Raw genomic sequence first — 89,156 nt, 5'->3', positions numbered from 1 at the left:
CTTCATTGAGAAGAAAGCAAGAGAGATAGAATTGTGTACCAGGCAATGGGCAATTCTGACCAATTAGTTAATGGAATTGGTATTAAGTCTTTTTGCTTAGTAACGGGTTTCCCGTTAGCATATTGGGCGTCCATCATTTTATTAAAGACATTTGGCTACCCATGCTTCGTAAACTCTCGCTCGCAGTATTGATACCAGTCTGCATGCTGGCACTTTATTTAGTGTTGGTTGCGGCTGAGTATTTTTATGAGAGTAAACAGGTTCGCAAGGAGTTGGCTGAACGTCAAGTGGATCAAATAACGCAGCAGCTTTTACGTATGCGGGCCGTCGTGCAATCAGCACAAGCATTACAGGATATAGAACGCATTGAGCAGGAGGTCTCACTTGCGACATTAGATATGAATGTCATGGTTTATATCTTGCTGGATGCAAATAGCCGCATTCGATTTGCGAATCATACAGTTTGGCGTGATAGCAATGCCATTGAAGTGATTGATGGTTACGATGTGGTTCGTCATCATGCCGTTGTGCAATCTGGGCAGGCGAGTATTTCAATTAATCCAGACCGATTATCAATTCAAGCCTATTATCCCGTTGATGCTCAATATCCTGAAGCGACAGAGCTTATCTATTTTGAGTCTGATCTTGCACCGCTAGTAGCTAAAGCTTCAACCGAATTACAACAACGATTTATGCGCGTATGGGGCCTCGGGGCTTTGCTATTAATCGGTTTTACTTTTGTTCTATATTACCTCTTGATTCGTCCTTTCAAGATGTTAAGTGAATCGGCGAAGCAGGTGGGCACTCCCGAGTTTTTGACTCAAGTGCCTTGGAGTGCATCCGAAGTCTTGTCTTTACAAACGACACTGCAACAGGTTCATGAACATTTAGGGCGTGCTGTTAAGCAGCTCAATGATAATGAACAGCGTTGGTTGTTTGCGGTTGAAGGTTCGCGTAACGGTATTTGGGATTGGGATTTGCGTACTGACGAAGTGTTCCTTTCCGATCGCTGGAAGGAAATGATTGGCTATCAGCCCGATGAGCTTGAAGGTGCATTCCAAACATGGGAAACACGTTTACATCCCGACGATAAGCAGACCGTATTGAATTGCCTGCACGACTATGTCAGTGGCAAGACAAAAGAATTTGAGAGTGTCCATCGCTTACAACATAGAGATGGGCATTATGTTTGGGTATTTGACCGTGGCATGTTAGTCGATTGGGACCAACTTGGTCGGCCGACTCGAATGATTGGCATTCATGTCGATGTCTCTGAGAGCGAGAGAAACCATGCTGCGATTGCCGAATTAGTGAAGCAATCAGTGGCAGGGCCGAAGATGCTCCCTGAAACCTTTATGGCGCAGTTATCCCAATACCTTAATCAGCGAGCTAGTGCGGGACATTGGGGAGCTTTGTTATTACTCAATGTCGAAACTCTTGGGGCGAATGATACTCTTACATCCCATGAGCTTGAGCGATTGTTGTCACAATTAAGTGCAAGACTCTCGAGTTATTTTGCTGAAAATATTGTGATTGCCCATATCGAATTGGGCCGATTCGCCTTGTTAGCTAAGGAGTTGGCTGCTGATGCGAATATGGCCGGACGTCGAGCCTTGGCGTTGGCAACAGAGCTTAAACAAATCGCCACTCGTCCCTTCCATTATGGTGAACATGATTTTCGTTTAAATGCGAATATCGGGATTTGCTTATTAGATTCTGTGGATTCGCTTGCGCCAGAACTCGCCGTGCGGCGTGCTGAGCTCGCGATGCAGCATGCTCAGTCTAGTGACCACGCAGGTTGTGCTTTCTATCACCCAGATTTAGAACGCTCGCAGGATTCTGAATCGTCTTTATTGAGCAGATTAGAACGTGCAATAGCCGAAAATCAGTTGTCGTTAATGTTCCAGCCTGTGGTGGATATGCAAGGCAAGATAGTGTCGGCCGAGGTTTTATCCCGCTGGCATTTAGCGGATGGGGAAATTGTCCCAGTCGCTAAATTTATTGATTTAGCCGAGCGTCATGGTTTGATTGCATCGCTCGATTTAAATGTTGCCGAACGAGTTTGCCTGTTAGTTAAACAGCTTAAACAACAGGGCATTCACCTACCGCGTTTAACCTTGAACATCAGTACACTGTCTTTCTGCCAAGCCGACTTTGTCGAACAATTGGTGGGTTTAGTGAATGCCCATCAGCTCGGTGAACAACAATTGGGTATTGAGCTCAGTGAGAGTGCATTACTAGCGGCTGAAGCCTTTGTTCAGCCGAGGATAAATAGATTAGCTGAAGCTAGGGTGGCAATAACCTTAGATAACTTTGGTGCTGGACTGGGCGCCTTGAGTTGCTTGCGTCACTATCCCTTAAGTGAGGTGAAGCTCGATTTACATTGTGCCGCCAATTTAACGAACGATACGAGCTGGAGCCAAGCGTTGATTCAGTCGCTACAAGCCTTTAACTTGTCTATCGTGGCCAAAGGCGTCGAATCACCACAGCAACAGCAGCTATTTAGCCACTTAGGTTGTACCCATTTCCAAGGTTACAATATCGCTCGCGCCTTAAGTGTTAATGACTTTAAACAGCTTGTGTGTCCACGTCCCTTGTTGCGTAGCGTTTAAAAAAGTCGAGTGCGTAATTTAGTGCTTGATTGCGATAGCTATCTTTCTCCATAAAAATTTCATGGGCTGCACCTGCAATCACTTTTAGTTGGCAATTAGAACTCACCGCGAGATTTTGCGCGGCATTGTCGACAATTTTATCCTCACCTGCTTGTAGGATCAGAATGGGTGTACGTATATGCGTTGTTGCCAAGACACAAGCATCGGCTGCATCTAAGGATTCAGTAAGCCAGCGGTTAGTCGGTGAACCTAGCTGCAACTTTGGCGCCGCCTCATACAATTCTCGGTAGGCTTGGTAACGACTCTGGCAATGGGTGAGATCATTTCCCTTAAAGGGGGCAGCTTTATAGTTTTGGCCACTTAGCACATAATTAGGCTCTCCACCGTTGAGACTGGTATCGAGTTTACTGGCTAACCAACGAACAAACCCTTTACGCATGGGTAACTTGATGCCATACATAGGTGCTGAAAATGCGGCAGCGGTAAAGACATCGGGATGTTGTTTGAGATACAAGGTACCGATGGCGCCGCCCATGGAATGCCCGAGCAAGAACAGTGGCGAAGTGGCATGTTTGAGTACAATGCTTTGCATAAACAGGGCAAAGTCGTCGATATAGTCGTTGAACCGACGCACATGGCCTTGATGGGGATTTGCCGTCATGCGGCTCGATAATCCTTGACCGCGGTGATCTATGGCAAACACCGAATAACCTTGCTGATATAAGTCAAATACCAATTCTTGATACTTTAAGTAGGACTCGACACGGCCGCTACTGATGACAATGCTGGCATGGGCTTTAGGATGCTTAACCATCATATAGGCCAAGGTTAATCCATCATGCGTGTTGAGTGTGTCTTGGACAACGGTTTGCCAAAAGGCTTGCTGTTCAGAAGTATTTAAATCGTGTTCCGTTGAAAACTCTTCCATAGGAAAGTTTTGGGGCGTTTGGCTCATACTCTGTCGCACATCTCTGGCAAAAAGGTTTGTTAGAGTGTACCAGAGAACGGGCCCGGGCAGGAAAGGGAGCCTGAAAATACTGGCTCCCTAGGATGACATTAAATCGCGGCTTTTTGTGCTTCGATAAAGTCGTTTATCTGCTGCTCCAGTACCGACATAGGCACAGAGCCATTTTCTAATACGGCGTCGTGGAAGGCGCGAATATCAAATTTATCGCCTAAGGCTTGTTCGGCTTTCGCGCGTAGGCGTTTGATGGTGAGCTCACCAATCTTGTAGGAGAGCGCTTGCCCTGGCCAAGTAATGTAGCGGTCAATTTCAGTGGTCACATTGTGGAGCGATAACGCCGTGTTGCTCGCCATAAACTCAATGGCTTGCTCACGACTCCACCCCTGAGCATGCATGCCAGTATCGACAACCAGACGGGCTGCGCGCCACATCTCATAGGTTAGGCGACCAAAATTGCTGTAAGGATCTTGATAAAATCCCGCTTCTAAGCCTAAGTACTCGCTATACAATCCCCAACCTTCACCAAAGGCCGAAATGTAGCTGTAGCGACGAAAATCTGGCAGTGAGCTTAGTTCAGAATTGAGTGAGATCTGCAGATGATGCCCAGGTACGGCTTCGTGCAGCGTGAGTGCTTCGAGTTCATAGAGCGGGCGCTTATCTAAGGCGTAGGTATTGACCCAGTAGTAACCCGGCTCGTCGTCACGATTAGAGCCTGAATAACGGCCTGAGGTGTATTTAGGGGCGATTTCGGCCGGCACTGGTGCGATACCATAGGGTTTTCGCGGCAATTTCCCAAAATATTTAGGCAACATGGCATCGGCCTTTTTGGCAATAAACGCAGCTTCTTTCAGGAGTTGATCCGCACTGGTGGTGTAAAACTGGGGATCGGTTCGTAAGAAATGCAAAAAGTCGGCAAAGCTGCCTTTAAAGCCAACAGACTTAATGACTTGCTCCATTTCCTGGCGGATACGCTTCACTTCTTTTAAACCGAGCTCGTGCACTTCGGCCGAGGTCATATTTAAGGTCGTGTAGTAGCGAACGCGGTTTTCATAGAAGGCATCACCATCGGGTAAACTGTTAGCAGCAATATTTTCCCGAGTGTTGGGCATATACTCCTGGGTCATAAAATCATAAAAAGCCTGATAGGTCGGGAGTACATTCTGTTCGACCGATGCTCGGCCTTCTTGGGTGAGCTGAGCTTTTTGCGCTTCGGTAAAGTGGCTGGGGTACTGAGTAAAAGGCTTGAAATAACTACTTTTCTCTACCGGTAAGATATAAGCGCTAATGCTATTTTCAAATCCCTTGAGCGTGGCTTTAGGTGGGGTAATGCCTTCCTTTAAGCCTTGTTTTAACCAATGGGTTTGCTGGGCAAAATAGGTCGGTAGTGCCTTAAGCTTACCTAGGTAGTTTTGGTAATCCTCTAGGGTGTTGAAGCGTCCTTGTGCAATGGAAGATATATAGGCGTGGAAGCCACTTTCTGCGGTGATTGGCAGGTAGTAATCCTTGTATTTATAAAGGTCTACATCGTTCTGGATCTGATCCTCAAGGATTTCGGCGTTGATTTTATCTTCTTTACTCAGCTTGCTGCGATCCAGTGCTTTCAATTGGCCCAAAATCGCTATCTGACCTTGATTGAGTTTGACCAAAGCCTCGGGTGACAGATCTTGCAATTTACCTGCTGCACTTTTATCGCCCATTCCATAGGCCATTTCTGGGCTGGCACTGAGTTGGAGTTGCCAGCTTTGATCCACTATCGCTTGCAGTGCGGGGGCCATCGTCTTGACTGAGGATTGCGTTATTGCCACCGCTGTTTGGCTGGCGGATTCTGCAGGGGGCTGAGCCGTACTACAGGCGCTCAGGGCACAAATAAGTAAGCTAGGGGTAAAGAGTTTATGCATGATTTATCTCTGATATTATCGTTGTTATTGAAGTCATTATGCCTGAGGTTTACCCCAGATTCTTGTACGCATATTAAGCAGAATTGTGACTGAATGTGAATTTAAATCCCGCCCTTAGCTAAGTGCCACCAAAGAATGCGTGTTAAACTTAGGGTCCGCCCTAGACCAAATAACAAAAGCATTGGCTGGGTAGTTCACATAGGGGTTAATTATGATCAATACATCCATTCCACTGGTGGATTTGCATCGTCACTTAGATGGTAACGTGCGAGTGAACACTATTTGGGAACTCGGACACCAACACGGCATTGCTTTACCTGCCGATTCTTTAGAGACTCTCGCGCCATTTGTACAAATTCAGGGGAAAGAAACCAGCTTAGTTGCCTTCTTGAAGAAGCTTGACTGGATGGTGGCGGTTCTGGCTGATTTAGATGCGGTAAAACGTGTCGCCTATGAAAACGTGGCTGATGCGGCGTTATCTGGCCTTGATTATGCGGAGCTGCGTTTTAGCCCATATTACATGGCGATGAACCATAAACTACCGATTGAAGGTGTGGTTGAAGCGGTTATCGATGGGGTGAAAGCGGGCCTGAAAGATTACCAAGTTAAAATCAATCTTATCGGGATTATGTCGCGCTCCTTCGGCCAAGCCGCTTGCACTCAGGAGCTTGAAGGTTTACTCGCCCATAAACAACATCTGGTGGCGATGGACTTAGCCGGCGATGAGCTTGGTTTCCCTGGGGAGTTGTTTAACGAGCACTTTAAGCGAGTGCGAGACGCGGGATTAGCTATCACTGCCCATGCGGGAGAAGCTGCAGGTTCACAAAGTATGTGGCAAGCGATTCAGGAGCTGGGGGCGACACGTATTGGCCATGGGGTGAATGCGATTCACGATCCTAAGCTGATGGAATATCTGGCTAAACACCGTATTGGTATCGAATCTTGCCCAACCAGCAACCTACATACTTCGACAGTATCCTCCTATGCTGAACATCCCTTTAGAACCTTTATGGATGCGGGGGTGTTGATAAGCCTGAACACCGATGACCCGGGTGTAAGTGCGATTGATATTAAGCATGAATACCACATTGCTAAGTCTGAACTGGGATTAAGCGATGCTGAGTTGGCTCAGGTGCAACGCAACGGGGTGGAAATGGCGTTTTTATCCGAGAGTGAGCGCAAGGCGCTGTATGCGGCTAAAGCTTAAGTAAGCGGCTCTATTCCCAATAAAAAATCCGACATTCGAGTCGGATTTTTTTATTGGAGATGCGTCAGTGTTAGATCACACGGGAGAACTGCTGTTGACGCGCCTTTTGACGGTAGTAAAGGTCGAAGCACATACAGATATTGCGGATCAACAGGCGGCCTGTGGGGCTGATGGTGATCTTTCTGTCGGCTACTTCAACTAACTTATCGTCGATAAAGGTTTGCAGTAGTTTTAAGTCTTCGGCGAAGTATTCCTCAAACTTAATACCCAGTTTTTCGTCCATTTTCGCCATATCTAAATCGAAGTGGCAGATCAATTGTTTGATCACTACGCGGCGGATTTCGTCGTCACGGTTGAGGCTACAACCTTTCCACAGCGCATGGCCATCTTTATCGATGGCTTCGTAGTAAGGGCGAATGTCCTTCTGGTTTTGCGCATAACAATCGCCAATTTGACTGATTGAAGACACGCCAAGACCAAGCAAGTCGCATTCTTCTTGGGTGGTATAACCCTGGAAGTTGCGGTGCAGTTTGCCTTCGCGTTGTAACTTAGCCAGCTCATCGTCAGGCTTCGCGAAGTGGTCCATACCAATGTATTGATAACCCGCGCCAGTTAAGGTCTCGATAGTTTGATGCAACATCTCAAGCTTTTGTTTTGGCGAAGGTAAATGCTCATCTTTAATTTTACGCTGCGCGGCAAAACGCGCGGGTAAGTGAGCATAGTTGAATACAGATAGACGATCGGGCGACAGATCTAACACGCGCTGCATGGTGGCGGCGAATGTCTCAGGAGTCTGGTGTGGTAAGCCGTAGATTAAATCGATATTGGTAGAGACGAATCCCATGGCCTTGGCTTTAGCCATCAAATCGAAAATGAATTGCTCGTCCTGCTCACGGTTAACCGCGATTTGTACTTCTTTGTTGAAGTCTTGAACACCAATTGAAATACGGTTAAAACCGGCTTCTTTTAGGGTGTCGAGCATGGAAAGTTCAATTTCACGCGGGTCAACTTCGATTGAGAACTCACCTTCATCAGCAAAGTTAAAGTTAGCCTTAATTAATGCGGTAAGCTTGAGAATTTGCTCAGGATTTAAGAAGGTTGGTGTGCCGCCGCCCCAGTGCATTTGGGTGACCGAGTAGTGTTTAAACAGCGGTGCACGCTTAATAATTTCGTGGCTTAAATACTCAATGTATTGGTCGGCCTTATGGGCGTGGCGAGTGATAACTTTATTACAGCCACAGTAATAGCAAAGTTTGGCGCAGAAGGGGATGTGAATATACAGCGACAGTTTGTCACTCTTGCTGTTTTCAATCGCAGTTAACAGGTTTTGTTCAGTGAATGAATCATCAAACTCTAGCGCCGTTGGATAAGAAGTATAACGGGGACCGCTGTAGTTATATTTTTCGATCATCGACTGATCCCAGCTTATCTGAGTGGGCTGCTTCAAGGCGTGTCCTCCGAGGGTAAATTAGCAACAAACGAAGTATGCAAGGTTCTTAGGCAAATAACCTTGATCTAGGTTGTAAAAATGATGTCTGTCATTTTAGAAGTTACGCAATATCCATGAAAAAACAGCGTGTGTCTGTCGTTTTTTGGAGGTTTTGTGCACAGGCTCACGGGAAGTTGCACTCAAAGCACAGAAAGGATTTAGATTGATAGCCTCGATACCGATGTAAGCTTGGTTTCGAGGCTGTGTAAGCACTTTTAGTGTAGTGCTTTTAGCTGATAAGTAGATAACTTCTTGGCATCCTCGTTGATACCATCAGCCAGTTCGGCTTCGGATTTCATTCGTGCAAAATCGAGCTTCATACGCTCCTGTTTTGGCAGGGCTTGTCGTGCTTCCATAATCGGATGATCTTTAATTAACTCAAAATGTTGGAAGAAAGCAGGAAACTCAGGAGCAACCCTTTCGCTTAAGGATAAAATCTCAAATAAACGGCCAATCCTAACCACACCTTCGGAGATTTCGCAGCGGTCTTCAATCATAGCTGTCGCAATATAGCGGATATCTTCGAGTACTTTGGCGCGTTTAGTATTAGCAACAGCTTCGCGTTCGGCTAAAAGCGCTTGTTGACGTTGTTTTTGTTGCTTGAGTTTGAGGAGTAAAAAAGTGGCGTAGCTACTGAGGGCAACAATGATGATAAAACCAAGAACGATAAGAGTGGTAGACACGAAAACTCCTTGTTCAGAAAACATAAAAACAAAGCTTAATCGCTTTGTTTTTATGCAAATTCTAAGATTTAAAACTTATCTTGATAATCTTTTAGCAATTCGGCACCTGATTCAAAGAGGTCGAACAGGTCGTCATCTGAGTCGGCTTTAGATTTAGCTGGCGCTTCGTCTTCTAGCTCGTCGCTAATACCCAGTTTTATCATCAGGGCTTCAATCTTGTTGAGCTGTTGATCCAACCATTTTTGATCGGCATCGCTTAAATTGCGACCTTCTTCTAACATATCAAGCAATTGATTCAGTTTTGGATCTTCTTCCAGCTTCAGCAGTTTTTGCTCGTCGGTTAACTTGGGTTGCTTAACCTTCGGAGTGGCTGGCTTTTCTGTTGCTGTCGGTAAGACCAGTGCCACAGGCTTTTTGCTGCCATGACGTGGGTCTTTCTTCTGCGCCGCCGTTTTTTGCGGTGCTTGAGCTTGGATCAGTGCCTCATTATGGCGGCTGCCGGATTTATTGCCCTTTTCTGCGCGCTTGCCTGTGACTTCAGCACGATCCTGCTTTTTCACTCTTGGCTGTTGTTTGGGGCTATTCTCGCCGCCCTTGCGTGTTTTCTTGCTACGAGACATGATTTTCTCAATTATTTACAACGTATGTCCTAGCCGATACTGGATCGACTAAGTGCTAAATTCGGTCGGCTGTTATACCAGATTATGATGTTTTTTGCATCAAAACGAGGTCCTTAGCGGCAAATAATAGTTCAAAATCACTATTGCTCGCTAGGTATTCAAAAGTTTGTCGTTGGTAAAAACTTACATGGGTGAGGTTGTTCTTATAGTGCCACTTAGTAAAGCCTTCTAAATCAATTAATAAAGGAGTACTAATTGCTAACCATCCGCCAGGTTTAAGTAAGCGGGTCAGTAAGCTCCATTCTTTTATGGGGTACTGAAAATGCTCAAACACTCGGTAGCAGCAAATAAAATCATACTCTTGCTTTAGTGTTTCGTGATCAGGTGCGAAGAAGGGGTCGTATTGCTTAAGTGTGTGCCCTGCAGATTCAATCGTTGCCATGCTGTTTTGGTCGAGAACTCGTCCAAAGTTTAATCCAGTCAGACTGCCTTTTTGCTGCAATTGTATTTGAGATAGTAGCGGTAAAATGAATTGCGATAATTGGCGCTGTTTTGACGCGATGCGTGAGCGCCCATAACGCTGTTTTTCTGCAGCTGGTGGAAGATGACTGTTGGCATCAGCAAAGGTTAGCCAACATGTCTGGCAAATATAAAAACACCGTTTTTTGTCCTGTAGGAGCAAGTGTGTTTGCGTGCTATGACAAAGAGGGCATCTGCGCATCGAATCAACTAAGAAAATATTAAGGCTTTGATTGTAACAATTATATTGGCGGAGCGCACTTTCTAGAAGTGAGTGTTTGTTGAACAAAAATCACAAAGAAAAAGGCGGCAGTTAAACTGCCGCCTTACAAACGGTGCATTTTGCACCCTATTCTGATTCCAAGTATCCTTACTTGCTATGCGACTTTCCCGGTCGGTATCCTTCTTTTTTTTACTGCTTTCCCTGCATTATTTTTGTTAGCGGTCATCCAGACACTTAATTAGTTTCTGTCGCCATCCTGACCACAGTTTCCGTAGATGGTCTCAAGACACATCTTTTATAGCAGCGTCATCTATGACGTAAAGTTAACCATCCTTGTTACTTTAAGTACCTTCCAGTGATAACAAGCTTCCAGCCAGTGCATCCAAAGCTATTCGCTTCCTTTGCAACAGTTTACATCATGTAAGCTGTGTCCTGATGGGGCAAGTTACCCTGAGTGTAAGGCATTTTGCTTATTGCAAACTGGCGTTATCGGCCATTCCTTACAAAAATGTACTGACCGGGATTTCAAGGTGAAATCACTACTCTTGTTATTATTAGAGAGTGGTCTTAGTTATATTGTTGTTATTGAGAGTCTTTATTCTTATATCTTTAATGTTAATTATACCGAAATCTGCAAGTTATTATTAATTATTTTGTACAAACAGATGGGTTTATCTCGGTACGGGGTTATTAAACCCAAATCTGTGATCTATGTCAAGCATGAATATTTGCCAGTTTACGTTAACGTAAACAAAAATAATTGTATGCATGTTTATGCATGTTTATGCATGTTTATGCATGTTTATGCATAATGCCACCATTCACTTAAACGAGTGGCACTATGCAGTTGCAGGTTCTTTTAGCGGGGTTGGCAGATACTACAAAATACGGTGGTACGTTGGCCTAAACGGGTTTCGCTAAGTAAATTGCCACACAGTGTACAGGTTTCGCCGCCGCGGCCGTAAACATGCAGCTTTTGGGCGAAATAGCCGGGTTTACCCTCGGCATTGGTGAAGTCCTTAAGCGTAGTGCCGCCCTGCTTGATAGCATGCGCGAGGATTTGTTTGACCTCAGCAACCAGTACCGTCAAGCGTTCAATATCTATCTTGCCTGCCTCGGCCTCGGGGTGTATTCCTGCGGCAAACAGTGCTTCATTGGCGTAAATATTCCCAACGCCCACCACAATATGGTTATCCATCAGGCAGAGTTTGATGGCCTTTTTCTTGCCCGCCAGCGCGGCGGCTAACTGATTAACGTTAAAGGCATCGGTCAGAGGTTCTGGCCCGAGTTTTTCCAGCAGCGGATGGGCTTCATCTGGTAATTGGCACCATAACCAAGCGCCGAAGCGTCTTGGATCGTTAAAGCGCAGAATGCGGCCATTGGCTAGAACGAGATCGATATGGTCATGTTTCTCCACTGGCGTGTCATGGGGCAGGATCCTTAGGCTGCCCGACATCCCCAAGTGCACTATGCTGGTGCCGGCATCGGTATCGATGAGCAGATACTTAGCACGGCGGCGCACTTGGCGTATGGTTTGGCCAATGATCTGTTTGGCAAGCTCAGGAACGGGCCAACGCAGTGAGGCGTTACGCACAACGAGGTCAACCACGGTTTGATCGACTAAGTAAGGGGTTATCCCCTGACGGGTAACTTCGACTTCTGGTAATTCCGGCATGATTGGCTTCTTTTATTCAATAGATTAACGTGCAGGCTTCGCATCGAGGATTGGCTGTAAATCCGTCCTTAGGCTCGGTGGCACTAAGTACCAGTTGCTCGCGGGAGATTTAAGCACGCCTTCATCGGGGAAATAAATCCAGCGCTGTGATTGGCGAATATCGGTAATTTGGATCACCAGTTCCTGAGGTTTACCAGTGGGTTGTGGCGTGTCACTCAAGGGCGAGACCCTTAAGCCTTGCCAAGCCTTTGCCCATTGCTCACAGTTGAGTACTTGTGGATCGCATTCCCAGCTTGAAGTTTGTTTGTGTAGCCAAATACCATCCAGCTGCAACTGAGCCAGCGGGGCATTATCATCAAATAACAGCTGGGCATCACTCGGCACATTATGGGTTTTCTTATCCATAAACGTGAGCACGGCAATGATAAACACGCATGCAAGAATAATGATGCTATTCCACTGTTTACGAGTGAGCGCCATAGGAAAAGGGACACAAAAAATAGGATAGATGCCATGAGTGTATCACGGCAAAATAGAGATGCTAGCCCTGAGGTGAGGAGGTTAACCGCCGGTGGCGTTCATAAAACGCAGAATTTGTACTTCGTTATTATCGAAAACATGCTGCTTAGGTTTGCGCTTAATGCCTTGAAGAATGGCGGTTTTTAGCTGTTCAATATCGCCGGGGAACTCTCTTATAATGCTCTTTAAATCAACAGAGTGTTCATTACCAAGGCAGAGTAGCAGTTGGCCTTCCACGGTAACGCGCACCCGATTGCACTCATGGCAAAAATTGTGGCTATGGGGTGAGATAAAGCCGATGTGAATTGGGCTATCTGCCATTGTGTAATAGCGCGCGGGGCCGCCAGTACGTTTGTTGGAGAGCTCCAGCGGGTAATGCTCGCTAATCATGGCCTTTACTTCATCGCTGCTGCAATGGCGCGCGCGTTTGCGTTCATCCATTTCGCCCAGCGGCATTTCTTCAATAAAGGCAATATCGAGGTGGCGGTCACGGCAAAAGTTAACCAGATCGATGACTTCATGATCGTTTTGCTGCTTAAGTATCACGGCATTGATTTTAATGCGCGTAAAGCCCGCGGCAATAGCTGCATCAATGCCTTCGATAACGCGTGCTAATTTGCCGTTGCGTGTCAGTTGGGTAAAGAGTTCGGGGTTAAGGGTATCTAGGCTGATGTTTAAACGCTTAAGACCCGCATCAAACATCGGTTTGGCAAACTTACTGAGTCTAGAGCCGTTGGTGGTCATCGATAAATCTTTGAGCCCTGGGAGCTTGCCAAGTAAGTGCACCAGTTGATCGCAATCGCTACGTACCAGCGGCTCGCCACCGGTGAGGCGAATTTTGGTCACCCCAAGTTCAGTAAAGGCTTGGGCGATCCAAGCCAACTCTTCGAGTTGGAGTACATGGTCCTTGGGCAAGAAGCAGGGATCTTCCGTCATGCAGTAGACACAACGGAAATCGCAGCGATCCGTTACCGAGAGCCGTAAATATTCTACCTGACGGCCAAAGGCATCAACGAGTTGGCTCATGGGAACTCACTGGATCTTATAAAAGATCGGCAAAAGGTTGAATAAACACAGTTTCACCCGCATTGACTGCTTCTGCATCATCTCCAATGATGATAAGGCAATTGCCTTTGACCATTGAGCTGAGCATGCCTGAACCTTGGTTGCCAGTGCTGGTCACGTGCAACCGGCCATCATTACCGAGGCGATAAATGCCGCGGATAAACTCTGTGCGGCCCGTGCGGCTACGCAGGGTTTCATCGGTAATGGCTGGGAATAATGGCGCCTGCCAGTGAGTTTCACCAGCGAGTTTACGCAGCGCAGGTTGCACAAATTGCAGGAACGACACCATGACCGCCACCGGATTGCCGGGCAAGCCAAAGAACAAGCTATCGCCGACCTTACCAAAGGCGAGTGGGCGACCGGGGCGCATATTGATCCGCCAGAAGTCGATATTGCCAAGGCGTGCCAGCACAGTCTTGATATAGTCGGCATCACCAACGGAAACCCCGCCTGAGCTGATCACCACATCGGCCTGCGCCGCGGCCTTGGTTAAGGTGGCTTCGAGTGCGCTTTCGGAATCTTCGATAATACCTAAATCGATGACATTACAACCTAAATGTTTTGCCATCGCTTTGATGGTGTAACGGTTTGAGTCATAAATACAGTTTGGATTTAGTGCTTCTCCAGGTTGGCTGACTTCATCCCCGGTTGAGAACACAGCTACCGTTGGACGGCGATAAACCGTCACACGGTCAAGGCCAAGGGAGGCTAATAAGCCCTGTTCGGCGGCGCTTAGGCGTGTGGCCTGTGTGAGTGCGACTTGGCCTTGGCCTATGTCTTCACCCGCAAGGCGAACGTGTTGGCCCTGTTGAATGCGGCCATCGAAACTGACCTTGGCATTGGCCTCGTTAGCCAATTCTCGAGGTTGTACTGTGTCGGCACCTGCTGGTACGGGCGCGCCGGTCATAATGCGCACGGTTTCACCCGCTTTGAGTGTGCCCGAATATTGATGTCCGGCGAGGACTTCACCGACTAAGCTGAAACTCTCAGGCATGGGTTCTTGATAGGCAAAGGCGTAGCCATCCATCGCGGAATTAGTTTGCTGCGGCACATCCACGGGTGAAATGCTGTCGCGGGCAAGCACGCGGTTATCTAAGTCGTCTAAGCCTATGTCTTCCACCTCAGTGACGGGCGTGACATGGGATAAAATCTGCGCTAACCCTTGGCTCACGCTCAGGTTTTTATCGCTGCCCAAGGTGCTGACATCGACAGTCGCGATCGGTAATGCGGGGTTAGGGGCTTGCCAGCTATTGGCATATTCCATAACAAAGTCAGCAATTTGGCCAACATTGTTGAGATCGAGTCTTCTGAGCTCGCTCGGTAGTTCGGTGTCATCACAGCAGGCGATGGCGAGAATATTGTCGTCGTGGGTATAGATAAACGGCTTACCATGGGCGGCGCGGTGTAGCTCGATTTTTGGCAATGTGAGTTTTTTAAAGCCTTCGACTAAGACAATATCAACCTTGTCGGCTTCAATTTGCTTTAGCAGGTGGACAAGTTCTGGGTCGCCATCGCGGGCATCTTCGGTCATCAGCGCCCAACGCACATGGGAGGCGACCAACATTTGCCGTGCGCCAGCTTTGCGCATCTCGTAGCTGTCTTTACCGGGAATATCGACATCAAAGTTATGGTGAGCATGTTTGATCACCGCCAGACGCAGGCCGCGCTGATTTAATTCGGGGATCAATTGTTTGAGTAGAGTGGTTTTCCCCGTGCCGCTATAGGCACAAAATCCGAGAACGGGAATAGAAAGCGGATTGACGAAGGGAGTACTCATTTGCACCTCTAATCTAGGTAATTTTTAGCCTTAGCTTTGGTTTATCTCTGCTGCCAGTCGTTGCTTTTGTTCTGGCGTGTTCACATTCACAAAGGCGTTGGGCTGATCAGCGAAAGACTCAACGACGCAGTGATGTTTGGCATACCAAAAGTCAATTTTACGCTCACCTGCTTCGAGGAAGGCAATCATCGAGTCGCGCAAGCTAGGTGTTAATAACATTACTACGGGTTGCTCATGCTCACCATCGCTGGCTACGGCAAGCTCGGCATCGTTTGCCTCAATCGCGGCCAATAAGCGGGTGACTAAATCCCTAGGCAACAGCGGACAATCGCAGGGGACGACTAGCAAATAGTCTGCTTGGGTGTGACCCATAGCGGTGATCATGCCCGCTAGAGGACCGAGAAACCCAGTATGCTCATCGCTCAACACCGTAAAACCGAACTCAGCATAGCGTGTTTGGTTACGATTTGCGTTGATCAGGATCTCCTTAACCTGAGGTTTTATCCGTTCGATAGTGTGTTCAATCATGGCCTTGCCGTTTAGCTCGACGAGGCCTTTGTCATCCCCGCCCATACGGCGTGCCATACCTCCAGCAAGAATAACCGCATCAATTTGCAACGACATATAAAGCTCCCTGTGTGGATGTGGTGGGCGTTTGCTGACAGGAGGTTATCACTTGTTGGTTTTCAATGTGCCACTGTTGCTCGCAAATGGCTGTGAGCGCACAGTTTTGATGACTGCTTAGCAGCATTCCTGCCCCTTGCTGTTTTAGCTGCTGGATCATCTGTAATACCAAAGCTTGGGAGTCTTTGTCCATATTGGATGTCGGCTCATCGAGCATCAGGAGTTTAGGTTGTAATATCCAAGCGCGGGCGATGGCGAGGCGTTGTCTTTCTCCGCCAGAAAGATTGCTGGCTCTGGACTGTAACAAGGAGCCAAGTTGAGCCATCTCAATTGCTTGATTTATTCTGCGCTTAGCTTCAGTTTTTGAGGCCGCAAAACGCAGGCCATAAGTCAAATTGTAGCTGACAGTACCATCAAATAAATACGGATGCTGGTGGAGATAAACTGCCTTTCCCAGCAAAGGGTTGCGTTTCCACCAAGGGTCTTTTTTAAAGCCGCTAATCTCAATCTTACCCTGAGATGGCGGCTGTAAACCTGCGAGGATTTTCATCAGGGTCGACTTACCCGTGCCGTTGTCACCTTGTAAATAAATCACATTCCCTTGGCATAACTCAAGGTTGTTGGCTTTGAATAACAAGCGAGAGCCAAAGGACATTTCCAAGTCGCGGGCAATCAGTTTGGCTTGGGTCATTGCTTAATGGCTCCTTGGCGTTTCTTTGCCGCGTAAACTACCTAAGGCAAAGTTGAGGATCAAGGCCAAGATTAGCAGCACTAATCCAAGTGCAATCGCTTGGGCGAAATCGCCTTTACTGGTCTCCAGTGCGATAGCCGTCGGGATATTACGGGTCACATTTAAAATATTACCGCCAACCATCATAGAACAACCAACTTCCGTCAGGATCCTGCTAAACGCAGCCACAATCGCCAGTAATAATGGCATACGTAGTTCGCGACAAACAGCCCAAACCGAGCCAGCCCATGAGGCGCCCAAGGTGCGCGAGGTTTCCCATGCCCTTCGATCGACACTGGTAAATGCTGCTTGGCTCATGGCGATCATCACGGGGGCACAAATCAGCATTTGGCCGAGGATCATCCCTTCTTGAGTAAACAACCACTTTAAATCACCAAGTGGGCCGTTACGGGTCAAAATGAGATATACCAGCAGGCCGATAACAACCGTGGGGATTGATTGCAGTGTCTGCACTAAGTTAGTCACAAACCACTTGCCGGGAAAATGGGCAAACGCCAACACAAAACCGAGCACCATCGAGGGGACTAAGGTGATAAGAAGCGCCGCAAACGAAACCGAAAACGAGACAGAAATGATGGACCAAACGTCGGGGTCCAATGAAAACAGCAGGCTTAACGCCTGCTGTAACAGTGCTAGCCAGCCTTCGCTCATTGGCTATAGGTTGCCTTGAACAGTTGCTCGCCTTCAACTTTGAAGTTGTTGATCATGGCTTGACCTTCTTTGCTGATCAGCCAGTCACTGAAGGCTTTAGCGCCTTTGTGGTTCAGATCTGGGTATTTAGCTGGGTTGATCAGAATCACTTGGTATGGGTTTGCTAGGGTTTTGCCGCCATCAAAATCGACACCTAAGTCCAACTTGGTTTTGTACGCCACGAAAGTACCACGGTCAGACAGAGTGTAACCTTGTAACTCGTTTGCCATCAGCAGGGTTTTACCCATGCCTTGACCTACTGAAGTGTAACCTTTGAAGTCTGGAGTTACGCCTGCTGCTTTCCATACTTCTAACTCTTTGATGTGGGTACCAGAGTTGTCACCACGAGAAAGGAAAGGTAAGCCAGATTTAGCGATTTTTGCGAAGGCTTCTTCAGCTGTTTTGCTTTCACGTAGTTTTGCAGGGTCGTTTTTAGGACCCAAAACCACGAAATCGTTTTCCATAATGCCACGTGGCTCAACACCAAAACCATCGGCAACAAACTTTGCTTCAGCACTTGGGGCATGGGTCATCACTAAATCCACATCGCCTTGCTCGCCTAGTTTCAATGCTTTACCTGTACCCGTTGCGATAACTTGTACTTTGTAGCCGGATTCACTTTCAAACTTAGGCAGTAATTCTTGTAACAGGCCTGAGTTTTCGGTGCTGGTGGTGGTGGCTAACTTAATGACTTCTGCCGATTGAGCGGGTAACACTGTGAGCATGCTGGCTGCAACAACCAAGCCCAGTAAAGACTTCATGTGGGATTTCACGTTAAGCATGGATTCTCCTTGGCGAAAAATAGGTTTCCAACTCAATTGCCTACTGAGTTGGAAGTTCCATAAATTGTAATGCGTTCGATTGAAGCAAATAGGATGCCAAACTGATATTCAGGCTTTTACCTTCACAGCATGATCTAAATTGTGAGCTCGATCTCATGCTCAGCAAATAGTTTGCAGACAAATTGTCTCAACGCATGCTTCTTGTGGTTCATAGTGACCTATTTGTCTAGTTTCAATGCTAGAATTGGTCGCAATTGAGTCAAAATGTCCAGAAGTGAGCACTATGAGCCAGATAGATAATAACCTCAAGCCCCTTCCTTCCGCTGTGTCGGTCCTGATCGTTGATGATGAACCAGGGATGCGCAGTTTTTTAAATAAGGCGCTCTCGAAAAAATTCGCCTTAGTTGAAACAGCTGGCAGTATTGAAGATGCTGAGCAGCTACGTAGTCGCTGTCACTTCGACTTGTTGATTGTCGATATTCGTTTACCCGGTCGCTCGGGTATTGAGTGGAGCGAAGCGTTAGACGAACAAGGTCGACGTTCCGATGTAATTTTTATGACCGGCTATGCGGATTTAGAAGTCGCGATTAAAGCACTGCGCGCTGGCGCGTCTGACTTTATTATGAAGCCGTTTCACCTTGAGCAGATGATGTCTGCGGTTGACCGCTGTATTGAGCGCCGCTTGCTTCGCCGTGAAAATTTAATGCTGCGCCGTGAAGTGTCTATTGGCTATTCCTCCACCATTATTGGTAGCAGCGACGCGATGAAGTCGGTTAAGCAAGTGATTGAACGTGTCGCACCTACTAATGCGGTTGTGTTAATCCAAGGGGAATCGGGCACGGGTAAAGAGTTAGTTGCGCGGCAATTGCATTTACTCAGCGGTCGCCAAGGGCCTTTTGTCCCAGTTAACTGTGGCTCGATAGCGCCTGAATTGCTTGAAAGTGAACTCTTTGGTCATACAGCTGGTGCCTTTACTGGCGCCAAGGGTAATCGCGAAGGCTTATTTAGTTTTGCCTCCGGCGGTACGATTTTCCTCGATGAAATCGGTGAGATGCCACTCAAAATGCAAACCGCGCTGCTCAGGGTGTTGGAGCAGAAGGCGATTCGCCCAGTGGGCAGTGAAAAGGAAGTCAATATTGATGTCCGAGTGATCGCGGCAACTAACCGTACATTGGTGGATGAAGTTGAGGCGGGTAACTTCCGGCGCGATCTCTATTATCGTCTGAATGTGCTTGATATTTTAATTCCACCGCTGCGTGATCGTCCGGAAGATGTGGTCGAATTGACCCACCATTTTACCCGCCAATTGGCTGCAGAGTTAGGTGTGCGCGAAGTGGTGTGGAGCCATGAGGATATGGTGAAACTGCAACAACATGAGTGGCCGGGTAATATTCGTGAACTGCGCAATATGATTGAGCGTTGTATTCTGCTCGGTAAACCACCGGCGGAATACTGGAAACAGCAGGTGAAAACTGAATCATCGGCTTTGCAGGGGTATCCTTTGGATTGGCCATTAAAAGAAGTGGAAAAACATCATGTGACTAGCGTAGTGGATTTGCATTCTGGTAATAAATCCGCAGCAGCTCGGGACTTAGGGGTTTCCCGTAAGACCTTAGATCGCAAGTATAAAGAATGGTTTGGCGTTAGCGACGAGCAGGAGTTTTAAGTGTCTTTTTTTACTCACTTTTTTGGGGTTAGTTGGCAGCAAATGCAGGCTAAAGTGCGTTATCGCATTCTGATCCTGACCTTATTGCCGATTTTGCTCACCTTAGTGAGTTTAGTGTTTATCACGATTTACTGGAATATCAGTTACACAGGTAAGCAGCTGTTTATGAAGGTAAAAGCTGATTTGGCTGTGGCTGAGAACACCTTGCAACAGGTGCAAGTACGGCAGGAAAAACAGCTCGAAAGGGTAATGACTTCATGGACATTCCAGAATGATTTTAGACCCATCCTCAGTGGCGCATTTACCCACAGGGTGAGCATCGATGCCTTTCTAAATGAGCAAAAAAAGCAGCTCGACTTGGATTTTTTGCGGTTGGTGAGTGTGGCTGAAGCGGCTGCAGATCCTGATTTACGACAGATTTTACCGAAAATCGGCGGAATGTTGCCCTATTCTGGACTGATGGTGCTATCCCGTGAGCGCTTAGCTCGGATTGACCCAGATTTAGCGCAAAGGGCAAGTATTCCGTTGCTAGAAACATTGCGGGCGCAAAGTCCGGATAAACAAGTTGAAGAGCGGGGGTTACTCAGTCGTAGCTTGCTGCCAATCCCTGATTCTGAGGGCAAAGTAGCATGGTATCTCGATGGTGGCGTGTTGTTTAATCGAGATACTCGTATCGTCGACCATATCCGTGACCTCGTTTATGACAAGGGCACCTTGCCCGAACGTTCAATTGGTACTGTGACGATTTTCCTTGATAACATTCGGGTATCGACCAACGTTCCATTGCACTTTTTCCCACAGGCAAATCAACCGCAAGGGCGTGCGCTGGGGAGTTTAGTCTCGGAAGAAGTGCGTGAAAAAGTATTAAATCATGGGGAGTTATGGGTTGACAGGGCGTTTGTGTATAACGATTGGTTTATTTCTGCCTATGCGCCGTTAGAAGATATTCGTGGGCAGCGAGTCGGGATGATCTATACCGGCTTCTCAGAGTCGCCTTTTATTCATAACTATCTGCTTAATATTATCGAGTTAGGCACTATTCTGATGTTAGTGCTGCTCATTTCAGGATTGCTGGTTTACCGCGGCGCCTATAGTTTATTGCAGCCGATTGAGCGCATTCATCATGTGGTGCAAGCCGTACAGTCTGGGCGCAATGTGCGTATTGGTGCCTTGGGGTTAGATAGGGATAACGAGCTGTCCAATCTTGCCGAGCAGTTCGACCGCATGCTGGATTTATTGCAGCGGCGTAATGCACAAATTCAAGCAGCCGCCGAACAGCTTGAAATGAAGGTCGAAGAGCGAACTCGTAGCCTGCAAGATAAGACCTTAGAGTTGCAGCGCAACGTCGCCTTACTCAATGAGACTCGCCAGCAGTTAGTTACCAATGAAAAATTGACGGCCCTTGGTGAGTTAACCGCAGGTATTGCCCATGAGATCAATAACCCCACGGCGGTCATCCTCGGCAATATGGAGCTGCTACGTTACGAGCTTGGCGATAATGCTGAGGTGGTAAAGGAAGAAATTGACATTGTTATTCAGCAGGTTGGTCGTATAAGCACTATTATCCGTAGCCTACTGCAATATAGCCGTCCGGGAGAGTTTAACGCTCCGTTAGAGATGCATCCTATTACGCCAATTATTGAAGAAATGCTGGTATTAGTGCGGCATTCAATTCAAAAGCAAGAAGTTGTGCTGATAACTGAATTGAATGCCAGTTGTCCTGTGCAGGTCAATCGCCCGCAACTATTGCAAGTGTTAATTAACCTTGTGGTCAACGCTGCTCATGCGATGGATGGCAATGGACGGATTTGGGTTCGTACCTATGATTGGGTGCAGCAGGATATGCCGATTGGCGTCAAAATCGAAGTTGAAGACGAAGGGTCTGGTATTGCACCTGAGCAATTAGGGCGGATTTTTGATCCCTTCTATACCACTCGTAAAGATGGTACTGGCCTTGGATTATCACTCAGTTATGGCATTATCAAGCGTATTGGTGGCACCATTGAAGTGAGTTCAGTATTGGGTAAAGGCTCAATCTTTACGATTGGTTTGTACCATGAGGCGAAGGAAGACCATCAAAACAATCCCTACGACGGCTTACATTTTTCGGGAAATCACCCTGAAAGTTAAATGTGGCGCAAACCTAGATATGGTTAGCCTAATGCGCCAATTCGCTGAATAACAAGCAAAAAAAAGCCGGATGATGAATCCGGCCACAAAAGAGTGTGTGAGCAATGTCGTGCTTGCAAACTCAGGAGCACTTTAACAACGTCAGATTACCAGTCATCAGAGTTAAAGATGAGTTTTGGAACGCAAGTTAACGATAATTATTCTCAATTAGGTTTGCAAGCTATTTCTTGCAAATAATGCACTTTTTTATTGATGGCGCTTTTATGCGGCCGTAATAGATTTGCTTAAATGCAGTTTATGATCGATCTGACTCAGGGGATCGGCTTTAAGCTCGGTAATTAAATATTGGTTTCTAATCAATAGATTGAGCATCGCGGGGAATCGATTCATGGTCTTCACCTGAATGTGGTTATAGCCTTGGTTGCTCGCCCATTTCTCTTGGTATTCCAGTAGGCTTTGCGCCAGTCCTAAACGTCTAAAGTCGCTTGCGACACCACCTAACCAACTATAAAAAACGCCCTTTTCCTGTTCATAACCCAGCTTGAAGCCTGCCAGTTCGCCTTCCACATAGGCTAAGAGAATCAAGCAAGTCTTGCCTGAGAGTCGCGCCGTTAAGCTATCGCTGCTCAATGGACGGTCTAGTTCAGGAATTTGCTTACTCAGTTCGAGGAGTTGTGTGGTCAACTCGGGAGTCAGAGCTGTCATTGCTTTGATTTCAATTGAATACATAATTTTCTCTCACAAAAAACAGCCCCAATTGCGCATCAATGCTGTGGGGCTGAACACAAAACTGCTCAAATTATAACAGGTCTGGCCAGTTGGGTTAATCAGGAAAATGATTTTTGTGGGCTGGTTTGCAATATCTTGTCTTGTAAGACTTTGAGCAGAACGCCGTACGCGGGTAAGAATAGACCTAGACTAACGAGTAGTTTAAAGCTGTAATCTACGGCCGCAATTTCAGGCCAGTTGGTGGCCATAAAGCTGTCTGTTGAGGCATAAAAAGCGACACTGAAAAATACTAAGGTGTCGACTAAGTTACCAACGATGGTTGATGCCGCTGGAGCGACCCACCAGGAACGGCTTTGGCGAAGACGGGCGAAGACGGTGATATCCATCAATTGACCAATCAAGTAAGCCGCAAAGCTGGCAAAGGCGATGCGAAATACAAAGATGTTCCATTGGCTTAATGAATCTATTCCTTGGAAGCTACCTTGATGGAATACCACCCCCATGACATAGGAAATCATCAGTGCAGGTACCATGGCCTTGAGAATGATGCTACGTGCTGGTGTTTGCCCAAAAATACGCACCGTCAGATCGGTTGCGAGGTAGACAAAGGGAAAACTAAACGCGCCCCAGGTGGTGTGATAACCAAACAATTGAAACGGTAGTTGTACCAAGTAGTTGCTTACGCAAATAATCAGTATATGAAATCCTACTAATAGCAGGAGGGCGCGACGAAGCTGCGCTGGGGTTAACATTAACATATGTGGCCTTTTTAGTTGTGTAGGGCGGGGTGAGGGAACCCGCTAAGTTGTCTATTGTTATTTTATCCGATACCAGCCTGCTGAAATCGGGGTCGCCATTATAGTGACCGTGCTTGAAGATGCAAGCTTACTGTCTATATTGCAAACGATTTAGCTGTTACTTCCGAGATAGTGGCGTAATAAGGTTCCAGCATAGGCATCGAAATTGTCCTACACTTTTAGGAAATGGTAGGAGAAACCGATGAGATCATTTCTTGCAGCCTTGTGTTTGAGTTTATTGAGTTTCTGTGCTGGCGCTACTCCAAACAAGCCTGTCGTGATCAACCTTGTCACTGCGTCATGGGAAGGCTTTGCTAATCCTGATGAGACTGGGTACTACTTTGATATTCTCAATCGAGTTTTTCCACTCCCTAAATGGCAGGTCAATGTGCAGTTTATGCCCTTTGCCCGCACCTTATATCTGATCGAAAGCGGCAGAGTCGATATGATTCTTAGCGTGTATAAGGGCGATGTGAAAAGTAGCCTGCTGAGTGAAAATGCCGTTGAGCTTGATTCTATTGATGCCGCTGTAACTCCTCAAATTGCTGCAACTTGGGTTGGTATAGAGAGCTTATCCCATAAAAAAGTCCAAGCCATGTTGGCTTATCGCTATAACTTGCTGGCACCCACTCCCATGTTTTATGAAGAAAGTAGCGACATGTTGAGTATGCTAAATAGCGTGAATGCGGGACGAATCGATGCTGTACTGGATTACAAAAAGAATATTGAGGCGCTCATTCCTGAACTGAGGGCGCCACAAACGTTTGTGATTATCCAAGGTGTGTTAAGTGCTGAAACTTTTTTTGCCTTCGCTAATACCGAAAAAGGGCAAATGTTAAAGCATCATTTTGATATTGAACATAAAAAGATTATTGATTCCGGCGAGCAGGATAGGCTTTACATGGAGACCAAAGCAAAAGGGTTTTAATGTTTTTACATTCGTACTTAGGCCTATAACTCAATCAGAATTGACATAATTGTAGCCAGTTTGTTCTCAAGTTCTTGCCACTCTGCTTCGGGATCTGAACCTGCAATAATGCCCGCCCCCGCAAACAGATTAATTTTGCCAGGCTCAATTAACGCACTGCGAATAGCGACCGAAAACTCACTTTCGTCTTTATTAAAATACCCACAGGCTCCTGCGTACCAGCCACGCATATAACCTTCACGTTGCCGAATAAACGTCATTGCCGACTCTCTAGGGAGGCCGCCCACTGCGGGGGTGGGATGTAGTGCTTGTAGCAGTTGAAAGTCGCTGACTCCGGGTTTTAACTCTGCTCGAATTGCGCGGTGCAAATGCTGAATATGATTCAACTTAAAGATAGTGGCTTCTTCTTCGGCACCCACATATTGGCTCAGCGGCGTGAGCATATTAACGATATGGCGACGGACCAACTGATTCTCGACGCTATTCTTGTTGTCTTCGAGCAGCGCATTGGCTAGCGCAATATCTTCCTCTTGGTTTAATCCCCGCACTGTCGTGCCTGCTAACGCCTCGGTAAAGAGTTCTTGCTGGCGACGACGGAATAAGCGCTCTGGCGAACAGGAAATATAAGTACGATCAGGGCTAAATTGGAACCCAAATTGGAAACTGTTTGGGTTGCGTCCTTGCCAGCAGGCTAAAACCATCCAAGGGTCAACCTGTTCATTAACCTCAAGCTCGGTTAAACGAGAGAGGACAACCTTGGGGGTATCTTGATTAAACTTAGGTTCAACCACTTGCTCGACTAAGGTTTTCCAACGCGGAAAGTCAGGAACATCCTGACGGCTTATTAGGGTAAGTTTGTTTGGTGGCGCCAAGGGGCGCGCAGGCATAACAGCTTCAATGGCGGCGATAGCGAGGTCGATTTCATCGATAGGATTATTATCGGCAAAATTGAGATTCACCCGCAAACTAAACTGATTTGCGCTGCGTCTAAACTCAATTCTGGGTAACACAAAGCGGGTATTACCAAACTCGGGCCAAGATTCGATACTGCGATCAAAGGCAACACCACCATAGTAACGAATGTCAGGATTGCTAGACAACATGCGTTGCTGCTCGTAAACATTGGCTAATGCCTTATCGTCGACGCCAGTTTCGAATTTGAAGTCTTTACATGCACCAATGGCCGCAACTTCTTCAACCTTGTCACGTCCATGCCAGTAGATGCGCGGATAGAGGGTTTGTGATGCCAGCCATGAAATCAAAGGGATAGAGACAGTTTTTAAGGATAACTGCACTATCAGCTCCGTCGCGGGAACCTGTTTCATTTGAATAAGTTTGTCGATGAGAGACTTGAGGTCTTCAGACAGGGCGTGAGCAGGCAAGTAAAACTCCAAAGGTAACGAAATGAAGGGGCTGGCTGAAGTTAGCGGTCTCAGCGGTGAATATGAACCAAGTTAATGTCGTCAATTTAAAGTTATTTACACCAAGTGGTTGAGTGCGTGTAAATAAGAATCTTTCGCTCAAATTAAAGGCCGAGCTCTTCAGTGTCAAGATGCAACCCGCGAGTGTGTGACTTTTACCATAGTCTCATTTTGAGACGTACAAAAATGTGACTAAGATGGGTCTTTTTGTCGATATAGTGGTATGTGCTAGACATTTTGTCTGCTTTACGGGGAATGCGTTTTCCATTTGTTTCTATTGGTTGATCTAGGTTGGTTTTTGGTTTTTTAAAGGTTGAGACGGAAATATTAGAGGCCACAATAGGGGTCACATCTTAAATTTCCTGTATGACAACAATAATATGATTACCAGAAATACCGCCGTTAGAGTGTCTTCCTTGGCATTTGCGATTGGACTCATTTTTACTAGCCATGCCGATGAAATCACTCGTGATCCCCTGCTAAATGTGAATGAAGTGATTGTCGTCCACGGCGAAGGCGCTGACGCGGAACAATTGGCGACCACCCATTGGAGCATAGATGAGGCCGAAATCCGCGCCTTGGGTGCACAGACCTTAGACCAAGTGCTGAAAAATGTGCCCGGAGTCTATATCCGTGTTGGCGGAGATGGCACCCCTAGAGTCGATATTCGTGGTTTTAAGACTCGCCATGTCACTTTATTGGTCAACGGCGTGCCCATGAGCAGTGCCGATGATGGTCAGTTCGACCCGAGCGTGATCCCCACCAGTCAAATTGCCTCGGTAGAAGTGTCAGTTGGACCAACATCGGTTCTCTATGGTCCAAGCGGTGCTGGTGGGGTGATCAATATCATTACCAAACAAGGCAGAAGTGCGCCGGCTTTGTCAGGCCGTTTAGAAGCGGGTAAAGACAATACCTTTAATGGTGATATCAGCGCCGCTGGCTCGGGTGAGGATTGGCAGGGATTGGTGAGTGTTAGTCGCCAGCAGACCGATGGTTTCCCGATGTCGAACGATTTCGAGCCGACCAAATATCAAGACGGTGAACTGCGTGCCAACTCAGATAAAGAAGTCACCAACGTTTATGCCCAAGGTAGTTACTGGTTATCGGATAAGACCCAACTGATTGCCAACGCGGCACTGCGTAATGGCGAATGGGGCAAACCTGCCCGTGATGGAACTGGCAGTGGCAAACTTAAGTATGAGCGCACCGACGATTACGATTCACATACCTTCCAGCTCGGCTTAGCCCATCAGTTCGACGATACTTTTACCCTGCGTGGTTTTGGCTATCACAATCAAAGCGATACCTTAGAAGCCGCTTATGCCGATGAAACTTATTTGGCATTAACGCAAACTCAAGACGGTCGCTCCGTGGTTCAAGGGGTCAATTTACAGCTGATCACTGATTTTCATAAGGCCGGGCTGTTAACCACCTCTGTGATTGCAGAGGAACAGAGTTGGAAGTCAGTCGTAGATACTTACTCAAGCAATACAGGCAGTGGTAGCGGGAATAACTCTGGCACTGGGTCTGGCAGCGGCTCAGGCAGCGGTAGTGGAACAGGTTCTGGCGGTGGCTCTGGTAGTGGTGGTGGAACTGGTAGTGGAACTGGTTCTGGCGGTGGCACTGGTAGTGGCGGCGGTTCCGGCGGCGCTGAAAATCTAAACGATTCTGCGTGGCTATATACCGCAGCGGCCGAATATCAGTATCAATCTGAGCATAACTATGGCTTTACCTTCGGCGGCGCCTTCCATTCTCTCGATACCTCAGATAGTACGGATGATAACTACTCGGCAATGGCTTCTAGCTACTGGCAGGTGGTACCTGATTCACGTTTGAGCCTGAGTGTTGCTCGTAAGGTGCGTTTCCCCTCTATGGTGAACTTGTACTCGCAATCATCGGGTAATAGTGAGTTAGAAGCGGAAGAATCTAAGCATGTCGAGCTAGGTCTTGAGCAAAACATACCGGCTAGCACCGACTTCTCGCTCTACGGTTATTACACGGATGCGAAGAACTATATCGCCAAAGATACGAATGGATTCTACCAAAATATGGGGCGCTATGAGTTCAAAGGGATTGATTTCCAAATTAATAACCATGCGATTGAGCATTTAGATCTGAGCTTCTCCTACAGTTTCTTAGATTCAAAAGAAATGGAAGGCGACGATACCTTAGATACGCTGCAATACCGTCCTCGTCATCAGTTACGTTGGCAAATGAGCTACCAGTTCCCCTTCGAGACGCAAATCCACCTGAATGTAGAGCGTATCCTCGATCAGGTGTATGCAACACAAGTGAAGGTAAACGGGCAGAGCCAGTACCAAAAACAATCGCTGGATAACTACACCTTAGTGGATATCAACTTAGTGCAGCCGCTGATCGCCGATAAGTTAGAAGTGTATCTGCGCGCCACTAACCTATTGGATGAGAACTACTACCAGAGTGAAGCCCTGCCTCAGGCTGGCCGTCAGTTCTTCGTGGGTGTGAACTGGCAGATTTAAGATGAAATTACTCGAGCTCGACGGTGTCAGCTTTAACTATGGCAGCCAGCTAGCCCCAGTTTTACAGGAGCTTAAGTTCTCGATTGGCGCAGGCCAATGCCATTGTGTGAGTGGGCCAACTGGCTCGGGTAAATCGAGCCTATTAAATCTACTGGCGGGCGTACAGAATCGCCCGCATGAGGGTGAAATTTGGCGCCACTCCGAGCTGATCACTGGCTTAGTGATGCAGGACCCGCAAACTCAGCTACTTAGGCAAACAGTGGGTGCCGAAGTCGCCTTCGCCTTAGAGAATCTCGGTATACCCGCCGAGAATATGTTGCCTAAAGTACAGCTAGCCCTGCGACGTGTAGGGCTGTTTTTACGGCTTGATACTCCGGTGAGTACCCTTTCCCTTGGTCAAAAATACCGTTTGATGATTGCCGCCCAACTCGTTTGTGAGCCGCACTTACTCTTGCTTGATGAGCCATGGGCGCAGCTCGATGACCATGGTGTAAGTGAACTATTGACCGTTCTGCGCGACCTTATTGCCGAAGGCATGGCCTTGGTGTTGGTTGAGCATAATGCAGCGGCCTTTACCGATATTATCAATCATTATTGGCAATTAGAGGCAGGCCGATTATCTGCGGGGATTTATACCGTGAGAGATACCCCAATGCATGATGAACCGACTCGATATAGGGGGAGTGCTAGCCATCAGGGCAAAGTGCTGGTCAGCGCTGAAGCATTTGATTTTTGTTTTGATGGTTGCCAGCCATTGTTTCGTTGTCCGCAGGGATTTCAGTTACATGCTGGCGAGATCGTGGCGCTAGTAGGGGCCAATGGTTCAGGTAAAACCAGCTTATTAAAATCTATCGCGGGGATACTTAGCTTAAAGCTGCGAATACCGCTCAAAGTATTAGGTCGTAAGCCTAAATTAGGTGTCTATGGTGGCGAGTTAGGGCTATTGTTGCAAAGGTCAAACCGACAACTCTTTGAAACCAGTGTACTGACTGAAATGCAGTTTAGCCTCCATCGTTTTGGTCTTCCGAAAGAGCGTGCCGAGCAAATGCTGGCAGAACTTGGGTTAATGATGCTTGCCGAGCAGTCACCCCATAAATTGTCGTACGGTCAACAGCATCTTATCGCCTTAGCTTCGTTAGCATGTTTGCAGCCTAAGGTGCTGCTACTTGATGATCCGCTCGCGGGTATGGATAAACATTACTATGGAAAAGTTTGGTATCTACTTAAGCGTCTCAGCGCTCAAGGCTGCGCGATTCTTATGAGCAGTCATAGAGTTGTGGAGCATAGCGCGGTGTCTAGGCAACTAAGTTTATATAACGGTCTACTGACGGAAACCATTTTTGCGATGGATGAGCGCGATGTGGGTTAGTTGTAGTCGATGGCGACTATTCGTGCGCAGATGTTGGAGTCGAGAATGCCAAGAAACCATGTTGTGTGCGTTGTCGCTGTTTTTCGTGTGCATACTTTCAGCCTGCGCTTTTGTATTGCCCGTCGATTTATTGTTGCCGCTAGCGGCGATTAACGGCTTTTTAGTGCTCCATGGCTTAGCGCGCCGCGGTAGTATCATGGGCGTGGTTAAACTCGGTGTGATTCAACTGACGATTACTTTGAGTCTTTATCTGTTGCTCTATGGTGTTGGCCATTTAGCTCAAGGCGCTGTGGTGGTCGGGCGGATTATGTTGGCGACTATTCCTGGCTGGTGGTTGTGTATCACAGCGGCACCCGAGCGCATTGGCGAAGTATTAAGTGCCTTTTTGCCGAGCAAATGGGCCTTTGTGGTGGCCGCATCTTTGAGTTTGCTGCCCTATATGGCGGAGGAAGTGCGCGAGATTTACCAGATCCAATGTCTACGCGGCGCGCGTATTACTCCTAAGGCGCTGCGAAATCCTAAAAATTGGCCTGAGCTAGTGTATTGCGTGCTATTTCCTGTATTAATCCAATTACTTAAATTATCTCGCCAGATGGCGGTTGCGGCCCAGAGTCGTCACTTTGGCAAGAGTACGCGTGTCACCCATTGGCACTCACCGAGAGACAAAAAATGAAGAAAAAACTTCCTCTGAGTTTGCAGGACTCGCTGTTTATTGGTTTTTGCGCCACTTTGTTGGTGGCATTGACGAGTATGTTAAGGCTTAAGCTCGGGATTTCTGGCCATAGCATGTTTTTGATGAGTTTCTTCTATTTGATTTGCTACGGCGTACTAGGGCGTTTTGGCAGCATGATTGCCTGTGGCGGAATTGCAGGTCTAGTCGCGATGGCGCTCGGTGTTGGCAAGGGCGGCCCGATGATTTTATTGAAGTTTATTTTACCTGCTATCGCGATGGATCTGGTGGCCTTGTTGCTACCTCTCACCTTAAGCCTGCACTGGCGCTGCATGATTTTAGGCATTGTTGGCTGTATGGCGTGGGCGGTTAAAGTGGCACTCTCTAATGTGCTGGCTGGTATGGCCTTCGATGTTGTGCTGATCCAATGGGGCGCAAGCGTACTTAAGGGCGGATTCTTTGCCACCTTAGGTGCATTACTGGTGCCGCCTGTGCTGCATAGGCTTAAGGCTCATGATCTCCTTCACCGTGATAAGTTTTAACTGCTAGGAATACCGATGAAAAATTGGCTTATTTGTATCGATGATACCGACGACATTGGCACTAAAGGCACAGGCGAGATAGCCGAGGAAATTGCACATTTGCTCGCGCAAAACTCGGGTGGCAAGGCTTCTTTTGTCACCCGGCACCAATTATTTGTGCATCCTGATATTCCTTACACCTCCCACAATAGCGCCATGTGTTTTGCGTTGCAGTCGCCGTTATCGCAGGCGGAGATCCATCGTCTGGCGGTAGCGCATTTAGTCGCGGAGTCTGCACCTAAGGCAGATCCTGGGATTGCAATTTTGGATGTCGATTCCGACTATGATGTGAACGCGCTAATAGACTTTGGGCTCAGAGCCAAGCGTGAAGTGATCACCAAAGCGGCCGCTTATCAGTTTGCCGAGCAGTTACAGATCCAACTCACTGAGCACGGTGGTACTGGCCTAGGCGTGATTGGTGCTTTGGCGGGATTAGGGCTGCGTTTAACTGGCAATGATGGACGTGTGAAGGGGCAAATCAAACTCGGTCAGCTTGAAGAAGTATCCCTTGAATTAACGGTTGCTGACATTCTCGAGCAGACAGGCCTCGATGCGGTAATGAGCACAGACAAAACCCCTTTAGCGGCGGATGAAAGGGTTCTACTCAAAGGCAAAGTGAAGGCCGTCTATCTTGAGCATCAATTTGTATTGCTAGTTAGCCGTGACGGTGGGCAGTGGCGTAATGCCGGCAAACAAGTCCTACAGAGCTATTGAGGTGAAGATGAATCAAGAACTTCTTCGGCAGTTTGAATACGAGAGCGAACGTTGGATTTTTCGAGCAGGTTTGCAGCAATATCCTGAGGCGAGGCGAACGGCACAACTGTGTTCTCGCTTTGTGCCTGACGATGAGGATGAGCAGATCGATGATGAAGTTCGCTCTTGTTATAACTGCCAATATCGTCGTTGGGTGGTGACAAGCTTTGAATGTGTAATGTTTAAAAGTGCTTTATTATTAGTCTATTAGATTTTTTTAGAATAATAATTGAGAAATTTGTTCAGTTTTTGCCTTGTTGTTTGATAGTTATCATCAAAGCAGATGGTGCTTTAACCTCCCTCAGCATAAAATGCGGGTTATACTGTCCTTATACTTTCAGGAAGTAAATAACAGCATCGCGCACCCAACAGTGCGGAATGTTTCGTAATTGATTGCGGCAATATTTTTACACCTTGGGGTTGCAGTTATGAGTGAGTCGGCAGAATCGGTTGACCTAATCAAATTGCCAGTGTCGAAATTGACTCTGGGAATGTTTGTCTCGGCAATTGATAAAAATGATCAAGGTCGGCTGGCTATTGCAAATGCTGGGCAAATCAAACACAAGGACGCGATTCTAAAATTAACTAAAAATGGCATCAAATATGTTTGGGTTGATACTGAACGCTCGGCTGAACATTGTGGTTTTAAACGCAAAGCCAGCAACGATAGCCAAGTTAAAAAACCCATCGTAACCCGTGAAAAACAACAGGAGCAGGCTCAGGTTATTTTGACTGAGGCTAAGGATTTGATTCGGAAAGTGCTCTCTGAAACATTCGAGGGTAAAGCGATAGAAGTCGCACCATTCGAAGCCTTGGCAGATAGCATGATCGAGTCCGTGCTTTTGGATGAAGATGCCCTAAAGTGCATGTCAGCACTGCGTACTAAAGATGCTTATCTACTTGAACACTCAGTAAATGTTGCTTTTCTTTTAGTCACTTTTGGCAAATATCTAAAACTTGACCGCAGCATGCTAAGAGAAATGGCCGTTGGTGGCATTTTGCACGATATCGGCAAGATTAAGGTCGATAATAAAGTCCTGCATAAACCGGGCAAGCTTACGCCTGAAGAATTCGAGCATATGAAGTTGCATCAAGTGTATGCGCTTGAAATTATGAGCGAAACAAAAGGCCTTTCCCAGATCAGTAAAGACGTGTGTCTAATGCACCATGAAAAGTTGGATGGACGAGGTTATCCAAGGAGATTAAAGGGTGATGAAATCCCGCTCCATGGACGCATGAGTTGTATTGTCGATATTTTTGATGCTTTAACCGCCACGCGCTGTTACAAAGAGGCTATGAGTCCTGCGGCTGCCTTTAAGATATTGCTGAGTTTGACGCCATTCCACTTAGATCAGCAGTTAGTCTACGATTTTATTCGTTGTATCGGGGTTTATCCTGTTGGTTCGTTGGTGGAATTATCCGATGGACGTGTGGGTATTGTTTGGGCTTCGAAGGATAGAGATGCATTACACCCAATCGTTAAATGTTTTTATTCTCTAAAAGCAAAGCGTTACACAGAGGTGGTCATGGTTGATCTGCTCAAGTCAGAACTACACATTGAACGTGGTGTGTCGCCAAGCTCCTTAGATATAGATCCAACCCCTTTTTATTGATAAGTCTTTGTAGTACCTGATATCGGCCATGATGTCAGGTGCATTCATTGTACTTGCGGCGTTTAAGGTCTTACACTGAGCTAACGTTTATATTGAGCTCAGTTATGAATAATATACGGAAATCAATTTTACCCATTCTCGTCATTCTGCTGTCTTTAGCACTGTTGATCCCAGGTGTGACACAACCTATTTTGAGCATTAACGGCAGCATAGATAAGGCCAAACTTACCGAGCAGGGCATCGAACAAGTAGCGCGCAGTTTTGATGAGGATTTAGGGCATAACAGTGCCCGTGGCATGTTAAATATGGTCAGTGGTCTACTGGGGCTGAACACTCTCAAAGGTGAGGTGCAAGTATTGCAACAGACCCGCAGTATTTGGAGCACAGTCACTGAATTATATAATACAGGCAATGGCTTAGTCGCAGGGCTAGTGATGCTATTTAGTATTATTATCCCCGCCATTAAACTTAGCTTAATGTTGGCACAGCAAAGCGTAAGTTCGATTGCGCTACAATGGCGTATTCATCATATTGTCGATTTGCTTGCTAAGTGGTCTATGGCCGATGTGTTTGTGGTGGCCTTGATCATTACCTTTTTGGCGGGCAATGCTTCGGGCGGTATGGGGGAAATACTCAAGACGCAGGCACAATTTGAGAGCGGATTCTATTTCTTTACCGCTTACTGCATCCTATCGATTGTAAGTGGTTACTTAGTGCGTCGGCCCACACCTATTCTGTAGCAAATTGAAGGGGATACTGAGCTACTCACTCCATATGTCTTCTGTGATTAGCGAGCGGTTTGCCTACAAGGGGGATTCCATTCATGCTGTCACCTAAACACGGGTTTACTGGCTTAGTTGTTATAGCTATTTGTTATTTTAAATCGATATTGGCCGGTTTTTTGGTTCTAAAGAATACTGAGCATCCCCTAACTATGCTGGAGGATGCAAATGAAAAACTCGCTGCTGATTGTGTTTTGTCTTATTGCCCTAGTTGCATCCACGCAAACCTCTGGACTACTTCGGTCGTTTATCGAATTTTCGGCCTTTTTAGGTGTGCTGGGTTTGGCTTGGCGGATAAAGCCTAATGCCGAATAAGCCTACAATTTATTGAAAATAAATAATATAAGCTAAAGATGTTGCCCCGATCGCCATCCACAAAATTACCCCTAACAGCAATGGTTTTGGGCCACTTGCGCGCATTTTTTGTACTGTAATCCCCGCGCCAATCAAGAACAAACACAGCACTAGCGTGTGCTTCGATACCATAAACAAGGTGTCGTAGAGCGGTTGGAATTGCGGCAACCAATGGGCGATAGCAATGGCTAAACAGTAAAAACCGATAAAATACGGTAGGTTAAGTTTGCGCTTATCACCACCAAAGATCAGTGCGCTGATAAGGGCAATAGGAATAATCCACAGTGCGCGTGCCAGTTTAATGGTCGTCGCAGTTTTTAGCGCTTCATCACCGTAGGCGGAGGCTGCGCCCACCACGGAGGAAGTGTCATGAATCGCAATAGCACTCCACACGCCAAAATCATATTGGCTCATATTGAGTAAATGCCCAAGGGCGGGGAATAAAAACAAAGCTACCGAATTAAGTACAAACACGCAGGCTAATGCCGTAGCGGTTTGATCGGCTTTGGCATTAACAGCAGGTGCCACGGCTGCAATAGCACTTCCTCCACAGATGGCTGTGCCGGAGGCAATCAAGTGCCCTGTAATAGGGTCAAACTTCAGTGCTCGAGTGACGATAAAGCCTAAAATCAGCGTGAAAATAATTGAGCCGATAATGAGCCCTAAGTTGTGGCTACTGGCCTCAATCGCAGCGGTTAAGTTAATGCCGAACCCTAGGCCAATAATCGAATAAGACAGTAATTTTTTGGTGAGTGCCGCGATATTCCAGTCTTTAGGTACCCATCCAAGGCTGGCTAAGGTAAAGCCGAGTACAAGCGCCATGGGAGATGACATAAATGGCGTGAGACATAGCAACGCAGCGCAGATAAAAATAAGGCGATGGGGATCTTTAAGTTGTGAGAATATTGATGAAAAATTCATAACGCCTTAGGGGGAGCGACACAATCCTATCGTTCTCACTACAGCAGGACTCGCAATATGGCGGTCATCTGAGCAGAACTTGGACGCTGATAAAAGCGGGTATTATAGCGGCTAAATTAATCATCAATAAAATCAATTAAATTTATCTTTAGAATCAATTAAGCTTATTCTTAGAGTCAATTTATCTGACTGACTAGCTGACGATGGTAATTAAAAGTTGAGGAGAACCACCGAGCGGTGTTTCTCCTCTGAGCATAGAGCGGTTTTAGAGGTTTACGATACTTTGTAGGCTGTAGTCTCCACCATCCTTAGCGGTAAACAGCTTGTCTTGAATATCGTTTGCGCTTGGCATTCCTGCATGTAACAGGCTTAACCAGTGTCGAGATGTGGTGTTACGTGTCGTCTTTGGCTCTGCAGTGAGTTCCATTGGTGTTTCGATTTGCACATCTTCTAAATTAGCCAAATCCCGTGCGCCAATCATACCTGTGCGGTCAAAACATAGCTCTACATGGCAACCTTGATCCTGTAACACTATGGCGCTAGGTGCGTCCTTTGTGCCATTAAAGGCCACAAACTGTTTGGCTTGACGTAATCCGCTGTGACTACCGTCGGCAAAAAAAGCCAGCAGGTGTTGGTAGTAAACTACGTAGCTGATCACCTCTTGGTGTGAACCCGAATCCAGCGGGAAATGACGGTCGAGGAATTGCTTCGCATGGGCGAGTTTTTCATGTTCTGCCGCATTCACTTTGGCGACGGCAAGTACTTCTTCGGCGATGAAGCTGTTTAGATTCGGTTGGATCTGGTGGCTCTTGATAATTGACATATTCATCGCTAGTTCCTCTACACTTTCCAATTTAAAAAATTAGGGCCTTGATTTCACATCTAATTGTTCAACATTCGTCTTCAATTTGGCTTGTCCGACAGCGTTAATGGTTAAGCAGTATCGGGCGGATAACCTTTCCTCGATTGCTTGATTTGTAGTCTAGTGTATTTTTTACTACAATTTCACAATAAAAATTTTACAATGTGAATTTTACAAAATGCGCAATGACCAGAGCTTGATGAGAAAGTCACATTTCCTTGGCACCAAAATACGTAACCTACGGAAACGTAATAATTTAACCATGGAAGATTTATCGGCACGCTGCATCCGCGTCGATGCGAGTAGTGCGCCATCGGTGTCATATTTATCGATGATCGAGCGTGGTAAGCGCGTGCCCAGTGCCGAAATGCTGGCGGTGATTGCGACAGTGTTTCAAAAGGACGTTGACTGGTTTTTAGACGATGTGCCCGAAGAGAGTGCCATCACGCCAGACAAAGGCCGCCGTGGTGGGATTAGCGGTATGGCGCTTGAACCCAGTTTTCTGTTTTCAAATGATATTTTGCAAATTGCCATACCAGAAATGTTGTCGCAGACCGGGATCTCAGGCCGACAATTTGCCCATTTGTTAATCCGCGCCCATCAAGAACATCATCAAAACCATTTCCCCGACCTTGAACGTGCCGCCGAAGAGGTAGGGTTGAAGCGTATGCCCTTATCCCTCGATGAAATGCTGGATATTGCTAAGGGAGTAGGTTTGAAAATCAAGTGGATAGATAGCACTCCACAGGAAGTGATTGATGAGCGTGGTGTCAGTTCGCATCAGTTAGTCACGTCTTTTTTTGAGCCACCCAGCACGATTTATATCAATAAAATGCTTAAAAACCGCCCCAGTCGGCTTAAGTACGATCTCGCCGCCCATATCGGCCATTGTGTGTTACACAATAAGGATGGGCTTAAGAGTGTGATGATCTCCGGCCGTAAATTGCAGATGGATGAAGAAGTAACAATGCAATCTAATACCCTGAACGCACAGGATATTTTGCATGCATGGCGTGAGTTTGAGTCCAGCTTTTTCGCCGGAGCCCTGTTATGCCCTAAAGTGCCTTATCGGCAATTACTCGACCGCCACGGCTACGAAATTGAGGTGCATAAACAGCTACAAGTGTCGGCCTCGGTTGCTATGCGGCGGATGACCGTGGTATCGCCTTATCCCCATTGGCATTATTTTGATGCCTACGCGCCGGGCAAGCTTAAAGCCGTTTACCGCGGCAATGGTATTCCCCTGCCTTGGGGCAATATGCGGCTGGTGGAAGATCCTTGCCAACACTGGGCGGTGTTTAGAATGATCAGTGAACCTTCAGTTGGGACATCGGCGCAGATTTCGATTTTAAATGTGGGTAATGAACCGCGAATTTATTGCTGCGAATCGATCAAGGTCGAAGATTCTGCGGGCAACCCCCATGTGCTCTGTGCTGGCATTGATCTCAATCCGGCCATTGAAGCTCAAGGCAAAGATGCCCTCTCTATCGCCAATGATCTAAAATCAGCCTGTGTTGCGGGTGGCGGCTCAGTGGCGATCCCTAAGCATATCAAAAGTGACTTAGTCAGCATTGCTAAGATATTGAATATCAACTGGATTGAACGCGGGATTAAAAACGATGCCCGCCTGATTTGCTCTCGCGGCGCAGTCTGCCCACGCCAACCCAGCTGTTATCAAGCGGGTAAATCGCAGTGTGATGTGAAAGAGTAAGATGTTGCAGAGGGGATTGAGGTTAAGCACGCTCACCTCAATAGCGCGCCGCCTTTTTATTTTATAAGAAGTATCCAACATGGCTAGACGATGACCTCTGTAGTACACAAAAGTGAATGGATAGAAGGGCGTTAAATATTGAAGGGCGCTAAATATAGAAAAGCGAATATCACTGCTTGGTTATTAAATGCAGGCCATATTTAAGGGCGAACGATGGTATTTGCTCAACGACACTGTGAATAGAAACCTAGGGTTTCTGAGCTTATGAACGAGAGCTATGGATGGCGAACTGGCTGTTAAACACGGATGTTGTTCAAGCCCATCCTTGGATGCAGGGCCGCCCGTCTGATGTGAATGGATTCACGAATGCAGCGATGGCATGGATGCAAAAAAGCGGCCATGGGGCGGACGGTCGTCTCGCTAATCACCATGGCCCACCTATTTAGCACTGACGTAGCCTGTAGATTTTTAAAAACCCAAGGCAGCAGGCTTTGGGACAGAAGAGCCTTAAATATAGAAAAGCCAATATCACTGCTTGGTTATTAAATGCAGGCCATATTTAAGGGCGACCCATGGTATTTGCTCAACGACACGCAGCAAGTCCTTCCTTGGATGCTCGACAGCCCCGTCCATGGGGCGGACGGTCGTCTCGCTAATCACCATGGCCCACCTATTTAGCATTGTCGTAGCCTGTAGACTTAATAACCTTAATCAGCACGCTTGGGGACAAAAGCGTGGTAGATTTTGAACTCTAATTTTTGAGTTTCGGATTAAAATTTATATGGCGATAACGCCCTGTTAAGGTGTGAGCAACGCAATACAGACGCCACCGCATACCACCTTAAACACTAAACACTAAACGCAACGCATAGTAAAAATACCAAGCGTTGCGAATCCGCCTTAAAGCGTTTGTTATGTTTTCCTTTACAGCCAACTTAAAACAGGGTAAACTTTAACGCAATGAATTTTAACGAACTTTTATCTAAGTTTGTTCAGCATTGGACTCAATAATGTCCCATAGCTGGAAGTTCACCAGTATTCTATCTGTCTTGGCAGACCTCGTGACCGTATGCTTTTTTCTATATACAACTATGGGGTCATATTTTATGGAAATGATTACAGTATTTGTATGGTGCGGTACGGCGCTGCGGGTCTGACTATGACATTGCGAATACGGGGAATTTTCACTTAGACATTATCCAATAGTTGCCGAGGGGTTCGATTCCCCTGACCCGCACCATTTTCTTTCAGTTACGCTAAACTTTTCAAAAAACATAACGCCCGCTTAAGGGGCAGCCAACGCTATTACTAACTTTTCGCATAACACCGTAACCACGAAAACCAACGCATAGTAAAAATGCCATGCGTTGGCTGTCCCTCTTGAAGCGTTTGTTAGCCTTCCTCTTCCCATGTCGAACGTATTGCCCATTGTGAGCTCTCATTTAAGCCAAAATCCTGCTTTAGATGTAAACGCCGGAGGTATTCTGGAGTAATGCATTGCTCTAACTTATGTCCAAAGTCAGGGTCTCCACATAGATAACGATAAAACTCTGATTCAAATCCATGGTGAGTAGCATTTAAAATTATTTGTATATTCATTGTGGCTATACGAGATGAAAAACCTAAGATATTCAGAATAAGATTCTTCGTTTTTGGGTTAAAACATTCGTGGCTATATTCTGGGTTATCTACTATTGGAAAAACGCCATGTGCTATGTGGTTTCTAATATTTCTTACAAGCGAAAGACCAAATGAAAGTTTTCCATTGTTTTCCAACTGAATGTCAAAGCTATTATCGAACCTTTTTTGATATTCCTTAACTTGAGCTAGGTAACCGTCGACTTTGTGACCATAGTGCAACGGGACTTCCAAATCACTATAAACTTCATCAAGTAACCATGCTGCTTGAGCTGAGTAATTCCTTTTTCGTTCGAGTGAGTTATTCTTTAGTTGAGCACGAGCATAATGGAACTCATATTGTGAGTTAGTAAAACGGTACGTCTCCTCAAGCGCATTTGAAATGAACAAGAAGCGCGTGAGCGGTGTAATGATTGAACTATTATGATATGCATCAGAATCTAGCTCATCTCCAGCTGACTCACACCAATAATGCGCTTCTTCATAACGAAATGGGTTCAGTTGAACATTATCCAACTGACTAGCTAATTTTAACCACTTAGCAATACTTTCGGTATGAGCCTCTGTTTCTTGTTTTAGTTCATTCTTTGAAAGCTTATACACATCTGACTTATTTCTCAGTAGATCGCAAAACATATATAGTTCATGTAGATGTAATGGCAACTCACGAAATTCAGAACATTTCTCACATTTCATCACTATTCCCAAATGTTGAAGATATTGCTTGAAGGCTAACATGTTATTAGTGCGCATGCGCGTTTTTCAAACCTATTAACTAAAGCTAAGCTGCTATAATTGTTTGATTTTATAGAATTTTATTTGATAAAGATGGAGTTAATGCGCACTGATATTGTCTTAAAATCACACAAAAGTATCTAAATTTAAATATGACTATATAGCCATACATTGTTAGTCGATTTCTGATAAGGCCAAACATAGGCAAATAGATAAGAATTTGTATGGCAGTAGATGTGGGAATTTTCGTTTGAGCTAATGAGCCTAAACACACAAAGGGGCAAAATGTTTTAGAAACGCCAGTGTATCAATGAGGTCAATAAACAAAGGCCAGAGAAAGGTGCTCTGGCCTTGCAGTTTTTCTACAGTACGAACGTGTGTAGGTGGGTTTTCTACACTAACGCATCGTAACAAATTCCTCTGCGCCAGTTGGGTGGATGGCGACAACGGCATCGAAATCGGCTTTGGTGGCGCCCATTTTCATGGCGACGCCAAAGCCTTGGAGGATCTCATCCATGCCAAAGCCAATTCCATGAATACCCACAACTTTCTCTTCTTTACTGGCGCAGACCAGCTTCATCTTACAGGCTTGGCGGTGGCTCGTGACGGCGGTATACATGGAGGTGAAGGTGGAGGTGTAAACCTTCACATTATCATCACCATATTGCGCGCGGGCTTCTGGCTCGGTTAAGCCCATAGTGCCAATCGGTGGATGGCTAAAGACCACGGTTGGGATTTGGCTGTAATCCATTTTGGCATTGCTCATGCCGTTGAATAGGCGCTCGGAGAGTAAACGACCCGCCTTAACCGCAACTGGGGTCAGTTCCACACCGCCCGCCATAATATCACCCACGCAATAAATGCCTTTGTGGGTGGTATTTTGCTGTGCGTCGGTAATCACATAACCTTTGCTATCCAGTTGCACCTCGGTGTTTTCTAGGCCGATATTGCCTGTTGCTGGTGAGCGACCAATCGCCCATATCAGGCAATCGACGGTCACGCTTTCGCCATTTTCAAGGTTTAGAGTCAGGCTGTCGTCGGCATTTTTGACTACGGATTGTGGGACGCTGTTGGTGTGCAGGGTTGGGCCTTCGGTCTTCATGGCATCGACGAGGGCATCGATTAGCATAGGGTCGAAGTTACGCAGCGGTGCATGTTTACGTACAAATAGATGAGTTTCACTGCCGAGTGCGTGTAACACGCCCGCGACTTCAACGGCGATATAGCCAGCGCCGACTACAGCGACACGTTTAGGTTGTTCGCGCAGGGCGAAGAAACCATCGGAATCAATGCCATATTCCGCACCAGGAATGTTTGGGATGGTTGGCGCGCCACCGGTGGCGATGAGGATATGGTCAGCAGTGTAGTGCTCGCCATTCACCTCAATGGTGTTGCCATTCACAAAGCGGCCGTAGCCATTGAGTAAGGTGACTTTATTATTGGTAAAGCCGCGGCCGTAGGCTTCATGGATGCGACCGATATAGGCTTCACGGCTGTTGACTAAGGTGTTCCAGTCGAATTTGTTGACCGAAACATCAAATCCATAATCTTTGGCGTAGAGGTTCATGGCTTCAGCGATGTGCGCGCCATACCACATGACTTTTTTAGGCACGCAGCCCACGTTTACGCAGGTGCCACCAACGTGCTTTGCTTCGATGAGTAGCACTTTAGCGCCACGCATAGCAGCTCGGTTAGCTGAGGCGATACCGCCGCTGCCTGCGCCTAGGCAGATATAGTCAAAATGTTGGGCCATGAGTTTCTCCGTCTAATCCTAAGAATGAGGTGCTTAATAGCAGAAGGCCATTGTAGGTTGGATTGGGTTTGCAGACCAGCCTATTAAGTTGCCTTGCTATAGACCTTGGTTTGCCGCAAAAAATCTCAATCAGCCTGATATCAAACGAATTAACTACCAGTTCATTCATCGGAAGCTTAACGGCGGTATTGGCAGCGGTGGTGATCGTCTTGGTTTGGTCCTTCAACACCGCATTTAAGACATTGCCATTCTTGCCTGCGAGCGCTGAGCTCATCGCTTTGATAGTTGGCAGCTTTGTCTTGCTTAGTGCGGATCTGCGTTTCGAGTTGTGACATCCGAGCATCAAGCCAGCGGCAACTAGGATCGTTAGCGACTTTTTCGCGGCTGGCGAGTTGTTGCTTGCGGCTCAGTTTTTTCTTTTTAGTTTTAGTGGATTGCGTTTTGTCGGTCTTTGCTTTGGGTGACTCATTATCAATATTTACTGGGGGTGGCGAATAATCCAAAGCGCTTTGCTCTGCGGGAATGGTCAGCGGCTTACCTTCGCTGTCGAGCAGCGTTCCCAATGGCAGTGGGTCAGTAGTGGTAGTTTTTGAGAGGGATTCGAATACTAATTCAGGCTCACTCTCAGGTACTGCGGCTAAGGATGGCAGACTGCACAAGGTCAATATGATAAATGTGTTAGCACGCACTTTTAACGGATGAATCAACATGCCCAGTTCCTCGCTAAATCAAGGTCGTTCCATCGACATCTTGAGTGTAGTTAGGCGTGTGATAGTTTGCCAAGCGGTAGTGAGGCCAATAAAACTTAGAAGCTCATATTGAAATGGATACCCGCATAAGTTTGATCCTGTGAGCTAAAGTCGCCATTTGCGACAGCTTCTTGCTCGATATCGGCCTGCGCAATACTGTGGCTAATATGACCGCTAATGACGATATTTTCGGCGAGGTTATAGCTTGCTTCTAGCCCAAATTGGAGATGATTTTTGCCATTGTGTTCTTCTGTTCGATATTTAAAATCAAGACCTTGTGTTACATAGGGTGAAAGCGTAAATTGCTCTGTAAGTTGCCAATAGCTGTGTAGACTCAGCTCTACAAAATAGCCTGCCGCCTCGGTGGAATAGACATAACTCACTGAAGGCACTAGCCAAGGCGCGGCGGTGTAAGCCAGTTCCGCAAACAGTTCGTTATCCTGACAGCGGCTATCGCTATAGCCTTCAATGCGTTGATATCCAAGATTTGCTTCTAAGTGTTCACTCAAGTTTAGGGCGTATTCTAGGCCGATATTCCACTCGGTATAAGCTTGGCTATCACCGCGGCCCACGAGGGCGTAGGTGGTGAGATTGCCGTATTGGACGCTGGCATTCATCCAATAAATTCCGCCCTCTGCTAAGTTATTGCGCCCTTGCGAAACATACTTGCTATCCCAGCCGACATCGATGTTTGTCGTTAAAGGGTCTGTTGCTGCCGATAATGGGTTACTTGAGGCCCCTTCGGTTTGGGTTAAGCTTTCGTTGGCTAAGCACAGATGGCTTAAGCACACTAAGCTAATGACGCCTAAGGCGCTAATGATGGATTTAACTGAAACCGCCATAGTTAAGCCAATTTGATTGAATATGCGTAGATATTAGCCCATATGAACATCATCATTAATGAGAATGGATTTGATTTGCGATCAAGCCGTCAAGATTCAAAGGGTAAATTTGGTGTAAATCCTAATTGAGAACTGGCTCACTTTTTTCTTTGTAGAATGTCGTTAAGCGTACGGGCGAAGATGGCAATCGATTTTCCCGCCTTGATAAATCGAACATAAGCCCTTATTTATTAGCTACACAGATTGTTGAGGAATCATTATGAGCAACCCTTTGCTTAACGGCGCAAGCTTACCGCTTTTTTCACAGATTAAACCTGAACATATTCAAGTTGCCGTTGAGCATGCTATTGCTCAGTGCCGCGCCAAAATCGATGAGGTGCTGCAAAATCCAGGGCCTTATACTTGGGAAAACCTGGTAGCTCCTCTTGAGCAAGTGGACGATGAGCTAAGCCAAATTTGGTCGCCCGTTTCCCACATGAATTCTGTCACTAGCACAGATGAATGGCGCGCTGCCCACGATGCTTGTTTACCTCTTTTATCCGAATATGGCACTTACGTTGGTCAACACCAAGGGCTATATGAGGCATATAAATCCCTGCGTGCATCACCAGAGTTTGACCAATTAAGCCAAGCGCAGCAAATGGTGATTGAGCACAGTTTGCGTGACTTCGAGCTCTCGGGTATCGGCTTAGATGACGCGCAAAAAGTGCGTTATGGTGAAATCGTTAAGCGTCTTTCTGAACTTACCAGCGGCTTTTCCAATCAATTACTGGATGCGACCCAAGCGTGGACTAAGTTGATTACCGATGAGGCTGAACTCGCTGGCTTGCCAGATTCTGCCAAGGCAGCAGCGAAAGCAATGGCCGAGGCCCGTGAACTCGATGGCTGGTTGTTTACCTTAGATTTCCCTTCCTATTTACCTGTGATGACCTACAGTGAAAACCGTGAGCTAAGGGAAGAGTGCTATCGCGCCTTTGTAACTCGCGCATCGGATCAAGGCCCGAATGCAGGCCAATTTGATAACGGTCCTTTGATGGATGAAATCCTCGCGCTGCGCCATGAACTGGCACAGTTATTAGGATTTGATAGCTTTGCCGAAAAATCACTCGCCACTAAAATGGCTGAAACGCCCGCGCAGGTGATGGCTTTCTTAAATGAATTGGCACTGCGTTCTAAAGATCAAGCTAAAGCCGAACTTGCTGAGCTAAAAGCCTTTGCGCAGGAACAATATGGCGTGACTGAAATGGCTTCTTGGGACTTAAGTTTCTACGCTGAGAAGTTACAGCAACATAAGTATGAGATTTCACAAGAGTTACTGCGCCCTTACTTCCCTGAAGATAAAGTGCTATCTGGCTTGTTTTACACTGTCTCACGTCTCTTTGGTTTGAAGATTGTTGAGCAAACCGAGTTTGACCGTTGGCATAAGGATGTACGTTTCTTCGATATTTTCGACGAAACGGGCGAGCACAGAGGCAGTTTTTATTTAGACTTATATGCCCGCACTGGTAAACGCGGCGGCGCTTGGATGGATGATTGCCGCGTGCGTCGTCAAACCGCCAATGGCCTACAAAAACCGGTTGCATATCTCACCTGTAACTTCAATGGTCCAGTTGATGGTAAGCCTGCACTTTTCACCCACGATGAAGTGACAACGTTATTCCATGAGTTTGGTCATGGCATTCACCATATGCTGACCAAAATCGATGTTGCTGGCGTGTCTGGTATCAACGGTGTGCCTTGGGATGCAGTCGAGTTACCTAGCCAATTTATGGAAAACTGGTGCTGGCAGGAAGAAGCCTTAGCGGAGATCTCCGGACATTATGAAACCGGTGAGCCTTTACCTAAAGCGATGTTAGATAAGATGTTAGCGGCGAAAAACTTCCAATCCGGCATGATGATGTTGCGCCAGCTCGAGTTTTCACTGTTCGATTTTAGACTGCACCACGAATACGACCCTGCAAAAGGCGCGCGTATTCAACAGACCTTGGACGAAGTGCGTCGTCAGGTGGCCGTGTTAATTCCGCCAGTATTTAACCGTTTCCAACATGGTTTTGCGCATATTTTTGCCGGCGGCTATGCTGCGGGTTATTACAGCTACAAGTGGGCCGAAGTGCTGTCGGCGGATGCGTTTTCTCGCTTCGAAGAAGAAGGCATATTCAATCCTGACACGGGCCGTAGCTTCCTGCACAATATCCTTGAGATGGGCGGTTCGGCGGAGCCGATGGATTTATTTAAGCAGTTTATGGGGCGCGAGCCGAGTATCGATGCGCTACTGCGCCACTCTGGGATTGCCGCTTAAGCCATACTAAATAGCTGTGCTTGAGCATAAAAAGGCGCCGAATGGCGCCTTTTTTGTGAGCCAGATCTCGCTTGCCCTGTGGTATGACCTCTGTTAGCCTGTGGCTCTTCTTTTTAGGGCGACTGCATATGAATCTGTATTTCCGTTTGTTTTGGTTGTTATTTTGGCGCACGCGCCATTGCCGTAAGATTGATTTTTTGGGGACGAGCCGCATTACTTATCGCGCGTTGCCCAGTGATTGCGATATCAATTTCCATCTCACTAACTCCCGTTACCCAGCGTTTATGGATCTGGCCCGCACCTATATGTTGGCCGAAATGGGGTTGCTGAAGCGTTTCCTCAAATTAAAATGGATGCCAATTGTTAACGCCGCCGAATTTACCTATATCCGCGATATCAAGCCCTTAAAAAAGTTTGAGATTGAAACCAAGGTCGTGGGCTGGGATGAAAAATATTTCTATATTGAACAACGCTTTATCAGTGAGCGCGGCCTGCATTGTATCGTGCATGTGCGTGGTGTGTTTGTGTGTAAAGGTAAGCAAGTGCCTTTAGAGGTATTAGTTAAAGAAGCTGGCTATACCGATCCGGCTCCAGAGTTACCGCCAGAAGTGGTTAAATGGAAAGCGTTTTTACAGTTGAAAAAAGAACGCAATCTTTAGTGCTTGTTGGTGCTAGGGAATACTCCTAATCCCAGTGTCTTCTTCCAGTTCGGCCAGTAACACCTCTTCAAGTACGAGCATCCAGGCGCCGCGAAGCTGCGCCTGTTGCCAATAACGCACTAATTCATCTAAATCCAATAGATTTAAGTGGGCAAAGCTGTAGCTTAAACAGGGGATAAGTGCACAGTCTGCTAAGGTAAAGCTGTCACCACAAACCCAATGATTCTGCCTAAGATGGTTATCTAAACGTTGGAATTGGGCAAACATCTGCTTTTCAAGCTGCTTAATTTCGAACTCACGTCCTTCAGGGGCATACTTTAGTTTTTCTAATTGAAATAGTGGGTTATTGATATCGTTATCAATAATGCGATCAAATAAGCGTACTACTAGGTTGCGTTCTGGCTCAGTGGGTAGCAGCTCTGTGCTGTTTCTAAAATGCCTATCTAAATATTCGATAATAATGCTGGATTCGGGGATCAGTTGACTGTCTTGGGTCTTAAGCAGTGGCAACTTTGCGGGTGGATAAAATTGTTGGAATGCTTGGCGAGCAAATGGGTCGCGCAGATCGGTAATCCGCGGATAGAAGTTAGCTTGTTTCTCATAGAGAGCGATCAGCACCTTCTGTGAATATCGTGATAATGGATGATAGAAAAGCTCCATAGACGTCGACCCCGCAACCGCTAATTTTTTGACTCTACGCCTTAACTTTAGTCGTTATCAATACGATTGCTGTGGGAATTTTCTTTGAAAGTAACGGAAATGGCGTAAAAGTGGTTTGCCATGCGGAATGTCCCTGCGGGCTAAAATTCAGTACTATTAACGCTTAGAAAACCAGTGAACCGTCGACAATCAAAGGTAACAGCATGAGTCAGTTAGAAAGTTTCTCATCCATCTATGCCAGAGCGAGTGAGCGTAAAGGTGGTAAAAAGGGGCTCGAAGCTTTGCTTCCTGGCTGCCTAACGCGCACAGACATTCGCCAGTACGATGATGCTACGCTGCTCTCCGCGATGAGCCGACAGGTGTTTCAGAGCGGTTTTGTCTGGCGTGTGGTTGATAATAAATGGCCAGCCTATGAGCAGTCTTTCTTTCATTTTGTACCCGAAAAGGTATTGATGTTATCGCCTGAGCAGATCCAAGCTCGAGCGGCGGATGCGACCTTAATTCGCCATTTAAAGAAGACCCAAGCGATTTATGACAATGCGCTGATGATCCACGATATTGCCCGCGAACATGGCAGCTTGGCTAAGCTGATTGCCGAGTGGCCTACCGAAGATATAGTCGGACTCTGGGCGTTATTGAAAAAGCGCGGCGCTCGCCTCGGCGGCAATACTGGGCCATATTTCTTGAGGGGAATTGGCAAGGATACTTTTTTGTTAACCGATGATGTGCAAGGTTATTTTAAAGCACACAAGTTAGTTGATGCAGGTTTTAGCTCACAAACGGCGTTAAAACAGGTGCAAGCTGTGTTCAATCAATGGCAGCAGGAATCAGGTCGTTGTCTTGCCGATATTAGCCGCGTGTTAGCCTGCAGTGTTGGTGATAATCGTATTTAACCTGAGCTCGGGATAAGCAGAGCCGCTGAATAGGCATCTTTTCGAGCCTCTCTGCGTTGCTCTGTCTCACCATAGCTCGCTATGGCGTACGACAGAGCGCCTTGATATGCGCATTCAGTCAAAAAATATATTTTTCCTTTTAACAATAATCATTTATAGCATTGAGTTAGTTTGTTAACTTTAGATCTTCCGGTACTCGTTACCCCGAGTTCAGGTTATTTAGATAAAAAAAGACCAGCCAATATGGCTGGTCAAGGCTCGATAAATCAAGCAATTGGAGTGCTGCAGGGAAGCAGCGGGATGAACGTGCAAGCAAAAAAAGATTAAAAACTTTTACTGATCCCAATGACGACTCGATCATCGAAGATTTCAGTTTGGGTGCCATAGACTTTATGGTCACTGTCTACGGTGCTGGCGTGGTAACGTAGGTCGAAGTTTAGGCCATAGTAAGCTTTGCTGAGGCCGATGTTCCAGTGGCCCCAACCTTCGGCGTCATCACCCGTTAGGTCTTGATAACCCACAGATGCTGAGATTTTAACACCGTTGTCAAAGCTATAGCTTGGGTGTAGGGCGTAGTTCACCCCGTGCCAGCCATCAACACCAAACCAGTCATCCACCGTTGGTGTGATTTCAAGTTGCAGATTGGCGCGGCCGAATTGTTTACCCACTTTTAGCCATAATTCGGTGTAGTTGGAATAGGATGCACCGGGATAAAGGTACGAAAACAGCATGACATCATAGGTAAAGCCTGAGTCGCCAAACTCTCCCGCTTTACCAATAAAAGGTGCGGTCACAATTTCTAAATTTGGGTCGGCAAACTTGATGTTGGAGCTAAAGACTCCCGCATACCAGCCTTGATTGTGGTTCCAGCTTAACGTGCCTTGAATAACGGGAATATCACCGTCTAAGGTTTCGGATTCACCACGAAACACATAATCAGAAGCAAAATTAACATTACCGTTAATTGTGCCACCAAAGAGTTGATTATCTTCAGCAGCGTGGGAGCTGGCAGCCAAAGAAAGTAACGCCCCTGTTAGCAGAAATTTAGTACGAGTCTTCATAATCATCATCTCAAAGGAGTTTGGAATGGTTAGCGCATGTTTATCGTAAAAATAAGTTGTTAATGGCCGTGTTGCTTGGGATGAACCAATAACGAAAAGATATGAATGAATATGAATAAGCAGAGAAATAATCGAATCAAGGAAGCGTAATTTTAAAAATGCGTTTTTTGGGAAGCAGAGTTTCATTAAACGAAGTGCAAAATGTAATATCCGATTTGCCCTAAACAACACTTGGTCATAAAATGTCGCGTCCAAGTGCTTGAATATCTATCCATTTACTAGACTTGTTTGTGTAACAAGGGTTTACATAAAAATTATATGGATTCGGATGGCAAAATGTGGCCAATCACCATGGTTTACCCTACAGGGTGAGGATTACATATGCTGCAAATCATATAGATAAGTACCTATGCCAATACGCTCTAGCTTTATCAATTGAACGTTTACTCATGATGAGATGATAAACATTTGTGTCATCAAACATGTTTGCAACATTTTAGATATAGAGTAGGCTGAATAAGGGGTTTGTATTGTATAACGCTAACAATCTTATCTACTGTTAACATAGTTTTTAAATAGGATAACAATTCCACTAATAAGGTATTGATAAAGGTGTGAATATTTTCATTAGTTTACACTTTTGTTTGTTTATCTTTCTTGTTGATCCTTATAGGGTATACGATAAGTAATAGCTTTAATTTTAGTTATAATTATGGCCGTGCAATCACCCATGTTGTGTGAACACGGTGGCGTTAAAATTTAAAGGAGTTCTCATGCGGCAGACAATTAAACTTGCCTCAGTAATCAGCGTGGCGTTGTGGATGGCAGCTTGTAGCCCTCAAGAGGATAAAGCCGCTCATGGCGGTGCAGGGCCGCAGAGCATGGAGGTTGGGGTAATCAAAGTGGAAGCTAAGCCACAGGTTATCCAAGTCGAATTACCAGGCCGTAGCAAGGCATTCCTTGAGGCCGAAGTTCGTCCTCAGGTAAATGGCATTATCACTAAACGCAGCTTTGTTGAGGGTGGCAATGTTAAGCAGGGTGAATCTCTCTATCAAATTGATTCTTCTACCTATAAAGCCGCATTGGTGAGCGCAAACGCTGACCTAGCACGCGCAAACGCAAGTCTAGCTTCGGCTAAGGCAAAGGCCGCTCGCTATCAGCAATTGGTGAAAACTAACGCCATCAGTAAACAAGATTTTGATGAAGCTGAAGCCGCTTATAAAGAAGCGTTGGCGAGCGTCACGGTTGCAGAAGCGGCGATCAATACGGCAAAAATCAATCTTGAATACACCGAAGTCTTGGCCCCTATTTCAGGCCGTATCGGTAAGTCTAGTGTGACAGCAGGGGCGCTGGTGACGGCAAACCAAAGTCAAACCTTGGCGACGATTCAGCAACTTGACCCTATCAATGTAGATATTGCGCAATCAAGTGCGCAATTACTGCGCCTAAAAGCGAAATTAAAGCAGGGTAAATTGTTAGCGGCTGATAATGCTGATGTGCAGCTCGTTCTGGAAGATGGCACTGTCTACGGCCATACCGGTAAGCTGCAATTTGCTGAAGTGAGTGTGGATCAAAATACTGGTTCAGTCATTCTGCGTGCTGAATTCCCCAACCCTGACGGGATTTTGTTACCCGGCATGTATGTTCGCGCTATGTTGAATGCGGGTACAGATCCACAGGCCATTCTCGTACCACAAAAAGCGATTACCCGTAACGCTAAGGGAGAGGCTGTGGCTATGGTGGTCAATACGCAAGGTCAAGTCGAAGCCAAAATTGTGACTACTGCTGAGGTGATTAATCATCAGTGGCGTGTGACATCAGGTCTTGCCGTCGGTGATCAGGTTATTGTGGAAGGATTGCAAAAAATCCGCCCAGGTGCGCCAGTCACTCCCAAAGTTATTTCAGCAACCCAAGCACAATAGGGCATAGCTATGGCACGTTTTTTTATTGATCGTCCCATCTTTGCGTGGGTGATCGCCTTAATTATTATGTTGGCGGGGGTGCTCTCAATTCGCTCCCTGCCCGTTTCTCAATATCCAAGTATTGCACCTCCAACAGTGGTGATCAGTGCTAACTACCCAGGTGCATCGGCCAAGATTGTTGAAGACTCTGTGACTCAGGTGATTGAGCAACGCATGAAGGGTATCGATCACCTACGTTATATCGCCTCAACCAGCGATAGCTTTGGTAACGCATCGATTACCTTAACCTTTAACGCTGAGGCTGATCCTGATATTGCTCAGGTACAGGTTCAGAACAAGTTGCAAGGGGCGATGACGCTTTTACCACAAGAGGTACAGGCTCAAGGGGTTAACGTTAACAAATCCAGTTCTGGCTTCTTGATGGTGCTAGCTTTCGTATCGACTGACGGTTCCTTGGATAAAGGCGACATCGCCGACTACGTGGGTGCAAACGTACAAGATCCCATGAGCCGTGTACCAGGCGTGGGTGAAATTCAGCTGTTTGGTGCCCAATATGCGATGCGCATATGGCTAGATCCTTTAAAACTGACCCAATATAACTTGACCAGTTTAGAGGTGCTCTCGGCGATTCGTGCTCAAAACGCGCAGGTGTCGGCGGGTCAGTTGGGCGGCACGCCGTCAATTCAAGGACAAGAACTTAACGCGACTGTTTCGGCGCAAAGCCGTCTGCAAACCCCTGAAGAATTTCGCAAAATTATACTGAAGTCAGATACTTCGGGTGCGAATGTGTTCCTCGGTGATGTGGCACGTGTAGAGTTAGGTTCTGAGAGTTACGCCGTTGTCTCACTATACAATGGCCAACCAGCCTCTGGTTTAGCGATTAAACTGGCAACAGGCGCAAACGCCTTGGATACCGCGGAAGCGGTTAGAGCCAAAGTTGAAGAGTTGCGACCTTTCTTCCCGCAAGGGTTAGATGTGGTCTATCCCTACGATACTACGCCATTCGTTGATAAATCGATTGAAGGCGTGGTACACACCCTGCTCGAAGCGATTGTGCTGGTGTTTGTCATCATGTACCTCTTCCTGCAAAACTTCCGTGCGACTTTAATTCCGACGATTGCGGTACCTGTGGTCTTGCTGGGAACGTTTGCGATTTTGTCGGCCACGGGCTTCTCTATCAACACTCTCACCATGTTTGCTATGGTGCTGGCGATTGGTCTGTTGGTGGACGACGCTATTGTGGTGGTTGAAAACGTTGAGCGGGTGATGTCGGAAGAAGGATTGAGCCCACTTGAGGCGACCCGCAAATCGATGGATCAAATCACGGGTGCCCTAGTCGGTATTGGTTTAACGTTATCAGCGGTATTCGTGCCAATGGCATTTATGTCGGGCTCTACTGGGGTGATTTACCGTCAGTTCTCGATCACTATCGTGTCAGCGATGGCATTGTCGGTATTAGTGGCATTGATTTTAACACCGGCACTTTGTGCCACCATGTTAAAGCCAGTGCAGAAGGGGCATGGCCATATTGAAACCGGCTTCTTCGGTTGGTTTAACCGTAACTTTGATCGTTTAACTAACCGTTACGAATCCAGTGTGGCGGGTATTGTGAAGCGTGGCTTTAGAGTCATGATGATTTATGTGGCTTTAGTGGTCGCTGTTGGTTGGATCTTCATGCGTATGCCAACTGCATTCTTACCCGATGAAGACCAAGGTATCTTGTTTTCGCAGGCGATTTTGCCAACAAACTCGACACAAGAAAGCACCCTCAAAGTGTTGGAGAAGGTATCAGATCACTTCATGGCTGAAGAGGGCGTTAAATCGGTATTCAGTGTGGCAGGCTTTAGTTTTGCTGGTCAAGGCCAAAACATGGGTATTGCCTTCGTTGGTTTGAAGGATTGGTCAGAGCGTGAAGCACCTGGTATGGATGTGCAGTCTATTGCGGGTCGCGCTATGGGAGCCTTTAGTCAAATTAAAGACGCCTTCGTATTTGCCTTCGTACCACCTGCGGTTATTGAGCTGGGTACGGCGAATGGTTTTGACATGTATCTGCAAGATAAGAACGGTCAAGGCCACGATAAGTTAATTGCGGCTCGTAACCAATTGCTGGGTATGGCGGCTCAGAATCCAAACCTAATGGGTGTTCGCCCTAATGGTCAAGAAGATGCGCCAATCTATCAATTACATATTGACCATGCCAAGCTGAGTGCATTAGGCATCGATATTGCTAACGTTAACAGTGTGTTGGCAACTGCTTGGGGTGGTTCCTATGTTAACGACTTTATCGACCGCGGGCGTGTGAAAAAGGTATTTGTGCAAGGTGATGCCCAATACCGTATGCAGCCTGAAGACCTTAACACTTGGTACGTGCGTAACAACAAGGGTGACATGGTGCCATTTTCGGCCTTTGCAACAGGTTCTTGGGAATACGGCTCACCGCGTCTAGAGCGTTTTAACGGTTTACCAGCGGTGAATATTCAAGGCGCAACTGCACCTGGCTTTAGTACGGGTGCTGCTATGACTATCATGGAGGACTTAGTTAAGCAGTTACCTCCTGGCTTTGGTATCGAGTGGAACGGCTTATCCTACGAGGAACGTTTATCGGGTAACCAAGCACCAGCCTTGTATGCGTTGTCGATTTTGGTGGTATTCCTGGTCTTGGCAGCCTTGTATGAAAGCTGGTCAGTACCGTTTGCGGTTATCCTTGTCGTTCCATTGGGTATTATCGGTGCCCTATTGGCGATGAATGGCCGTGGCTTGCCTAACGATGTGTTCTTCCAAGTGGGTCTGTTAACAACGGTTGGTTTGGCAACCAAGAACGCCATCTTGATTGTGGAATTCGCAAAAGAATTCTACGATAAGGGGGCGGGTCTGGTTGAGGCGACGTTACATGCGGTTCGAGTGCGTTTACGTCCGATTTTAATGACATCGCTTGCATTCGGTTTAGGCGTTGTACCGCTAGCCATTAGTACAGGTGTGGGGTCGGGCAGTCAGAACGCCATTGGTACCGGTGTACTCGGCGGTATGATGAGTTCGACTTTCTTAGGTATCTTCTTCGTGCCACTGTTCTTCGTCATTGTTGAGCGGATCTTCAGTAAACGAGAGCGAAAAGCAAAAGAGAAAATGCCTACATCGACGGATTAAGCTCGGGTTGATTAGATCAACATCCTGTATTGGCTTAATACCGATTGTTTAGTTTATTTGACCCATCTTGCAGTAGCCTCATCAGCCGCAACCTATGTTGCGGCTGATTTTTTATGTCTGAGCAAACCAAGGTAGTGCTTGTTATCGTTGAGTTTTAAGGGCGAACCTTATTAATACCTTTGTGGCCGATATTTCCATAGTGAGACTCTGTAGCTAGCATCTTGCCTTGGGTCAACTTAGCCTGCGGTTAATTCTTATACTTTCCCCAAAGGAGTGGTAATCATCACAGCCTGCGTCGTCGGGGAGGCCTCATTGAAGACTTGCACTAGGTTTGCTAACCAGTGTGTTAAGACAATGTCAGATAGTGGGAATAATACCAATCGTATTAGGGCGTGTTGACGTCTCGAGATTAGATTTTGTTCGTTCTGGCAAGCACGTGCTCGCGAAACGAGGAATGATGTGTAGTTTACTCAAATGACGAGCGACTCTTATGACAGAAAGTAAGCGCAAGGGCTTGCCAGGCGACTCCTTTGGGCAGCATTTGGCTGGCTTTTCTGCCGCGTTATCGTCCGTTTATGTAGAATAACTACACAGCACGGACTTTGCCTTGCATAAAAGCCAGCCAAACTGCTGCAAAAATAACCCTGAAACGTCACACGCCCTAAATATCTGTTCATTTAGCGGAAGTTTAATGCGCTTTATACAAGGTGAAGGCTTGATGAAGGTATCGTGGTGCTCTGTCAAAAGCCTTGAACGCAGTATAAAGCGCGTTGCCATGCAGTAAACATCAGCCGCCCTTTGGGAGCCACACAGGCTCCCACGCCCGTGTTATATTGACTTAAAATCCTGCATCAATGCAGTGTTTTTAATCCTATATGGACTAGCTGGGAGCTGGCGCGCTCCGTCTGAAGTGTATGGAGCTAGTACAGCTAAAATACCGCTATCTCGGAGCTGTGCTCAATCACCCTGTTAAGTTATTAAAATAACAAGGCTACTCGCGATAGCGGGCATTTGCTTTTTATTCTTTTAACCAACGCCCAGGGTGGTCGGTAAAGTAACGGTACTCACGCTTTGGCGCTTGGCACTGTGGCTTAAGTTCTGCAGCGGATAACAAAATCCATTCGTCACGGTGGGCAATCCCCATGCTGTTGCCGCCTTTGATATCGAAACAACTTAGCTCTGCGCCGCTCGGTACTAACACATAACGCTGTTTGTTCTCCTGCATCCATTGCCAGGCGTTGCGCTCTTGCTCTTCTACTGGCGCGAGATAACTAAAGTGGGTCACACTCATGGGGGAGAACAGGATAAATTGCTCTTTAAAGTTCACTAACCCAAGTTCGGCATCCTCACCAATCACCTCCGCGGTGTGCAGCATTAGGCTTTTGGGTGTACGCATTTCATCGAGCAATGAATATCCCCAAGTGCTCACCAATACCCAGCCCAAGGCTGAAACTAGCCCTACCTTCACCAAGGCAAACTGACTGCGCGCCAGCCATAGCAGCGCACACCAGAGCAAGCCAAGCAGCATAAACAGGTAACCAATAGCCGTAAGATCGTCGGTATAGTCCTTAAGTGCTTTAACCAACGCAGGATGATGAATAAATGCCAGCACTCCTGCGACGAACACGAGTGCGCCTAAGAACCAGAGCACGCCGCTAACTAGTTTTTCAAACCATACCTTGGGTGATGCGCCCGTTAATACCGCCGATGCTGCAAGGGCCAGCATAGGTAATGCGGGCAGAATATACACGTTGCGCTTGCCCGGACTTATGCTGAAAAACAGTACCACTAGCCCGACCCAAATCAGCAGAATCGCAATGGTGGGATCGGCTTTCACCTTTTGCACCCACAGTTTCCAATAGGCGATTACCAGCAAAGTAATAGGAAACCACATCCAAGGGATCACGCTCAGCACGAAGAAATACCAAGGTTTAATATGATGCCAAGCATTGACGTAACGCTCGCCCGTCTGCTTAAACAAAATGTTATTTTGATAGGCGACCATCTCGGGAGTGCCATGGGCTTGAACCGTGAGCACCATTGGCACTAACCAACAGGCAATCACGGCGAGCATGGCCAAAGGCCCCGCGAGGCAAAGCCAAGTTAAGCGCCCCTCAAAACGGGTCTTATCTTTGAAGGCGTAAATCCCTATCGGAATGAGCAACAACAAGGGCAAGAAACCAACCCCCTTAGTGATCACCCCAAGCCCCATAAATGCCCAGCCAATAAAATACCAATGCCACTTAGGCCCAAGCATAAAATGTCTGATTAATCCGTAACATCCCACGGTTATCCAACACGTCACCATGGCATCTATCTGGGCATTTTTCGCCTGCATTAAAAATTGCGGCACGATAAGGAGCAATAAGGCGGCATTGCGCCCAATCCGCACATTCCACAGCCTAGCGCCGAGATCATAAACTAAGAAAACGGTTAGCAAGCCACAAAGAGCATTGGGGAGTAAGAAGGAGAGTTTTAACGACCCCGTGAGTTGATAAAACAGGGCAATGGCCCACATAAACACAGGCGGCTTATCGGGATAATATTCCCCTCCTCGGGTTGGGAATAACCATTGGCCCGAGGCGACCATTTCCCGTGCGACCTCCACAAACCTCGGCTCATCGGCGGGCCAAGGGGAGCGAAAACCGATGCCAACGAGCAAGATAAGCAAACTCATCAACAGCAGCGGCCAGAGAACTTGGTAATAATCTTCGCTATTGAAACGACGATTTAATGCATCCATTCCTAATCCCTATTTAGTGTTCCAATTCATCCACCTGCTTACGCAGGCTCGAACGGTACAGGTAAGCGCCGATAAGACTAGAGACAATAAACAGCCCGATACTGATCCCCAGTTGATTATGATCAGACAAGCCGATACCCGCGCCCGCAAAACTAAAAATCAGCATCTGCGGTAAATAACCGAGCATGCTGCCAAATAAAAATCCCCCAGGGGAAATATGGGTCGCGCCCGCAAACAGGTTTGTCAGCAGATTACTACCTACGGGCAACAGACGGATCATTAAGACTTTTAACCAAGTCCGGTGAATGATCAGCGCCTCAAATTTTTGTAAACGATGGCCAAAACGTCGTTGCAGACTGCTTCGAATGGTTAATCTCGCGGTATAAAACGCCAGCACACAGCCAAGCAAAGCCGCCAACGTTGAGAAGAGACCACCATAAATACCACCTAAAGCAAAACCAAACACAAAGGCGATCACTTGCCTTGGCCCACCTACAGCAGTAAATAGCGCGCCCACTGCCAGCAAAGCCATTAGTGCATAGTTTCCTTCTGCTTTAATAAAGTGCGCCACCCAATTGCTATCGGTCACATGCTCGAACAGCCCTTGCTGGGATGCAAACATTAACACCAGCAGAATAAAGACGATAAACATCGCCTTATAGAGTCGCTTCATCTTAATCGTGCCAGCGGGTTTCGCTGCGGGCGACCTTAGCGATTTTCGCCCTGCGCCCAAGCCAGATTACGCCCATGATGTCGACAATGCCGACCCAGACCCGATTCCAAGCGGTATATTTAGACACCCCAACTTGGCGATCCCTATGATTTACCACAGCAATAAATACTTCTCCCCCCATTCGGCGCACTAATGCTGGGATATATCTGTGCATATGGTCGAAGTAAGGCATACGAAGGAAGGTTTCACGGGGGAAGAGTTTTAAGCCACAGCCGGTATCGGGCACGCCATCATGCAACAGCGCATCGCGAACTTTATTGGCAAGGCGTGATTGGAATCGCTTCCATGCTGTGTCCTTGCGATTTTTACGGTAACCAGCAATACAAAAATGTTCAGCATGGATCTGCGGCAATTGGGCCAACATGGCGGGAATATCCGCGGGATCATTTTGCCCATCGGCATCTAACGTCACGATATATTGAGCGCGTGCATGTAAAACACCTGTAGATATCGCAGTGCTTTGGCCAGTACTGCGCTCGTGACGAATGGCTTTTGCATTGCACTGCATCACCTCAGCGGTATGTATGACTTCACCAAAGGTGTCATCTTGGCTACCGTCATCGACGACCAGAATTTCAAACTCTGTCACACCTTGCAGGGCTTGGCATATCTCTTTCATTAATGGGCCAATATTGCCCACCTCGTCTTTTGCGGGGATGACAACTGAAATCACATTAATACTCCAGCGTTTATGACCATAAATACGGTAACATAGGATTGTTGCAAAATAAAAATCTATATTGATAGGGTGTTATGACTTAAACCGAATGCAAGTCCAGTATTGTATAGGCGTAAAATGCGAGAAAAGAGTGCTTAATTTGGAACTGTGGATTTCATTGAAATGACATATTTTATCGCCGCAGAAAATGCTAGGTTAGAGAACTACATGCCAAACTTTATTAAATCTATGAACATAGTTGTGGTTGGAATGGGCTATGTTGGCCTATCAAATGCGGTGTTACTCGCGCAGCAAAACCAAGTGACGGCTATTGATCTGATGCCTGAACGTGTCAAATTAGTCAATGACCGAAAATCAACAGTCGCCGACAACCTGATTGAAGAATATCTACGCAATAGTGCCTTAAATCTGCGCGCCACGATGGACAAAAACGCAGTCAAAGACGCCGATTTTGTCATTATTGCCACCCCGACTGACTATGATCCGCAAACCAACTACTTTAATACTCAATCGGTCGAAAATGTCGCCAAGGAAGTCCTCGCCCTGAATCCCGACACGACGATTATTATTAAATCGACAGTACCCGTTGGCTTTACTGCGAGTTTGAGAACCAGATTAAATAGCGAGAACATTCTGTTCTCACCTGAGTTTTTACGCGAAGGCCAAGCTCTTTACGATAACCTTCACCCCTCTCGTATCATTGTGGGTGAACGTTCAGCTCGCGCCCAAACCTTTGCGACCCTTCTTGCTAATGCTGCTATTAAACAAGATATCCCAATTTTGCTCACCGACAGCACCGAAGCTGAGGCAATTAAGTTATTTGCTAACACCTTTTTAGCGATGCGCGTCGCCTATTTTAATGAGTTGGATACCTATGCCGAGAGCCGAGGACTCAACACTCGTCAGATTATCGAGGGTGTATGTCTCGATCCTCGCATTGGTGATTACTACAACAATCCTTCTTTTGGTTATGGTGGTTATTGCCTGCCAAAGGATACTAAGCAATTACTCGCAAACTATAACGATGTGCCTAACAATCTGATCAGCGCCATTGTCGATTCCAACACTACTCGTAAAGATTTTATTGCCGATGCCATTATCAGTAAGCAGCCTAAGCGGGTGGGGATTTACCGATTGATCATGAAGTCAGAGTCGGACAATTTCCGCGCCTCTGCGGTGCAAGGCGTGATGAAACGCATTAAAGCTAAAGGGATTGAAGTCGTGGTCTATGAACCCGTTCTTAAGGAAAGCGAATTCTTTAAATCAACCGTTATCCGCAATTTGGATGAATTTAAAGCCATGTGCGATGTCATCGTTACAAATCGCATGGCCAGTGAACTCGAAGATGTTGCCGATAAGGTTTACACTCGAGATCTGTTCCACCACGACTAAGCGTCCCCAACACCAAGGTTTACCATGAAATACTTAGTCACAGGCGCGGCAGGGTTTATCGGCGCCAACGTCAGTAAGCGTCTCTGCGCAATGGGCCATGAGGTGGTCGGGATTGATAACCTCAATGACTACTATGATGTAGAGCTCAAATTAGCTCGACTCGCACCGCTCGAAGCGTTAAGCAACTTTCGTTTTATCAAACTGGATCTCGCCGATAGAGAAGGCATCGCAAAACTGTTTGCGCAAGAGGGATTTCAACGTGTGATCCACCTTGCTGCACAAGCAGGGGTCCGTTACTCATTAGAGAACCCCCTTGCCTACGCCGATAGTAATTTAGTCGGACATCTCACGATATTAGAGGGTTGTCGCCACCATAAGATTGAACACCTTGTGTATGCCTCCTCATCCTCAATTTATGGCTTGAATCAAAAGATGCCGTTTTCGACTGAAGACAGCGTCGATCATCCGATTTCCCTTTACGCGGCGACCAAAAAAGCTAACGAATTGATGTCGCACACTTACTCGTATTTGTACCAGTTACCCACAACAGGCCTGCGTTTTTTTACCGTGTATGGCCCTTGGGGGCGGCCCGATATGGCCTTGTTTAAATTCACTAAAGCGATTCTCGCCGGTGAAACGATTGATGTGTATAACCATGGCGATCTTAGCCGTGATTTTACTTATATCGATGATATCGTTGAGGGCATCATCAGGGTGCAAGACAAGCCACCTAGCCCAACTCCAGACTGGCGTGTTGAAACGGGGACGCCAGCCAACAGTAGCGCCCCCTATCGCGTATTCAACATAGGTAATGGCAGCCCAGTGCAATTGCTCGACTTTATTACCGCACTTGAGCGCGCGCTAGGCATCGAGGCGAAAAAGCAATTTTTACCCATGCAACCCGGCGATGTGCATTCCACATGGGCAGATACCGAAGATCTATTTAAGGCCGTGGGATACAAACCCCAAGTTGATATTGATACTGGCGTGGCAAGATTTGTGGAGTGGTACCGCAATTTTTACGCGCAATAATTTTCCTGTAAGACATAAAAAAGGCCTGCATTTTAGCAGGCCTTTGTTTATAAAAATAAAAATCTAAAAACGATATTCAAAACTGCTAAAGAAGGTTGCGTTGGTATCGTTATCTTGTACCTCAAATTCTGATCTCGACACTGTGCCACCGACACTCCACATGCCCTTCCAAACGGGCATACGGTATGAAAGCTCCAGCATCAGTAAATCTTCCTTCGGCGGCTGCGGGGCCCAAGTGGTCGCCACATTGGTGCCATCTTTATTCAATTTGGCATAGCGCAATAATGAAGTGAATCCACGACTGTTATGGAACTGTCCCACCAAGCCCAATACAAAGACTTGTGCATCACTATCATAGGTCGAGCCTAAAGCTCTGCCGTAGTAACGCGCTCCACTTAAATAGACAGGATCTTCATAGAAGCAATTTGCCTTGCCATCACACTCGACAAAGGTGTCTGAATACTCCATAAACAGCTTGAATTGTTTACCCGCTGTGCCGAAATGAGTATCTATCCCCCAAAGTGAGCCGCAATCGCTGCCGTTTTCACAGCTATGCTCAAGGTACAAACCAACGGGAATATCCTGCCAAGTGTCGGCATAGCGTAAATCGATGCTTTGGGTTTTATGGCCTGCGTCACGCCGCTGCTCAGCAAGACAAGAATCTGAGCCATCAATACAAACAGCATTGCCAGCGACTGAATCCCACCAGGAATCGAAGTCGCAATTCTGCCCTTCACCGCAAAAGAGTGTCGACCAAGACAGACCAACCTCTAATTGTTTAATCGGTTTGGCAGTAAAGCGCATATCCCATTCTGCCGTTTTAGGCACGGCACGCTCTTTTTCTGCCATGCTAAAACCGGTCTTGAAGGTCCAAGGCCCAATCCAAGATAACCATGGGGTTTCAAAGGCAGCGGCATTATTGCGGCTGAGCGACAGGGACTGCATGGGACGGGCATTATTTGAGCGATGGAGTGATGAATCAAATCCTGGGCCCCACCATTGCTCTACTGTACCCAAAGTTGCAATCCAGTTGCCCATGATCACCGCAAAATAAGACTCATCGAGGCGGAAGTTTTTGTTATCTTGCGGATCGTAAGTCTCTGCAACCGTGGTTTTATAGGCCACACGCGAGCCTAAATATTCGTAGGAACCTTTAACCTCACCCTTTTCACGATAGTCGGATCCATAGTGCTGAAAACGAGCCGGATCGGTCGCGCCCGAGACTTTAACCCTCGCATTACCGCGATTATCGACAGCATTTTGATAGTAAAAATTAACCCGAGCAAAGGCTTGCACTAATCTTGGAGAAAGCAATTCAGGCTCTACTTTTGCTAAATCGCCACCAATCCCTGACCACATTAATGGAAAGGTATTCACAGGCACACGGATCACGCCAGCATCTGCAAGCGCTTGAATATCGGCTCGAAGATAAATATCTGAGGCATCCACCCAAGGGGCGGCAGCAACCGTCGATGAAAACCATAAACCAGATGCAACGCTAGCTGCGAGGAGAGTGGGGGTCAATAAAGCCTTCATAACATCCTTCATAAAATCCTTTTCATTATCACAATGAGGGCAATGCCCCATAGTTTCACGAAAAAAGTTAAGCCTAATCAGGCCTTAGCGAGTTTAAGTTTGGCTGCCAATGCGCTTGCTACCTCAGGGTGAACAAATTGACTCACATCACCACCGTGCAGTGCCACTTCCTTCACTAAGGTTGAAGAAATAAAAGAATTTTCTTCGGCAGGCGTTAAAAATACGCTCTCAAGATCGGGGCTTAATCTGCGATTCATATTGGCCAATTGGAACTCATACTCAAAGTCGGAAACCGCACGCAAACCACGCACCAGCACGCTTGCCCGCTGCTCCTTAGCAAAATCCACTAATAGGCCAGAAAACCCCACCACTTCGACATTATCCAAATGCGCGATGACACGATTCACCAGCTCCACACGCTCTTCAAGGGTAAACCTTGGTTGCTTGGAAGGATTGGCTGCAATACCAATAATCACATGTTTAAACAGCTTAGCCGCACGCTCAATCAAATCGGCATGACCATTGGTAATAGGATCAAACGTCCCAGGATAAATCGCTCTTGTGTGCATATAATTTACAAAAAACGCTTAAGCTACGGTATATAAAAGTTTATCACCCGCTTACACAGCTAAGCAAAGTATCTTTCATACACTCTTCAAAGCATTAGATATAGACCGATAGCATTTAATCCAACTCGGTATGCCATAGCCAAAAGACAGCCTAAAAGGTAGAATACTGACTCGAAAATTGTGATATGGCAGCTGTTAATTAATGAATCAATAGCACACCTAAACAATGACTACTTTCTGATCTTAACTTGGGTAGGTTTTATTGTGAAAATTCTCCTCGTATTTGGCACTCGACCTGAAGCAATAAAAATGTGTCCTTTGGCAAAAATGCTAGCCAACGACCCTCAATTAGATGTCAAAATTTGTGTTACAGCACAACATCGCCATATGCTTGACCAAGTGCTAAGTATTTTCGAACTGACCCCTGACTACGATTTGAATCTGATGAAGCCAAATCAAACCTTAGAATGGTTAACTGGCGCAATTGTTGAGGGTGTAGGGAAGGTCATTAAAGAATTTCAACCTCAACTGGTTTTAGTTCATGGGGATACTACCACTTCATTTTCTGCTGCTTTGGCGGCATTTTATCAAAAGGTTGATGTCGGTCATGTTGAAGCGGGTTTGCGTACTGGTGATATAACTTCACCTTGGCCAGAAGAAGCAAATCGAAAATTAACAGCTGTATTATCGTCCTTGCATTTTGCTCCAACCCCTTCCTCAGCTGAAAATTTAAAAAATGAAGGTTATCTTCCTGAAAGCATCTATGTTACGGGGAATACTGTGATTGATGCTTTATTTCAAACATTATCTATAACAAAGAAAGACGATTTCCCCCACACAGATGCATTAAAAGACTTACTAAATATATTGGACGGAAAAAAAGTTATTCTAATTACTGGACATCGTAGGGAGAATTTTGGTGTTGGATTCGAAAATATTTGTACTGCACTAAAAACAATTGCATTAGAGAACAAAGATTGGGAGTTAGTTTATCCTGTACATTTAAACCCTAAAGTACAAGAACCTGTTTTCAAACACTTAGGCGGGTTAGATAATTTCCATCTGATTGATCCTTTGGATTATCAGTCTTTTGTAACATTAATGGATCGAGCTGATATTATTCTCACTGACTCAGGAGGAATACAGGAAGAAGCTCCATCCTTAAAAAAACCAGTGCTTGTTTTACGTGATAAAACCGAAAGACCTGAAGCTGTGTCTGCAGGAACGGTTAGATTAGTAGGAACTGATGTTGATAAAATAGTATCTGAAGTTAATATTTTGATAAAAAACCAAAAGGCATTTGGTGAGACGGTTAACCCTTATGGTGATGGGCATGCATGCCAAAGAATACTTAATATTATCAAACTTCATTATCAGGTAAAATAATGTCAAATATTTATATAATTTATCGCTCTATGTATAATTCGGAAGGAGCATTAACAACTGTAGGCGGTATCGAAAATTACATTATTAGTTTAGCTGAGATTTTATCTCGTAATGGGTGGATTTGTCATCTAGTACAACCCGCAAAAGATTCTTTTTCTATAAAAAATGAACATATGAATGTTCATGGCGTAAATACAGGATACTTTCGTGGTAATCTAAAAAAGTATGCTCTTGCAAATTGGGTTAAAAAAAATGCAAATAAGAAGACTGACATTATAATTTATGCAACAGACTCATATTCGGTCAATTTGAAAGGTTATAAACAAATAGCGATTCAACATGGTATCTCTTGGGATAAACCAAGGAAAAATAAAAATACCGTTATTCAATTTCTATCTTCGCTATTAAATCAATTTAAATATCTATCTTACATAAAAAATAATTCAACATTAGTGTGCGTAGATCATAATTTTATAAATTGGTATCGTACTTGGTTTAATGTTGGCAAAAAAAATGTAAAAGTAATATATAATTTCTATACTGAAAAAGTTAATCAATCTGATTTTGACAAAAAATGGAGTGATGACCGTGTAATTAAAATAATTATTGCTCGTCGTTTTGTTGACTACCGTGGGATTGCATTGATTGCTCCAATTATAAGCAAACTATCAAATCAATATAGAATAGAAGTCAATTTTGCAGGTGATGGCCCTCTAAAACCATACTTAGAATCATTATTTTCTATTCATTCTAACGTTAAAATAACTAAATATGGCCCATCTGAAAGTTTCAAAATACATAAAGAGCATCACATAGCTATCATTCCGACTTTAGGCTCTGAAGGTACATCTCTCTCAATGATTGAGGCTATGGCTGCAGGTTGTATGGTGATCAGTTCTAATATCGGTGGACTATCTAATCTCATTATTAATGGATACAATGGTTTATTAGCCATGCCTAATTCACAAGAAATGGAATTGGCACTTTTTACTGCACTAGATGATTTTGATTTTTGCAAAAAACTTGCACAAAATGGTTTAAACTCGATCGCTTATCCATGTAGCAAAGAAAAGTGGGGAAAAGATTGGATAGATTTAATTAATAAACAATAGCACATATCAAAACCAGAGCTAGAAAAAACTACTCTGGTTATCAAATTAATTTTTTAGTGTTTTATGTATCTTAGATTTAAATTTTCTAAATGCGACATTAAGATCTTTTCGCCATTTAGCTATATTAGGTTTGTAACGAATACCTCTATGATAACCTATATGCCTAACACTCCCTTCAGGGAAAATTGCAGCTTTAAATCCTAATTCATAGTATTTATTGCCTGTACCACCTTCGCTCAAATATTGAGCAATTGGAGCAATCAACTGATAATCAGCTAAACGCCTTAAACCTGGATTTAAAGTAAAACCATGCCAATAGACACCATGAAGTAAGTCATTTGTATGCATTATTTGATACTTTAACGACTCATCGGTAGAACAAGAATATAACTCAGTTAATACTGAATGCCCATTAGTATCACTTGTTTCACGCAGCCAGACGGTTACAATTTTTTTATCTGAAAGCAACACTTTAAGCGAATTTTCAACAAACCCTGTACGATAAAACTCCCAATCATCTTCACAATGGAAAATATATTCAGAAGTGACTAATGAATAGGCTTTGTCGATACTTTTCATTTGCCCTAATTGAGGATCATTATTAACCATAACAAAATCAACTCCTTTGAATTTTGCTAAGGTATTTTCAAGTTTATCGCGATTATGGCTATCTTCTATAACAATATATTGTGATATAGGATAAGTATTATACTTTAAAAAACTTTCAATTGTTTTCTCAAGTAAGTCAAAACGATTACAACTTGTGATAACCAGTGAAACTGTGTTGTCACTCATAACATCTCCGTACAAAAACTAACCATAGATTAGAATTTTCTCAAACGCTTAACAATACATTCATCTAAATCAATACCATTTAAATCCTGATAAAGTTGATGCAAGCGTGCAATTCTTAATGGTGGATTTCTTTTAAATAATACGTAAATGATAGCATTGAAAGTTTTTCGTGTCCGCAACCAATACTCAATAACGTTATGATACTTACGTAGACCCTTTATAGAATCTTTGCTAATAAAATTATCTAAGTCAACAACATCTGTATTTGAAACATGCTCCTTAACAACTTCATCACGCTTCTCCTGTGATAAATTTAAAAAGCCATAACCATTTTTTAAATACTTTAGATGGAAATACATAATCCCCATATATTTTTTCTCAATTTTTCTACCAACGAATCTAAATGCCTCAACATTTTTTTCTTGTGAGAAATAAATTTCAGAAGAAACAGGGAAGTACATATGATCGCCTGTACCAACAAGAGGCTCTCTTTTATAAACCCCTAATTTCTCATTCGTGTCGAATGCTAGATTGACACCGGAAAATGTATATATCTTCTTAACACCTAATAACATATCGCGTCTAATCGCTGTTATTGCCGGAATTAAATTTCGATCAATAGCAATATGATCATCATCTAATTTTGTGGCTATTTTATAGCTGGTTTTTGAAAGAGTATAATTGTAAAAATTTGCTAAACTATGGACATTATCAGTTGCGCAACTATTGTGTGCATCAGAAAAAATGGGGTGCACTTTAGGTAAATATTCAAAAACCTTTATTTTTTCAGGGTACTTATCTTTTAATTCATGTAATATTTCAGCTGTATTATCTGTGCAATCATTATAGCAGGCTATAATTTCATCATAATAAGGAATATGAGTCTCAATACTGGATCTCAAAAATTCGGCACCATTCTTTATACGCAAAATCGCACTGATGCCTGGTTTTCTCGGCTCATCAAATGTCGTAATGTCTACTTTAAACTCATCATAATTCGATGCTATTTCATTAACTTGTACCATACAACAACCTCAAATATTTCAATGCAATAAGTAAACTACCACTCTTTAAGCGGCTATTTGAGCCATAGTCTTAACTGTTTGATTGCCATATCCAATCCATTTAACTGTTCGCTTAATGCCAATTTAGTGCACAGATGCAGCATCTGCTCTTCAGACAACAGTGTTGCAAGGGCATTTTTCATTGGTTCCAATGCCGTCTCACAACTCAATACCAACTCTTTAGCCACACATGCTGCAATCCTTGGCGGTTGATCCTTGGATACTGGAACCGCTAATGTCGGTTTGTGCAGCGCTATCGCTTGTAATAAAGTATCACCACCGCTCAGTACGGCGGCCTTAGATGCGGCTAATAAATTGATAAATTGCTGATTATTCAATTGCGGGATCACAACAACCCCCTCTAGTTCAGGCAGAGGATTGGGGTAATTCGGGCCAAAAACCATAACACTCACGATTCCTGAGGCTTTATAGCTTTCATAAGCAGCGTGAGCAAAAATATCGGCGGCTAATTCACCATTCACTTTGTGACCACCAGAGCCAGCATTAAATAATACAAACTCATTTTTTGTCAGTTGAAATTGAACCAGTAATCCGGCTTGGCAAGCTTCATCAGGCTGAGTGAATACAGGACCAATATTCCACGGAATGGGTTTATTGATCAGCTTAAGCTTTAAGCGCTCTAATCCACTTATCGGACCAATAACAAACTCAGGTTGCACCACCCAGTGACAGTCTGTAACCAATGCGCGGCCGATTTTCATACCGCGGCTACGTTTGCGCTTATGCTGACTAATGAATATTACTTTTGCGCCCAGTTTATGTGCATGAGCTAATTGCGATTTACGACCTGATGCATCAAAGATCACTATATCTGGCAAATATTCAGTGATGATTTGATTCACGGCTTTGACTTGTTTCGTCGGCGTATCATCAAGTAACACTGCGTTATAAGGACACTGGGCAGCATAAGGTGCATGTTTACTCAAAATAAACTTAATATCAGCATGCGGCCAATTACGCTTAACCTCATCGGCAATAATCATCGAACGCATATACTCACCGATCCCCTCGGCCGATGAGACGGGTATAAACAATAACTTAGGGGCCTTTTGCGCTGCCATAATTAACCTATATCCAAATACCGTTATGCTGAGGTTTGGGTGTCACTCACAACCAACTCAAATTTGTCTATCACTGCTTCAACACTTATTAGCGCCATTAGGTGTTCTCCCTTGGCGCGAGTGCCCCATTTCACCTCACCGCTTTGTTGTGAGGCGATGGCCTCCTGATAGGCGCTCACCACATATTGCTGCGATAGGTACGGTCCGGTGCGGCCAGGATTAGAATGGGCATATAAACCGATAACAGGCGTCCCTTGTGTGACCGCCATATGCGCAGGGCCCGTATCGGGCGCTAACACTAAACTGGCGCGTTTCAGCAGGGCAAGTAATTGAGTCAAACTGGTTTTGCCGACTAAATTATCGAGTTTAGCCGAGCATGCCTGCAGAATTTGTTCAGCTAAGGCTTTTTCGAGCGCGGTAGGGCCGCCACATAGTATTACCCGATAGCCTTTGTTGTTCGCATGCTGCGCTACCGCGGCATAACGCTCGGGCAACCAATTACGCTCGGCTTTGCTGGCCGCAGCGCAAATAATCAATACCTTTTCACCCTCGGCAATATGGCTTTGGGCAAACTCAGTGTCCGCCTTGGGCACCGGAATATTCCAGTGAGGCGTAAGATCGCTTACGCCAATCGCCTTGGCAAAACCCATAAATCCGTCTAATACATGGGGCTGAGCTAAAGGTTCAACCCTATGATTTGTGACCAGCCATTGACCTTCTTTGGCGCGGGCGCGATCAAAACCAACCCGCACTTTGGCCGAAATAGCGAGGGAAGCTAAGGTCGCACGTAGCGCGACTTGCATGTGTAGCAAGACATCAAAGCGACGGCCTTTCAATGCCTTATGCAGATGAAAATAGCTACGCCAGCCTTGGGATTTATCGAAAATCACAAACTCAATACCGGGCAAGTGCTTTAGTAACTGATATTCAAGTTTGCCTATCACCCAAGTGATTTTGAGCTGGGGATATTGGCGCTGAATGGCCTGCACCATCGCCACGGCATGACAGACGTCACCGATAGCCGATAGCCTCAACAGGCAGAGAGAATTCATGGTGTTAATATCTAAACTCAAGCGAATAGCCCTTAAGGTTATTTGGCGCAAGCTTGGGATCTTAATGTAGAATGGCCGCAGGTGCCACGCTTAAGTCAACAAATCTCCCATGAACGCACAAATCAAAATCATAAATACTGCCAATGGCTATATGGCACTTTGCCAAGATACGCCAGAGGACATCACGCCGGCTTGGTTCTCGGTCGATTTTTGGCGCGAAAAAGCCGCAGTTGTGGGTTCATCCAAGGGCCGCTATACCACTTGGTTTGTAGCATTTGAGCACAGTCATTGGGTACTGCGGCATTACTGGCGCGGCGGCATGATGGAGAAATTCAGTAAAGATGCTTACTTCTTTACGGGCCTTGAAAAAACTCGAGCCATGGGCGAATTAAGGTTGCTCGATGTGCTTTACCGCGAACAATTTGCCGTGCCTAAACCTATCGCCGCCAATATTGTGCGCGATGGCTTATTTTACCGTGCCGATATTATTATTGAACGAGTCGATGGTGCCGAAGATTTAGTCGCCAAGTTAACCAAAGGATCTATGGCTCCAGAGCAATGGCTAGCACTCGGCGCCACTATTGCCCAATTTCATCGCCGCGGCGTTTACCATGCCGACTTGAACGCGAAGAATATTTTGTGGCAGCCGCAGCAAGAAAATGGTTCACAAGAGCGCTTCTACCTGATCGACTTTGACAGGGGTGAACTTAAAACGTCCAATGCCCAATGGCAGAAGGCGAACCTTGATAGGCTGCTACGCTCCTTCAATAAAGAACAAGGTAAACAGCCAACACTTGCCTTTACGCCTGCCAACTGGGCGGCATTGCTCGAGGGTTATCACGCAGTAGTCCCTAAAGCCTAACAATACCAGACAGCGTTAGGCTGTTTTGCACTTGAGTAGTGATTGCGCAAGAGCAAACTGACGCTGCAAAGCTCCGCGATTGGCCTCTACCACGGCAAGGCCAGCTTCAGCGGCTTGTTGACGTAACGCAGGCTGCTCAAAATACTGAATTAAATTATCCCCCAGCACTTGGCCTGAACTCACAATCCGCAGGGCACCCGCGTCCGCCAACATTTGAGTAATTTGGGCAAAGTCCCAATGATTTGGCCCTACCATCACTGGTACGCCCATGGCCACGGGTTCTAAGGGGTTATGACCACCATTTTCAATCAAAGTACCGCCGACGAAGGCTTGATCGGCAGCGCCATAAAAGGTTAACAACTCACCCATGGTATCGCCCACTAGCACCTGAGTTGTGGCAGTAATCGCTTGAGCGTCACTGCGGCGCACAAATTCAAAACCTTGGTTGGCGACAATATCCGCCACCGCCGCAAACTGCTCAGGATGACGTGGCGCAATCACCAATAACGCCTCAGGCCATTTAGCGAGCAGCTGCTTATGGGCGCTCAACATGGCATCAAACTCACCGGGGTGAACACTGCCCGCCACCCACACGGGCGCCGTCTCACGCCCCCAAGTTTGCCGTAGCGCTTGCGCTAGGGTTAAGCGTTCAGGGGTAATACTTAAATCAAACTTCAAACTGCCGCAAACAGTCACTCTGTCAGCTGGCACTCCAAGGTCGATAAATCGCTGCGCCTCGGCTTGGGTCTGCACCGCAATCACATCTAAGCGTTGCAACATGGGGCGGCTTAATTGCGAACGCTTGGCATACTGCGCCGCCGATTTAGCCGACAGCCTAGCATTGGCGAGCATCAAGCGCACGCCGCGCTTAGCCGCCAGTGCCAACAGATTCGGCCATAACTCAGTTTCCATTATGATGCACCATTTAGGGGATAACTGGCGCAGAAAACGGCTCACACACCAAGGCAAATCGAAGGGCAAATAACAGTGCTGCACTTGATCACCAAAGGCTTTACGCACCTCGGCAGAACCCGTGGGACTGGTGGTGGTAACCGTAATGCTTAGCTCAGGGTGCGTTTGCATAATCAAACGGATCAAGGGAATAGCCGCGAGCGTTTCCCCCATCGACACCGAATGGATCAGTAAATCCGTCGGTTTAAGTTGGGCTAATCCGAAGCGTTCGCCCCAACGGCCACGATAATCGGGGCTTTTAATGGCTCGAAAAGCCAAATAGGCGAGAAGTAGTGGAGATAGAAGATAAAGCAGCGCACTGTAAAAAAATCGATTCATAAAAATCGTGCTTATGAGTTTTTGCCTGATGAATAGTGGCAATGTTAGCATAATATGCCCAAACGACTTCAAGATACGAGTTTAAGCCTCTCGAAGTTGTTTGCGTATACCAATCGTATTGAATTTTTGTTCGTTGAGCTCAATCCATGCGATTTTAAATTAGGGATAATTTACCAGCAGTGTAGCGGTCGTTGGTTAGCCTTCTTTAATCAATTTTATATCCAAATAACCTAAAGGTACGAGTTGCAGCATCTTCAGGTTTTTTTGGGGATATAGCGTTCACTAGCCACTTGGAAAACATATGAAAACCCGCGACAAAATTATTTACGCCAGCCTTGAGCTATTCAATGAACATGGCGAACGAAATATCACCACCAATCATATTGCCGCTCACATGAATATGAGTCCCGGGAATCTTTATTATCACTTCCGTAATAAGGAAGATATTATTCGCTCGATTTTCAGTCTCTACGAGGCGCACCTCGAATCGGGTTTTCAGCCCTATGAGGGCGAGCAAGTCAATGTAGAGCAACTGATTGGCTATTTTGATGCGATGTTTTACACCCTGTGGCAATTCCGTTTTATGTACGCCAATTTGGCCGATATTCTGGCCCGCGATGAAGAATTAAAGAGTCGTTATCTACATGCTCAGCAGCAAGTGCTAACACGCTCGAGTCATGTGCTTGGTAAACTCAAGCAGGATGGTTTTTTAAATATCGATAACGATAAAATCACTTCACTTGCCGATACCATCAAGATGATTGTGAGCTTTTGGATTGGTTATCAACTTACCCAATCAAGCACTTCCACCATCACTAAAGGCATTTTGTACGAAGGTGTATTGCGGGTATTGATGATTTTTAAAGCTTATGCCACGCCGACATCTCAAGCGACCTTTAGTCGCCTAGAGCAGCATTATCATGAGCTCGCAACTCAAGAGTCTCTTTAAACAATTCCGCCATTTCGCATTTAGCACTAAACTCAACAGGTTAAACGTGCTAAATGCGGCCTTATTGCTTGCCATCGTTAATCCCTATCATTTCTCACGATCAAATAAAACCACAGTGCTGCAAATAATGTTAAACATTAGTTTTTATAATGTAACAACGCCTTTAGCCCTAAACTAATTTCTCTGGCTAAGCTGCATGAAAAAAAGGCTGTAGGCCGATAGGGTTTAGCGTTAGAATGCCGCAACTCCCAGAATCAGAATAAAGTTAACTAAGGAGATATCAGGTGGCCTCAACCTCATTCTACGCACAAATTAATCAACAGCTTGCTGATGTTAAAGCCGAAGGTTTATATAAAAGCGAGCGCATTATTGCTTCACCGCAACAGACTGCCATTCAAGTTAATCACCAAGAAGTTGTTAACTTTTGCGCTAACAACTATCTAGGCCTAGCCAATCATCCAGAACTCATCAAAGCCGCCCAACAAGGTTTAGATAGCCACGGCTTTGGTATGGCGTCAGTACGCTTTATTTGCGGCACCCAAGACATTCACAAACAGCTCGAAGCCAGCCTGAGTGAATTCCTCGGCATGGAAGACACCATTTTGTATTCTTCATGCTTTGACGCCAACGCGGGTCTGTTTGAAACCCTGTTAGATGCCGAAGATGCGATTATCTCCGACGCCTTAAACCATGCTTCTATCATCGATGGTGTGCGTTTATGTAAGGCCAAACGTTTCCGTTACGCTAACAACGATATGGCGGATTTAGAAACGCAATTGATCGCCGCAAAAGCAGCTGGCGCGCGCAATATTTTGATCGCCACTGACGGCGTATTCTCAATGGACGGCGTGATCGCCAACCTGCAAGGCGTGTGTGATTTAGCCGATAAATACGGCGCACTCGTGATGGTTGATGACTCTCATGCTGTCGGTTTTGTTGGTCAAAATGGTCGCGGCTCCCACGAACACTGTGGCGTGATGGGCCGTGTCGATATTATCACTGGCACCTTAGGCAAAGCCTTAGGCGGTGCATCTGGCGGTTTCACTTCAGGTAAAAAAGAAGTCATCGACTGGTTACGTCAACGCTCTCGCCCTTACCTATTCTCTAACTCATTAGCGCCTTCGATTGTGACAGCGTCTATCCATGTATTAGAAATGCTCAAATCAGGCCAAGCGCTACGCGAATCGGTATGGGAAAACAGCCGATATTTCCGCGAAAAAATGTCCGCGGCAGGCTTTACCTTAGGTGGCGCCGACCACGCAATTATCCCAGTGATGATTGGCGATGCCAAACTGGCAAGCGACTTCGCTAACCGCTTATTAGCAGAACATATCTACGTGATTGGCTTCTCCTTCCCTGTGGTGCCGAAGGGACAAGCCCGTATCCGTACGCAAATGTCGGCGGCTCACACCCGTGAACAACTCGACAAAGCGATTGAAGCCTTTACCCGTATTGCTAAAGAAATGGCGATTATTTAGGACCCTACAAAATGAAAGCACTAAGCAAGTTAAAAGCCGAAAAAGGCATTTGGTTAGTTGATGCGCCTAAGCCTGAGATGGGCCATAACGATCTACTGATCAAGATTAAAAAGACCGCCATTTGTGGCACCGACATGCACATCTACAACTGGGACGAATGGTCACAAAAAACCATTCCAGTGCCTATGGTGGTAGGTCACGAATATGTGGGTGAAGTGGTTGATATCGGACAAGAAGTTCGCGGATTTAACATTGGTGACCGCGTTTCTGGCGAAGGCCATATCACCTGCGGCCACTGCCGTAACTGCCGGGCTGGTCGCACGCATTTATGTCGTAACACCTCAGGTGTGGGTGTAAACCGCGAAGGTTCATTTGCCGAATATTTGGTTATCCCAGCGTTTAACGCCTTCAAAATTCCCGATGATATCAGCGACGATTTAGCCTCTATCTTCGATCCATTCGGTAATGCAGTGCACACAGCGCTGTCGTTCGACTTAGTGGGCGAAGACGTGTTAATCACTGGCGCGGGTCCTATCGGTATTATGGCGGCTGCAGTATGTCGCCACGTTGGTGCGCGCCATGTGGTTATTACCGACGTTAACGAATACCGCTTAGAGTTGGCCCGTAAAATGGGGGCCACCCGCGCCGTAAACGTTGCTCAAGAAAACCTCAAAGATGTGATGAAAGAGCTCGGCATGACCGAAGGGTTTGACGTCGGCTTAGAAATGTCTGGCGTACCTTCTGCCTTCCGCGCCATGTTAGATACCATGAACCACGGTGGCAAAATCGCGATGCTCGGTATTCCGGGTGGCGAAATGGCGATTGATTGGAGCAAAGTGATCTTCAAAGGTTTGGTCATTAAAGGCATTTACGGCCGTGAAATGTTCGAAACCTGGTACAAGATGGCAAGCCTGATCCAATCTGGCTTAGATATTTCGCCCATCATCACCCACCACTACAAAATTGATGATTTCCAAAAAGGCTTCGACGCTATGGGCTCGGGCCAGTCGGGCAAAGTTATCCTCAGCTGGGATTAATTCCCTTAGCTATGCCAATCACGGGGCTGTACACATGCAGCCTCATGTTGCACACTAATCCTATCGCTTATCCATTTTTCGTTATTTCAGGGTTTATTATGTCTTCTTTTAAACACTTAAGCGTCAATCAGTTAGTACAAATGACCGAGTCAAAGCCAGTACAAATCGTCGATATTCGCGATGGAAACAGCTTTAACAATGGCCATATTGACGGCGCATTTAATTTGAATAACGAGAATCTGGCACACTTTATTGGCCAAGCAGATATGGATCGCCCCTTAGTGGTGGTTTGTTACCATGGCATCAGTAGCCAAAATGCCGCGCAGTATCTCTGCGAGCAAGGCTTTGATGATGTGTATAGTCTCGATGGTGGCTTCAGTGCTTGGCATGAGGCCAATGCATGATAGAAATTGGCAGACTCCCCAACAGCAGAGCCGCGCAGGCCTTTGTCGATTACCTTAAAGGTGAACAGATAGACTGCCAAATTCAGCCATTGCCACAGGGAGTCGCCATTCTGGTTATCCGCGAGCAAGATGCCGAGCAAGCCCGTAAAGAATTTGCCCATTTTATCGCTCATCCTTACGATAACAAATACTTACAAGCCTCATGGGAGCATGGTGATACCAATACAAAGCTTGATTATGGCGCGCCATCATTACAACTTTTTACCCAATTTATCACTGGCGCAGGCCCAATCACTCTTATCATCTTTGGCCTCTGTGTACTGATTTATGCTGCGATGAATTTAGGCTTCGCCAGCCCCGTTTACCAAGCGCTCTCCTATTTTGGCGCGGTGCCTGACACTGGTTTTAATCAATTCTGGCGCGTGTTTACCCCAAGCTTGTTACACTTTTCGGCCATGCATATCATTTTCAACCTACTTTGGTGGTGGTATCTGGGTGGGAAAATCGAGACACGAATAGGCACAGCCCCACTCCTTATCCTCTTGCTGGTGGCAGGCACTTTGCCTAATATCGTCCAATACTATGTTAGCGGCCCCAACTTTGGTGGTCTGTCGGGCGTAGTGTATGCCGTCGCCGGTTACACTTGGGTCATGGGACTACGTAAACCAGAGGCGGGTATAGGTTTACCGCCATCCTATATGGGGTTTATGCTGATTTGGCTGGTGTTAGGCTTTACGGATTTCTTAGGTGTGTCAGTTGCGAATGGCGCCCATATTGGCGGATTACTGATTGGTCTCGCCCAAGGCTGGTTCGATAGTCGCAGTAAAACCACTCGCTAATCTCACCGCGATAGCTTCCATGCTCGATTAAAAATTTAAGGCCTACCCTGCCGCGTTTAGGTGCTGTTACTTGGCAAGCTCTAACATTTTGGCGACCAGCTTTTCAATCCCAGAGTGGGCCTCTGCAATATTACCCGCCAGCATATAAGCTGGTGTACTAACAATCTTATTCGCCTCATCTACCACGATATCGTGCACAGTCGCCGCCTGATGATGGCCGCCCATCAGATTAAAGGCTGCTACTGTATCAACATCATTACCGATAGTGCCCTTAGCGCCGTGTCCGTATAAGCGCGGGATCATCATAGGCGCGATACAAATAAAGCCGACGGGCTTTTTCGCCAGAATAAATTCATTAATAAAATCAGTCACGAGTGGATTCACTTCACACTCACTGCCATTGGTAGCGAAGTTACACAGATTTTTCGCCGCCCCAAACCCGCCAGGGATAACCAGTGCATCGAAATCGGTTATATCGAGTTCGGTGGTTGCTTTTACTTCACCACGGGCGATGCGTGCCGATTCAACCAACACATTTCGTGTCGCAGTCTTGTCTACTTCGCCCGTGAAGTGATTAACAACATGCATTTGATTGATATCAGGAGCAAAACACTGATACTGAGCCCCGGCTTTCGACAGAGATAATAAGGTTAAAACCGATTCATGGATCTCTGTTCCATCGAAGACACCGCACCCACTGAGCAATACTGCGATTTTTTTCATTATAAATATCCTTCTTATGTCATTTAGTTTTAACAAACTGTAAACAAAATGGTTGATCTGCTTAAAAATCGTGCTAACTTAGTTCGTCGAATCTAAGGGTCGGTGAAATTTAAGCCAGCTTTTAGGTATTTTACGGAGTCAAGAAGAAATCCACAAATCAGGAAGATTTTTCAAGAAACAGTATTGAACTCACACAAATATTATAAAAACATAAAAATCAACAACTTAAAAATATCGCACCAAGCCGTAATTATCGCCATTATTCACAGTTGACATTTTCACTCACAGAGTTATCCACAGGCTGAGAGTCAATTTGCCGTGGCTGAAACACTGCATCTGTGGCATGCTTAGCGTCATCTAAGTCATCGATAAACGAAAATTACTTATGCCGACCATAGCCAATAACCCACTTGTCCTTGTGGATGGATCTTCTTATTTATATCGCGCCTATTATGCGCCTCCTCACCTGACAAACTCAAAGGGCGAAGCTACTGGTGCTGTTTATGGCGTAGTGAATATGCTCCGCAGTTTATTAAGCCGTTATCAACCTAGCCATATTGCAGTGGTGTTTGACGCTAAAGGCAAAACCTTTCGCAATGACTTATATGAAGAATACAAAGCGCATCGTCCACCAATGCCGGATGATCTGCGCTCACAAATAGAACCCCTGCACCGTATTATCCGTGCCTTGGGCTTGCCCTTAATCTCCATTCCAGGTGTAGAGGCGGATGATGTTATAGGCACGATCGCTCGCCAAGCGAGCCGCGAAAACCGCGCCGTACTGATCAGCACTGGCGATAAAGATATGGCACAGCTGGTTGATGAAAATATCACGCTGATCAACACCATGACAGATACCATTATGGGTCCTGAAGAGGTTGCGGCTAAATATGGTGTTGGCCCAGACAGAATTATCGATTTCTTGGCTCTGATGGGCGATAAGGCAGATAACATTCCCGGTTTACCCGGTGTAGGTGAAAAAACCGCATTAGCCATGCTCACAGGGGCAGGCAGTGTCGCCAATTTGCTTGCAGAACCCGAAAAAGTCACCGAATTAGGCTTTAGGGGCGCAAAAACCATGGCGGCGAAGATCATCGACAATGCCGACATGCTAAAGCTGTCCTATGAGCTGGCCACCATTAAAACCGATGTAGAGCTTGAGCAAGATTGGCATGAACTCACCGCCAAACCCGCAGATCGAGACGAACTGATCAAATGCTACGGCGAGATGGAGTTTAAACGCTGGCTTGCCGAAGTCTTAGATAATAAAGTGCCAGCAACCCTAGTGACGGCTGCTGCCACAGTTGAAACTCAAGAAGATTCTACGCCAACCGTCACCATTGAAACTCAATACGACACGATTTTGACCGAAGCTCAGCTTGATGAATGGATTTCCAAGCTAAAACAAGCATCACTGATCGCCGTGGATACCGAGACCACGAGCCTCGACTATATGGTCGCCGAACTGGTTGGTATGTCCTTTGCCGTAGAAGCGGGTAAAGCTGCTTACCTGCCTTTAGCCCACGATTATGTTGGCGCACCTCAACAATTAGATAAGCAGTTCGCGCTCGAAAAATTACGCCCCATTTTAGAAGATGCCAAGGTTAAAAAAGTCGGTCAAAACCTTAAATATGACATCAGCGTATTGGCCAACGCGGGCATTACACTCCAAGGTGTTGCGTTCGACACCATGCTCGAATCCTATGTGTTTAATTCTGTTGCTTCACGCCATGATATGGACGGTTTAGCACTCAAATACCTAGGCCATAAAAATATCGCCTTTGAAGATATCGCCGGTAAAGGGGCGAAACAGCTGACCTTTAACCAAATTCCATTAGAGACAGCTGCGCCCTATGCCGCAGAAGATGCCGATATTACCCTACGCCTCCATCAACACCTGTGGCCAAGACTCGAAAAAGAAGCTGAATTAGCCTCGGTCTTTACCGATATTGAACTGCCACTGATCCAAATCTTGTCCGATATTGAACGCCAAGGTGTGTTTATCGATAGTGTGTTGCTCGGTCAACAGAGTGACGAGCTCGCGCGTAAAATTGATGAGTTAGAGACAAAAGCTTATGATATTGCTGGTGAAAAATTTAACTTAAGCTCCCCAAAACAGCTTCAAGTACTATTTTTTGAAAAGCTGGGTTATCCGGTTATCAAAAAGACACCTAAGGGTGCACCATCCACAGCCGAAGAAGTGCTGGTTGAATTGGCATTAGATTTTCCTCTGCCTAAGGTGATCCTTGAGCATCGTAGTCTGACCAAATTAAAGAGCACGTATACCGATAAGTTACCTTTAATGGTGAACGCTAAAACCGGCCGAGTACACACAAGCTATCATCAGGCCAATGCCGCGACGGGACGTTTATCCTCGAGCGAGCCAAACCTGCAAAATATTCCGATCCGCACCGAAGAAGGCCGTCGTATTCGCCAAGCCTTTATTGCTCCGCAGGGACGTAAGATTTTAGCCGCCGACTATTCGCAGATTGAATTGCGGATCATGGCGCATTTATCCCAAGATGCAGGCCTACTTAACGCTTTTGCCGAAGGTAAAGACATTCACAGAGCTACCGCCGCTGAAGTATTTGGCACCGACTTTGATAGTGTCACCTCAGAACAGCGTCGCCGTGCTAAGGCTGTTAACTTTGGCCTTATCTATGGCATGTCGGCTTTTGGATTGGCGCGCCAGCTCGATATTCCTCGCAACGAGGCGCAAACCTATATCGACACTTACTTCGCCCGTTATCCTGGAGTGTTAAGGTATATGGAAGAAACGCGAGCGAGTGCGGCTGATCTCGGTTACGTATCAACATTATTCGGTCGTCGCCTCTATTTACCCGAAATTCGCGATCGCAATGCAATGCGTCGTCAAGCTGCCGAAAGGGCGGCTATTAACGCGCCAATGCAAGGTACTGCTGCGGACATCATTAAAAAAGCGATGATCAGTATTGCCGATTGGATTAAAACCGATACTCAAGGTGAAATCGCCATGATCATGCAAGTCCACGACGAATTGGTGTTCGAGGTCGATGCCGATAAAGCCGAGACGCTCAAACAAAAAGTGTGCGAACTTATGGCTAAAGCGGCCAATCTGGATGTGGAACTCCTAGCTGAAGCGGGGATTGGCGATAACTGGGATGAGGCCCACTAAAATTTAAATGGCTAGTCGCTAACATTTTTTAACTCACGCTAAGGCCCATCTTTGACCGATGGGCCTTGTTGTTTTTGATGTGGAAAGAGATAACGCCAGCAACAGCAACAGCAAAGAGACGGTAAGACAATAACCTAAAAAATGCCCAATTAATCATCCTCATCGAGCCATGATCTCGCCCACTAGATAGATTGCACCTTGAATAAGCATAAAGTTACCCGTCAGCTCCTCATCATCTAATTTTGCCTGCAGTTTTGGCTTAGCTTTACAGCAGTGTGTGCAAATCGATATCAGCAAATCATACTAAACAATCGTTCTCTGAAGGACGCAACTAGGAACAATCACCTTAATAGAGTAAAAACATTAAATCATAAAAATTGATCAATTCTGTACTAAAAATACATTCAAATGAGTTAAATCAGCAGCTTAAAATCATTTTTTGAAATTTGATGATCAAACGTAGTTGCTTTTTTCACCTATAAGTTGAGATCTTCCGCACACAATTATCACTTTTTCAAAAAAACTGTTTTCCAATTAAAGATAAATAGCGTATTATTCTCTGCGTAGGGTACAGAGGTTAAGATGTTCTATCTTTCAGACCTTTATTTCACTTATAGTGACGAGCCAAATTCTGGCGCCCCAGCAACTTGTTTGCTGGGGCTTTTTTTTGCTCTTTTTTCAGCCTCTGACCCGTCCTAAATGACGTTAATCCTTTGCAAACTCTTGTTGGAGAGTGTAATGACTCCAACAATTAAACTAAGGTTGATAAATTTTAGAGTATTTACTTTAATAAGAGGTAAATTCGATGTATGCTGTCTTCATTGAGAACCATTGAAGGTAATTTGATGGTGCTTGAGTCTTGTTGAATTTAGCTTCTCCCCAAAAGAGCTAAAATTTTGGCCGGTGACTATTGTTATCGGCTATTTTTTTGCCTGAAATTTAAGGATTGGAAGGCGTTAGTTTTAGAGGGAGTTATAAGGGGGGCGAACGGAAAACATGGCCGAATGTGTTTAGAGCATTCGACCATGTAAAAGAGAGGCTTACTCTGCGTTATCTTGATTATCTAACTCATTGGCCAGCCATTGTGGATGACACCATTCATTTAAAATGCTCAATACTTTGGGTTTCCCCGTGCCTTTAAGGGCAGAAAAAGACTCGACTTGTACCCAATCGCCAAACTCAGCGAGGGCTTTGCGAACTTCGTTAACGGTTTTCATCTTCGCGCTTTGAGCCAGTTTATCCGACTTGGTCAGCAGTGCTAACACGGGAATTTCACTCGCAACCGCCCATTCGATCATCTGCATATCCAGATCTTTCAACGGATGACGAATATCCATCAATACTACAACGCCACTTAAGCAAGCACGCTTTTGCAAATACTCTGCTAGGGATTGTTGCCACTTCATCTTCATGGCTAATGGTACTTGGGCAAAACCATAGCCTGGTAAATCGACTAATCGGCGCTGTGCATCGAGTTCAAACACGTTAATAAGCTGAGTGCGTCCAGGTGTTTTACTGGTACGTGCCAAGTTTTTTTGCTCAGTTAATGCATTGAGAGCACTCGATTTTCCAGCGTTGGAGCGGCCAGCAAAAGCAATCTCAACACCAACGTCGCCGGGCAGATATTGATCCAAATGTGCGATGTCTGGTGCACTGATTAAAAACTTCGCCCTGCGAAAATCTATATGAGATTCAGTCACTATTTACTCCAATATATTTACTGCGCAATACCATAATTTATGAAGAATTGCTTACTTTTCCACGTTTTCGTGTAAAATATTACCCCGATCACATTAACCATATTTTACCACGCTTGCGGGTCACCCTAGTAAGCTCAGGATAATAATCTTAACCAGAAGTTGGAACGCCATGAAAAAGTTAGCTCTTGCGCTGTCTGTTGTAGTTGCCGCCATATCTTCACCTGCGATTGCTGAAGGTAATGCTGAAGCGGGAAAAACTAAAATTATCGTTTGTTCTGCCTGCCACGGTATGGACGGTAACAGTATGATCGATATGTACCCTAAGCTTGCGGGCCAACATGCCACATACCTCCAAAAGCAAATACATGATTTCCGCAGTGCTGCCCAATCTGGCGGTAAAGATGGTCGTATGGATCCTATCATGAGTGGTATGGCAATGCCTCTTAGTGATCAGGATATTCTCGACATTTCAGCATATTTTTCGACTCAAAAAATCCAAGTTGCTGAAGTCAAAGACGTTCCTGAGTTAGGCGCAAAACTTTATAAAGGCGGCGATGTTTCTCGTGGGATTACAGCTTGTATGGCATGTCATGGCCCAGATGGTAAAGGTGCTGAGTCAGCTGGTTTCCCTGCATTAGCCGGCCAACACGCAAACTATATCAAGCTCCAACTGACTAAATTCCGTGATGCAGGCCGTCATAACGACCTAAACGGCATGATGCAAGACGTCGCTAAAAAGTTAAATGACAGCGATATTGATGCATTATCTAAATATCTCGCTAGCCTGAAATAAGGCTCAGCTTAAAACGTAAAAAGTGGCGTTAACATATTGCTGATGGTTTAGTTTATTTACACCGTCTTGCCGTCGCCCCATCGTCAGCCGCAACATAAGTTGCGGCTGATTTTTTATATCTGAGTTTTATGAAGGGTGGCGCTTTGCGGCGCATATTTCTGCGGTGTGGGTTCATGAGTTGCAGAGTCGCTCTGCTAACGCGACGATTTCTTTCTGAGTATGTTGCTATGTACCTGTTTAGTCCTCAAATCCCCATGCCAGTTCGCTCCTAAGCAAGTGAGTAGTTTTTCGTTCTCATTACTAAGATGGATAGCTTGGCTTAGTTAAATTTGGCATATTGATTAGGGCGTGTTGACGTTTCTGCCGCGTTATCGTCCGTTTAAGTAGAATAACTACACTGCACGGACTTTGCTTTGCATAAAAGCCAGCCAAACTGCTGCAAAAATAACCCTGATACGTCACACGCCCTAATGACAATAACCAACAGGAGTCAGGTGATGTCTATACAAGAACAAGAGATTCAGTCCGATACACTCATTCTATTAGAGAAGTTCCTCGCGAAGGGTAAATGGTACTTTATCTTGGTGATTGGCGTACTGTATTGGGGGAGTATGACTTCACTTTTAGTGGCAGGGTTCCAATACTTCACCTCAGAGATACCATTTTGGCAGGCGTTAAAAGTCGCGCTGTATATTTATCCCGCATGTGGCGTGCTATTTGGCTGGACAATGTGGATGCAGTTAAATCACAGAAGAGATAAACTGCGCGGAAAATCTCGTCCATAATCAATGCATAGTGTTGGCTTAGGAGCAAAATAGTGTCATCGGTGAGCAGTCTTATCACTAAGCAACTTGTTGTGGCGATGATTTGCCATGGTATCGCTATTGGCATTTTAGCCTATGGTGCCTATGAGTTTTATCTTGAGCAGCTTATCGTCCCTGAGCTCATCCGCAGCCTTGCCGTGGCGGTATTTTTTATTGGCATGGGGCTCGAACCCAATATGTTTTTTACTCCGCTAAACCAGGTCATGACTCAAGCCGACGATAAATCACCTAAGGCAAAATTGCAGACCTTAGTATTTAACCTTGGCGTTTTCTTGCTGATTTGTAGCTTTTTAATGGAATGGTTATACGACTAGCCCATTAAGTAAATCCATTAAAAAGAGCGTCGAAATTCCCTGATAATTCCTCTCAAATTAGCTGACATCAACAGTAAAATCCATCACTTACAAGTTGTTGGATTTACGCTAAGGTAAAAGTAAAAATTGGCCGCAACCTATGGTAGTTCTGCTTTAAATGAACCTAAGGTTTGGCTAAAGCGGGGCGAGGGTAGATTTAGGATAAAAAAATGGACTCACGAGGAGTCCAGTATTCACGAGCAAAAAGGTTGCTCCTAACGTTGTGCAAATTAACTATAGCTCAGATTTTCTGTATCCAAGCTGAATAATTTCAATCATGTTGTAACGAAAAATGTAGTCGATGCTCTGACCACCATGGTGAGCACTCATATTAGATTGCATTAGCTAACGCTTTAGATGAAATTCTTGTCTATTTATGATTAGCTGTAGCCATTAAAAGCAACAAGAAGAACTAAGGATGGAAGATGGAAAAACTATTATTAGGATTAGCGCTGATTTTTATCGTGACCTATCTTTGGTACGTCAGCCTAGTCAAAAAACGCAATACCGCCCTTGAGGCTCTGTCGGGTATCGATGTTCAGCTGGCCAAACGCGCCGATCTAGTGCCCAATATCCTTAAAATCGCTAAGCGATTTATGGGTCATGAAAAATCATTACTGACAGAAATCACTGAGCTTCGCACGCAGTTAACCCGCCAATACAATAAAGCTGACCCCAATGCGGTTAAAGCGCATATCGCTCAGGCCGAGCAGCTAAACGACAAAATGACCGCGTTGATGGTGAGTGTTGAAAACTATCCCGAGCTAAAGTCCGACAATACCATGCTTGAGGCGATGCAAACCTATAACGAGGTCGAGGCCCATATCTCTGCTGCCCGCCGTTTTTATAATTCCGCGGTATCTGAGTTAAATACCGCCGTTGAGATATTCCCAGGATCAATTATCGCTTCGATGGCGAGCATAAAAGTCATGCCATTTTATGAGGTAAGCGAAGCGGCAAAAGCCCCCATAGATGCAAGCGATTACCTATAACTTTATCAGTGCAGGGTGAGTTATCACCTTGCAATACTATGATATCAATATGAATATTTTTACATTTATTTTAGGTAGTCCGATTCGGACATATCGTGGACACGTGGGCTTGTCTGCGGATTTGGATGAACTGCCTCAACTCGAAAAATATTATGAAGAACACATAGCACCCATTAGCCGTAAATATGAAACTAAGCGTGTGGCCTGTCTTAAGGCGGCGCGTAAACGCTTATATTTAAGCTTTATGATAGTGCTTGGGTTGACTTTATTGACAGTTATCGGTTTTTACAGCGGTAAAGCCTATTTCCCTCCTTTGCCATTTCTTGCGTTAATTGGGTTGAGTTGGTGGAGTTTTGCGCCAACTCGGGAGTTTACCCATTTGGCTCAGCGGGATGTTTATCCGCTGATGTTTAAATATTTCGGTGAGGATTTTGTGTATAACCGGGAGATGCGCCTCGATATGAATCGGCTCTCGGCAGCTAAAGTATTGCCAAATTATGATAAAGCCAGTTTTGGTGATTATATTCAAGGCCACTACAAAGGCATCGAGTTGACAGTCAATGAACTCACCCTGACCAAGAATGTGCAAGTCGAAGAACTGGATGTCAGCACCAATCGACGCAAAACCGTGACCCGCACGGAAAATCAGTTTAGAGGATTAGTGGTTGAGCTGAGCAGCCATAAAGCCTTTGTTGGACACACTGTGGTGCTTAGGGATCGCGGTGGTTTAGCCAATTTTTTGTCTGATAGCCATGCTGGGCTGGTTCGGGTCAAACTTGAAGATCCGCAATTTGAAAAAGAGTTTGATGTGTTTTCAACGGATCAAGTGGAATCTCGTTATTTGCTTAACACCGCATTTATGGAACGCTTACTGGAACTTGCCAAGCATTTTGACGGAGCAATTCAATGTGCATTCTTTCGTAATAAGTTGATTATGTTTCTACCAAATCGCAGAACAAATTTCCAAATACAATCGATTTTCCACGGTGCAACCTTTTCTGCAGAATTTAGTCAGTTAAACCGTGAGATGAAGCAACTCTTTGCTATTATTGAAGTACTTAAACTAAACGAATACACGGGACTTTGATGATCGCAGCGCACCAACCGCCAATTAACCTTAAGTCGATTGCCCTATTGGGGTTGGGCTTATTGTTGGCTTGGGGAAGTCTTGCAACCGTGTTTGCTGAAGAGACAAAGCCTAAACCCCGTATAGTGGCACGCTATTCCGACACTGGCATCATGAGCAGTGAAGGCCAAGAAAAATTCAAGGTTTATCAATATCAACAGGCTAACGGTGTCACTGTTTTTACCGATAAGGCACCAACGAGCACTGATTATCAGATCTTACTGTACGAGTGCTTTGCTTGCCGCCCAGACTCCGATATCGACTGGAATGGCATTCGGTTATTTACCCGTAATTATGATAGTTTAATCAGCCAGGCCGCCGATAAACATCAATTAGATCCTGCACTAATCCGTGCAGTTATCCATGCAGAATCAGCATTTAACGCCAGAGCCGTGTCCCGCGCGGGTGCAATGGGGCTGATGCAACTGATGCCTGAAACCGCAAAAGATATGGGAGTGACTAATGCTTTTTTGCCGGAAGAGAATATTTTAGGTGGCAGTAAGTATTTGGCGCAAATGCTAAAACAGTTCAATGGGGATATTGCGTTGGCCTGCGCGGCCTATAATGCTGGGCCGACAACTGTGACCCAATATAATGGCATTCCGCCCTATCCAGAAACCCAGGCCTATGTGGAACGGGTGCAAATTCTGCTCAAGCGTTACCGTGATACCAAGGTTTAGGGTTCGCCACAACTTAAGGTGTTGGTCTTTAAAAACAAAGCAGCGAGCCAAATAAGGTATTCGCTGCTTTAGGCGATAGCGCAATGTTAAATCGCAATCAGGCAGAAGTTATTCGCCTACTTCCCATTTTACGCTAACATGACCATCAGCTTGGCCTAAGGTTTTACCTAAGTAATCAACCATTTCGTTAGCGATTTCATCAAGTTGCCACGGTGGATTGATCACCCATAGACCTGCGGCTGTCATGCCAAACTCATTAGAATCAGGCTTGATGGCCTGCTCGATGCGCAACTGGCGCTTAATGCCACTATTGGCTAAGCGAGACAGCATTTCTTCAGTTTGCGCGCGGTTGACCACCGGATACCAAAGCATAAATACGCCAGTGGCAAAGCGTTTATGCGCCTTGATTAGCGTGTCGGCCACTGTTTGATAGTCGGTTTTAATCTCATAACTTGGGTCAACAAGCACCAGTGCACGGCGCTCTAACGGCGGTACTGCGGCAATCAGCCCTTTTAAGCCATCGCCCTTAATCACTTTCACTTGCTTATCTTGCTCGAAATATTCGTCCAGCAGCAGATGATCGGTGCCGTGTAATTCGTGCAGCACCATGCGATCCTTTGGCCCTAGATCCATATCGATAAAGGCCGGTGATCCTGGGTAGAAGTTCAGCTCTTCTGGATTGTCTTCGTTAAAGTGGCGCACTGCATCGACATAATCCTGCAGGGATTTGGGTAGATCGGTTTTGTTCCACAATTTAGCCACACCGTCGAGATACTCACCCGTCTTTTGGGCAAACTCATCCGTTAACGCATAACCGCCCGCACCGGCATGGGTATCGATATACACCAAAGGTTTGTCTTTTTTATGCATTAACTGCAGGGTTTGCAGCAACATTGCGTGTTTCAACACATCGGCATAATTGCCGGCGTGATAACCGTGGCGGTAACTTAACATGGGATCTTCCAAGGTGAGCTGTGCGGGTGAGGTACCCACATTTGATGGGGCAATTATAGGGGCAATCCCCCTTTGGGTAAATTAGCTGCACTATCAGCTACTAATAATTAGCCCTGCAAGGCAGTATTCAGGTCCGGTGGCTTTTGGCATAATGACCACAATTTATGTCCGTTAAACAGTGATCCCATTGCCTATCCAAGTCTTTTTTAATCAGCAATACCCAACTCTTGTGGACATTTGTGCCCGCTGGCAACTAGTCTACGATGCGAATGCAACCTTCGAATTGCGTTTTGAATCAGATACCTTATCACTGCATAAACGTGATGAGCCTAAGCTTGATGGTATTGTGGTGGACTTTGTCACTGGCGCGGTTGCCCATAGACGAAAGTTTGGTGGCGGTCGTGGTCAGTCAATTGCCAAGGCTGTGGGGTTAAAGCAGGGCGTCACGCCAAAAGTGGTTGATGGTACTGCGGGTTTGGGGCGTGATGCCTTTGTGCTGGCAAGCCTTGGTTGCACAGTGACTATGGTGGAACGCCATCCTGTGGTGGCGGCCTTGTTAGAGGACGGGCTACGCCGTGCCTATCAAGATGCCGAAATCGGCGATTGGATGCGTGAACGTATGCAGCTTTTCCATGGTTCTAGCCTCGAAGCACTCGCTAAACTGGAGCAAGAGGTCGATGTCGTGTATCTCGACCCAATGTATCCTCACCGTGACAAATCAGCGTTGGTTAAAAAGGAAATGCGGGTATTCCAAACTTTAGTTGGTGCGGACCTCGATGCTGATGGTTTGCTCGCTCCCGCCATGGCGTTAGCCAGTAAGCGTGTGGTGGTTAAGCGCCCCGATTATGCCGAAGACTTAGCAGGCGTTAAGCCCAGCATGGTTATCGAGACCAAGAAAAACCGCTTCGATGTCTATGTGAAATCGGCAATGAAGTAGGCGATAAGCTGAGTATTAAATCGATATAGCTGTCGCTGAACCCATAGATTGACAAATTTAAAGCATATTTTGACATAAAATGGGGTTCTGTAATTTACAAATAAAACACAACACCAATTAAATTAATGATTTACACTGGTGCTGAAGTATTGTCTGACAAATCCATAAAAATAGAAGCAGTAATGCTTCTATTCAACCTCTTACTTCCAAAGTCTCTAACTAAGAAATGCCCCAAAGCGAGATCAGTTTGTCGTCAGTTGTGTAGGATGAATTGTCATTTTTTCCCCTGTGACACGCCATAAACTCATCCCTAAGGGCTCGACGGCGGCATCCATGCCGCCAACGGTCACAGATGCAACAATGACAATCTTAAGTATCTCTCTAACTGTTCGTGCAGCTAAAAAGCTTTTGCCCCAAACCGCGTTAGAGCCATAGCTCTAAGAAGCTTTTGGATCATCGTATTCCTATAGTTTTTCTTATGCCACCTTTCTTGCTAGTTCATTCACTCATGCATTAGCTGTTCATTTCACGTAGTCATTCCTGTATTAATGCCATAGTAAGGCTTCTCTTTATCGTCGTAAGGTTTCCGCCCCATGCTCCCAAGAGGCGGATAAGTTAATTTATTGCATTGCTCTAGCTGCATATTGC

79 protein-coding genes are annotated in these 89,156 nt (G+C 45.9%); 41 read left to right on the top strand and 38 right to left on the bottom strand.

Annotated features, from left to right (window positions below; all coding sequences use genetic code 11):
* Window positions 1–161 precede the first annotated feature (161 nt).
* The gene (locus tag H9J30_RS16665; protein WP_240132028.1) at window positions 162–2,612 is read left to right on the top strand and encodes an EAL domain-containing protein; all 2,451 of its coding nucleotides are present in this window, start codon (window positions 162–164) and stop codon (window positions 2,610–2,612) included.
* Here the strand turns inward: H9J30_RS16665 and H9J30_RS16660 are convergent.
* Window positions 2,569–3,567, bottom strand: coding sequence for an alpha/beta fold hydrolase (locus H9J30_RS16660; protein WP_240132027.1), 999 nt, complete (start codon window positions 3,565–3,567; stop codon window positions 2,569–2,571). The two genes, H9J30_RS16665 and H9J30_RS16660, sit on opposite strands and share 44 nt — an antisense overlap.
* Window positions 3,568–3,668: 101 nt before the next feature.
* A complete protein-coding gene (locus H9J30_RS16655) occupies window positions 3,669–5,474 on the bottom strand; it encodes a DUF885 domain-containing protein (protein ID WP_240132026.1) in 1,806 nt (601 codons plus the stop codon).
* Window positions 5,475–5,685: 211 nt separating this feature from the next.
* Between H9J30_RS16655 and add the strand changes: the two genes are divergently transcribed.
* On the top strand, window positions 5,686–6,681 hold the full coding sequence (gene add / locus H9J30_RS16650; RefSeq protein ID WP_220056894.1) for an adenosine deaminase: 996 nt from the start codon (window positions 5,686–5,688) through the stop codon (window positions 6,679–6,681).
* Between the two features lie 70 nt (window positions 6,682–6,751).
* On the opposite strand, the gene hemN is transcribed toward add, so the two are convergent.
* From hemN to H9J30_RS16590, 12 genes are all read right to left on the bottom strand, one after another.
* Window positions 6,752–8,128, bottom strand: a complete 1,377-nt coding sequence (gene hemN, locus H9J30_RS16645) for an oxygen-independent coproporphyrinogen III oxidase (RefSeq protein WP_275679651.1) — start codon at window positions 8,126–8,128, stop codon at window positions 6,752–6,754.
* Window positions 8,129–8,385: 257 nt separating this feature from the next.
* Entirely contained in the window at window positions 8,386–8,853 is a 468-nt protein-coding gene (locus tag H9J30_RS16640; RefSeq protein WP_240132025.1) for a DUF2489 domain-containing protein, read from the bottom strand.
* A gap of 68 nt (window positions 8,854–8,921) precedes the next feature.
* Window positions 8,922–9,473: a Der GTPase-activating protein YihI gene (gene yihI / locus H9J30_RS16635; protein ID WP_240132024.1), complete on the bottom strand. Its 552-nt coding sequence runs from the start codon at window positions 9,471–9,473 to the stop codon at window positions 8,922–8,924.
* An 82-nt stretch (window positions 9,474–9,555) separates the two neighbouring features.
* Window positions 9,556–10,194 carry a class I SAM-dependent methyltransferase gene (locus H9J30_RS16630; protein ID WP_240132032.1) on the bottom strand — a complete coding sequence of 213 codons (639 nt, stop codon included), beginning with the start codon at window positions 10,192–10,194 and terminating at the stop codon, window positions 9,556–9,558.
* A gap of 880 nt (window positions 10,195–11,074) precedes the next feature.
* The gene (mutM, locus tag H9J30_RS16625; protein ID WP_240132023.1) at window positions 11,075–11,890 is read right to left on the bottom strand and encodes a bifunctional DNA-formamidopyrimidine glycosylase/DNA-(apurinic or apyrimidinic site) lyase; all 816 of its coding nucleotides are present in this window, start codon (window positions 11,888–11,890) and stop codon (window positions 11,075–11,077) included.
* Between the two features lie 24 nt (window positions 11,891–11,914).
* On the bottom strand, window positions 11,915–12,370 hold the full coding sequence (locus H9J30_RS16620) for a hypothetical protein (protein WP_240132022.1): 456 nt from the start codon (window positions 12,368–12,370) through the stop codon (window positions 11,915–11,917).
* Between the two features lie 81 nt (window positions 12,371–12,451).
* Window positions 12,452–13,435: a GTP 3',8-cyclase MoaA gene (gene moaA / locus H9J30_RS16615; RefSeq protein WP_240132021.1), complete on the bottom strand. Its 984-nt coding sequence runs from the start codon at window positions 13,433–13,435 to the stop codon at window positions 12,452–12,454.
* Between the two features lie 16 nt (window positions 13,436–13,451).
* A complete protein-coding gene (locus H9J30_RS16610; protein ID WP_240132020.1) occupies window positions 13,452–15,251 on the bottom strand; it encodes a bifunctional molybdopterin-guanine dinucleotide biosynthesis adaptor protein MobB/molybdopterin molybdotransferase MoeA in 1,800 nt (599 codons plus the stop codon).
* A 30-nt stretch (window positions 15,252–15,281) separates the two neighbouring features.
* On the bottom strand, window positions 15,282–15,875 hold the full coding sequence (mobA, locus tag H9J30_RS16605) for a molybdenum cofactor guanylyltransferase MobA (RefSeq protein WP_240132019.1): 594 nt from the start codon (window positions 15,873–15,875) through the stop codon (window positions 15,282–15,284).
* A complete protein-coding gene (locus tag H9J30_RS16600; RefSeq protein ID WP_240132018.1) occupies window positions 15,859–16,566 on the bottom strand; it encodes an ABC transporter ATP-binding protein in 708 nt (235 codons plus the stop codon). The genes mobA and H9J30_RS16600 overlap by 17 nt, the downstream gene beginning before the upstream one ends.
* Before the next feature lie 3 nt (window positions 16,567–16,569).
* Window positions 16,570–17,277: an ABC transporter permease gene (locus H9J30_RS16595; protein ID WP_240132017.1), complete on the bottom strand. Its 708-nt coding sequence runs from the start codon at window positions 17,275–17,277 to the stop codon at window positions 16,570–16,572.
* A complete protein-coding gene (locus tag H9J30_RS16590; protein ID WP_240132016.1) occupies window positions 17,274–18,098 on the bottom strand; it encodes an ABC transporter substrate-binding protein in 825 nt (274 codons plus the stop codon). The genes H9J30_RS16595 and H9J30_RS16590 overlap by 4 nt, the downstream gene beginning before the upstream one ends.
* Before the next feature lie 283 nt (window positions 18,099–18,381).
* Here H9J30_RS16590 and H9J30_RS16585 point away from each other — a divergent pair, with 283 nt between their 5' ends.
* Entirely contained in the window at window positions 18,382–19,764 is a 1,383-nt protein-coding gene (locus tag H9J30_RS16585) for a sigma-54-dependent transcriptional regulator (protein WP_240132015.1), read from the top strand.
* Complete coding sequence (locus tag H9J30_RS16580) at window positions 19,765–21,894, top strand: sensor histidine kinase (protein WP_240132014.1); 2,130 nt, start codon at window positions 19,765–19,767, stop codon at window positions 21,892–21,894. It abuts the gene before it with no gap.
* 261 nt (window positions 21,895–22,155) lie between these two features.
* Here H9J30_RS16580 and H9J30_RS16575 read toward each other — a convergent pair whose 3' ends face one another.
* Together H9J30_RS16575 and H9J30_RS16570 are read right to left on the bottom strand one after the other, a co-directional pair.
* A complete protein-coding gene (locus tag H9J30_RS16575; RefSeq protein WP_240132013.1) occupies window positions 22,156–22,623 on the bottom strand; it encodes a GNAT family N-acetyltransferase in 468 nt (155 codons plus the stop codon).
* Between the two features lie 98 nt (window positions 22,624–22,721).
* Window positions 22,722–23,381: a 7-cyano-7-deazaguanine/7-aminomethyl-7-deazaguanine transporter gene (locus H9J30_RS16570; protein WP_240132012.1), complete on the bottom strand. Its 660-nt coding sequence runs from the start codon at window positions 23,379–23,381 to the stop codon at window positions 22,722–22,724.
* A gap of 241 nt (window positions 23,382–23,622) precedes the next feature.
* On the opposite strand from H9J30_RS16570, the gene H9J30_RS16565 reads away from it, so the two are divergent.
* The gene (locus tag H9J30_RS16565) at window positions 23,623–24,348 is read left to right on the top strand and encodes an ABC transporter substrate-binding protein (RefSeq protein WP_240132011.1); all 726 of its coding nucleotides are present in this window, start codon (window positions 23,623–23,625) and stop codon (window positions 24,346–24,348) included.
* Window positions 24,349–24,371: 23 nt separating this feature from the next.
* On the opposite strand, the gene H9J30_RS16560 is transcribed toward H9J30_RS16565, so the two are convergent.
* Entirely contained in the window at window positions 24,372–25,730 is a 1,359-nt protein-coding gene (locus H9J30_RS16560) for an isochorismate synthase (protein ID WP_240132010.1), read from the bottom strand.
* A gap of 419 nt (window positions 25,731–26,149) precedes the next feature.
* Between H9J30_RS16560 and H9J30_RS16555 the strand changes: the two genes are divergently transcribed.
* The 9 genes from H9J30_RS16555 (at window position 26,150) to H9J30_RS16515 (ending at window position 34,350) form a co-directional block, all read left to right on the top strand.
* Window positions 26,150–28,267 carry a TonB-dependent receptor plug domain-containing protein gene (locus H9J30_RS16555; protein ID WP_240132009.1) on the top strand — a complete coding sequence of 706 codons (2,118 nt, stop codon included), beginning with the start codon at window positions 26,150–26,152 and terminating at the stop codon, window positions 28,265–28,267.
* A 1-nt stretch (window position 28,268) separates the two neighbouring features.
* Window positions 28,269–29,636, top strand: coding sequence for an ATP-binding cassette domain-containing protein (locus H9J30_RS16550; RefSeq protein ID WP_240132008.1), 1,368 nt, complete (start codon window positions 28,269–28,271; stop codon window positions 29,634–29,636).
* Complete coding sequence (locus tag H9J30_RS16545; protein ID WP_240132007.1) at window positions 29,626–30,309, top strand: energy-coupling factor transporter transmembrane component T; 684 nt, start codon at window positions 29,626–29,628, stop codon at window positions 30,307–30,309. The genes H9J30_RS16550 and H9J30_RS16545 overlap by 11 nt, the downstream gene beginning before the upstream one ends.
* Window positions 30,306–30,848: a core component of ECF transporter gene (locus tag H9J30_RS16540; protein WP_240132006.1), complete on the top strand. Its 543-nt coding sequence runs from the start codon at window positions 30,306–30,308 to the stop codon at window positions 30,846–30,848. The genes H9J30_RS16545 and H9J30_RS16540 overlap by 4 nt, the downstream gene beginning before the upstream one ends.
* A gap of 15 nt (window positions 30,849–30,863) precedes the next feature.
* A complete protein-coding gene (locus H9J30_RS16535) occupies window positions 30,864–31,601 on the top strand; it encodes a DNA-binding protein (RefSeq protein ID WP_240132005.1) in 738 nt (245 codons plus the stop codon).
* Window positions 31,602–31,608: 7 nt separating this feature from the next.
* Entirely contained in the window at window positions 31,609–31,851 is a 243-nt protein-coding gene (locus H9J30_RS16530; RefSeq protein ID WP_240132004.1) for a hypothetical protein, read from the top strand.
* Between the two features lie 217 nt (window positions 31,852–32,068).
* The gene (locus H9J30_RS16525; RefSeq protein ID WP_240132003.1) at window positions 32,069–33,253 is read left to right on the top strand and encodes an HD-GYP domain-containing protein; all 1,185 of its coding nucleotides are present in this window, start codon (window positions 32,069–32,071) and stop codon (window positions 33,251–33,253) included.
* A 104-nt stretch (window positions 33,254–33,357) separates the two neighbouring features.
* Window positions 33,358–33,993, top strand: a complete 636-nt coding sequence (locus tag H9J30_RS16520; RefSeq protein WP_240132002.1) for a paraquat-inducible protein A — start codon at window positions 33,358–33,360, stop codon at window positions 33,991–33,993.
* 210 nt (window positions 33,994–34,203) lie between these two features.
* Entirely contained in the window at window positions 34,204–34,350 is a 147-nt protein-coding gene (locus H9J30_RS16515) for a hypothetical protein (RefSeq protein ID WP_240132034.1), read from the top strand.
* Between the two features lie 9 nt (window positions 34,351–34,359).
* On the opposite strand, the gene H9J30_RS16510 is transcribed toward H9J30_RS16515, so the two are convergent.
* Together H9J30_RS16510 and H9J30_RS16505 are read right to left on the bottom strand one after the other, a co-directional pair.
* Complete coding sequence (locus H9J30_RS16510; RefSeq protein ID WP_240132001.1) at window positions 34,360–35,310, bottom strand: YeiH family protein; 951 nt, start codon at window positions 35,308–35,310, stop codon at window positions 34,360–34,362.
* Between the two features lie 265 nt (window positions 35,311–35,575).
* Window positions 35,576–36,139, bottom strand: a complete 564-nt coding sequence (locus H9J30_RS16505; protein ID WP_240132000.1) for an aldolase/citrate lyase/malate synthase family protein — start codon at window positions 36,137–36,139, stop codon at window positions 35,576–35,578.
* Window positions 36,140–36,350: 211 nt separating this feature from the next.
* Here H9J30_RS16505 and H9J30_RS16500 point away from each other — a divergent pair, with 211 nt between their 5' ends.
* From H9J30_RS16500 to H9J30_RS21655, 3 genes are all read left to right on the top strand, one after another.
* Complete coding sequence (locus tag H9J30_RS16500; protein ID WP_240131999.1) at window positions 36,351–37,883, top strand: DUF3612 domain-containing protein; 1,533 nt, start codon at window positions 36,351–36,353, stop codon at window positions 37,881–37,883.
* A 281-nt stretch (window positions 37,884–38,164) separates the two neighbouring features.
* Complete coding sequence (locus H9J30_RS16495) at window positions 38,165–38,329, top strand: hypothetical protein (RefSeq protein ID WP_240131998.1); 165 nt, start codon at window positions 38,165–38,167, stop codon at window positions 38,327–38,329.
* Window positions 38,330–38,429: 100 nt separating this feature from the next.
* On the top strand, window positions 38,430–38,561 hold the full coding sequence (locus H9J30_RS21655) for a hypothetical protein (protein ID WP_275679649.1): 132 nt from the start codon (window positions 38,430–38,432) through the stop codon (window positions 38,559–38,561).
* A 714-nt stretch (window positions 38,562–39,275) separates the two neighbouring features.
* Here H9J30_RS21655 and H9J30_RS16490 read toward each other — a convergent pair.
* From H9J30_RS16490 to H9J30_RS16475, 4 genes are all read right to left on the bottom strand, one after another.
* Window positions 39,276–40,217, bottom strand: coding sequence for a hypothetical protein (locus H9J30_RS16490; protein ID WP_240131997.1), 942 nt, complete (start codon window positions 40,215–40,217; stop codon window positions 39,276–39,278).
* 436 nt (window positions 40,218–40,653) lie between these two features.
* Window positions 40,654–42,009 carry a glutathione-disulfide reductase gene (gorA, locus tag H9J30_RS16485; RefSeq protein ID WP_240131996.1) on the bottom strand — a complete coding sequence of 452 codons (1,356 nt, stop codon included), beginning with the start codon at window positions 42,007–42,009 and terminating at the stop codon, window positions 40,654–40,656.
* A gap of 176 nt (window positions 42,010–42,185) precedes the next feature.
* Entirely contained in the window at window positions 42,186–42,719 is a 534-nt protein-coding gene (locus H9J30_RS16480) for a hypothetical protein (RefSeq protein WP_240131995.1), read from the bottom strand.
* A 95-nt stretch (window positions 42,720–42,814) separates the two neighbouring features.
* Window positions 42,815–43,600, bottom strand: coding sequence for a hypothetical protein (locus H9J30_RS16475; protein WP_240131994.1), 786 nt, complete (start codon window positions 43,598–43,600; stop codon window positions 42,815–42,817).
* A 259-nt stretch (window positions 43,601–43,859) separates the two neighbouring features.
* Between H9J30_RS16475 and prlC the strand changes: the two genes are divergently transcribed.
* Together prlC and H9J30_RS16465 are read left to right on the top strand one after the other, a co-directional pair.
* Window positions 43,860–45,899 carry an oligopeptidase A gene (gene prlC / locus H9J30_RS16470; protein WP_240131993.1) on the top strand — a complete coding sequence of 680 codons (2,040 nt, stop codon included), beginning with the start codon at window positions 43,860–43,862 and terminating at the stop codon, window positions 45,897–45,899.
* A gap of 128 nt (window positions 45,900–46,027) precedes the next feature.
* Window positions 46,028–46,558, top strand: coding sequence for a thioesterase family protein (locus tag H9J30_RS16465; protein ID WP_037423843.1), 531 nt, complete (start codon window positions 46,028–46,030; stop codon window positions 46,556–46,558).
* 12 nt (window positions 46,559–46,570) lie between these two features.
* Here H9J30_RS16465 and H9J30_RS16460 read toward each other — a convergent pair whose 3' ends face one another.
* Window positions 46,571–47,218: a glutathione S-transferase family protein gene (locus H9J30_RS16460; RefSeq protein ID WP_240131992.1), complete on the bottom strand. Its 648-nt coding sequence runs from the start codon at window positions 47,216–47,218 to the stop codon at window positions 46,571–46,573.
* Between the two features lie 203 nt (window positions 47,219–47,421).
* Here H9J30_RS16460 and H9J30_RS16455 point away from each other — a divergent pair, with 203 nt between their 5' ends.
* Entirely contained in the window at window positions 47,422–48,111 is a 690-nt protein-coding gene (locus H9J30_RS16455) for a DNA-3-methyladenine glycosylase I (protein ID WP_240131991.1), read from the top strand.
* Between the two features lie 171 nt (window positions 48,112–48,282).
* Window positions 48,283–48,438 carry a hypothetical protein gene (locus H9J30_RS16450; protein ID WP_240131990.1) on the top strand — a complete coding sequence of 52 codons (156 nt, stop codon included), beginning with the start codon at window positions 48,283–48,285 and terminating at the stop codon, window positions 48,436–48,438.
* On the opposite strand, the gene H9J30_RS16445 is transcribed toward H9J30_RS16450, so the two are convergent.
* Window positions 48,435–49,181: a TorF family putative porin gene (locus H9J30_RS16445; protein ID WP_240131989.1), complete on the bottom strand. Its 747-nt coding sequence runs from the start codon at window positions 49,179–49,181 to the stop codon at window positions 48,435–48,437. The two genes, H9J30_RS16450 and H9J30_RS16445, sit on opposite strands and share 4 nt — an antisense overlap.
* A gap of 764 nt (window positions 49,182–49,945) precedes the next feature.
* Here H9J30_RS16445 and H9J30_RS16440 point away from each other — a divergent pair.
* Together H9J30_RS16440 and H9J30_RS16435 are read left to right on the top strand one after the other, a co-directional pair.
* Window positions 49,946–51,094 (top strand): efflux RND transporter periplasmic adaptor subunit, encoded by a 1,149-nt coding sequence (locus H9J30_RS16440; protein WP_240131988.1) that lies wholly within the window; start codon window positions 49,946–49,948, stop codon window positions 51,092–51,094.
* 9 nt (window positions 51,095–51,103) lie between these two features.
* Window positions 51,104–54,238: an efflux RND transporter permease subunit gene (locus H9J30_RS16435; RefSeq protein WP_240131987.1), complete on the top strand. Its 3,135-nt coding sequence runs from the start codon at window positions 51,104–51,106 to the stop codon at window positions 54,236–54,238.
* Between the two features lie 1,018 nt (window positions 54,239–55,256).
* Here the strand turns inward: H9J30_RS16435 and H9J30_RS16425 are convergent.
* Genes H9J30_RS16425 through H9J30_RS16415 form a run of 3 tightly spaced genes read right to left on the bottom strand, consistent with a single transcriptional unit; the run spans window position 55,257 to window position 58,387 of the window.
* On the bottom strand, window positions 55,257–56,981 hold the full coding sequence (locus H9J30_RS16425; protein WP_240131985.1) for an ArnT family glycosyltransferase: 1,725 nt from the start codon (window positions 56,979–56,981) through the stop codon (window positions 55,257–55,259).
* A gap of 13 nt (window positions 56,982–56,994) precedes the next feature.
* The gene (locus H9J30_RS16420) at window positions 56,995–57,654 is read right to left on the bottom strand and encodes a TVP38/TMEM64 family protein (protein WP_240131984.1); all 660 of its coding nucleotides are present in this window, start codon (window positions 57,652–57,654) and stop codon (window positions 56,995–56,997) included.
* Window position 57,655: 1 nt separating this feature from the next.
* Window positions 57,656–58,387: a glycosyltransferase family 2 protein gene (locus H9J30_RS16415; protein WP_240131983.1), complete on the bottom strand. Its 732-nt coding sequence runs from the start codon at window positions 58,385–58,387 to the stop codon at window positions 57,656–57,658.
* 234 nt (window positions 58,388–58,621) lie between these two features.
* Here H9J30_RS16415 and H9J30_RS16410 point away from each other — a divergent pair, with 234 nt between their 5' ends.
* Entirely contained in the window at window positions 58,622–59,785 is a 1,164-nt protein-coding gene (locus tag H9J30_RS16410) for a nucleotide sugar dehydrogenase (protein WP_240132031.1), read from the top strand.
* A gap of 24 nt (window positions 59,786–59,809) precedes the next feature.
* A complete protein-coding gene (locus tag H9J30_RS16405) occupies window positions 59,810–60,817 on the top strand; it encodes an NAD-dependent epimerase (protein WP_240131982.1) in 1,008 nt (335 codons plus the stop codon).
* A 63-nt stretch (window positions 60,818–60,880) separates the two neighbouring features.
* Here H9J30_RS16405 and H9J30_RS16400 read toward each other — a convergent pair whose 3' ends face one another.
* Both H9J30_RS16400 and coaD read right to left on the bottom strand, forming a co-directional pair.
* Window positions 60,881–62,353, bottom strand: a complete 1,473-nt coding sequence (locus H9J30_RS16400; RefSeq protein ID WP_240131981.1) for a capsule assembly Wzi family protein — start codon at window positions 62,351–62,353, stop codon at window positions 60,881–60,883.
* 77 nt (window positions 62,354–62,430) lie between these two features.
* Entirely contained in the window at window positions 62,431–62,922 is a 492-nt protein-coding gene (gene coaD / locus H9J30_RS16395) for a pantetheine-phosphate adenylyltransferase (RefSeq protein WP_240131980.1), read from the bottom strand.
* 264 nt (window positions 62,923–63,186) lie between these two features.
* On the opposite strand from coaD, the gene wecB reads away from it, so the two are divergent.
* Together wecB and H9J30_RS16385 are read left to right on the top strand one after the other, a co-directional pair.
* Window positions 63,187–64,308 (top strand): non-hydrolyzing UDP-N-acetylglucosamine 2-epimerase, encoded by a 1,122-nt coding sequence (gene wecB, locus H9J30_RS16390; protein ID WP_345796103.1) that lies wholly within the window; start codon window positions 63,187–63,189, stop codon window positions 64,306–64,308.
* Window positions 64,308–65,420 carry a glycosyltransferase family 4 protein gene (locus H9J30_RS16385; RefSeq protein WP_240131979.1) on the top strand — a complete coding sequence of 371 codons (1,113 nt, stop codon included), beginning with the start codon at window positions 64,308–64,310 and terminating at the stop codon, window positions 65,418–65,420. The genes wecB and H9J30_RS16385 overlap by 1 nt, the downstream gene beginning before the upstream one ends.
* Before the next feature lie 45 nt (window positions 65,421–65,465).
* On the opposite strand, the gene H9J30_RS16380 is transcribed toward H9J30_RS16385, so the two are convergent.
* Genes H9J30_RS16380 through H9J30_RS16365 form a run of 4 tightly spaced genes read right to left on the bottom strand, consistent with a single transcriptional unit; the run spans window position 65,466 to window position 69,434 of the window.
* On the bottom strand, window positions 65,466–66,215 hold the full coding sequence (locus H9J30_RS16380) for a glycosyltransferase family A protein (protein ID WP_240131978.1): 750 nt from the start codon (window positions 66,213–66,215) through the stop codon (window positions 65,466–65,468).
* A gap of 29 nt (window positions 66,216–66,244) precedes the next feature.
* On the bottom strand, window positions 66,245–67,240 hold the full coding sequence (locus H9J30_RS16375; protein WP_240131977.1) for a hypothetical protein: 996 nt from the start codon (window positions 67,238–67,240) through the stop codon (window positions 66,245–66,247).
* Between the two features lie 53 nt (window positions 67,241–67,293).
* Window positions 67,294–68,361 carry a hypothetical protein gene (locus H9J30_RS16370; RefSeq protein WP_240131976.1) on the bottom strand — a complete coding sequence of 356 codons (1,068 nt, stop codon included), beginning with the start codon at window positions 68,359–68,361 and terminating at the stop codon, window positions 67,294–67,296.
* A gap of 23 nt (window positions 68,362–68,384) precedes the next feature.
* Window positions 68,385–69,434 (bottom strand): glycosyltransferase family 9 protein, encoded by a 1,050-nt coding sequence (locus H9J30_RS16365; RefSeq protein WP_240131975.1) that lies wholly within the window; start codon window positions 69,432–69,434, stop codon window positions 68,385–68,387.
* Between the two features lie 88 nt (window positions 69,435–69,522).
* Between H9J30_RS16365 and H9J30_RS16360 the strand changes: the two genes are divergently transcribed.
* Window positions 69,523–70,275 (top strand): 3-deoxy-D-manno-octulosonic acid kinase, encoded by a 753-nt coding sequence (locus tag H9J30_RS16360; protein WP_240131974.1) that lies wholly within the window; start codon window positions 69,523–69,525, stop codon window positions 70,273–70,275.
* A gap of 15 nt (window positions 70,276–70,290) precedes the next feature.
* Here H9J30_RS16360 and waaA read toward each other — a convergent pair whose 3' ends face one another.
* Window positions 70,291–71,565: a lipid IV(A) 3-deoxy-D-manno-octulosonic acid transferase gene (gene waaA, locus H9J30_RS16355; RefSeq protein WP_240131973.1), complete on the bottom strand. Its 1,275-nt coding sequence runs from the start codon at window positions 71,563–71,565 to the stop codon at window positions 70,291–70,293.
* A gap of 301 nt (window positions 71,566–71,866) precedes the next feature.
* On the opposite strand from waaA, the gene H9J30_RS16350 reads away from it, so the two are divergent.
* The 5 genes from H9J30_RS16350 to glpG all read left to right on the top strand — a co-directional run bounded on the left by H9J30_RS16350 (window position 71,867) and on the right by glpG (window position 76,272).
* Window positions 71,867–72,514, top strand: coding sequence for a TetR/AcrR family transcriptional regulator (locus H9J30_RS16350; protein WP_240131972.1), 648 nt, complete (start codon window positions 71,867–71,869; stop codon window positions 72,512–72,514).
* Window positions 72,515–72,798: 284 nt separating this feature from the next.
* Window positions 72,799–73,992 (top strand): glycine C-acetyltransferase, encoded by a 1,194-nt coding sequence (locus H9J30_RS16345; protein ID WP_011074265.1) that lies wholly within the window; start codon window positions 72,799–72,801, stop codon window positions 73,990–73,992.
* An 11-nt stretch (window positions 73,993–74,003) separates the two neighbouring features.
* Window positions 74,004–75,029 carry an L-threonine 3-dehydrogenase gene (tdh, locus tag H9J30_RS16340; protein WP_011074264.1) on the top strand — a complete coding sequence of 342 codons (1,026 nt, stop codon included), beginning with the start codon at window positions 74,004–74,006 and terminating at the stop codon, window positions 75,027–75,029.
* A 98-nt stretch (window positions 75,030–75,127) separates the two neighbouring features.
* Window positions 75,128–75,433, top strand: a complete 306-nt coding sequence (gene glpE / locus H9J30_RS16335) for a thiosulfate sulfurtransferase GlpE (protein WP_240131971.1) — start codon at window positions 75,128–75,130, stop codon at window positions 75,431–75,433.
* Complete coding sequence (glpG, locus tag H9J30_RS16330; protein WP_240131970.1) at window positions 75,430–76,272, top strand: rhomboid family intramembrane serine protease GlpG; 843 nt, start codon at window positions 75,430–75,432, stop codon at window positions 76,270–76,272. The genes glpE and glpG overlap by 4 nt, the downstream gene beginning before the upstream one ends.
* Window positions 76,273–76,338: 66 nt before the next feature.
* Here glpG and elbB read toward each other — a convergent pair whose 3' ends face one another.
* Complete coding sequence (elbB, locus tag H9J30_RS16325) at window positions 76,339–76,995, bottom strand: isoprenoid biosynthesis glyoxalase ElbB (RefSeq protein WP_240131969.1); 657 nt, start codon at window positions 76,993–76,995, stop codon at window positions 76,339–76,341.
* Between the two features lie 385 nt (window positions 76,996–77,380).
* Here elbB and polA point away from each other — a divergent pair, with 385 nt between their 5' ends.
* Complete coding sequence (gene polA, locus H9J30_RS16320; RefSeq protein ID WP_240131968.1) at window positions 77,381–80,149, top strand: DNA polymerase I; 2,769 nt, start codon at window positions 77,381–77,383, stop codon at window positions 80,147–80,149.
* A 1,040-nt stretch (window positions 80,150–81,189) separates the two neighbouring features.
* Here polA and yihA read toward each other — a convergent pair.
* Window positions 81,190–81,849 (bottom strand): ribosome biogenesis GTP-binding protein YihA/YsxC, encoded by a 660-nt coding sequence (yihA, locus tag H9J30_RS16315; RefSeq protein WP_240131967.1) that lies wholly within the window; start codon window positions 81,847–81,849, stop codon window positions 81,190–81,192.
* Window positions 81,850–82,018: 169 nt separating this feature from the next.
* Between yihA and H9J30_RS16310 the strand changes: the two genes are divergently transcribed.
* The 6 genes from H9J30_RS16310 to H9J30_RS16285 all read left to right on the top strand — a co-directional run bounded on the left by H9J30_RS16310 (window position 82,019) and on the right by H9J30_RS16285 (window position 86,617).
* A complete protein-coding gene (locus H9J30_RS16310) occupies window positions 82,019–82,642 on the top strand; it encodes a c-type cytochrome (protein ID WP_011074258.1) in 624 nt (207 codons plus the stop codon).
* A 497-nt stretch (window positions 82,643–83,139) separates the two neighbouring features.
* Window positions 83,140–83,427, top strand: coding sequence for a hypothetical protein (locus tag H9J30_RS16305; protein WP_240131966.1), 288 nt, complete (start codon window positions 83,140–83,142; stop codon window positions 83,425–83,427).
* A 32-nt stretch (window positions 83,428–83,459) separates the two neighbouring features.
* A complete protein-coding gene (locus H9J30_RS16300; RefSeq protein WP_240131965.1) occupies window positions 83,460–83,780 on the top strand; it encodes a hypothetical protein in 321 nt (106 codons plus the stop codon).
* A 464-nt stretch (window positions 83,781–84,244) separates the two neighbouring features.
* Entirely contained in the window at window positions 84,245–84,811 is a 567-nt protein-coding gene (locus tag H9J30_RS16295; protein ID WP_240131964.1) for a LemA family protein, read from the top strand.
* 49 nt (window positions 84,812–84,860) lie between these two features.
* Entirely contained in the window at window positions 84,861–85,898 is a 1,038-nt protein-coding gene (locus tag H9J30_RS16290) for a DUF3137 domain-containing protein (RefSeq protein ID WP_240131963.1), read from the top strand.
* A complete protein-coding gene (locus tag H9J30_RS16285) occupies window positions 85,898–86,617 on the top strand; it encodes a lytic transglycosylase domain-containing protein (RefSeq protein WP_240131962.1) in 720 nt (239 codons plus the stop codon). The genes H9J30_RS16290 and H9J30_RS16285 overlap by 1 nt, the downstream gene beginning before the upstream one ends.
* A gap of 108 nt (window positions 86,618–86,725) precedes the next feature.
* Here the strand turns inward: H9J30_RS16285 and H9J30_RS16280 are convergent, their stop codons facing one another.
* Window positions 86,726–87,571, bottom strand: a complete 846-nt coding sequence (locus H9J30_RS16280; RefSeq protein ID WP_011074253.1) for a 23S rRNA (adenine(2030)-N(6))-methyltransferase RlmJ — start codon at window positions 87,569–87,571, stop codon at window positions 86,726–86,728.
* Between the two features lie 187 nt (window positions 87,572–87,758).
* Here H9J30_RS16280 and H9J30_RS16275 point away from each other — a divergent pair, with 187 nt between their 5' ends.
* Window positions 87,759–88,508, top strand: coding sequence for a class I SAM-dependent methyltransferase (locus H9J30_RS16275; protein WP_240132029.1), 750 nt, complete (start codon window positions 87,759–87,761; stop codon window positions 88,506–88,508).
* Window positions 88,509–89,156 lie beyond the last annotated feature (648 nt).

Source organism: Shewanella cutis, from assembly GCF_022410515.1.
Lineage (GTDB): Bacteria > Pseudomonadota > Gammaproteobacteria > Enterobacterales > Shewanellaceae > Shewanella > Shewanella cutis.
The sequence above is the reverse complement of the archived record's forward strand: the minus strand, read 5'-3'. Positions and strand labels throughout refer to the sequence as shown.

Excerpts from the sequence above, each read along its gene's own strand:
- H9J30_RS16495 (WP_240131998.1), top strand. The coding sequence starts at position 38,165 with ATGGCGAACTGGCTGTTAAACACGGATGTTGTTCAAGCCCATCCTTGG.
- H9J30_RS16630 (WP_240132032.1), bottom strand. The coding sequence starts at position 10,194 with ATGCGCAGATGCCCTCTTTGTCATAGCACGCAAACACACTTGCTCCTA.
- H9J30_RS16385 (WP_240131979.1), top strand. The coding sequence starts at position 64,308 with ATGTCAAATATTTATATAATTTATCGCTCTATGTATAATTCGGAAGGA.
- moaA (WP_240132021.1), bottom strand. The coding sequence starts at position 13,435 with ATGAGCCAACTCGTTGATGCCTTTGGCCGTCAGGTAGAATATTTACGG.
- H9J30_RS16350 (WP_240131972.1), top strand. The coding sequence starts at position 71,867 with ATGAAAACCCGCGACAAAATTATTTACGCCAGCCTTGAGCTATTCAAT.
- H9J30_RS16525 (WP_240132003.1), top strand. The coding sequence starts at position 32,069 with ATGAGTGAGTCGGCAGAATCGGTTGACCTAATCAAATTGCCAGTGTCG.
- yihI (WP_240132024.1), bottom strand. The coding sequence starts at position 9,473 with ATGTCTCGTAGCAAGAAAACACGCAAGGGCGGCGAGAATAGCCCCAAA.
- H9J30_RS16405 (WP_240131982.1), top strand. The coding sequence starts at position 59,810 with ATGAAATACTTAGTCACAGGCGCGGCAGGGTTTATCGGCGCCAACGTC.
- H9J30_RS16285 (WP_240131962.1), top strand. The coding sequence starts at position 85,898 with ATGATCGCAGCGCACCAACCGCCAATTAACCTTAAGTCGATTGCCCTA.
- glpE (WP_240131971.1), top strand. The coding sequence starts at position 75,128 with ATGTCTTCTTTTAAACACTTAAGCGTCAATCAGTTAGTACAAATGACC.
- H9J30_RS16515 (WP_240132034.1), top strand. The coding sequence starts at position 34,204 with ATGAAAAACTCGCTGCTGATTGTGTTTTGTCTTATTGCCCTAGTTGCA.
- H9J30_RS16600 (WP_240132018.1), bottom strand. The coding sequence starts at position 16,566 with ATGACCCAAGCCAAACTGATTGCCCGCGACTTGGAAATGTCCTTTGGC.
- H9J30_RS16565 (WP_240132011.1), top strand. The coding sequence starts at position 23,623 with ATGAGATCATTTCTTGCAGCCTTGTGTTTGAGTTTATTGAGTTTCTGT.
- H9J30_RS16310 (WP_011074258.1), top strand. The coding sequence starts at position 82,019 with ATGAAAAAGTTAGCTCTTGCGCTGTCTGTTGTAGTTGCCGCCATATCT.
- H9J30_RS16660 (WP_240132027.1), bottom strand. The coding sequence starts at position 3,567 with ATGAGCCAAACGCCCCAAAACTTTCCTATGGAAGAGTTTTCAACGGAA.
- H9J30_RS16575 (WP_240132013.1), bottom strand. The coding sequence starts at position 22,623 with ATGTATTCAATTGAAATCAAAGCAATGACAGCTCTGACTCCCGAGTTG.
- mutM (WP_240132023.1), bottom strand. The coding sequence starts at position 11,890 with ATGCCGGAATTACCAGAAGTCGAAGTTACCCGTCAGGGGATAACCCCT.
- H9J30_RS16500 (WP_240131999.1), top strand. The coding sequence starts at position 36,351 with ATGCGCAATGACCAGAGCTTGATGAGAAAGTCACATTTCCTTGGCACC.
- polA (WP_240131968.1), top strand. The coding sequence starts at position 77,381 with ATGCCGACCATAGCCAATAACCCACTTGTCCTTGTGGATGGATCTTCT.
- H9J30_RS16455 (WP_240131991.1), top strand. The coding sequence starts at position 47,422 with ATGAGTCAGTTAGAAAGTTTCTCATCCATCTATGCCAGAGCGAGTGAG.
- glpG (WP_240131970.1), top strand. The coding sequence starts at position 75,430 with ATGATAGAAATTGGCAGACTCCCCAACAGCAGAGCCGCGCAGGCCTTT.
- H9J30_RS16595 (WP_240132017.1), bottom strand. The coding sequence starts at position 17,277 with ATGAGCGAAGGCTGGCTAGCACTGTTACAGCAGGCGTTAAGCCTGCTG.
- H9J30_RS16290 (WP_240131963.1), top strand. The coding sequence starts at position 84,861 with ATGAATATTTTTACATTTATTTTAGGTAGTCCGATTCGGACATATCGT.
- H9J30_RS16540 (WP_240132006.1), top strand. The coding sequence starts at position 30,306 with ATGAAGAAAAAACTTCCTCTGAGTTTGCAGGACTCGCTGTTTATTGGT.
- gorA (WP_240131996.1), bottom strand. The coding sequence starts at position 42,009 with ATGGCCCAACATTTTGACTATATCTGCCTAGGCGCAGGCAGCGGCGGT.
- H9J30_RS16445 (WP_240131989.1), bottom strand. The coding sequence starts at position 49,181 with ATGATGATTATGAAGACTCGTACTAAATTTCTGCTAACAGGGGCGTTA.
- H9J30_RS16380 (WP_240131978.1), bottom strand. The coding sequence starts at position 66,215 with ATGAGTGACAACACAGTTTCACTGGTTATCACAAGTTGTAATCGTTTT.
- H9J30_RS16465 (WP_037423843.1), top strand. The coding sequence starts at position 46,028 with ATGAATCTGTATTTCCGTTTGTTTTGGTTGTTATTTTGGCGCACGCGC.
- coaD (WP_240131980.1), bottom strand. The coding sequence starts at position 62,922 with ATGCACACAAGAGCGATTTATCCTGGGACGTTTGATCCTATTACCAAT.
- H9J30_RS21655 (WP_275679649.1), top strand. The coding sequence starts at position 38,430 with ATGCAGGCCATATTTAAGGGCGACCCATGGTATTTGCTCAACGACACG.
- H9J30_RS16490 (WP_240131997.1), bottom strand. The coding sequence starts at position 40,217 with ATGAAATGTGAGAAATGTTCTGAATTTCGTGAGTTGCCATTACATCTA.
- H9J30_RS16545 (WP_240132007.1), top strand. The coding sequence starts at position 29,626 with ATGTGGGTTAGTTGTAGTCGATGGCGACTATTCGTGCGCAGATGTTGG.
- elbB (WP_240131969.1), bottom strand. The coding sequence starts at position 76,995 with ATGAAAAAAATCGCAGTATTGCTCAGTGGGTGCGGTGTCTTCGATGGA.
- H9J30_RS16425 (WP_240131985.1), bottom strand. The coding sequence starts at position 56,981 with ATGGATGCATTAAATCGTCGTTTCAATAGCGAAGATTATTACCAAGTT.
- H9J30_RS16570 (WP_240132012.1), bottom strand. The coding sequence starts at position 23,381 with ATGTTAATGTTAACCCCAGCGCAGCTTCGTCGCGCCCTCCTGCTATTA.
- H9J30_RS16400 (WP_240131981.1), bottom strand. The coding sequence starts at position 62,353 with ATGAAGGCTTTATTGACCCCCACTCTCCTCGCAGCTAGCGTTGCATCT.
- H9J30_RS16410 (WP_240132031.1), top strand. The coding sequence starts at position 58,622 with ATGAACATAGTTGTGGTTGGAATGGGCTATGTTGGCCTATCAAATGCG.
- waaA (WP_240131973.1), bottom strand. The coding sequence starts at position 71,565 with ATGAATCGATTTTTTTACAGTGCGCTGCTTTATCTTCTATCTCCACTA.
- H9J30_RS16555 (WP_240132009.1), top strand. The coding sequence starts at position 26,150 with ATGATTACCAGAAATACCGCCGTTAGAGTGTCTTCCTTGGCATTTGCG.
- H9J30_RS16480 (WP_240131995.1), bottom strand. The coding sequence starts at position 42,719 with ATGTTGATTCATCCGTTAAAAGTGCGTGCTAACACATTTATCATATTG.
- tdh (WP_011074264.1), top strand. The coding sequence starts at position 74,004 with ATGAAAGCACTAAGCAAGTTAAAAGCCGAAAAAGGCATTTGGTTAGTT.
- H9J30_RS16520 (WP_240132002.1), top strand. The coding sequence starts at position 33,358 with ATGAATAATATACGGAAATCAATTTTACCCATTCTCGTCATTCTGCTG.
- H9J30_RS16655 (WP_240132026.1), bottom strand. The coding sequence starts at position 5,474 with ATGCATAAACTCTTTACCCCTAGCTTACTTATTTGTGCCCTGAGCGCC.
- H9J30_RS16610 (WP_240132020.1), bottom strand. The coding sequence starts at position 15,251 with ATGAGTACTCCCTTCGTCAATCCGCTTTCTATTCCCGTTCTCGGATTT.
- H9J30_RS16510 (WP_240132001.1), bottom strand. The coding sequence starts at position 35,310 with ATGAATTTTTCATCAATATTCTCACAACTTAAAGATCCCCATCGCCTT.
- H9J30_RS16460 (WP_240131992.1), bottom strand. The coding sequence starts at position 47,218 with ATGGAGCTTTTCTATCATCCATTATCACGATATTCACAGAAGGTGCTG.
- H9J30_RS16665 (WP_240132028.1), top strand. The coding sequence starts at position 162 with ATGCTTCGTAAACTCTCGCTCGCAGTATTGATACCAGTCTGCATGCTG.
- H9J30_RS16375 (WP_240131977.1), bottom strand. The coding sequence starts at position 67,240 with ATGGTACAAGTTAATGAAATAGCATCGAATTATGATGAGTTTAAAGTA.
- H9J30_RS16505 (WP_240132000.1), bottom strand. The coding sequence starts at position 36,139 with ATGAATATGTCAATTATCAAGAGCCACCAGATCCAACCGAATCTAAAC.
- H9J30_RS16530 (WP_240132004.1), top strand. The coding sequence starts at position 31,609 with ATGAATCAAGAACTTCTTCGGCAGTTTGAATACGAGAGCGAACGTTGG.
- H9J30_RS16475 (WP_240131994.1), bottom strand. The coding sequence starts at position 43,600 with ATGGCGGTTTCAGTTAAATCCATCATTAGCGCCTTAGGCGTCATTAGC.
- H9J30_RS16440 (WP_240131988.1), top strand. The coding sequence starts at position 49,946 with ATGCGGCAGACAATTAAACTTGCCTCAGTAATCAGCGTGGCGTTGTGG.
- H9J30_RS16585 (WP_240132015.1), top strand. The coding sequence starts at position 18,382 with ATGAGCCAGATAGATAATAACCTCAAGCCCCTTCCTTCCGCTGTGTCG.
- mobA (WP_240132019.1), bottom strand. The coding sequence starts at position 15,875 with ATGTCGTTGCAAATTGATGCGGTTATTCTTGCTGGAGGTATGGCACGC.
- H9J30_RS16620 (WP_240132022.1), bottom strand. The coding sequence starts at position 12,370 with ATGGCGCTCACTCGTAAACAGTGGAATAGCATCATTATTCTTGCATGC.
- H9J30_RS16295 (WP_240131964.1), top strand. The coding sequence starts at position 84,245 with ATGGAAAAACTATTATTAGGATTAGCGCTGATTTTTATCGTGACCTAT.
- H9J30_RS16360 (WP_240131974.1), top strand. The coding sequence starts at position 69,523 with ATGAACGCACAAATCAAAATCATAAATACTGCCAATGGCTATATGGCA.
- H9J30_RS16420 (WP_240131984.1), bottom strand. The coding sequence starts at position 57,654 with ATGAAGCGACTCTATAAGGCGATGTTTATCGTCTTTATTCTGCTGGTG.
- H9J30_RS16370 (WP_240131976.1), bottom strand. The coding sequence starts at position 68,361 with ATGGCAGCGCAAAAGGCCCCTAAGTTATTGTTTATACCCGTCTCATCG.
- H9J30_RS16305 (WP_240131966.1), top strand. The coding sequence starts at position 83,140 with ATGTCTATACAAGAACAAGAGATTCAGTCCGATACACTCATTCTATTA.
- H9J30_RS16435 (WP_240131987.1), top strand. The coding sequence starts at position 51,104 with ATGGCACGTTTTTTTATTGATCGTCCCATCTTTGCGTGGGTGATCGCC.
- H9J30_RS16535 (WP_240132005.1), top strand. The coding sequence starts at position 30,864 with ATGAAAAATTGGCTTATTTGTATCGATGATACCGACGACATTGGCACT.
- H9J30_RS16590 (WP_240132016.1), bottom strand. The coding sequence starts at position 18,098 with ATGCTTAACGTGAAATCCCACATGAAGTCTTTACTGGGCTTGGTTGTT.
- add (WP_220056894.1), top strand. The coding sequence starts at position 5,686 with ATGATCAATACATCCATTCCACTGGTGGATTTGCATCGTCACTTAGAT.
- H9J30_RS16280 (WP_011074253.1), bottom strand. The coding sequence starts at position 87,571 with ATGTTAAGTTACCGCCACGGTTATCACGCCGGCAATTATGCCGATGTG.
- prlC (WP_240131993.1), top strand. The coding sequence starts at position 43,860 with ATGAGCAACCCTTTGCTTAACGGCGCAAGCTTACCGCTTTTTTCACAG.
- H9J30_RS16550 (WP_240132008.1), top strand. The coding sequence starts at position 28,269 with ATGAAATTACTCGAGCTCGACGGTGTCAGCTTTAACTATGGCAGCCAG.